Source organism: Peptostreptococcus russellii, from assembly GCF_003012055.1.
In the GTDB taxonomy this organism is placed as follows: Bacteria; Bacillota; Clostridia; order Peptostreptococcales; family Peptostreptococcaceae; genus Peptostreptococcus; species Peptostreptococcus russellii.
In genome coordinates this window covers 1-115,343 of sequence record NZ_JYGE01000005.1, presented here as the reverse complement: position 1 = coordinate 115,343, position 115,343 = coordinate 1, and the positions used below count along the sequence as shown (strand labels likewise).

Sequence of the window (115,343 nt, the reverse complement as noted above, 5' to 3'; positions counted from 1 at the left end):
TATTATCAGTATTTCCTTAGAAAATAACTGATAAGGAAGAACTGGAGATTTTACACCCTTTTCGACCTTGATAAACAGTAATAAAAATACCATAGCAGCGGCAAAAAGTCCGATAACATTTAAACTGAAAAATGAATGATTTTCAAGAGCTGACATTGCCTGTAAAAGACAAACTACAAATATTGTCATAACAGTAAGTCCCTTGATATCCAACTCATCAGAGCTAGTAGTATCTTCAAATTTATAGGCCTTTTGTATAAGTATCATACTTAAAATTCCAACTGGTATATTGATATAAAATACCCAGTGCCATGTAAATCTAAGAAGTATTAAACCTCCTAACATAGGTGCTATTAGACTCGCAACACTCCATACTGTGGAGTTGTAACCTGAGATCATTGCTCTTTCTTCAACAGCAAAAACGTCTCCAATAACAGCCATTGTTAGGGTAGTAAGTGCTCCTGAACCAAGACCTTGTATGGCTCTTGATATTATTAAAAATACCATACTTTGTGATAAGCCACAAAGTAGAGAACCTATTAAGAATATTACTATGGCAATTTGTAGTAATTTCTTTTTTCCATAAATATCTGAAAGCTTTCCAAATACAGTGGTTGCTATAGTAGATGTTAATAAAAATATAGAGAATATATAACTTGATAAGTTAAAACCTGAAAGATCTTTAACTATCGAAGGTATTGCAGTGGTAACAATCGTGATTTCAATTGCCCCCATACTATTACATATAAATAATGCCAATGCGATTAATTTTTTTTCTATAGACATTTAAATGCCCCCTTTCTAAAAAGACCAATTTCCGTCTTTAAAAATCTGGAAGCTTTCCTCTTTATTTGTGACTCCGACTATATTTAAATCCTTGTCTCCAATCATAAAGTCTACGTGTGTAAGACTTGAGTTCATTCCCGCTTTATCCATTTCATCTTCATTCATATTCTCACCATTTTTGATATTTGAGCTATAAGCAGCCCCTATTGCTAAATGGCAAGATGCATTTTCATCAAATAAAGTGTTATAAAAGACTGTATCTGTATTTGATATAGGTGAGTCATAAGGAACAAGTGCGACTTCACCAAGTCTAGATGAACCATCATCTGTATTGATTAAATCATTTAGATTTTCTTTACCTGATTTTGCATCAAAATCAACTATTTTTCCATCTTTAAATTTTATCCAAAAATCATCTATTAGACTCCCAGCATATATCAAAGGTTTAGTGCTGTAAACCACACCATTCACACCATATTTATGTGGCATTGAATATACTTCTTCCGTTGGTATATTTGGACAAAATTCAATATTTTGTGGATCTCTAGCAGAACCACTTTGCCAAATATGATTTTCTGGAAGCTCTATTACAAGGTCTGTTTTAGAAGACTTATAATGTAGTTTCTTGAAATTCATTTTATTTAGCCAATCTGTTTTTTCGCTAAGATTTGATACATGTTTTTTCCATTCATCTACTGGATTATCTGTTACTCTAGAGCAGTCAAGTATCTCTATCCATAGTTTTTCTATGGCATCTTCTTTTGAAAGTTCTGGGTGAACCCTACTTGCCCATGCAGCAGATGGAGTAGCGACTATAGACCATTTTACCTTGTCTGTAAGAGTGTAAGATCTCCATTCTTTTAAATACTTTCCTGCTATCTTTTGAAACCTTCCAATTCTAGAGGAATCTACGCCCTTCATAAGGTCTGGGTCGGAGGATAATATTGAAAGAAAAGATCCTCCTTCCTTTGCTATCTGAGTATACTTATAAGATTGCCATTCTGGATATTCATCAAATGAATCTTCTGGAGCAGATAGATAAGTTTCCCTAGTTACTATTTCATCAGAGTACTCAAGATATACATGCTTTGCACCAGCTTTGTAGGCTTCTTTGACACACCTTCTAGCAAAGTCTCTAGATTCAACATCAGCTCTTATTAAAAGAGTTTCACCATTTTGGACGTTTATTCCAGTCTTTATGGCAAGTTGTGCAAATCTATCAATTCTTTTGTTTAAATCCATAATTTTACCTCCTTTTTTATTATTTTTCACTAAGACTATAATAGCATAAAGAGGCATAAAAAGTTACTTAAATATTTATAAAATTTTAAAATAAAAAAGAAAGTAGAGTATTTTTGCACTCTAACTTTCTTTTCATATAAATAATATCTAAATTGTTGTATATAAAACTTGATTTAATTTATAAATCCATATCTATCATATCTTCTGGTATAAGTCTTTTGACACTAGTTTTATAGTTTTCTATATGATAACTTCCAGCTCCCCTCATTTCTATATGTTTATTGGCAAGTTCTAGTGGATATTTGTCCAATCTATATACAGATCCATCTAAGCCATATTGATTTCTTTCTAGGTGAAATACTAGAGGTGTAAACTTTGCATTTTCTATATATTTTTTATCACCATCTTTTACAAAAGTCCAAGAAGGCATACCTTCTAGGTATGTATGGGCTCCTAGCATATTGTGTACAAAGTTTCCAGTTCCATAATAAACTAAAGTATCTTTTCCCTTTGAATTTTTTAGCCACTCAGCCTTTTGTATCCTATGAGCATGAGTTCCTATTACGGCATCTACACCAAGTTCATTAAAAAGCCTTGCAAATTTTTCTTGAGTTGCATCTATTTCTTCTATGCCTTCTTCTCCCCAGTGTGCAGATACTAATATAAAGTCAGACTTTGGAGATACTTTTGCTATATCTTTTCTTACGGCATCTTCATCTAGATAAGAAACTTTATATTCTTTGTCGGGAAGTATCCCGTTTGTCCCGTATGTATAAGAAAGTAGGGCAATTTTAAGTCCATTTTTCTCTATAATCAGGGGATTATCTCTATCTTCTTGACTCTTAAATAGTCCAGTAAAATATACATTATCTATCTTGTTCCAAATATCGATGGAGCTTTTTATTCCGTTTGAACCCATATCAAGAGAGTGATTATTTGCCATATTAAATACATTAAACCCTGAATCAGTCAATGATTTTATCATAGATTCAGGTGTATTAAACTGAGGGTAGGTGCTAGCTCCATATTGATCCCCTGCAATTATGGACTCTTGATTTATATATCTAAGGTCATAGTTTTTTATATCATTTTTTATATTTGAATATAGAGGGTCGAAGTCATACTTGCCATCTCCATATACACCGTCTTTTAAATCAGCACAATTGTATATAGAGTCGTGTATAAGGTTGTCACCGACACCAACAAAGCTGACTTTTTTTATTTCTGTTTTAGCAACGGAGTTATTGCTAGCATTGACGTCTTTTATTTCAGACATAAAAAAAAACGCAAAAACAATAAAAAGTGATAAAGTGATAAAAATAGTTGTAAAAATTATGTGCTTGTCATTTTTAAAATCCATACTGTCCTCCAGAAGTTTTATTAATAATGAGTACTTTATAATTATGCATGATAAATATAACTGACACTTATAGGCAATTATAAAAAAATGAAAATATAAAAGATAGTCATATTGAAATAATTTAAAAATAAATCTAATTACAATTACAATTATATATAAAGTGGGAAAGGATTTCCATAGTTTACTTAGAATTTTAAATATTTTTTTAAGATTAAGAAGATTTCTATAAAAAAATTAAAAAAAGAAATATGTTTAAGCTTTGGAAATATTGGCTATATAATAGTAGACATTTATTATAATTAATAATATAATTTTTAAAGCTTTTAATGAACTCTATAATAAAATAATTAGGAGAGAAGATAAAAAAGATAAAAAAATATCTTAAAAGATAGTATATAGGTTATAAACTAATGAATTGGTTAGAAAAAGTTCAAAAAAATAGACTATAAACAATGATAAAAAGAGACTTAAATATCAAAAATTTATTATAGTAAAAAACTATCAATATTTACGAAAAGATAGAATTTCATCTAGAAATAAAAAAATATAAATGTTGTTGACAGCACTGCCTTCAAGTGCTAAAATATAAAGGTATGTAATCTTGATATAACTAAGGTTACTTTTTTTTAGTAGAATACTAAAAGCATCAAAATCAATTAGTCGATATACAAAACAGTGTATATTGATGTGGTTAGCGGTCACATGTTTATGGGATCGAAAAATTTTTAAAAAAGGAGGTGTAGTTGATGCCAACAATCAACCAATTAATTCGTAAGAGTAGAAAAGCTGTAGAAAAGACTTCTACTGCTCCAGCACTACAAAAGGGTTACAACTCTCTAACTAAGAGAAGTACTAACATAAGTGCTCCACAGAAGAGAGGTGTTTGTACTTCTGTAAAGACAGTAACTCCTAAGAAGCCAAACTCAGCCCTTAGAAAGGTTGCTAGAGTAAGACTTACAAATGGTATAGAAGTATCTGCTTATATTCCAGGTGAAGGACATAACTTACAGGAACATAGTGTTGTTCTTATAAGAGGTGGTAGAATAAAGGACCTTCCAGGTGTTAGATATCACATACTAAGAGGTACATTAGATACAGCTGGTGTAGAAAACAGAAGACAGTCTAGATCTAAGTACGGAACTAAGAGACCAAAGGCTTCTAAGTAATTAAGTGTTTAGAACTTTTAGGTAGACCTCAATTTATACTCTGAGGGGCTGGCTTGGGCCTAAAAACAAGTGACGTGTATATAGTACACGAAGAAAAAGAGCTGATTACAGCAATTGATTATAGTTCGATGCTTTAAATATATAGATATATTTATTTATGGCATCACGGCGAGTGTAATATTTGTCGAGTACCTATGATTTAACTTTTATAATTAAGGAGGGAAGCGTAATGCCAAGAAAAGGTAATGTTCCAAAGAGAGAAATTTTACCAGATCCAGTATATGGAAGTAAGGTAGTAACGAAATTAATAAATAACCTAATGTACGACGGGAAAAAAGGAAAGTCTCAGAAAATAGTATATGATGCATTTGAAATCATAGCAGAAAAAACTGGTGAAGAATCACTGGAAGTATTCAACAAGGCTATGGAAAATATAATGCCAGTACTAGAAGTAAAGGCTAGAAGAGTCGGTGGTGCAAACTATCAGGTTCCAATTGAAGTTAGAGCTGATAGAAGAGAGACACTAGGATTAAGATGGTTAGTAACATACACTAGAGCAAGAGGCGAAAAGGGTATGGTTGAAAAGCTAGCTAAGGAAATAATGGATGCAGCAAACAATACAGGTGCATCAGTTAAGAAGAAGGAAGATACACACAGAATGGCTGAGGCTAATAAGGCTTTTGCTCACTACAGATGGTAAGATTCTTTGCGTATTAAAGTAATATAAGGAGGAAAGAGATGGCTAGACAATTTCCATTGGAAAAAACTAGAAATATAGGAATAATGGCCCACATAGATGCAGGAAAAACTACAACTACTGAAAGAATCTTGTACTATGCTGGACGTACTCATAAAATAGGTGAGACTCATGATGGTGCATCTCAGATGGACTGGATGGATCAGGAGAAGGAAAGAGGTATCACTATCACTTCTGCTGCTACTACTTGTCAGTGGAAGGGCCACAGAGTTAATATCATAGATACTCCTGGACACGTCGACTTCACAGTTGAAGTTGAAAGATCTCTAAGAGTTCTTGATGGTTCTGTTGCAGTATTCTGCGCAAAGAGTGGAGTTGAGCCACAGTCAGAAAATGTTTGGAGACAGGCTGAAACTTACGGTGTACCAAGAATTGCATTTGTTAACAAGATGGACAGACAGGGTGCAGACTTTTACAACGTTGTTGAAATGATGAAGGACAGACTAAAGGCTAATGCAGTACCTGTTCAGTTACCAATAGGAACTGAAGACCACTTCGTTGGTATAATCGACCTTTTAACTATGAAGGCTGAAATATACAAAAATGACGTAGGTACTGAAATAGAAGAACAGGATATCCCAGCTGAGCTATTAGATAAGGCTCAGGAATATAGAGACATGATGGTTGAATCAGTTTCTGAAACTGACGAAGAACTAATGATGAAGTATCTTGAAGGTGAAGAAATAACAATACCTGAACTTAAGGCTGCTATAAGAAAAGCTACTATAGCTTGTGAAATGAACCCAGTATTCTGTGGTACAGCTTACAAGAACAAGGGAGTTCAGTTGTTACTAGATGGTGTTATTGACTATCTACCAGCTCCTACAGATATCGAATCTATAAAGGGATTATTAGCAGATGGAGAAGAAAGTGAAAGACATGCATCAGATGATGAACCATTCTCAGCTCTTGCATTCAAGATCATGACTGACCCATTTGTTGGTAAGCTTGCATTCTTTAGAGTTTACTCTGGTACTTTAAACTCAGGTTCTTATGTACTTAATGCTACTAAGGGCAAGAGAGAAAGAATCGGACGTATCCTACAGATGCATGCCAATACAAGAGAAGAATTAACAGAAGTATACGCAGGGGATATAGCAGCTGCAGTAGGTCTTAAGGATACTACTACAGGAGATTCACTTTGTGATCCAGAAAATCCAATCATACTTGAATCAATGGAATTCCCTGAACCAGTTATCTTCGTTGCTATAGAGCCAGCTTCAAAGGCTGCTCAGGAAAAGATGGGTGTAGCTCTTCAGAAACTTTCAGAAGAAGACCCTACTTTCACAGTAAGAACAGATCACGAAACAGGACAGACTATCATAGGTGGTATGGGTGAGCTTCACCTAGAAATCATCGTTGATAGACTTCTAAGAGAATTTAAGGTAGAAGCACAGGTTGGTGCCCCTCAGGTTGCATACAGAGAAACTATTACTCAGCCAGTTGATGTTGAATACAAGTACTCTAAGCAGTCAGGTGGTAGAGGTCAGTACGGTCACGTTAAGATCAGAGTTAATCCACTTGAATCAGGCGAAGGATACAAGTTTGAAAACAAAACTGTTGGTGGTTCAGTTCCTAAGGAATATGTTGGTCCAGTTGATCAGGGTATCCAGGGAGCAATGCAGTCTGGTTTAGTTGCTGGTTACCCAGTAGTTGACGTTGCTGTTGAACTATATGATGGTTCTTACCATGAAGTCGATTCATCAGAAATGGCCTTCAAGATGGCTGGTTCTATGGCATTCAAGGATGCTATGAAGAAGGGTAATTCAGTATTACTTGAACCTATATTCGCTGTAGAAGTTGTTACTCCAGAAGATTACATGGGTGATGTTATGGGTGACTTAAACTCAAGAAGAGGTATGATTCAGGGTATGGAAGCTAGAAGCGGAGCACAGGTAATTAGAGCTCACGTTCCACTATCTCAGATGTTCGGATATGCAACTGATCTAAGATCTGCAACTCAGGGTAGAGCTACTTATACAATGATATTTGATCACTACTCACAGGTTCCAGCATCTATTGCTAAGGAAATATCTGAAGGTAAGTAATCAGTAAATAATATCACTGAAAAACTTTGATTAAAAAGAGATTGTTTTTTTATGGAAACATTGAAAAACAAGCAAAAAAGTGATATACTTATAGGGAATTTACAGTTTATTGTAAAAAACGGGGGTGAGTAATCATCCCCAGATAAATAAAATATTATTTTATTACAGGGAGGAAATTTGAAATGGCAAAAGCTAAATTTGAAAGAAGTAAGCCACATGTTAATATCGGTACAATAGGTCACGTTGACCATGGTAAGACTACATTAACAGCAGCTATAACTAAGACTTTATTTAATAAGTATCATTTAGGAGAAGAAGTTGCATTTGACAACATAGATAAGGCTCCAGAAGAAAGAGAAAGAGGTATCACTATATCTACTTCTCACGTTGAGTATGAAACTCCTAACAGACATTACGCTCACGTTGACTGCCCAGGACATGCTGACTACGTTAAGAACATGATCACAGGTGCGGCTCAGATGGATGGTGCAATACTAGTTGTTGCAGCTACAGATGGTCCAATGCCTCAGACTAGAGAGCATATACTACTTTCTAGACAGGTTGGTGTACCTTACATAGTTGTTTTCCTAAACAAGTGTGATATGGTTGATGATGAAGAACTTCTTGAACTAGTTGAAATGGAAGTTAGAGAATTATTAAGCGAATATGATTTCCCAGGAGATGATACTCCAATAGTTAGAGGATCAGCTTTAATGGCACTAGAAGATCCAGACTCTAAGTGGGGAGATATAATCGTTGATTTCTTTGAACAGATAGACGAATATATCCCAGCTCCAGAAAGAGATGTTGATAAGCCATTCCTAATGCCAGTAGAAGATATATTCTCAATCACTGGTAGAGGTACTGTTGCAACTGGTAGAGTTGAAAGAGGTATCCTTAAGGTTTCTGATGAAGTTGAACTAGTTGGTCTTTCAGAAAAGCCAAGAAAGGTTATAGTAACAGGAGTAGAAATGTTCAGAAAGTTACTAGATCAGGCAGAAGCTGGAGATAACATAGGTGCACTTCTTAGAGGTATTCAGAGAGATGAAATAGAAAGAGGACAGGTTCTTGCAGCAACTGGATCAGTTCACGCTCATACTAAGTTCACAGCTGAAATATACGTTCTTAAGAAAGAAGAAGGTGGTAGACATACTCCATTCTTCGATGGTTATAGACCACAGTTCTATTTCAGAACAACTGACGTAACTGGTGAGTGTAAGCTTCCAGAAGGTATAGAAATGGTTATGCCTGGAGATAACGTAACAATAGAAGTTGACCTTATAAACTCTATATGTGTTGAAGAAGGTTTAAGATTCGCCATCAGAGAAGGTGGAAGAACTGTAGCTTCTGGTGTTGTTGCTTCTATAATAGAATAATAACATTAACTTATATATATAAAAGACCGCATTTGCGGTCTTTTTTTATTGAGTAAAATTAATTTGCTAGATTCTAGTATCTAGTTTGCTACTTAAAATTTTATTTATAATTTGAAGTTAATCATTAAAAGGAGCTGATAGAAAAAAGTACTCTAGGGAGAAAATGAGTTTACAATTAGATGCTGTATAAAGAATAATATTATAGAAACGTTGTTGATATTAGCTATTAATTCAAATTATTATCATATACATTTTTTAGAAACTTAAATTGAAAGATCATTAAAATAGGGAATTGCTAGGGGTAAATTTATAGATGAAAATTGAAAAACTTACTTAGAGGTTAGAGATAAGGATAAAAAAATATTGTTTAGGCCAAATTATTATTTTTATAATAAATAAAATTATTCTTTAAAAATAAACTCTTTTTAATTTAAATAGAGATCTAGGTAGCTGATATGCAAAGTCTAATCTTAGATGCTAGATTTGTTGAAATAAAAGATATTAGCATACTTATATAAACTTTATAAAATTCAAATATATTTAATGATTTGAAAATTTATTAAATACAATTAACTTATTTATATCGTAAATATAATAAAATAAGGCTTACTTGCCAATACATAGTAAAATATTATGTTTAAATTACTTGACTATTCTAAAAAAAAGGTCTACCATTTATATATACTGTTAGAAATCATATAATAAGTTACAACTATTAAGAGTTGGATTAGAAATGCGATTTTATTCTTAGTTGAATCGAGAAATGGTGTGAAAGGAGAGTCTTAAATATGGGAATTGCACATAAAGTAGAGAGAAAGATAGCAGCCAAAGGAATAGAAAAAGTTGTAGAGTCTGTTAAGAAGAAGGATACAGAAGGTAGAGAAAAGGCCATGCTTAGTCTTGTAGATATATATCAAAAACATGCAGGCGATATGTTTGCGGAAGAGACTTATGATATAGTCAGGGAGATGATTAAGGACAGAGATGGAAAATGGATTAATTATGTATATGACATGATGGATAATCTAGATACCAATGTAATCAAGATGACTGCTTTAAATCTTGGATTTACAGGAGCCTACTATGGTAAAAAGATTATAAACGAAAAGAGAGTAGAGCATGGATGCAATGTTCCTTGGCTTATACTAATGGATCCAACAAGTGCATGTAACATGAAATGTAAAGGTTGTTGGGCAGCAGAGTATGGTCATAACCAAAGTTTGAGCTTTGAAGAGTTGGATGACATTATTCAGCAAGGTAAAAAGCTCGGTATATATTTCTATATGTACACTGGTGGAGAACCACTGATGAGGAAGAATGATTTAATCAAACTTTGTGAAAAACACAGGGATTGTTATTTTGTAGCATTTACTAATGGTACTCTAATAGACGATGATTTCGCAAAAGAAATGGTGAGAGTAGGAAATTTCTCAGTAACATTAAGTGTTGAAGGTTTTGAAGAAGAAAATGATGGAAGACGTGGAGAAGGATCATTTGATAATGTAATGAAGGCAATGGATATATTGAGAGAACATGGCCTAATATTTGGTACATCCATATGCTATACAAGTAAGAATATAGAGACTGTTTTATCTGATAAATTCTTGGATTTAATTATAGAAAAGGGAGCAATGTATAGTTGGTACTTCAATTATATGCCTGTTGGAAACGGAGCTGTACCAGAGCTTATACCAACAGTAAAACAAAGAGAATATATATATCACAGAGTAAGAGAAATAAGAGCATTTGAAGGTGGAAAGCCTATTATGTTATTAGATTTCCAAAATGATGGTGAATATGTAGGTGGATGTATAGCAGGAGGTAGAAACTACTTGCATATCAACTCTGCAGGTGATGTTGAACCCTGCGTATTTATTCACTACTCTAATTCTAATATAAGAGAAAATACTTTGCTAGAATGTTTAAAATCACCAATATTTATGGCTTATAAAGAAGGTCAACCATTTAATGACAATCACTTAAGGCCATGTCCAATGCTTGAAAATCCAGAGTTATTAAATGAAATGGTAAAAAGAACTGGAGCACATTCAACAGATTTGATATCTCCTGAAAAAGTAGATAGTCTAACTTCTAAGTGCATGCCATATGCTAATGAATGGAAGGAAAAAGCAAATGAACTGTGGGAACATTCACAAGAAGAAAAGGCTAAAAGAAAAAGTATTTAAGTAGGATTTAGTATTGAATATTGCTTAAGTATAGAATCGCTTAAAAGCTAATAATTTTTATATAATGTAGTAAAAAAAGAAAAGTTCAAAGAACTTTTCTTTTTTTTTGTTTATAATCTTAAACGGGATAAAGCTTATTTATTTATAACTTTCCCCATTTTTTTACGTAATCTATAAATTTTAGTGTTGCAGGTGAAGCTTTACTATTTTTTGAATAGGCTACTCCCAAAACTCTATTATAGTGCTCATTGAATTGACGTATAGAAACTTTAAAAGGCATATCTTTCAAAAGGAGTTTTGGTAGTATAGTTATACCAAATCCTTTTTCGACCATTTTAAGAACGGTGAAATCTTCATTTATTGCATATTTAATTTTAGGCTTGATATTATTTTCCTTGAAAATTTTGCCTGTTTCATAATTTAATCCGTCTGCCGAAAGTATAAAGTTATTCTTGTCAACATCAGAAATTGAAACAAAGAGTTTATTGGATAAGGGATGTTCAATTGGTGTGACAAGAACTAGCTCATCTTTTCCGATAGCAGTGAAGTTTAAGTCTGAAACAGAGTATTCTGAAGCGAAAATACAGTCCAACTCATTATTATCTATTTTTTTTCGCAATTCATCAAATCCGTCTACAGTTAATTCAAAATTTATATTTGGATAGGCACTAGAAAACATTGCTAGTATATCAGGTAGCCAGTTGTATGATATGCTTTGAATAGAACCAATACGTATATAACCTTTTTCTAAGCTAGTAAGATTTGAAGAAATTTCAAAGATTTTTTCCTCCATATTACAAATATTTTCTATGCAGTTTATTATTTCTTTGGTATAAGGCATTGCTTCCATTCCATTATTTGATCTTTTAAATAGTTCTAGACCAATCTCTTTTTCAAAATTCTTGATAGATTGGCTGACAGCAGATTGGGTATAATTTAACTTAGAGGCTGCATTTGAAATACTTTTTGTTTCGTAGACGGCTAAAATAATTTTATATTTACTCATAATATTTCCTCCTAAGACGGTATTGATATAAAAATAACTAATGCTAGCTATTAAATTAGCTTATATTACCTTGATAAATATCTGAAAAATCAAGCTATTAGAGAAAGTTAATGAAGTCATTAAAAAAACTGTATGTGATTAGCTTAATATATGTAATATTATACTATTAAGAAATGCGACTGTGCAAATATTATATATACTTAGGAGGTACTTTAATGGGAATTGATTATTGGAATGGGGCACAAGCGGCTCACAGAAGGGTAATGATGAAGGCAGCAGGTTATTCGGATATAGATATTAGAAAAAAACCTCATATAGGAGTTCCGAATTCTTATATGGCAGGATCTCCTGGATCGGCTCATCTTAGGCAGATTGCAGAAGCTGTAAAAGAGGGAATATGGTCAGCAGGCGGTATTCCCGTTGAGTTTGGTATACCAGCAACGTGTGGAAATATTGCAAATGGTGCCGAAGAATTAAAGTATGAACAAGTCGGACGTGATATTGTGGCAATGTCTGTTGAATTTGTAACAAAGGTCCATAATTTCGATGGTCTTGCTATGATAGCTTCTTGCGATAATATTATTGCGGGATGTTATCTTGCGGCGATGAGATTGGATATACCATCAATGGTAGTTACTGGAGGTTCTATGCAACCAGGTCAACATTGTGGTGAAACAGTAGTAGAGGCGGATTTGGATGCTGCAAGATTTTCTGGAGCAAGCGAGGAAGAACTTATGGAAATGGAAGATAATGTATGCCCATCATTTGGAGCATGTCCTTCTATGGGGACAGCAAACACTATGCAGATGTTGGGTGAGGTACTAAATTTAGTGATTCCAGGGACATCTACAATCCCAGCTACTGACAATATGAAGTTAAGAAAAGCAAGAGAAGCAGGTATGTATGCAGTTGAAATGGCAAAAAAGAATATCAAGCCATCGGATATAATTACAAGAGAAGTAATAATGAATTCTATAATGTTTGATATGGCAGTTGCTGGGTCAACAAATGCAGTACTACATATTCTATCATATGCCTATGAGTTGGGAATGGAAGTTAGTCTAGAAGATTTTGAAAAGTATGCTAAAGAAATAAAGTGTATAAATGCAGTTGTTCCAAGTGGACCATATACAGTGGTAGATTTTCATTATGCAGGTGGAGTGCTTAATGTAATGAAAATGTTGGAAAATAAAATATTTGCAAAAGCACCAAGTATGTACAAAAATTCAACTTGGGAAGATGTTCTTGAGGGAATTATCCCAGTGGAAAATGAAGTGATACATTCATTGGAAAATCCTTTATTTGATGAGCCTGGTCTTAAGATACTCAGAGGTAATCTTTCTCCAAACGGGGCAATAGTAAGACCGACTGCAGTTTATGAAGAAGTGATGTATCTAAAAGGTAAGGCGAAGGTTTATGAAGGTGATAGACAAGCTTTTGATGCAATAGTAGCAGGAGAAATAGTAGCAGGAGATATTATAGTTATAAGATATGAAGGATGTAAGGGAGCTCCAGGAATGAAGGAGTTGATGTTAAGCATCGATGCACTTATTGGAAAAGGTCTTCACAAGAGCGTTGGTCTTATATCCGATGCAAGATTTTCTGGATTCAATTTTGGAGCAATTATTGGTCATGTATCACCTGAAGCTTTTGATGGAGGCAATATAGCCTTGGTCGAAAATGGCGATGAAATAGTAATAGATATCCCAAACGGAGAAGTTTCAATGCTTGTTTCAGATGAAGAATTAGAAAAGAGAAGAAAAAATTGGGTAAGACCAGAATTAAAAGAAGGTAAGGGATGTTTAAATATATATGCCAAGATGTGTAGACCAGCTGAAGAAGGTGGCGCAATGCAGCCATGGGATTTGGACGGTAAATACAGTAGGTAAAGAAGGGTGGAAAATATGTTATTATTATCAGAAAAAGATATAAAGAAAGTTTTTACTATGAAAGAAGCAATTGAGGCAGATAAAGTAGCCTTTAAGCTTGTAGTTGAGGACAAGGCACAAGCACCTATTAGGACAAATATACAAGCACCTAAATATGATGGAAGCTTTTTATTTATGCCAGCCTATGTGGAAGATATGGATCTTGCTTCACTAAAAATAGTTAATATTTTTCCTAGAAATATAGAAAAGGGCAAGCCAACAGCACCTGCACAAGTTTTGTTGATAGATGGAACTACTGGCGAAATCATAGCTATTCTTGATGGGACATATGTAACAAAGTTGAGAACTGGAGCAGCGTCTGGAGTGGCCTTTGATATCTTAAGTAAAAATGATTGTAAAATAGGGGCTTTAATAGGAACTGGAAGTCAGGCAGAAGCTCAACTTGAGGCAATGGTAAATGTAAGAGATCTTGATGAAGTGAGAGTTTATGACCTGAATTATGAAAGAACAGTTGATTTTGTTGAAAAGATGAGAAAAGAGCTAAGTGAATTTAGAACTAAGATAATAGCTGTAAAAATTTCTGATGAGGCAGTAGACAATGCTGACCTATTAATAACAGTAACTCCATCTACAAAGCCAGTATTTGATGGTAATAAGATTAAAAAGGGAGCAACAGTAAGTTGTGTTGGTGCATATCAACACCATATGCAAGAGATGGATCCAGTATTGCTTACAAGAGCATCAAAGATATACTTTGACTCAAAGGAAGCTGTGTTATCTGAATCGGGAGATATTCTTATACCTTTAGAAAAGGGAATAATAAGTGAAAAAGATTTTACTGGTGAAATAGGCGATGTAATATTAGGAAATGTTATATCTAGAGAAAATGATGATGAAATAATAGTATTTGAAACTGTAGGCGTTGCAACTCAGGACCTTGTAGTAGCAAATGAAATCTATAAAAAGGCACTAAAAGCAAATGTAGGTAAGATTTGGGAATAAAACAAATTTGATACATATAAATAGAAGATATTATGGATAGAAGCTATGTGAAATTTCATATAGCTTCTATTTTAATTTATAAAGCATTGAAAAATAGCCTCTTGAGTTGTATTAAAGATTGGATAAAAGAGTATAATCTCTACTTATTGTATAGGTCTTTTAAATTATGTATAATAAAGTAGATTTTAGAGAGTGAAAGGATAGAGTCTGACTTTATATAAGAGAAACTGAAGTCTATGTACTGTTTAAAGCAGATTAAAGCAGAAAATCACTTAAAATAAAGTATAAAGTTACTTAAAAGGAAAAAAGATATAAATAAAAGTAAAATTATTGGGTAGTATATAGAAGTATGGGGAAAAATTTTAAAGAATAGATATCAAAGAGTATATAGTAGAGATAAGTAAGACATATAATAAAAAAGCCTTCCTTTTAATAGATACTTGCTGATGTAGTATCATAATAGATCTCTCAGCTGTAAAGTGCTTGAAAATACTAATAAAGAGTTATATATTGAATAAAAATTCAGAAAACAAGCAAATAAATTTAATAGGCAAAGAAACTTCAAAAAAAGATAAAAAATATGACAAAAAAGCTTGCAATATCTATGTTTATTTGTTAAAATTATCTAGTACGCTTGAGAAGGCGATAAGTTTTGGGTGGATAAATTCAAAAATCGATTAAGAAATTACGACACACCCGGAACTGTGTATCGGTGTTTGATTTATCTGGCCAGGTAAATAAATCAAAAGGAGGGAAAGAAATGGCTAAGAATGAAAAGATAAGAATAAGATTGAAATCATATGATCATAAGTTATTAGATTACTCAGCTACTAAGATAGTTGAAACAGCTAAAAAAGCTGGTTCTCAGGTATCAGGTCCAATTCCTCTTCCAACAGAGAAGAAGGTTGTTACTATACTAAGAGCCGTACATATGTACAAAGACTCTAGAGAACAGTTTGAAATAAGAACTCATAAGAGACTTATTGATATAGCTAGCCCAACACCAAAGACAGTTGACTCTTTAATGAAGCTTGACTTGCCAGCTGGTGTGGACATAGAAATAAAATTATAAAAACCGCCTAAGATAGTGATATCTTAGAATGATTACTCAAAAGGGTAATCCGCTGTAAGAAAATAGGAGGTAAGAGATGAAGGGAATATTAGGAAAGAAGATAGGTATGACTCAGGTATTTACTGCTGAAGGTGTAGTAGTACCAGTAACAGTTGTAGAAGCTGGCCCAGTAGTAATCACTCAGATTAAGACAAACGAAACTGATGGTTACCAGGCAGTACAGATAGGTTTTGACGATGTAAAGGAAAAGGCACTTAACAAGCCTAAGAAGGGACATCTTGCAAAAGCTGGTGTACTTAAGAGAAGCCTAAAGGAATTTAGAGTAGACGCACTTGAAGGATATGAAGTAGGTCAGGAATTAAAGGCTGACGTATTTGCTGAAGGTGACATGATAGATGTATCTGGTATATCAAAAGGTAAGGGATTCCAGGGACCAATAAAGAGACATGGACAGAGTAGAGGTCCAGAAACTCATGGTTCTAGATACCATAGAAGACCAGGTGCCATGGCTGCTTGTGCTTATCCGGGTAGAGTATTTAAGAACAAGAAGCTTGCAGGACACATGGGAAGTGTAAAAGTAACAGTAAAGAATCTTGAAGTAGTTAAGGTAGATGCTGAAAAGAATCTTTTATTAATAAAAGGCGCTATTCCTGGTGCTAAGGGTTCAACAGTGACTGTTAAATCAGCACTTGGCTCTAACTAATCACTAAAGGAAAGGAGGATTAACAATGCCAAAAATTAATGTATTAAACGTATCAGGCCAGAATGTTGGTGAAATTGAATTAAATGATTCAATATTTAATATAGAGGTTAACGAACACGTTCTTTACGAAGCCGTAAAGTGCCAGTTAGCTAATAGAAGACAAGGTACTCAGTCTACAAAGACTAGAGCAGAAGTTAGAGGTGGCGGAAGAAAGCCATGGAGACAGAAGGGTACTGGTAGAGCTAGACATGGTTCTACAAGATCTATCATATGGGTAGGCGGTGGAGTTGCATTTGCACCAAAGCCAAGAGATTATAGCTACTCACTACCAAAGAAGGTTAGAAGACTTGCTTTAAAGTCAGCTTTATCTTCAAAGGTACAGGACAATGAAATGATCGTAGTTGATGAAATAGCTTTTGAAGCTCCAAAGACTAAGGAAATGATGAACTTATTTAAGAACGTTAATTCAGCAAAGAAGACTTTAGTTGTTACTGCTGACAATGACGTAAATGTTGTTAAGTCTGTAAGAAATATAGAAGGTGCTAATGTTTGTCACGTAAGCACACTAAATGTTTATGACATACTAAACTGTGACTCATTCATCATAACTAAGGATGCAGTTAAGAAAGTGGAGGAGGTGTACGCGTAATGACAAATCCACATGATATAATCATAAAGCCAGTCGTTACTGAACAGTCAATGACTGAAATGGGAAATAAGAAATACACTTTTATTGTTGCTAAGAATGCAAACAAGACAGAAGTTAAAAAAGCAGTAGAAAAGATTTTTGACGTTAAAGTAGCAGGAGTAAATACTCTAAACTATGACGGAAAGATGAAGAGAATGGGAAGAACAGCTGGAAAGACTGCAAGTTTTAAGAAGGCTGTTGTTAAGCTTACTGAAGAAAGTAAGGACATCGAATTCTTCACAGAAATGTAATTAGAATAGAAAAAAGGAGGATATTATAATGGCTATTAAAAAGTTTAAACCAACTTCTCCTGCCCTAAGACAGATGACAGTATTAAAGTCTGATGAAATCACATGCAACAAGCCAGAAAAGTCACTTCTTGTAAGCGTTAAGAAGAATGCTGGTAGAAATGTTCACGGAAAGATAACTGTTCGTCATAAAGGTGGCGGAAATAAGAGAAAGTATAGACTAATAGATTTTAAGAGAAACAAAGACGGTATACCAGCTAAGGTTGCCACAATAGAATATGATCCAAACAGAACAGCTAATATAGCACTTTTACACTATGCAGATGGTGAAAAGAGATATATACTAGCTCCAGTAGGAATAAAGGTTGGAGATACTGTTCTTTCAGGAGCAGGTGCAGATATCAAGCCAGGTAACTGCCTACAATTAAAGGATATTCCACTAGGTACATCTGTTCATAATGTAGAGCTAAAGGCAGGCAAGGGCGGTCAGTTAGTTAGAACTGCTGGTGCTGATGCTCAGTTGATGGCAAAGGAAAATGGAAAAGCACTTCTTAAGTTACCATCAGGTGAAAAGAGATACGTAAGTATCAACTGTAGAGCTACAGTAGGTCAGGTTGGTAATATAGAATACGGAAACGTAGTAGTTGGTAAGGCTGGTAGAAAGAGACATATGGGTGTTAGACCTACAGTAAGAGGTTCTGTAATGAATCCTAACGACCATCCACACGGTGGTGGTGAAGGTAGAACTCCAATAGGTATGCCATCACCAGTTACTCCATGGGGTAAACCAGCTCTTGGATACAAGACTAGAAAGAAAAATAAGGCTTCTAATAAGCAAATAGTATCTAGAAGAACTAAGTAATAGATTTAATTTACTCAGGAAGGAGGAATATTAATGTCAAGATCAACAAAGAAGGGACCTTTCGTCCATGCAGGACTATTAAGAAAGGTTGAAGCTATGAATGCTAGTGGAAATAAGGAAGTTATAAAGACTTGGTCTAGAACTTCTACTATATACCCACAGTTCGTTGAACATACAATAGCGATTCATGATGGAAGAAGACATATACCAGTATATATCACAGAAGATATGGTTGGACATAAATTGGGAGAATTCGTTCCTACAAGAACTTTTAGAGGTCACAAGGACGATGAAAAATCTTCAAAGAGAAAATAACTAATTGAAGGTGAAAGGAGGATTATCAATGGAAGCAAAAGCTACAGCTAAATTTGTGCGTGTATCATCTAGAAAAGCTGGACAGATATGCGACTTAGTTAGAGGAAAAGATATAAATGAAGCACTGGCTATACTAAAGTTCACACCAAGATATGCATCTGAAATAGTTGCAAAGGTAGTGAAGTCAGCTGCTGCAAATGCTGAAAACAACCACGAAATGGATGCAGATAAGTTATATATAGCATCTATAGTTGCTAACCAGGGGCCTACAATGAAGAGATTCATGCCAAGAGCACAGGGTAGAGCAACTGCAATCAGAAAAAGAACATCTCATATAGAGGTAGTTGTTAAAGAGAGAGAAAACTAATAAAAAGGAGGGACACAAATGGGTCAGAAGGTAAATCCACACGGCTTTAGAGTCGGTGTAATTAAAGATTGGGACTCAAGATGGTTCGCTAATGATAGAAAAGAGTTCGGCGAGTTCATAAAAGAAGATTATGTTTTGAGAACTTACTTAAAGAAAGAATTGTACTCATCAGGATTATCAAAGATCGAAATAGAAAGATCTGCTAATAAGATAAAGATGGACCTACATGTTGCAAAGCCAGGTGTTGTAATAGGTAAGGGAGGAGCTCAGATAGAAGCTCTTAAGACTAAGTTAGAAAAGATGACTGGTAAAAAGGTTATATTAAACATAATAGAAGTTAGAAATATAGATAAGGACGCTCAGTTAGTAGCTGAAAACATAGCACAGGCAATAGAAAGAAGAATTGCATTTAGAAGAGCTATGAAGCAGTCAGTTGGTAGAACTATGAAGTCAGGAGCTAAGGGTATTAAGGTAATAGCATCTGGTAGATTAGGTGGAGCAGAAATGGCTAGAACTGAAGGATATAGTGAAGGTAATGTACCTCTACAGACATTAAGATCTGATATAGACTACGGTTTTGCTGAAGCTAACACTACTTACGGTAAGATAGGTATAAAGGTTTGGATCTGCAACGGTGAAATTCTTCCAGGTAGAAATGTTTCTATTGAAAGAGAAGAAAACAAGGCCGATAGAAGAAGAGATAACAAAAAGGGCAGAGGAAACGATAGAAGAGGAAGAAACAACGATAGAAGAAATAATGATAGAAGAAATAATAATAGAGGTCCTAAAAACAACTCAAGAAGAGACGATAAGTAGGATCAATTTAGTTCGGAAGGAGGAAACAACTCATGTTAATGCCAAAGAGAGTAAAGCATCGTAGAGTTCACAGAGGTAGATTAACTGGTAAGGCAAATAAGGGTAATAAGGTTACTTATGGTGAATATGGATTAGTTGCATTAGAACCAACTTGGATCACTGCAAATCAGATAGAAGCTGCCAGAATCGCGATGACAAGATATATAAAAAGAGGTGGTCAGGTTTGGATCAAAATCTTCCCACACAAGCCAATAACTAGAAAGCCTGCAGAAACTCGTATGGGTGCTGGTAAGGGTGCTCCAGAATATTGGGTAGCAATAGTTAAGCCAGGTAGAGTAATGTTTGAGCTAGCTGGTGTACCAGAAAGTAGAGCAAGAGAAGCAATGAGACTTGCTGCACACAAACTACCAATCAAGTGTAAGTTTGTTAAGAAAGAAGATTTAGAGAAGGTAGGTGAATAGGATGAAAGCTAAAGAGTTAAGAAATCTATCAACAGAAGAACTTTTATCAAAACTAGACGAATTTAAGAGTGAATTATTTAGCTTAAGATTCCAATTAGCTACTGGTCAGTTACAGAATACAGCTAGAATAAAAACTGTTAAGAAGGACATAGCGAAAGTTAAGACTGTTCTTACAGAGAGAAAGTTAAACGAAGCTAGAGCTTAATATTGGAAGAAGGAGGCTTTATAGGCATGGAAAGAAATAGTAGAAAAGTTAGAATAGGCCGTGTTGTAAGTGATAAGATGGATAAGACTGTTGTTGTTGCTTGCGAAAATTTCGTAAAACATCCACTTTACAACAAGCGTGTTAAGAGAACAAAGAAGTATAAGGCGCATGACGAAATGAACATGTGTAATACAGGCGATAGAGTTAAAATAATGGAAACTAGACCTTTATCTAAGGACAAGAGATTCAGAGTCGTTGAAATAATAGAGAAGGTAAAATAGTTTTTACAAAAAGGAGGAATTGCTATGATACAGCAGGAAACACGTTTAAAAGTAGCTGATAACTCAGGTGCTAGAGAACTTTTATGCATACGTGTTCTTGGTGGTACTAGAAGAAAGTACGCCAACATAGGTGACGTAATAGTTGCGACAGTAAAGAGTGCAACACCAGGCGGAGTTGTAAAAAAAGGTAAGATAGTAAAAGCTGTTGTAGTTAGAACAAAGCAGGGAATGAGACGTGATGATGGTAGCTATATTTCATTTGATGAAAATGCTGCAGTTATAATAAAGGATGATAAGACACCAGTAGGTACTCGTATATTTGGACCTGTTGCGAGAGAGTTAAGAGACAATGATTACATGAAGATAGTTTCTCTTGCTCCAGAAGTACTATAATTGATTGATAGAGGAGGTGCAATAGATCGATGATGCGCGTAAAGAAAGGCGACACTGTAGTAGTTATAGCAGGTAAGGATAAGGGAAAGAAGGGCTTAGTACAGAACGTAGACACTAAGAAGGAAAGAGTATTAGTTGAAGGAATAAACGTAGTAACTAAGCACAATAAGCCATCTGCTACTAACCCACAGGGTGGTATAACAACTAAGGAAGCTCCTATACATATATCAAATGTAATGCCATTTGACCCAGAAACATCTAAGGGTGTAAGAGTTAGATACGAAGTTAAAGACGGAAAAAAAGTAAGAGTATCAGCTAAGAGCGGAAAAGAAATATAAATAACAATCGAAAGGAGGTAATATAATGACTTCAAGATTACAAGAAAAATATAATAAAGAAGTTGCTCCAGCTTTAATGGAGAAATTTGGATATAAAAATATTATGGAAATACCAAAGCTTGAAAAGATAGTAATAAACATCGGTGTTGGTGAAGCTAAGGAAAACTCTAAGTCTTTAGAAAAGGCTGTAGAAGAACTAGAAATGATCTCAGGACAGAGACCAATTACTACTAGAGCTAGAAAGTCAGTAGCGAACTTCAAGTTAAGAGAAGATATGCCAATCGGTACAAAGGTTACTTTAAGAAGTGACAAGATGTACTATTTCATGGATAAACTAGTTTCAGTTTCTCTACCAAGAGTTAGAGACTTTAGAGGTGTAAACCCTAATTCATTTGACGGAAGAGGTAACTATGCACTAGGAATAAAGGAACAACTTATATTCCCAGAAATAGAATACGATAAGGTTGACAAGGTAAGAGGAATGGACATAATCTTCGTAACAACTGCAAAGACAGATGAAGAAGCTCGTGAACTAATAAAATTATTAGGAATGCCATTTTCTAAGTAGGTAAAGGAGGGATTCACGTGGCTAGAAAAGCAATGAAAGTAAAGCAGCAGAGAACACAGAAGTATAAGACTAGAGAATATACAAGATGCTCAATATGTGGAAGACCACATTCAGTACTAAAAGATTTCGGTATTTGCCGTATATGCTTTAGAGAATTAGCATACAAGGGTCAGATACCTGGCGTTAGAAAATCAAGTTGGTAAAATATAGACAGATATAAGTCGGAAGGAGGATTTTATTATGACAATGACAGATCCAATCGCAGATATGCTTACAAGAGTAAGAAATGCTAACTCTGTTAAGCATGACACTGTTGATGTACCTGCTTCTAGTATAAAGAAAGAACTAGCTAGAATACTTCTTGAAGAAGGATTCGTAAGAGGTTATGACGTAATAGAAGACGGAAAGCAAGGAATAATAAGAATACAGCTTAAGTACGGACAAGAAGGTGAAAGAGTAATCTCAGGATTAAAGAGAATCTCTAAGCCAGGAATGAGAATATATGCAAACTCAGAAGAATTACCAAAAGTATTAAACGGACTAGGTATTGCAGTAATATCTACATCACATGGTATCTTAACTGATAAGCAAGCAAGACAAAAAAATGTTGGTGGAGAAGTAATCTGCTACGTTTGGTAAAATTTCTTATACGCAAGGAGGTGTAATAATGTCAAGAATAGGTTTAAAGCCAATTGAAGTTCCAGCAGGTGTTGAAGTTACTATCGCTGAAGACAACGTAGTAACAGTAAAGGGCCCTAAGGGAACATTAACAGAAGAATTAAGCAATGAAATGATAATAAAGAAAGAAGAAAATATTATAGTAGTTGAAAGACCTACAGATAACAAGAAGCACAAGAGTCTTCACGGCCTTACAAGAACACTTATCGACAATATGGTAGTAGGTGTATCTGAAGGATTCGAAAAGAAGCTAGAAGTTAAGGGTGTTGGTTATAAGTGTGCTAAGCAGGGCAAGAAGCTAGTTATGCACTTAGGATTCTCTCATGAAGTTATAATGGAAGATCCAGAAGGTATCACTACTGAAGTTCCAAACCAGTTAGAAATAGTTATAAAGGGTGCTGATAAGCAGGCTGTTGGTAACTATGCCGCTAAGATAAGAGCTTGGAGAAAGCCTGAGCCATACAAAGGCAAGGGAATCAAGTACAGTGGAGAACACATTGTACGTAAGGAAGGTAAGACTGGTAAGAAGTAAAAATTGACGAAAGGAGTGAATACTTATGTTCAAGAAGATAGATAAGAATGCAAACAGAATTGCTAGACATAAGAGAGTTAGAAGAAAAGTTACAGGAACAGCTGAAAGACCAAGATTAAGTGTTTTCAGAAGTTCTAATAATATATACGCTCAGATTATTGATGATGTAAACAGAGTAACTCTTGTAGCTGCTTCATCACTTGAAGATGCTATAAAGGGTTCTGTATCAAGCACAGGAAACAAAGACGCTGCTAGAAAAGTTGGAGAATTAGTAGCAAAGAAAGCCGCTGAAAAGGGTATAACAGAAGTTGTATTTGATAGAGGCGGATATATTTACCATGGAAGAATATTAGAACTAGCTGAAGGCGCAAGAGAAGCTGGCCTTAAGTTCTAGTTAAAGAAGGAGGAAAAATATGCTACATAGAAAGCCTATAGATGCATCTCAATTCGAATTAGAAGAGAGAGTTATTGAAATTAGACGTGTTGCTAAGGTTGTAAAGGGCGGTAGAAATTTTAGATTCGCTGCACTAGTAGTTGTTGGAGATGGCAACGGACACGTTGGTATAGGATCAGGTAAAGCGATGGAAGTTCCAGATTCTATAAAGAAGGCAGTAGAAGATGCTAGAAAGAATTTAATAGAAGTACCAAGAGTTGGAACAACTGTACCTCACGAGGTAGTTGGACACTTCGGTGCTGGTAATATACTAATAAAGCCTGCTAAGCAGGGTACAGGAGTTCTTGCTGGTGGACCAGTCAGAGCCGTACTAGAATTAGCTGGTGTTATGGACGTTAGAGCTAAGTCAACTGGTTCAAACAATCCAAGAAATATGGTTAACGCTACAATAGCAGGCCTAAGAGACCTTAAGACAGCAGAATCTATTGCTAGATTAAGAGGAAAGAAAGTAGAAGATCTACTAGGATAATAATAGGAGGTTCAAAATGTCTAAGATACAGATAAAGTTAGTTAGAAGCGTTATAGGAACTACTCCTAAGCAAAGAAAGAATGTCGAAGCTCTTGGTCTAAAGAAGAGAGAATCAGTAGTAGTAAAAGAAGATAACGCTCAAATAAGAGGAATGATTAATAAGGTAAGCCACCTTGTTGAAGTAACAGAAATAGCTGAATAATAGATTTAAGTAAGAAGGAGGTGCGACATAATGAAGTTACATGAGTTAAAACCTGCCAAGGGTGCTGTAAAAGCAAAGAGAAGACTAGGTAGAGGTACAGCTACTGGCCAGGGTAAGACATCTGGTCGTGGTCAGAAAGGTCAGTGGTCAAGATCTGGCGGTGGAGTTAGAATAGGTTTCGAAGGTGGACAGATGCCACTTGCTAGAAGACTACCTAAGAGAGGATTCACTAATATATTCAAGAAAGAATATTCAACAGTGAATGTAGAAACTCTTAACAAGTTTGAAGCTGGAACAGTAATCGATGCTGAACTATTAAAGAATACTAAGGTTATCTCTAAGATCGAAAAGGACGGACTTAAGATTTTAGGTAATGGTAACTTAGATAAGGCTTTAACAGTAAAGGCAGCTAAGTTTACAGGATCTGCAAAGGATAAGATCGTAAACGCTGGCGGACAAGTAGAGGAAATATAATCCCTAATATTTTGAAGGGGTGATAATATTGATAAATAAGTTAAAACAAGCTTTTCAAGTAAAAGAAATTAGAAAGAAACTGACATTTACATTTTTAATGGTAGTAGTATTCAGAATGGGAACAACAATTCCAGTTCCAGGTATTGATACTTCAATTATAAAAAACATGGTTGAAAACAACTCTTTACTGGGATTATACAATATGTTCTCAGGTGGTGCATTTAGTAACTTTACTATATTTGCTCTAGGAATAGGACCATACATCACTGCTTCCATTATAATTCAGTTATTAACTGCAGGATTTGAAAGTTTGAAAGAGCTTCAGAAATCAGGTGAAGAAGGTAAGAAGAAGATTAGTAAATATACTAGACTTACTGCCTTAGCACTTGCTATTATACAGGCTGTAGGTATTACACTTGGTATAGTAAGAAGTGCCTTGAAAGTAAATAGCTCATTTTTCATATTCACTGTTATCATAACATTGGTTGCAGGCAGTATGATGGTAATGTGGTTAGGTGATAGAATTACTGAAAAAGGAATTGGTAACGGAAGTTCAATATTGATCTTTGTCGGTATCATATCTAGATTGCCGGTAGATATTATAGCAATCCAAGAAAAAGCTTCAATAGGAGCTTTGAAATGGCCAGCTATAGTAACTGTAATAGTAGTTGTTTTAATAACTATAACAGGAGTTACATTTATTAATGAATCTACTAGAAAAATACCGGTACAGTATGCAAAGCGTGTTGTAGGAAGAAAGATGTACGGTGGAGAGAGCTCTCATATACCTATGAAGGTAAACCAGTCTGGTGTAATGCCAATCATCTTTGCTAGTTCAATACTGGCACTTCCACAGACGATAGCACTGCTAGGAGGACCTAAGGTTCAAGCAGCAGTAAATTCATTCTTTAATTTAGCTACAGATAAAGGATTTTGGACTTACAGAATAGTGGAGATAGTATTGATCGTATTATTCTCTTACTTCTATAATACAATTTCTTTTAATACTGAAGATATAACTAAGAATATGAAAAATAGTGGTGGATTTATACCAGGTATTAGACCAGGAAATCCTACCGAAAAATATTTAAATGGAATACTATCTAAGTTAACTATAGTAGGTGCAGCGTTTTTAGGTATTATGGCATTAATTCCTGCGCTGATTACACACTATATGCACATACCGGTGAACTTTGGTGGTACATCACTTCTTATCGTAGTCGGTGTTGCATTAGAACTTAAGAGACAATTGGAATCAAATCTTGTAATGAAAAATTATCAAGGTTTCCTAAAATAATTTTGGAGATGATAAATATGAAAATAATATTACTTGGACCTCCTGGTGCAGGGAAAGGTACTCAGGCTGCTAATATAGTAGACACTTACGGAGTACCACACATCTCAACAGGGGACATATTTAGAAAGAATATCAAGGAAGGCACAGAGCTTGGTAAGAAGGCTCAGGAATATATCAATCAGGGCAAGCTTGTTCCAGATGAATTGACATGCGGACTTGTAGCGTCAAGAATATCTGAAGATGACTGTAAAGATGGTTTCATGCTAGACGGATTCCCAAGAAATATTTTTCAGGCAGAATACTTAAACAAGTATCTTACTGAAAATAACGTAGCTCTTGACAAGGTTATTAACATAGAAGTTGATTCTGAGTTATTAATTGAAAGAGCTTGCGGAAGAAGAATTTGTAAAAACTGTGGTGCAACTTATCACATCAAATTCAATCCAAGTAAGAAAGATGGAATCTGTGATGTTTGTCAATCAGCTCTTACACAGAGACCAGATGACAATGAAGAAACAGTTTCTCAGAGAATACAAGTTTATTTATCTGAAACAAAACCACTTGTTGACTACTACACTGAAAAGAATGTAATAGCTAACATAAATGGTAATCAGGATATTAATAAGGTTTTTGAAGATATTAAAGCTGCGTTAGCTTAGTTAAAACCAATGGGCTCTTAGATTGTTGAACTGATGAACACCCGTCGCAAAAGGACATGGGAAACGTGAGTTGGCCCTGTTTGAAGACGATAAGGGTTGCTATGAAAGTAACTTTGAAAGCTTTTATAGCAAAAGATGTTTAGAAAGTAGCAATTAAAAAGATAGCTTCACTAACCACATAGAGGAGGGGCGTTGTATGCTATCAGAAAATTTAAGTGTTGGTCAATTAGTCAAAGCTTCCTGTGGAAGAGATCAGGGAAAATTATTTATTATAGTCTCTATTGTAGATAAAGATTATGTAATGATTGCTGATGGAAAGAGCAGGAAGCTGGACAAACCAAAGTTGAAGAAAATAAAACATTTAAATATATATAACTTTGTGAATGAAGAAGTAAAAGAATTGTTGCTAAACGGAGAAAATATAACAGATTCTTTCATAAGAGCTGAGATAGATAAGTTAAAGTAAGTCTTAACTTGTGAAATGGAGGTTTGGTTAGTTAATGGCCAAAAAAGATGTAATAGAATTGGAAGGTATAGTTTCTGAAACTTTACCAAACGCAATGTTTAAAGTAAAATTAGAAAATGGACATGAAGTTTTGTGTCATATATCAGGAAAGCTAAGAATGAACTTCATAAGGATTCTCGAAGGCGATAAGGTGAATATAGAGCTTTCCCCTTATGATCTTACGAGAGGAAGAATCACTTGGCGTAAGAAGTAGACTATTTTATAGTCTGAGGAGGGATAAATAATGAAGGTTAGACCATCTGTAAAACCGATATGCGAAAAGTGTAAGGTTATTAAGAGAAAAGGAAAAGTAATGGTTATTTGCGAAAATCCTAAGCATAAGCAAACACAGGGTTAGGCAATACTGAAGATAGATAGAACTCAAGAAATGTAACGTAGGAGGTGCGAAAATATGGCAAGAATAGCTGGTGTAGACTTACCTAGAGAAAAAAGAGCTGAAATAGGCTTAACATATATATATGGTATAGGTAGAGCTACTTCAAACGAAATATTAGCTAAGGCTGGTATAAGCCCAGATGCTAGAATTAAAGATCTTTCTGAAGAAGAAGTAAATGAACTTAGAAAGATTATAGATGAAGATCATCTTGTTGAAGGTGACTTAAGAAGAGAAATCGCTCTTAACATTAAGAGATTAAGAGATATAAAGTGCTATAGAGGTATAAGACACGGTAAGGGACTACCTCTAAGAGGACAGAAAACTAAGACTAATGCTAGAACAAGAAAAGGTCCTAGAAAAACTGTATCTCGTAAGAAGAGTAAGTAATAGAATACAGTAGTTAAAGGAGGGAAATAACAATGGCAAAGGGCAAGAAGAAAGTCGTTCAACGTGTAAGAAGAAGAGAACGTAAGAATATAGAACGTGGACATGCACATATACAGTCTACTTTCAATAATACAATAGTAACACTAACAGATGTACACGGTAATGCATTATCATGGGCATCTTCAGGTCAGTTAGGATTCAAGGGATCTAGAAAGGCTACTCCATATGCTTCTCAGATGGCAGCTGAAACTGCAGCAAAGGCAGCTATGGAACATGGTCTAAAGACTGTTGAAGTATTCGTAAAGGGACCAGGTTCAGGTAGAGAGGCAGCAATAAGAGCTCTTCAGGCAACAGGACTAGAAGTTACAATGATAAAGGATGTCACTCCAATACCACACAATGGTTGTAGACCGCCAAAGAGAAGAAGAGTGTAGTATTTGAGGTATTTCACCCTCAGAGGACCATATATTTGTATAGGAGGGTTTATCCATGATAGAAATAGAAAAGCCAAAAGTTGATATTGTCGAGTTAAGCGAAGATTATAGATATGGTAAATTTGTTGTTGAGCCACTAGAGAGAGGCTTTGGTATTACAATAGGTAATGCACTTAGAAGAATACTTTTATCTTCTCTTCCTGGAGTTGCAGTATATGCTGTAAGAATTGATGGAGTACTTCATGAATTCTCTACTATTCCGGGAGTGAAAGAAGATGTTACGGAGATTATACTTTCTCTTAAGGAACTATCAGCTACTATAGATGATGAAGAAGCTAAAATTTTAAAGATACAGGCAGAAGGCCCTTGTGAAGTAAAGGGATCTGATATTATATGTCCTCCTGATGTGGAGATAATAAGTAAGGATCTACATATTGCAACATTGGATGAAAATTCAAAGTTAAATATGGAACTATATGTAAATAAGGGTAGAGGTTATATCTCTGCTGAAGAAAACAAGAATGACAGTATGCCAATAGGGGTACTACCTGTAGACTCAATCTATACACCGATTGAAAAGGTAAGTTACCATGTTGAAAACACAAGAGTTGGTCAGAGATCTGACTTTGACAAACTTACGCTTGAAGTAATGACAAACGGAAGTATCAATCCTCAAGAAGGAATATCTCTTGCAGCAAAAGTTCTTGAAGAACATTTAAAATTATTCATTGACTTAACAGAACATGTAGGCAATGTTGAAATAATGGTAGAAAAAGAAGAGGACAAGAAAGAAAAAGTTCTTGAAATGACAATAGAAGAATTAGATTTATCAGTTAGATCTTATAACTGCTTGAAGAGAGCAGGTATCAACACTGTTGAGGAACTAGCTAATAAGTCTGAAGAAGATATGATGAAGGTTAGAAACTTAGGTAAGAAATCTCTTGAGGAAGTTATCCAGAAGTTAGAGGAACTAGACCTTAAGTTAAGACCTAACGAAGAATAGAATCAAGTTTATTTGAAACTATATGACCGAAAAATCATGTAAAGGAGGGAAATAGATGACAACTTACCGTAAATTAGGACGTGAAACTGCTCACAGAAACTTAATGCTAAGAAATCTAGTGACTAGTTTACTAAGAGAAGGAAGAATAGAAACTACAGTTACTAGAGCTAAAGAAACTAAAAGAATGGCTGAAAAGATGATAACTCTTGCTAAGAAGGGTGATCTTCACGCTAGAAGACAAGTTCTTGCTTACGTTTTAGATGAAACAGTTGTAACTGATTTATTTGAAAACATCGCACCAAAGTATGCTGAAAGAAATGGTGGATACACAAGAATAATGAAGATGGGACCAAGAAGAGGCGATTGTGCTGAAATGGCAATAATAGAGCTTGTATAATTGGTTATTTACTGGTGTTGTTAGGGTCTCCCTTTCAACACCACTTTTTTATTTTTTGTAAAGTTTTACTTTATACTTTTATATTTAGGAAAGTTTTAAAAAAGTAGTATAAAAACTATATTATAGATTCAAAAATATTGAAAAGCTTTCTGATCAAGAGAGTTGAAAAAGCTGATTTTTATAATAGTTATAAAATGAAATAAAAATATAAATAGATATAGATATAGATATAGATATAGATATAGATATATAAATATAAATATAAATATATATTAATTACTAGGGCTTAATTTTATATTTTGCACTGCATAAGGCAGTGCTTTTTTTATGCAATTATTTTTATATTATGATTTATTTGGGTAATTGTTTGTTTTTGGGTATATATATAAGTATAGAATATTCAGAAAAGGAGGATGGGCATCATTTTATATATGGAGATGCTCTATTATTGATATGAAAGCAGTTTTTAATTATAGTTTCGGAAAAGAGAATATGAAGAAGATAGAAGATTTAGGATATGAAATCATCTATGTCAAGGAGGAAGATATGGCTGGAAGAGATGATTTCTATGACGCTGAGATATGGTGTACATATTCAGGTTTTGACTATGTGGATATAGAGAAATTTAAAAATTTAAAGTACCTGGCCCTGACTAGTACAGGTATAAATCATACTCCAAAAGATTATTTAGTTGATAATAACATTTATTTATCTAATAATAGGGTAGGATATAATATACCTATAGCTGAAAGTGTGATTATGTTTATATTAGAAATATATAAAAAAAGCCAACAAGCCTTCAAAAAACAAGAAAATAAAATTTGGAACATGGATATGTCTTGGATGGAATTGTCTGGAAAGAGGGTTGGTATATTAGGAACAGGAAACATAGGAAAGTCTATATCAAAAAGATTAAAGGGATTTGATGTAGAGATATGGGGAGTAAATACCAATGGAAGAGATATAGAAGGCTTTGATAGATGCTTTGCTCTAGACAAGAGTGATGAATTCTTTGAAGGCTGTGACGTAATAGTCGGTGCAATGCCCTACACATCTGCTACTGAACATATAATAGATTCAAGAAGGATGGAATTGATGAAAGAAGGATCAATTTTGATAAATGTAGGTAGAGGTAATCTGATAGATTTGCAGGCTCTGAAGTTCTTTTTAGAGAAATTCAAGGGCATAGCCTTGGACGTGGTAGAGGAAGAACCTCTAGATAAAAATAGTTATCTATGGGATAGTGAAAATGTGATTATAACACCACATAATACTTGGGTTTCAGAAAATAATAAGTATAGATTATTTGACGGAATATATGAAAATTTCAAATCATATGCAGAGAAAAAACAGCCTTTAAACTATATAAAAGATATAAAAAAAGGTTATTAAATAAACAATAAAGAAATACCTTGCAATAAAATATATTTAGTAATAGAATATAAGTTGTCGGTTACAAATAAAAATTTATATGGCTTTAGATTGTTACTTGAATTAGTCGGCAAATCTTTGAGTTTAAACTTAAATAAAAGATTAAAATAATATAAAAATAATTTAAAACTAAAAGTGCCAAGTTGATAGCTTGGCACTTTTTGAATTATAAAAAAATAGTCTATATGTCTATATAGTTTATATATAGTAAATTTCAAGTCTATTTAAATTATAAATAATAGATATTATCCAATAAAAAAATTACAAAATCAAATATAAAATATTATCTAGAAAGCCTATTATTTCAAATGTTATAAGTATAAATTTATTATTATATAGAGCTAAATTGTGGTATAATAAGACCATGACTGTGTAAAGTCATAGCCATATACAAAATTACTTTTCAAAGATGTGTAGGGTATTTTTTTATCCGAATTTAGAATGTAGAGATTGCTAAATACCATTGTATCTCGACTAAGATGATATGAGGCAGATTGATATCGTATAATCATATTTTAATTTTTATATATTTTTGTTTGTTATAGTAAAACATTAAGATAAGATATCCGATTGTTACTATATGTGTAGGATAGCCTATCCGAATTAAGATGATAGAAGATTGGTGTATATATTTACTTTAAAAATTAACACGAAGGTGTTTCTTTTTATATACGCTGAATTTATCTTGTAAACAATTATTTTTTATGTATATGGTGAATTTAAGTAAGTGGAGGAATGAGTTGAAACAATGGAAAATATTATTAAAGTAGATGATTTGGTATTTGAATACGTAAGCGAAGAAAATACTCACCGTGCAATAGACAACTTTAGTATGGAGATAAAAAGAGGAGAATTTGTGGCAATTATAGGACATAATGGCTCTGGAAAGTCGACTCTATCTAAAAATCTAAATGCTATCTTAGTTCCTACGAGCGGTAATATCTTGGTTAATGGTATGAATACTAAAGATGAGGAAAAAATCTGGGATATTAGACAAAGTGCTGGTATGGTATTTCAAAATCCAGATAACCAGATAGTAGCAACAATTGTAGAAGAAGACGTGGCTTTTGGATGTGAAAATCTAGGTATAGATCCAAAAGAAATTAGAGAAAGAGTAGATGCAGCCCTTAAAAGCGTAGACATGTATGAGATGAGAGATAGACAGCCACACTTACTTTCAGGCGGACAGAAGCAAAGGGTAGCAATAGCAGGTATAATTGCTATGAGACCTGACTGTGTAATTTTTGATGAGGCTACAGCTATGCTAGACCCTTCAGGAAGAGCTGAGGTAATGAATACTATCAAGAGGCTTAATCACGAACACAATATAACTGTGCTTCACATTACACACTTTATGGAGGAAGCAGTCGAGGCTGATAGAGTAGTTGTAATGGAAAAGGGTAGAAAGGTTCTTGAGGGAACACCAAAGGAAGTATTTTCTCATGTATCAGAGCTAAAGAGAATAGGTCTTGATGTTCCATATATGACGGAACTTTCTCATATTTTAGCAGAGGACGGAATAGAAATTAAGCAGGATATTTTGACTGTGGATGAAATGGTGGGTGAATTATGTCAATTAAGGTAGAGAATTTAACACATATTTATAATGAAGGCTTGCCATTTGCACATAAGGCACTGGATGATGTGAGTTTTGAGATAAAAGACGGAGATTTTGTTGGTCTTATAGGTCATACAGGATCAGGTAAATCAACTCTTATACAGCATTTAAATGGAATTATGAAAGCCAATTCAGGTAAAATATATATTAATGATTTTGATATTACAAAGAAGGATCAAAATCTTACAGAAATAAGAAAAAGAGTTGGGATAGTATTTCAATATCCAGAATATCAGCTATTTGAAGAAACAGTGGCAAAAGATATTGCATTTGGTCCATCAAATCTTGGACTTGATGAAAAGGAAATCCAAGAAAGAGTTGAAACTGCAATGAAAGATGTAGGACTAGACTATGATGAGTTTTCGGAAAAATCTCCATTTGATTTATCAGGTGGGCAAAAAAGAAGAGTAGCAATAGCGGGTGTAATAGCTATGCACCCTGAAGTACTGATTCTTGATGAACCTACAGCAGGGCTGGATCCAGGTGGTAGAGATGAGATATTTAAGCTGATAAAAGATCTTCACAAAAATAATGATATGACTGTAATATTATCATCTCATAGTATGGACGATATGGCCAAACTAGTAGATACTTTGATGGTAATGGATCATGGTAAAATGGCTATGATAGGATCTCCTAGAGAGATATTTAAAGATAATGCAGACAAGTTAAAGGGTATGGGGCTAGATATACCTCAAGTCTTAGAGCTTGCTTTAAAGCTTAGAGAAAAAGCAGGATATAATGTAAGGACAGATGTTATAAATATTACTGAAATAAAAGAAGAGATAGAAAGATGTCTTAGAGAAAAAGACTTTTTAGATGGAGTTAAAAGTTCAGAAGGTGAGGTGGGAGAAGATGCTTAAAGATATTACATTGGGACAGTTTTATCCTACCAAATCAATAGTCCATTCCTTGGATGCTAGGACGAAATTGTTTGCTACAATTATATTTATGATCTCTATATTTGTGGTGAATCAGTTTTGGCCATATGCAGTGATAATACTTTTGATGCTTCTTGTAACTAAGGCATCAAATATCCCTGTGAACTATGTCTTAAAAGGTGTAAGACCTTTGAGATGGATTATATTATTTACTTTTGTAATCAATATATTCTTTATTAGAGGCGGAGATATATTGTGGCAGTTAGGGTTTTTGAAAATATACGAACAAGGCGTTAGAACGGCATTTTTTATGGCTATTAGACTTATTTTACTTGTTCTAGGAACTTCAATACTTACCCTTACAACTTCTCCAATAGAGCTGACAGACGGTATTGAAAATGCTTGTTCTCCTCTAAAGAAGATAGGATTTCCAGCTCATGAATTGGCTATGATGATGACTATTGCACTTAGATTTATACCTACACTTTTAGATGAGACAGATAAAATTATGAAGGCACAGATGTCTAGGGGTGCAGACTTTGAGAGTAGCAATATAGTGAGCAGGGCCAAGAATATGATACCTTTATTGATACCTTTGTTTGTGAGTGCTTTTAGACGTGCTGACGAGCTAGCAATGGCTATGGAGGCGAGGTGTTATAGAGGAGGAGATAATAGAACAAAGATGAAGCAGAGTATTCTTGAAAAGAAAGATTATATGGCTGATTTTATTGTTTTAGTATTTCTAGCATTTACTATAGCAAGTAGATTTATAAAAATAATATAAATATAAGTTAGAAATCTGATAGAAATAAGAAGATAGGAAAAAGATTTAGAAAGCCAAAAATTCAAGATAATAAAAGGAGTGGCTCATATAAAATTGAGCTTCTCTTTTTTTAGAGAAAAGAAAGTTTGCTGCAATTTACATAATTTTTAGAAATTTAAAATTATTTTTTTAAAATAGAAATAAGCTAATAATATAAAGAAAAAAAGTGATTATAATATAATATGATTGATTTATAAGTAAAAAATATTATTTTGATATACAAAATATATACAATTAAAATGATTTACTATTAACGGCTATTGCTTATTTTTTCCTCTTATATTATAATTTAAGTTATTAAGCTTAAAATAGATGTATTTGTATATTTTGTAGGATAAATACATATTAAAAAAATATATAAGCTCAAATTACTCATTCGATTTTAAGAATTTCATATATGTTAATTGAGCTAAATAGTTAGATTTATAGCTAATAAATGAGAAATAAACTAGCTAAAATTACAATGAGTTCTTTGGCTGTCAAATTCAAGTCTTCAGTACTTTTAACTTTAGTATATCCTAAAATGACGATCAAAAATAATACTGAACTAGTTTAGTAATGTATGTGTATCTCTTTAAAAATTTAAAGGGAAAAGAATTCTATTTTATACTTTCAGCAGAGGATACAAGCAAGGAAAGAATGTCACGTGCTATAGAAACTTTCAGAGGATTTAGTGAATATTGTCTAGCGGATTCTCATGAGATGGGCGTAGTATATGGAGCAGGAGTATTAAAAGCAGGAGATATAAGAGATCATGCAGCTATGAAAGAGGCATATGATATGGGATTTGGAGTAAAATAGTAAGAAGGATTTATTAGCTAAGTAAAGTAAAATAATATATATCCAATAAAATAAGATTTTACTAATCAATAAAAATATAGACATAAAAAAACATAAATAACATAAATAAAAAAATATATAAAAAAGCCATATAAAAATGAAATAGTTAAAAATAAAATCCGTACTATATTATCAGAAGTAGATAATATAGATATAAAACAAATTACATATCTAGCTTAAAGTGACTAATTATAGATATGAAATAAACTACATAGTTCATTTAAAGCTATTGTGAAATTAGCACCGTTAAATAGACGTGACTAATTCAAATATTCTTTAATCAATAATGAGAGGTCTTGAAAATAAGGCTTCTCATTATTTTTATGGATTAAATCAAAAATAATAGAAAAAATGAAAATAAAAAGAGAACAAATGTTCTTTTTTCTTGTCGATTATGATATAATAAGTTTATAGAGTTATAGAGTTATAGAGTTATAGAGTTATAGAGTTATAGAGTTATAGAGTTATAGAGTTATAGAGTTATAGAGTTATAGAGTTATAGAGTTATAGAGTTATAGAGTAGATAGAGGTGATACTATGAAGAGTTTATACTATTATGAATTTAAAATTGGTAAAATAGCTATAGCACAAGAGGGTGATTATATTACAGATGTGTTTTTTAAAGATGTTAAAAATGTAGAAGGAAGTATTATAGAAACAGATCTTATAAAACAAACCGCCAAACAAATAGAGGAATATCTTGAAGGTACTAGGAAAGAGTTTGATATCGCTATAAAATTAAATGGTACAGAATTTCAAAAGAGAGTTTGGAAAAAACTTATGGACATTGACTATGGAAAATTAGCTTCTTATGGAGAAATAGCAGAGAGTATTCAAAGTCCCAAGGCAGCAAGAGCTATAGGAATGGCCAACAATAAAAATCCAATAATTATCATAGTACCCTGTCATAGAGTTATAGGAAAGAGTGGCAAGCTTGTTGGATATGCAGCTGGTTTAGATGTAAAGGAATATCTTATAAATCTGGAAAGGTCAAATAAATAAAATTTGATTGTTTTTATATATTGACAAATTTATTTTTAGTAACTAAACTAAATATAATCATAATGATAAAGTTTTTATAAATATTAATTAAAGAGTTAAAGCTTGCTTTTAATATAGATTATTTTAAAGCTATGTATTAAGTATTACTAAGGCTATGAATTTATAGAAAATACATCTAAGTTATTAAGCTAATAGAGTATAGATTTAAGCTATGAATTTATAGAAAATATATCTAAAGCCATTAACTTATAAAAAGCAGATAAATTAAACTATTATTGACTATTTTTATATGATAGTTTCTTTACTGCTGTAAATTTTAAATATATTGCTTAGAGGGTGTAAATATGAGGTTGAATGTTAAAACAAAGTTTTCTGATTATAATATAGTAATAGAAAATGGGATTCTGGCAAATGCTGGAGAATTAATAGTTGAAATGATGAAAGAAAAAGCTCTTTCTATTGGAAAGATTTTCATTGTAACAGATAGTACAGTAGATAAAATATATGGAGAAAAAGTAAAAGAAAATCTAGAAGAAACTGGATTTGATGTTTTTAAATATGTAATTAATCCAGGGGAAGACGCAAAGAATATCTTGACTCTTGCTGGTATATATACTGAAATGGTCGAGTTGGGAATCAGTAGAAGTGATATGATAGTAGCACTTGGTGGCGGTGTAGTGGGTGATTTAGCTGGATTTGCGGCAGCCACATATCTTAGAGGGATAGAGTATATTCAAATTCCTACAACATTGTTAGCACAGGTAGATAGTAGTGTTGGTGGTAAAACGGCAATAGATTTGCCTCAAGGAAAAAACTTGGTTGGCAGCTTTTATAGTTCATCCTTGGTGTTGATAGATAGCGAAGTATTATCTACACTTAACAATAGAAATCTAACAAATGGAATGGCTGAGGTGATAAAGTATTCTTTGATAAAAGATAGAGATTTATTTGATAAACTAACAGAAATCAATAGTAGAGAAGAATTAATGAGTTCTATAGATGAAATTATTTATAGATCTTGTAGCATAAAGAAAGAAATTGTTCAAAGAGATGAATTTGATCACGGTGATAGGATGTTACTAAACTTTGGTCATACATTAGGACATGCTATAGAGGCTCACTATAAATTCAAAAAATACCTTCATGGAGAAGCTGTAGCAATAGGTATGTCAAGAATAACAGAGTGTGCGTATAAAAATAAAATGATAGATGAAAAAGTTTTAATCGAAGTAAGATCTATTATGAAACATTATGGACTTCCTATTAGCGATGAAGTTGAAAATAAAGAACTACTGACTTATATAGCTAAGGATAAGAAAAATTTTGGATCAGGATTAAAGTTAATAATAGTAGATGAGATAGGAAATGGGAAGATAATAGAAGCAAATACAGATTTTTTTGTGGAATAATAAAATTTATTATATAATAAAGATTAGCAGTAAGTGTATTGCTAGTCTTTATTTTTGATTTAAAAAATAATATAAGAGTAGTAAAAAAATTATAGAAATAGTGAAAAATCTATACAAGCAAGAAAAGCTATATAGAAATAGCAAAAAAGTTTTATAGCTTTATATTAAGTAGACAATATATGGCAGTAAAAACTATTATGATAGAAAGAATAAGAAAGATTATATAAAAGCAATAAAAAATCGAATATATAAAAATGAGTAAGAAGGTGAGTTTAAAGTTGGATATTAAAGTAATTCCGTCAAAGCTAAGTGGAGAATTAAAGTTACCACCATCAAAAAGTATCGCCCACAGACATATAATATGTTCGGCACTTGCAGAGGGTGTCAGTGAAATTTCAAATATAGCGTATTCTCAAGATATACTTGCAAGTATTGATGCTATGAAAGCCCTTGGTGCAAGATTTGAGATGGGTAAGGATTGTATAAAAGTATATGGCATAGGAAATAAGATAAAGCTATTAGAGATAGATGATAAAGCTTCTGACAAGGAAAAAAGAAATAAACTAGAGGCTAAAGATATAGCTACTAGAGAATCAAACAATAAAGATTATATAGAAAAGCTAGTTATTAATTGTAGAGAATCGGGGTCTACAATTAGATTTTTATTACCTATTTTGACTATATTCAATAAAAAATTTCATATACAAGCACAGGGGAGACTTTTGAAGAGACCTATGGATCCATATTTTAAAATATTTGATATGGAAGGTATTTCATATCAAAAAAATCAAGAAGAGATCTTGATAGAGGGTGGAAAAGGGCTTAGATCCGAAAAATTCTATATGGATGGAAAAATAAGCTCTCAATTTATATCTGGTATGATGTTTTTACTACCACTTCTTAATCATGATAGTGAGATTATTATAGAAAATAAGCTTGAATCAAAATCATATGTTGATCTAACTATAGATTGTCTCTCAAAATATGGTATAGAAATAGAAAACAATGAATATAAAAGTTTCAAAATAAAAGCAAATCAAAGTTATATTTCAAGGGATAGCTACATAGAGGGAGATTATTCTCAGGCGGCATTTTTTGCCGTAGCAAATGCTCTTGGAAATGAAATTGATATGTTGGGAGTTTCCGAAAGCTCGCTTCAAGGGGATAGAAAAATATTAGAATTGCTAAAAAATTTTGGTGCTAGTGTAAAGTTTGTGGATTATCTTATCTCTGAAGACTTAGATTTAGAAAAAAATATAGATAATGAACTTAAAAACAAAGAAAGCTCTCTAGATGAAAAAAGTAATAGGAAAAAACTTTTAATCAGACAGGGATGCAAAAAGGGATATTCATTTGATGGAAGTGATATTCCAGATATAGTTCCAATAGTAGCTTTACTAGCATCTCTTAGCAAGGGTAAAACAAGGATAAGTAATATATTTAGACTTAGAATAAAAGAGTCTGATAGGCTAGAAGCAGTAGATTGTGAATTAAATAAATTGGGTGCTAATATAAAATCAGGAGAAGATTTTTTAGAAATAAATGGAGTAGAAAAGCTAAATGGAGCAGTCATTGTAGATAGTCATAAAGATCATAGGATAGCAATGATGTTAGCAATAGCCTCTACTGTTTGTAAGGAAGCTATAATTATTAAAGATGCTGATTCAGTATCAAAATCTTTTCCGGATTTTTGGGAAAAATATAGAGAATTGGGAGGTATATATGAGTGCGACTTGGGGTAGAAAATTTAAAGTAACAATATTTGGAGAGTCACATGGAAGTCATATCGGTATAGTCTTAGATGGTGTCCCAAGCGGAGTGAAAATTGATATTGATAGTATTATGGAAGAGATGGATAGAAGAGCTCCTGGTCGCAATGACATATCTACAGCAAGGAAAGAAAGTGATTATCCAGAGATTATTAGTGGAGTATTCAAAGAAAGAGCTACGGGTGCTCCTTTGACTATGATAATAAAAAATAAAGACCATAGATCAAATGATTACTCTCAAGTGAAGAATATAATGAGACCAGGGCATGCAGACTATTCTTCAAATCAAAAATATAATGGATTTAATGATTATAGAGGAAGCGGACATTTCTCAGGAAGAATAACTGCGCCACTAGTATTTGCTGGAGCAATTGCAAAACAAATACTAGAAGATGAAGATATATATATATCCTCACACATAAGAAGTGTTAAAGATATAGAGGATGAAAAATTTTCTGAGAAAACTTTAAATAAAGAGATTTTTAAAGAACTAAAAAAGGAGTATCTTCCTCTTTTAGATAAGAGCAAGAGGGAAATTATACATCAAAAAATAATTGATGTAAAAAAAGAGGGCGATTCTCTTGGAGCTAGGATAGAATGCTCAGCAATTGGATTGCCAGCAGGAATAGGTGATCCCTTCTTTGAGTCCATTGAGTCTGTAATTTCTAGTATTATGTTTTCGATTCCAGGGGTAAAGGGCATAGAGTTTGGAAGTGGATTTGATATTAGCAAGATGTTGGGTTCTGAGGCCAATGATGAATTTTACTATGACCATGATAAAAAAGTAAGGACAAGGACAAATCATAATGGAGGAATCAATGGAGGTATATCAAATGGTATGCCTATAGTATTTACACTTGCAATCAAGGCACCATCTTCAATAGCAAAGGAGCAAAAAAGCATTAATTTGGAAAGTGAGTCAAATGAGATTTTTAAATTAAAAGGACGACACGATCCAATTATAGCTCCACGTGCAATAGCGGTAGTAGAGGCCTGTACAGCTATTAGTATATTGGACTGTTTATTAGTTGATAGAAGTGAAATCAAATGATAAAAATAATCTTGACGTTAGATAAATTTGTGTTATTATAGATATAATTAAGAGAATTAGGGTGTTATATTTTATGAATTTTATGGTCCCAAATGTTGGGTGGGGGTCAGTAAAAGCAATAATTATGAGTTGATTAGGAGTAGTTAGATGGACGTTTTATTAAAGTACAGAGATGAGATAGACTCTATCGATAAAGAGTTGATTGTATTATTTGAAAAAAGAATGGATATGGCCTGCCTTGTAGCCGAATATAAAAAAGAACATGGAATGGATATTTTTCATCCAGATAGGGAATTTGATATACTTAAAAAATGCATATCAGATCTTAATAATAAAAAGTATGAGGAATACGCTGTAGAATATATAAAAAAAATAATGGAAATATCTAAAAAACTTCAATTTGATACAATAAAGTAAAACAAAAACACTGATGAAAAAACATCAGTGTTTTATTAATTGTATAAAAATATAACTATTGTGCAAAGGAACCGCCTTTTAGTCTATTCATAATTTTTTCAAAGTTTAACTCAAGAGCCATAACTGAACCAATAACTATAAGAGTTCCAAGAATCTGTATTGGTTTCATACTTTCTCCAAATATAAAGAATGCAAGCACAGTTGCAAAAGTTGGTTCAAGAGCAACCATCATACTAGGAAGAGAAGTACCTATATACTTAGTAGAATTAACATAAAATGTATTGGCAACAAATGTAGATAAAACACCTATAGATAATACATTTCCAAAGTAAAATAGAGGGTTTGGAGAGTTAATAATACCAGATGCAAGTCTAGGAATATCAGCAAAGAATATTAGACAAATTGCAGAACTCCAGAAACCATATAGTAAAATAGAATCTTTTGAAATAGTCTTTTCAACAAACCTAGGCATAACAATTTGAAGTGCAAAAGTAACTCCATCTAAAACACCTGCTGTAATACCTATTAAATCTAGATTCTGACCACCTGTAGAGAATATATCTATAATACACATACATCCAAAGATACAAGTAAGTATAACAATCATTTTTTTAAAGCTTATTTTTTCTTTAAAAAAGATATAGTTTAAAAGTGTAACCCAAATCGGATTTGAAAACATTAAAACAGTTGCTACACCGATTGGTATTCTTTCTACAGAAAGACTGTAAAGTGATATACCTATAGAGTAGTTTATAATTCCGTAAAGTGCACAAAACATAAAACCCTTAAATGTAACCTTAAAGGCTGAACGATTTGTTATTAATAAAAATATTGTTGTAAGTATGGCTCCAATGATTGATCTTGTAAATGCAATATCTATAGGTTGAAAGTTAACCTCATTTAGATATCTATTTGAGATTCCCATAAAACCCCAAAATAAAGTGGCAAAGATCATCATCCAGACACCTCTTTTTTTCTTTTCTGCTTCACTCATATATATCCTCCTAAAATATAAAAAGTAATTTATGTATTTTGATTAAAAACATAAAAGTGCTTCTAAAAGCAAGTTTTCTAAAGATGAATTATTATATAAAGTATAGTTAGAAAGATTCTCATATAGTAGATGTCTTTCATTATACAGTTCATAGATTTTTTGAGGTGAAGACTTCAAGAGTGGTCGATTGTCTAAATTTACATTATTTAATATATCTTCACAATCTCTTTTTATATAGAAAACTTTATCGCATTTTCTCAACAAGTCTCTATTATTTTCTCTTAAAACAATACCTCCGCCTGGCGAAATAACAGTATCTTTCTTCTTTATAAGATCAGCTAGTAAGCGACTCTCTATTTCTCTAAAGTAATTTTCGCCATGAATTTCAAAAATATCTTCAATGCTCATCATAGTAAAATCCTCAATATAGCTATCCAAGTCTATAAAGTCATAGCCAATATAATCTGCAAGCATTTTACCGAGAGTTGATTTCCCAGATGCTGGTAGTCCTATTAGGCAAATGCTATCTGATTCTTGAAGCAATGATCTAAAGTGCAAATATGTATCCATTTGTTTATTTTCTTCAATTTTTTCTTCTTTCCAAATTTCTATAGATTTAAGTGCTTGGTAAACCAGCATTTTCAATCCATTTTGAGTTTTAAGACCACATTCTTTTGCATATGAAAGAAACTTTGTGCAGCTAGGATTATATATAAAATCTATCGCAATACTAAAGTTACTCAAAACGTCCCTGCCTACAGGAGAGGTATTATCATTAGGATACATACCTACAGGAGTACTATTAAATATAATATAAGCCTGAATATTTTTTAATTCTTCATAGCTTAAAAATACTATATTGCTATTTTTTAACTTAAAATCCTTGTATTTTTCTGATTTTCTACTAGCTATATAAATTGTTTTTGCATTTTTATCCGCAAGAAAATGTATTAGAGGCTGACTTGCACCCCCATATCCAAGTATTAGACAGTCTTTATTTTCTACTGGATCAAAAGTTTCCAAAGTTTTTTCGATTCCATAATAGTCTGTATTATAGCCGTAAAGCAAGCCGTTTTTTCTGACAATAGTATTTACTGCAGCGATATCTTTAGCTTTGGGATCTAAAACATCTAGATATTCAATTACATCTTTTTTGTAAGGGATAGTAACATTTACTCCATCGAGAGAATTATTTTTTAGTCTATTTATATAATTACTCAAGTCACCCTTTGGAAATTCATATAAATTATAATCAGCATCATAGCCTATTAAATTATATATATGCTTTTGAATTTCAGGTGATTTAGAATGAGATAAATGCTCACCAAATAATCCATAATTTTTCATGGAATCCCTCCTTTAAATAAAATAAATTTTTGCACGAAAAAATAGCTTCTTACTATAAGTATATTAGGAAGAGTTTAGAAATATATAAGTTATATAGATAAATGTATATATTCAAAGATATAGAAAATAGCTATATAAAGATAAACTAACTCAAAAAACTTAGAAGCAATGTAAATCTAAATAATTATCAATTAAGCATATTTGATAGCATATTGAAAGAGCCTATTTAACTTCAAAATAATATAGGCTCTATTAATAATATCAGATTTATAAGGATAATTAAAGCTTTTGAAGGAACATTATTTGACAAAAAGTTCTTAAAAAAATGGAGCTTTCTTTTTTAAAAAAAAAGGGCTAGGAAAATCATTTTATATCTTTTAAAAAAGGAAAAAGTTTTTTATTTATTAAGGTGAATTTAGAAATGAAAATATATTTTTTAAAAAAACTTAGAGTATTAAAAATAAAATACTCTAAGTTACTAATGAGGCAATCAATAAATAAAGAGATATACAAAGGCTAAAAGGTAAATAAGTTAGATATCTATTTCAAAATATTGGCTTTCAAGTTATACTCATGATATTTTGAACTATTGGTATATCTACTAAAATTTTTAAAATACTGTCATTTTTAGTTATAATTATATACAAAAACTGAGTTAAATACAATTTCTATTAAAATAAAGAAAAAAGGTATTTAATTATTTTAAAATATATTTTAGAATATAAGAAGTGTTGCTTAGAAAGAGTAAATAAAAACCTGATTTTTACTAGGAGGAAATAATAGATGAGTAAAGAAGATTTAAAAAATATAAAGCTGATAATAGCCTATAAGGGTACAAACTTTAAGGGTTGGCAAAAACAAAATAATACACGTGGAATTCAAGGTGAGCTAGAGCGTGCCTGCGAAAAAGCCTTTAAAAAGGATAGTATAGAAATAATAGGCTCAGGTAGGACAGATGCTGGAGTTCATGCTATGGCTCAAGTAGCCAATTTTATTGTAGAGAGCAATATACCAATAGAAAAATACCCAGAGATTATAAATAGATACCTTCCAGATGATATAGCAATTGTAGATGCAGAAGAAGTGGATATGGAGTTTCATTCTAGATATCTTGCACATAGAAAAACATATAAATATATGATATATCCAGCAAGGCTTAGGAATCCATTTTATAATGATATATCATATCATGTAAGAAAAGAGTTGGATTTTGAAAAGATGAAAAAAAGTATAAAAGACTTGGAAGGCGAACATGATTTTCGTGGTTTTATGAGTACTGGATCATCTGTCAAAACAAGTGTTAGAAGGATATATAGAGCTGATATATATAGGGAAGGCGAACTTATAGTGATAGAAGTTGAGGGAAGCGGATTTTTATATAATATGGTTAGGATTATTGCAGGAACACTTGTAGATATAGGCAAGGGGAAAATAACAGAGAGCCTTTCTGAAATAATAAAGTCAGGGGATAGAAAAAGAGCTGGGCATACAGCTCCTGCTCAAGGTTTATTTTTAAAGAGTGTAGATTACTAATAATAAAAAGACTAGAGTGTAGATACTTTAGTCTTTTATTTTGAAATTTAATAGAAAAAGCTATAAAAGCAAATGAAAGTATATTACATATAAAATTATTATTTAAAATTATCAAAAAATTCTTGACACAGTATATAATTAGGGGTAAAATAGATATAATTTCAATTTTGACAGAGGATTTCAATCTTCCTTCAAATAACTAAAATATATTATTAAAATAAAATATGACTCTAGTATAAAAATCAAAGAGTTTAAATTTATTTAGTTGAATTGAGATTGTCTTTATAAAACAATTTTATGAAGATAAAAATAAAAATTATGAAAAGGAGGTCCCAAAATGACTAGGAAGTTATTTATACCTGGTCCAATTGATGTCCGCGAAGATGTTCTTCAAAGAATGGCGACACCAATGATAGGACACAGAGGGAAAGATGCTAGTGCACTGCAAAAGGGCATAAGCGAAAAGTTACAAAAAATGTTATATACTGAAGAGGAAGTACTTCTATCCACATCCTCTGGCTCTGGCCTAATGGAAGGTGCTATAAGATCCTGCACATCCAAGAAGGCAGCTGTGTGCTCCTGTGGCGCATTCGGAGACAGATGGTATAAAATGGCAGTGACAAATAATGTCAAAGCTGATTTGTATAAAGTGGATATGGGAAAGGCAATCACTCCAGAAATGGTTGATGACATACTATCAACTGGTGATTATGATTTGATAACAATTCAACATAACGAAACATCTACTGGGATAACAAATCCAATAGCTGAAATTGCGAAAGTAGTAAAGAAATATCCAGATGTAATATTTTGTGTGGATGCAGTAAGTTCAGCAGGTGGAGTAAAGATTGAGACAGATAAGTGGGGAATAGACATTCTCATAACATCAACTCAAAAAGCACTTGGACTACCTCCAGGAATGGCAATTTGTACATTCTCTCAAAAGGCAATCCAAAGAGCTGAAACAGTAGAATTTAGAGGTACATACCTAGACTTACTAGCGATTTATAAGTATCTCAAGAAAAAGAATTATCAATATCCTTCAACACCTTCAATATCTCACATGTACGCATTAGATTATCAGCTAGACAATATCTTAGAAGAAGGCTTGGACAATAGATTCCAAAGACATGAGGACATGGCTAATTTAGTCAGAACATGGGCCGAAAAACACTTCAAATTATTCACTGATCAAAAATATTTGTCAAACACATTAACAGTCATAGAAAATTCACAGAACATAAATATTTCACAGCTAAATTCAAAATTACAAGAAAAAGGAATGCAAATTGCCAATGGTTATGGTGATTTAAAGGAAAAAACATTTAGAATATCACATATGGGCGACTACCAGATTGAAGATATTCAATATTTACTGGATACTATTGACGAAATTTTAGATTTTAAATAAGTCTATTCAATTTTTCAAAATAAGTTATTTAGTAGAAATTAAAAGATAGTAAATTAAAAGAATATTACAAAAATTGAATGCTTATATTTTGACATAGCATTATTAAAGTTAAAATAAGTGGCTTTAAATTCAAATTTAAATATTTTAATAATGGATTTTAAGTAAAATATTCAAAAATATATTCAATTTAAAATATATAGGGCTATAAAACATGGCGAATAAAAATGATTAAATGAGAAGAAAAATATATTAAATGATGAGTGTTTAACGGAGGTAACTAGAATGAAAAAGATATTGATTACAGATGGTATGGATAAAAATGCAATAGAGATATTATTGAATCAGGGATTTGATGTTGAAGAGAAGTTCTATCCTGAGGAAGAATTGAAGGAAAAAATAAAAGAAGTAGATGTAATAATAGTGAGATCAGCAACAAAGATCAGACAAAATATAATTGATGAAGCCCTTAAAACTGGCAGATTAAAGTTGGTTGTTAGGGGGGGCGTTGGTCTAGATAACATAGATGTGGCTTATGCAAAAGCCAGGGGAATAGAAGTACGAAATACACCTTGTGCAAGCTCAAATGCAGTGGCAGAGCTAGTTTTATGTGAGATGTTAGTTCTTGCTAGAAATGTTAAGCTAGCAAACCTTACATTACAAGAAGGTGTGTGGGCAAAGAAAAAACTTAAGGGAACAGAAATTCACGGAAAGACTTTAGGACTTATAGGATTTGGTAACATAGCTAGAAGTTTGGCAGAAAAAGCAAATAATCTTGGTATGAATGTAATTTATAATGATATTGTAGAGCACATTGATGCTAGAGAATGTTTTAAATTTGCTAAATTTGAAGAGATTATAGAAAAGGCAGATTATATAACGGTACATACTCCATTGACTGAAGACACTAAGTATATGTTTAATAAAGAAGTATTTAAAAATATGAAGGAGACAGCTTTTTTTATTAACTGTGCAAGAGGAGGAATCGTTCAAGAAGAAGATCTGTTAGAAGCGATAAATACTAATGAGATTGCAGGAGCAGCCATAGATTGCTTTGAAAATGAACCACAGCCAATTGAGGGGCTTTTGAATCATCCTAAAGTAACTGTAACACCTCATATAGGTGCATCTACAAGGGAAGCGCAGGAAAGAATAGGTCTTGAAATAGCAGATATAGTAATAAATTATTTTACCTGTATACTTGTAAATGCTTCAGGATGTTAGCTTCAATATTTTATATAAAAAAGTTACTTATAGGCATTAAGAATCAATAAATAAGTAATAAAATAGATAAAAAATAAAGGAAAATTAAGTAATAAAAATAATATAAAAACAATTTTATGATAAAAAGTAAAAATTTATATATTTATGAAAACAAATAAGTAAATTATTAATTTAAGAGAAAATAAAAAGCAATAAATTGTTTAAAGAGTGTGGGGTTGAAGTGGTCAATATCTTAAAAATATCCTGACCACTTCAATCATATAATTAAAGGAGGAAATAATGGTAAGAGTAAGGCCTTTTAAGGCGTTAAGACCAAATGAAAAATATGTTGATTGTGTGGCAGAACTTCCATACGATACTATGAATACAGAAGAAGCTAGGGAAATGGCTAGAAATAATGAAAATTCATACTTGAGAATTGATAGAGCTGAGATAGATTTACCCCCTGATACGGATATTCACTCTGAAAAAGTATATGAAAAGGCAGCTGAAAACCTAGAAGATTTTATTGATAGAGGTATTTTTATTCAAGATGAAAATCCCCATTTATATATTTATAGGGAAATAATGGATGGAAGAAGTCAAGTTGGTATAGTGGGATGTGTATCAGTAGATGAAAGTCTGGATGGAAAAATAAAAATACATGAACACACTAAGCCAGACAAGGTAGCTGATAGAATCAAGCATATAGAATATTGTAAAGCTAATACAGGAACAATTCTTCTTACATATGATACAGATAAAAATATAGATAAGATGATAGAAGAAAAAATGAATTCCCAAGCACTTTATGATTTCAAGTCAGTAGATGGAATAAGGCATACAGTATGGATTTTAGATGATAAAGAAAGCAAGATGATGGAGTCTGCTTTTGAAGATGTAGATAGCCTTTATATTGCAGACGGACATCATAGATCTGCGGCAGCCGAATCATATGCACTTAAGAAAAGAAAAGAAAATCCAAACTATAATCCAGAAGAGGAATTTAACTTCTACCTTGCTATGATTGCCCCAAAAGATAATCTCTACGTAATGGATTATAATCGAGTAATTAAAGATATAAATAAACTAGAAGTAGATGAGTTTATCAATAAGGTTGAAAAAAATTTTATAGTGGAGGAATCTAAAGAAGAGATAAAACCTCAAGAAAAATATGAATATGGGATGTATCTAGATGGAAGATGGTATAATCTTAAATTTAAAAATATAGAGAAGTTAGATGGAACAATAGAAAAGTTGGATGTTAGTGTGCTTAATAATTATCTTATAGAGCCGATATTAGATATTACAGTACCTCAGAAAGATCCTAGAATAGATTTTATAGGAGGAATTCGAGGGGTAGGAGAAATTAAAAAGAGAGTTGATAAAGATATGAAGCTAGGCTTTTCTTTATACCCAACATCTATTGAAGAATTGATGCAGGTAGCTGATGAAAAGAAAATTATGCCTGCTAAATCTACTTGGTTTGAACCAAAAGTTAGATGTGGGTTATTTTTACACAGATTATAAATTGAAATAAAACTATTAATAAATAGTAAAACTATAAACGATGAATATATTTATAAATATATTCAAATAAACTGCTTAATATTTAGATTGATGTTTTATAGTAAGAAAAATTTAAAAAATTCTTGTTATAGATGATAAAATTGCGATTCAGGTAATACTATAGACCAAACCCAACCCGTCAGAGTCAGGATAAAATTCCTGACTTTGACTATTTTTATGGAAATAGTCAAATTTATTGATTATTTTACAAAAAAATGATAAATAGACCAAAAAGATAGGCTTAAGTGATTGACTTTTCAACACAATAGTAGTAAAATATACAAGAATGTGTTAATAAGTCCACTTTTGCCCCGGACTTTACATATATGCAGGAAATTAAAACAAATGTGAAAAGTTAAGGAGGGTCTTTATGAATAGTTATATAGCTAAGCCAGCAGACACTAAGAGAGACTGGTATATAGTTGACGCTGAAGGTAAGACTTTAGGTCGTATAGCAACAGAAATAGCAACAGTATTAAGAGGAAAGAATAAGCCAACATTTACACCACACGTTGATGGTGGAGATTTTGTTATAGTGGTAAACGCTGAGAAGGTAGTATTAACAGGAAAGAAGCTTACTCAGAAGTTCTACAGATATCATACAGGTTATGTAGGTGGGTTAAAGGAAATCTCATATAAGGAAATGATGGAAAAGAAGCCAGAAGAAGTAGTAGCACATGCAGTTAGCGGTATGCTTCCAAAGAACAAGCATAGAGCAAGCATGATGACTAGACTAAGAGTATTCAGAGGTGCTGAACATACACATGCAGCTCAGAACCCACAGGTTTTAAACTTTAAGTAGGATATCGAGAGGAGGATTTTGATTAATGGCTAATGTACAATATTACGGAACAGGAAGAAGAAAGTATTCTGTAGCTAGAGTTAGAGTAGTAGCTGGAGAAGGTAACATAAAGGTAAATGGAAAGAATTTAGAGGATTACTTCAATTATGATACACTTATCAGAGAAGTAAAGCAGCCTCTAGTAGTAACTGGAAATGAAAACAAGTATGACGTTATAGTAAACGTTCAGGGTGGCGGATACACTGGACAGGCTGGTGCAATAAGACACGGTCTATCTAGAGCTTTATTAAAGGTTGATGCAGACCTAAGACCAGCTTTAAAGGCTGAAGGTTTCTTAACAAGAGACCCAAGAATGAAGGAAAGAAAGAAGTACGGTCTAAAGGCTGCCAGAAGAGCACCACAGTTCTCAAAGAGATAGTTTCAAAGAGAATTTTTTATACAGAATTTACAAACCCCAAGAGGAATCTTGGGGTTTTTTATTGTATCTTAAATTTAAGAAAGTTTTTATCTATATTAAAAAACTTTAGTGAAGTTTCCTTTTATTGATTTTACTACTTGAGAAGTTTTAGTTTTAAATCCATATTTTTTTCTTAGATAGTCTAACAGTTCACCTAGTTTTAAAGAAGATTCTGTTGAGATTTTCATAAAGAATTCTCCATGTTGTAAAATGATGTGTAAGAATTATAAAAAGATTGCAACAATTAAAAAAACTTGGAGGTGCAAAATGAAAAACACAAGAAAAAAAATTTTATTAACAGGCGGGACACAAGGAATAGGTGAAGCAACATTAAATTTACTAGCAGAAAAAGGTTATGAAGTTCACTTCACTTATAGAAGTTCTTCTGAAAAGGCAAAAAAGCTAGAAGCAAAATTTGAAGGCCAGGTATACTCATATAAATTAGATCAAGGAGATCCTGATGCTATCAAAAATGCAGACTTTTTACTGGAACATGATTGGGATGGAATAATATTTAATGCGGCGCTTGGTTCTGGTACTGTAAAAGAATATGCAAAAAGTAGTGATGACCTAGCTTTTGAGAGAGATTCAGCAATGTTTTCAGTAAATGCCCTAGGACCTCTTTGGATATATAAAAAAGTTCAGAAAAAACTACTTGAAAAAGATACTAAGAGTAAGTTGATTTTTATATCATCAGTTGGTGGTGGATTAGCAGCTTTTCCATACTTTACACTTAGCGATGGAATGAGTAAATCAGCAGTAGCATTTTTAGGAAAACAATTGGCTGCAGAAAATACACATACACTAATAGATGTATTCACAGTTTGTCCAGGAGCAACAGAAACACCAATGTTTACTTCTAGTACTTTATCAAAGATGAGCGAAGAAGAAAGAACAGCATTTGATTTAGCACAGCCTAAAAAGAGACTAATACAGCCAGAAGAAATATCATATTGGATTGAACAGTTATTAAAAGATGAATCAACAGTTCTTCATGGAGCAATATTAGATGCAACTATGGGATTGGCATCTAGACCAGGAATTCAAACTGAAGCAGGTTTAAGTCACTAATAATTTGGAGGGGGAAAATTATGTCATTATCAAAAAGAGGAAAAAGTAATGTAAAGGAAATGTCAGCTTTAATGCACGCAGACTTTAGCACTAGAGATAAAAGATATGATCCTGTAAATAGAAAAGACGGATATATAAATTTAGGAACAGCTGAAACACACTTGATAGATAAAGAACTTATAGCATTTCTTGAAAATATTCAAAAAAATATGAAACTAGAATCTAAGAATCTTCATTATGATTATTTTTATGGAAGTGAAGAGTTTAGAACTGCTATAGCAAATCACTGGCAAAAGTTAATTTTTAAGAGAAAGAAAAATAGAAGCATAAGCAAAAAAAATATAATAGTTGGTTCTGGATGTTCTCTAGCTTTAGAGATGCTTGCAACTATGCTTGGAGATGAAGGAGATGTATTTTTAGTACCAGCACCATTTTATTCAGGCTTTATTGATGATTTTTCTGAAAGAGCAAAAGTAGAGCTAGTTCCAGTCTACAATGAAGAGAACTTAGAGACAGAAGAGTTTGAAAAAGCATATAATGAAGAAGTAGCAAAAGGTAAAAATGTAGTTGGTATTTTATTCTCATCCCCTAACAACCCAACAGGTAAGGTTTATTCAGAAAATGAAATAATGAATGTAGTAAACTTTGCGATGGATAAAAAGTTGGAAGTAGTTTCAGATGAAATATATGCACAGACTATACATAGTGAAGAGACAGAATGGATAAGTACACTAGACTTAGTTCCAGATGAATATTTAACACATGTACATGTTACAAGTAGCTTTGCAAAAGATTTTGCCTTGTCTGGTTTTAGAACTGGATTTGCAATTTCCTTCAATGAAGATTTACTAAAAGGAATGAGAAATATAGCTTATTACTCTGGTGTGTCTACTCATACGCAGGCACTACTAACTGAGCTTTTAAAGTCAGATGGACTAGAGGAGTTGTTAGCTAATAATGGAAAACAATTGAAAAAAAGCTATGAGAGCATCAAAGAAGATTTGAAATCTCTAGGAATAGAAGTAAAAGAAGCAAAGGGAGGACTATTTGTTTTCGCTAACTTAAGAAATTATCTAGAAGAAGATACCTTTGAGGGCGAAAAGAAACTTTGGAGCAGATTATTTAACGATTTAAAGTTAAATATGTCTCCGGGAGCAATTTTCAATGCCAATGAAGCAGGATGGTTTAGAATTTGTTATGCTCTTGACCCTATGATTATGAAAGAAGTCGTGAGAAGGCTAAAAACATTAGCAGAATAGGTCTTTTATATTGAAAAGGGGTCATATTAAATGAATAAAAATAACAGATGGTTCAATTTTTTTATTTTATATTTGGGTGGTGTATTAGTTTCAATAAGTCAATTAAAGATTGTACCTATCCAAAATGAAATTGTTCAAGGAATGGGATTTTCATTTACATCAATTTCTTGGCTTATGTCAATATTCACATTATCAGGTATATTTTTATCCATACCTGGTGGAAAATTTATAATAAAAATCGGTCCCAAAAAATTATTAATTATGATAATGCTTTGCCTAATATTGGGTAATGTAATTGGATTTTTCTCAGAATCCTACTACTTAATGCTGGCATCAAGATTAATAGAAGGTATATCATTCTCTATGATTATAATGGTGGGAATAGTATTTATAAATGAGTGGTTCAAAGATTCTGGAAGAGGGCTAGCAACTGGTATTTGGGGAACTTTTTCAGCAGCAGGATCTCTTATAGCTATGAATCTATTTCTTCCTATGACAAAGAGCTTTGGTTTAAAGAGTCCTTGGCTTTTTATAGCAGCCCTAACATTATTAATGACAGTTATATATATGTTTAAAATAAAAGATATAAAGAGTGAAGAAAAAAGTGCTGATAGCAATGAAGATAAAGAGTTGTTTAAAAAGGCAATAAGAAACAAAAGAATTTGGATTTTAGCACTAGCTCAAGGATGTATGGCATTTATTTTGTTTACATTTATAAATATGTTACCGATAATATATGAACAGATGTATGGAATAAACAATACGCTTGCAAATAGATATGCTGGATATTTTGGTTTATTTGGAATACCATTTGGTATAATAGCAGGATATTTGATAGACAAAACAAAAAAAGGGAATTTAATAACATTAATATCCTTTTCAATAATGTCAATCGCTGTTATACTGACAAATACATTGTCAGGTAGTGTATCAATCATACTACAACTAATACTTCTTTCAGGCGGTATAGGACTTTCTGCTGCATGTATTATGATCATTGCACCAGAAGCAGTTGTAAACAAGAAACTAATAGGTATGAGTATTTCAATAGTAAACTTTGTATACTATATAGGAATATTTATTGGAACTCCTTGCATTGTTAAATTAGTAGAAGTAACAAATTCATGGAAAGTAGGAATAAATCTTATGTTTCTCGTAAGTGTTATGGGAAGTATTCTTGTACTCCTATATTGTAAAACAGATAACAAAAAAATAAAAAAGTAAAAAAACTATATAAAAAAGAAAGCAGTGCCTATAAAAAAACTTAGTTAAAATATAATAAATAATAAAAACCAACCTTGAAAAAGGTTGGTTTTTTCTTATAAATATTATCTATGCTAACAACTTTTGTAATAGTTGTATCCAAATTCACATTTGATTTCTCCTAAATTATTTTCAGCATATTTTTTAAGGATTTTTTTCTTATTCTCGTCATTTTCCATTATATTCATTGTCTTTTCTAAGCCTAAGATAAGATCATTGAATTTACTTTTAGGTATACCAACAGACATATCATTAACTGACCAGTTAGCTCTATGTCTAGTTCCTATGCACAATAGCGAAAAATTAATTTCATTATTTTCTAGAGCTAACATAGTAGATTCATAGCATACAGCTTGATTACCGATAGATCTTTTATTGCTGACAGATCCATATGTATATGAATAAGACTGAGATATTCTCATCATAATATAAGGATTATCAAATATTAAAACAAGATCTGGCATTTTTTTAAAGTTTTCTATAGGCATTACTAATACTCCATAATTATTTTCTAGAGTGCTTTGAGAAAGTCTTACTTTTTTTGCGGTTTCCATATCTTTATAAAGACCTAGTTTAAACCAGTTTTCACCAGTTGAGTTTAGGGGGTCTCTATCATCTATTCCAAATATTCTTTCTGCACTTTTGCATTTAAATTTACCCTTACAGATTTTAATAGAGTTTCCTTTAGAGGCAGCTCTTACAGCACCGCAATAGTTTATGGTGTTTTTAATCTCTAAAGCAGAATAAGAATCATATTCTTCTTTACTTTTTATCATTTTTACGCCAACAGATTTATACTTTAAATCTAAAAGTGAGTATAATTTTTTTACATTTATTTCAAATTCTTCATTAATCATTCTACATATCCCTTCTTAATATATAATATATAAATAAAAAGACCTGAAAAGTCAGGTCTAATTATATCTTAGATATCAAATAAATGAGTTTTTCTTTACATAATAAACTTATTTATTTTGCTTCATCATCATTTTTATAAAAATTGAATACTCCTGGGAATTCTTTATTGATAGAGTCTTGAGAATCTTTTGTTCTCATACTTTCTGCAAACTCAGTAGCCCATTTAGCATTTTCATTTTCTTTCTTTACAATGACACCCATTGGGTATTTTACCATCTGAGTGTCTCTTGCTAGGAAAGTTCTAGGATCTTTTCCTGCACTAGACATATGTGTGAAGAAAACACAAGCAGCATCTAAATCTTTTAGAGCTGTTACTGTTTGTGCTTGATCCATTTCAACAATTTCTAACTTTTTAGGATTTTCAGCTATATCAGCAGCAGTATAGACATCTAAATCTGGCTTTAACTTTATAAGACCTTGTTCGTCCAATATTCTTAGAGCTATATCAGAGTTCATAGGGTCATTCATTATTGCTATCTTACCATTATCAGGTATTTCACTTACACTTTTATGCTTGTCTGAATAAAGGCCTATTCCAGTATAAAATACATACGGTTTTGCCATAACTAGGTCGGCAGATTTATTTTGATTGAAAGAATTGATGAATTTCAAGTGTTGTCCAATAGCGATATCGACATCCCCACTATTACAAGCCTCTAAAACCACAGGATTTGCATCGAAGGGTACAAATTCAGTCTTAAATCCCTTTTTCTCAAAATCTTCCTTACAAGCATCATAATATATTTGAGATATTGAAGTACCTCCTATTTTAATAGTTTTCTTCTCACTTGTCTCTTTATTATTTCCTCCACAACCTGTAGCTAATATAGTAGTTACAAGTAGAAGGCTTAGAAAAGATATTATTTTTTTCATTTTTTTCTCCTTTAAATTTTATTTTAATTTTTCGTACAAAAGTTTACTAGCACTTTGAATGCATAAAACCATAATAAGCAATATAGCAACTATAAAATACATTATTCCATAGTCAAAACGTTGATATCCATAGGTAAGCGCAATGGCACCTAATCCGCCTGCACCAACTGCACCAGCTATTGTAGAGACATTCAACATATTGATTAGAAGAATAGTATAGTTTGAAATAATGCTAGGAAGAGCTTCTACTAAAAGAACTCTGTATATTATTTCAAAATTACTTGCACCAAAAGACTTTGCAGCTTTTATCAGTTTTATATCCACAGTTTGAAGTGAATTTTCAATCATTCTGCTGGCAAAAGGTGTACAGGCAAAAGTTATACCGACAATTGCAGCATTTGTACCAACAGCACTGCCTACTAAAGCTCTTGTTAGAGGTGCAAGTGATACAATTAATATTATAGTTGGAAATGCTCTTAAAACATCTGTGATTTTGCCTAATATTGCATTTAGAAAAGGTTTTTCCAAAAGACCATCTTTATTGGTCATATAAAGAATTGTTCCAAATATAAGTCCCAAGAACATAGAAATAATAGCAGAAAAAAACATTATTTTAAGTGTAGCCCAAAGCGCAGGTAAAATAACAGTTGGTAGGTATTCAAAAACCTTGCTATTCATTTTTATCATCCTCCTTACCTAATAGTCTTTTTATAGCAGTTGAATTTTTTGAGAATACTTCATCGGTATTTCCAAAATCTACAATTTCACCGTCTTCGAGAACAACAACTTTATTGCATATTTTTTTTGCTATGTTCATATCATGGGTAACCACTATAAGAGTAAGGTCAGAATTTTTTTTGATGTTCATAATTAGTTTTAAAATCGAGTTTGTTGTGCTAGGATCCAAGGCAGATGTAAATTCATCACATATTATATATTTAGGGTTCAAGGAAAGTGCTCTAGCAATTGCAACTCTTTGTTGTTGACCACCGCTTAATTCTTTTGGTCTCTTATAAATATGCTCTTCAAGACCTACTAAAGATGCCAACTCAAGACTTTTTTCTTTTATAAAATGCTTATCTTTCTTCCAACATTTCATTGGAAGAGCAATATTATCCAAAACATTTCTTCTTTTTAAAAGTGAAAAATCTTGAAAAATAAAACCTATATTTTTTCTTATATTTCTGATTTCATCTGTATTAAGCTTTGAGATTTCTTTTCCATCAATAGAGATGGATCCATTATCATAGCTTTTTAATCCAGATATACAGTCCAATAAGGTCGTTTTACCAGAGCCACTTTTGCCAATGATACCAAAAACATCATTTTTTTCTATTGTAAAGCTTAAATCCTTTAAAATATACTTGTTGTTTATTGATTTTGTAAGATTAGAAATTTTTATCATTATAGTCACTCCATTAACATAATTTATAGCAACATTAAGTATAGCATGGTCTATTTTCAATCACAATTAAATAGATAGTATATAAATAAAAACTATACTATAACTTTATATAATAGCTATTTTGAATAATATAGATGCTTTTAATTGGAGAAAATAATATCTTTCATATAAGTATAAACTTGAATAGTAAATGATAAAAACACTTATATAGAAAATTTATAATGTAAATAATAGAATTTATGAGTTATAAGAGCTTATTCTAGATAAAAGTATGTTATAATAATATCAAGAATTCATATTATTATGATTTAATAGAATTTTCAGTGAAAATTATTATTTTTTATAAAAAAGCTTTTATTTAGAAGGGAGATTACTTATGAAAAGAGTATTGAGTATTTTTTTGATGGCTTTTGTAATTTTAATTACAGGCTGTACTTTAAATGCAGCAGGAAAATCATCTTTATATGTGCTGAGGTCTGATGAAAAAACAAAAAAATCAGAGATAGTTATTTTAGATGGAAATCTTAGTGAGAAGAAAACAGTAGATATAAAGGATGATTTTTTCTTGCAGTCAAATCCAGTTATAACAGAGGATAGGGAAAGTGTTTATATTGTACCAAGCCTTGATAGCTCTAGTAAATCATCTAAATCTATTTTAGTATTAAATAAGAAAAGTGGATCGATAAAAGAAAAGCTGTTAGATAGCAGTGAAGAAATAAAATCCATAGATGTAAATGATAAAAATATATACACTGTATCTAATAAGGATAAAAATTTATATGTAAGAAAGCTAGCCAAGGGAAATAGTGAAGATGAAAAAATGCTTGAAATAAAAAATGCAGAAGGAAATTTATTAAAAACGATCGATTCTAAGGTTTACTTATTTAAAAATAACCTTAAAAATGAAACTACAATCACAAAATTAAATCCAGATAGCCTAGAAAAGGAAGATGAAGTATATCTACATCCAGAAATATCTGGAAAGTTCGATTTAGCGACAATGGATGAAGGAAAATTATATTTTGCAGGAGAAAATAGTGGAAAAAAGGGGATAGTAGGCGTTTATGAAAAAAATGAAGGTAGAAGTTTAAGTGTTAAAATTGATAATCAAAGGCCAGTAGCCTTTTTAAAAGATAAAAATCGTATACTTGCTATATGCGAAGAAAAAGAAGATAATGGAGGCAGCAAGTTTGGCTTTTACAAATTCAATGAAAAAAATAATCTTGTAAAATTAAGAGATATAAGTCAAAAGGTGATAGATGCAAAGAAAATAAATAATAATTATGCTATTTTATCAGATGATGGAATATATATTTATGATGATAAATTTAGAGAAATAGGATCTAAAAAGTTTGAAGAATCAATAAATCTTGGAATGGCAGTTCTTCAAGAAAAAGAAATAAAAAAATAAGAATAATTTTTAATAATTTATCAGGAGGCATTATTTTAAGTAATTTATTATGTTTTATTAATTTATGTGTTTAAGGTGTTATTTTTTAAAAAATAATATAAGGAATTGTAATTTTATTTTTACTTTTTTAAATAGAGTTCTTGAATTTCATTATTTAAGGATTCATCAGAGCTTGGAATAAGCTCAGCCGAGCAGCAATAGCAGATGCCATAGTTGCAATCATAATATTTCTTTGTATCTTTGAATTTTGTTTGTCAGAGAGGTGACTATCATAGGCATTTAAAACTGAATTTTGCTCGTTTCTTAGGGAACTCTGTTGAAGCATCATTATATGTACTTGGTTCATATGCTTGGTATCTCGACTGAATTTTTTCTCATCGGATGGGGTAGAGTTCATTATATAGTAGTCATAGTAATTATGAATTCCATACCTTGTAATAGTATGTTTTTTAGAAATTATCTCTATACACTCTTCTTTAAATAGAGCTTTTTTTGCATCATCAAGCATTTTTTGGTCATCTATTTTAAACAGAATTTTTTTCTCCAAATCTTCAGAGTTCAGATAAAAATCGCCCTTATCATCTACAAAGCCTACAATTATAAGGTATTTAAGAAGTACTAATTCAAGTTTTAGAACTTTCATTTCATAGCTATTATTTACAAATTTTAATAAATCTTTATCGCTATCGTATTTATTATTCAATAGTCCCAACATATACTCTTCATCTAGGAAGAGATTATTTTGATTTAAATCTAGTGTTTCGCCATTTTCATTATTTTCACTGATATAATCGGTCAACTCTTTTGCAGTAGTAAACCTTTTTTTTTCATAAAGATGTTCATCATTCTATTTCCAGTCATATACCCACCTACTTTCCCATAAGATAAATATCTATACGGCTGATAAAATTTAAAATTAAGAAAATTAAGATTTTTGCTTCTTATTATATTATAGCATTTTTATCTGTATTTATGAAATATATATAATATGAAATTCAATCTTTACTTTAAAAATTTAAAAATTTAAAAATTATATCTATCTAGCTATAATTAGGGACTCTATTTATGATATAATACAACGTATTGGAAGATGAAAATTATTTAAAAGAGATAGTTATAATCAATAGATTTTTATAATTGATATAAAATATGATATAAAATTATAGATTTTGTTCGTAAATGGGGGATAATATGACGCTAACTGACGGAAAAATAGGAAAAAAATATATAGTAGAAAGAGTAGAACTTCCTCTTAGCTTAGAAAAACGTATGGAGGCTTTGGGGATGACTAAAGGTTCAGAAATAACTCTTCTTCATAGAAAAAGAAATGGAACATCTGTGATCTTGTTGAGAGGCACAAAGTTTGCTGTTGGTACAGATGTAACGGCAAATATTTATGTAGGGGGGGAGCAAGTAAGTGAATAATGAAATGACAGTTGGATTTATTGGGAATCCAAATTGTGGAAAAACCACTCTTTTCAATGCTTTTACTGGAGCAAATTTAAAGGTAGCTAACTGGCCAGGAGTAACTGTAGAAAAGGTTGAAGGAGCTATGAACTACCACAATAGCAGATATAGGCTTGTAGACTTACCTGGAACATATAGTTTGACATCATATACTATGGAAGAGAAAGTATCAAGAAATTATATTTTAAGTGATGACGTCGATGTGATAGTAGATGTTGTGGATGCTTCATCTCTTGAGAGAAGTTTGTACCTTACTTTACAACTTTTAGAGCTTGGAAAACCAGTTGTAATGGCTTTGAATATGATGGACATCGTGAAAAAGAGAGGTATGGAGATAGATCTTCATAGATTACCTGAAATGCTTGGTATACCTGTGATACCTGTTTCAGCTCAAAAGAGAACGGGACTTGAGATTTTGCTTCATGCCATAGAGCACCACAAGGACCAAGATGAAAAAGATAGATTGATTCATCATCATGACGATCATTTTGAAGATGAAAGACATCAGAAATATGCTATGGTATATAGTGATTTTCTAGAGAATAAAATAGATTTAATTATCAAGGAATTGAAGAGACTTTATCCTGAGATTGAAAATTATAGATGGCATGCCATTAAATTACTGGAAAGTGATAAAGAAATAAATGAAAAGTATCCAGTAGATTTAGGAGATGTCTTAGATAGAAGTTATGAAAGTGACATTATAAATGAAAAATATGACTTTATAGAGGAAATAGTTCATGAAGTTCTTGTAAATAAGGAAAAACAATCTAAATTTACAGCCAAGATAGATAAAGTATTGCTACACAATATGCTAGGAATACCTACATTTTTAATAATTATGGCAGTGGTATTTTTCCTTACATTTACTATAGGAGACTGGCTTAAAGGATATTTTGAAAACTTTGTATCTTGGCTATCTCTAGTAGTGACTTCTGGAATGACAGCGGCGAATGTAAATAGTATAGTTATATCCTTGGTAGTAGACGGTATTATAGCAGGAGTTGGAGGTATTTTATCCTTCCTTCCAAATATATTTATATTATTTTTGGCACTTGCATTTTTGGAAGACAGTGGCTATATGTCGAGAGTAGCCTATGTAATGAATGGAATAATGGGAAAACTAGGTCTATCAGGAAGAGCATTTATACCAATGATTTTGGGATTTGGATGTACTGTTCCAGCAATAATGTCTACAAGAGTTTTGGAGAATGAAAAAGATAGAAGAAGAACAATGTTGATTACACCTTTTATGTCTTGTAGTGCTAGGCTTCCTATATATATATTATTCTCTCAGCTTTTCTTCCCTAGAAATGCTATGTTAGTGGCATATTCGATGTATATTATAGGTCTAGTAGTGGCTATAATGGTGGCTTTTGTACTACATAAATTCGATAAAGAAATTAATAAAGATCTTCTTTTGATAGAACTACCTGAGTATAAGATGCCAAGTGCTAGAACAGTTAGGATATATGTATTTGAAAAAGTAAAGGATTACATTACAAAGGCAGGAACAACAATATTCATAGCCTCTATAATTATTTGGTTTATACTTAACTTTGGTCCAGCTGGATATACAACAGATATGACAAATAGCTTTGGTGCAAAGATAGGAGCCATATTAGTTCCTGTGTTAGCTCCAGTCGGCTTAGGATTCTGGCAGATAGTTGTAGCACTAATAGCTGGTTTATCAGCCAAGGAAGTCGTAGTATCAAGCTTTATAGTATTGTTTGGAGTACAGGGTACTGAATCAATTGGACAGATGACAAGATTAAATAGCCAACTTCAACAAATGGGATTTGGACCGCTAAATGCTTTTTGTATGATGCTATTTTGTCTTCTATATGTACCATGTGCAGCAGCAATGGCTACTATTCGCAAGGAAACAGGAAGTACATCATATATGTTTAAGGTAGCAGGCTTTCAGCTGTTTATGGCTTGGGCGATTACATTTATAGTTTATCAAGCAGCATCATTAATTATAGGAATATAATTAGATTAAAAATGATAAAGTAGAAATAAAATAAATAAGGATAATATTTATCTATAAGAATCCCAAAATAAATAAAGATAAAATAAATAAAGTTAATCTATTGTAGATAAATAAAAAGAACTAAAATATATAAATTAAGTAGATTTAAATATATAAATAAAAAATCATTTGCAAATAGGTGCACAATTGTGCATCTATTTTTTTATTGAAGTATAATTTTTAAAAGCAAAAGCAAAAGCAAAAGCAAAAGCAAAAGCAAAAGCAAAAGCAAAAGCAAAAGTAAAAGTAAAAGCATTGTATAAATAATACGAAATAGCGAGTTTTACAAGGAAACAATTGTAAAAAATGAAATTAGGGCTAGACTCTAAAAAAAATAATGGTAAAGAAAAATAATCATAATAAAATTAAGAGTAACTATAGTTTTACAATATATTTTAAAATAAAAAAGTTGGAAATTTAAAGGGAATTATTAGTTGTGCTATAATATAGTTAGTAATTATAAATAGATTCAATCTAGGATTTCATAAAAGGAGGGGATTTTGTGAGATTTAAGGAAAGTAAAAGTATCTGCAAAGGTCCAGAAATAGATTTTTCTAGCTCGATTACGAATTCGTTAGGGCTAAAAGAGATTTCAATAGATGTAAATGAACAAGGATTATGTCTAGGTGCGGCAATTCCAAATTCAAGTATCTATAATAGACATCAAAAATTAGAGTATCCTAATAAAAGTAATGATAAAAATAAAAAAAATAATGATGTAACTAGATATAATATCACTTTAGATGAAACTGGGGAAGTAGCTTTTTATGGGGATAGTGGTCTAGACATAATAGATGAATCTTTAAAAGAAAAAATTAAGAGAACACAGCTATATAGCTATGAAAAGAATAGACAGATGAAGATGAATTATGAAAGAATTAATGCTGAAACAGATAAATTTCTAGAAATATACAAGCTATCACCAAATTTAAAAGATGAAGAATACTTCAAAAGAAGACTGGAGTCTCTATCACTTAAAACATACAAAAGAAAGACTTTTGATAAGAAGGAACCAAGTATAAAAGATGCTAAAAAAGTCTTAAAAGCAGAGGCAAAGCAAAAAATTAATAGTTGGAGACTTCTAAAGCAGTATATAATGAGAAAGAAGTATATAGAAGAAAATATGGAAGACAAACTGACAGAGTTAAATGTGGAGTGGCAGGGAGAAAAAATAAAATTTGAAGAGCAAGAAAATAAGATAGAAAGTGAAAGAAATACATCTTACATACAGGAGTATTATGAGGAGAAAAGATCACTTGAGCTGGCAATTAAGGGAGATGAAAGATATATCGAGGGAAAAACTGGTCAATGGCTTGAAACTACAGTATTACCACTTGACTTTGAACTGGCATATGAGTATAGAAAATCAAGCCTATTAATAGATATAAAGCTTCCTAATATAGAAGAAATACCAGACTTTAGAGCTATAAAACTTTCAAAGGGTGTTTTTAGAAGGGAAGATAAAGAAAAAATAGACTTGCGAGAAGAATATATAAATTGCGTATTTGGACTTGCAGTATTTTTTTCTAGTAACCTCTTTAATATAAGCCCAAAAATTAAAAATATTGTTATGTCTGGATATAGTAATAGACTGCCAAAATCTCAAAGTTCAAAGCAAAAGCAGAGTAAAGACGAATATATATATTCTATAAAGTTTAAGAGAGAGGGATTCTTGGGGAAAAATATGTCTGAAGTTAATCCCTATGATTTTTGTAGAAGCTTTAATCATAGATGTAAAATAAGTGAAGAAAAGTATATGGATAGTATTGAACCATATTAAAAGGTTTATGCTGTCTTTATAATATCAAGAGTTGTATTGGAAAATATTAATGAATACTGATTGATAAATTAGAAGAAAAATAGCCTATGTGATATTTAGTTTTATTGCTAAGGTTATTTTTTTTATGAATTTAAATATAAAATTTAAAATCAGCTTGAAGAGAGTTAGAAAAATATAAATGTTAATTTAGCTTAGATTAAAGATTTATAATTGGATTTATGCTAGAATTACGAATAATTATCTCTTATAAAAATATAAAATTCGTAAAAAATGGTAAAAAAGTTAGAAAAAGGGTAAAAACTTAGTATATAGAAGTCTTTTTTGTGATATAATAAGTCCAATAGATTTTTAGACAAAAGATTATGACTATTTCGACATAAGAGATTTTATATTTTAAATCTTAGATTAATTGAAGTGGAGATACTTTCTTTAGTAGTTAAGTTATTAGATATAAAGTTTTTTTAATAGTTTTAGTTTTTGCGGATTTAAATTAGGAAATGTACTGATATTGAGGAGGTTTATACAATGATTAAATTTGAAAATTTGAAAAGAGAAGACCCAGAAATTTATGATGCTCTTGATAAAGAACATCAGAGACAGGAAAGAAATTTAGAGCTTATAGCATCAGAAAACATAGTATCTCCAGCTGTTATGGAAACTATGGGAAGTTATTTTACAAACAAGTATGCAGAAGGCTATCCAGGAAAGAGATATTACGGTGGATGTGAGTATATAGACGTAATGGAAAATCTTGCAAGAGACAGAGTTAAAAAAATATTTGGGGCAGACCATGCAAATGTTCAGCCACATTCAGGGTCACAGGCTAATCAGGCAGTTTATTTAGCTATGTTAAATCATGGTGATAAGGTATTGGGTATGGACTTATCTCAGGGTGGACACTTGACTCATGGATCACCAGTCAATTTATCAGGAATCAATTACAATTTTATCGCATATGGAGTAGATTCAGAAACTGAAAGAATAGACTACGATAAATTAAGAGAGATTGCTCTTAGAGAAAAACCAAAGATGATAGTTGCAGGTGCAAGTGCATATTCTAGAGAAATTGACTTCAAAAAAATATCAGAAATAGCCAAGGAAGCAGGTGCCTATCTGATGGTAGATATGGCTCATATAGCAGGTCTTGTAGCAGCGGGACTTCATAATAATCCAGTGGAGTGTGCAGATTTTGTTACAAGTACGACTCATAAGACTTTAAGAGGACCTAGAGGAGGAATTATTCTTTGTAAAGAAGAATATGCAAAAAAAATTGATAAGGCAATATTCCCAGGAATACAAGGTGGACCATTGGAGCATATAATAGCTGCAAAGGCAGTGTGCTTTAAAGAAGCTCTTGAAGATGACTTCAAGGAATATCAAAAACAAGTAGTTAAAAATGCTTCTGTTTTGGCAGAGGAATTAAAGAAGAGAGGCTTTGATTTAGTATCAGGTGGAACTGACAACCATCTAATACTTATCAATTTAGTATCTAAAAATGTATCAGGCAGAAAGGCAGAAGTCCTTTTAGATGAAGCCTATATCACTGTTAACAAGAACTCTATACCTTTTGATAAGGCAAGTTTTGTGGAAACTAGTGGAATAAGAATAGGAACACCAGCTGTTACAACAAGAGGTATGAAGGAAGAGGATATGGTCAAAATTGCAGAGGCAATGGACCTTGTAATTACTGACAATAATATAGAAAAGGCACAGGAGATAGTAGTGGCACTTACAGATAAGTATCCTTTACCATATTAATAGATATAGCAAAATCTATCAGCTAGGGATAGATATTAAAATTTGAGTGTATAATTAAAAAATTTCTATAAAGAGTTCCTCTCGTGCTTAAAAGAGGGGCTCTTTTGATTTTTAAAAAGTTATTCAGCAGGATATGGAGAATTAACGATATATTAAAATCATTTTTCACAAAAAGAAGTAAAAAAATATTTTTTGATGTATAAGGAGAGTTTAGATAATGGGACATATAATATCGGTTAATAATAATCTTTGTGTGGGATGTTCACAGTGTATAAAGGACTGTCCACAAAATAATATAGTGTTAGATGATAATAAAAAGGCCAAAATAAAAAGTCAAGACTGTATGAAGTGTGGACACTGTATGGCAATATGTCCACAATATGCTATTAATATAAGTGGATATAGTGAAGATCCATATGATACTGAAAGTATGGAACTTTTAGATTCAGAAAAGCTTATGAATTCACTTATATCAAGGCGTTCGATAAGACAGTTTAAGAGTGAAAAAATAGAAAAAGAAAAAATAGAAAAAATAATTGAAGCGGGAAGATGGACACCAACAGGCAAAAATGCTCAAGATGTTAGCTATATAGTTATAGATAAAAAAAAGAGATTAGTAGAAGATTTAGCCATAAAGATATTTAAAAGATTGCTTAGATTTTTAAAGGTATTCAATAAATCAATGAGAGACATGGAAATAGATGAGGATTTCTTCTTTAAAAAAGCTCCTTTGGCAATAATGGTAATTGCAGATAGCAAGGTAGATGGATCATTAGCCGCTTCTAATATGGCCCTTATGGCGGAATCTTTGGGTATTGGAGTGCTTTATAGTGGATTTTTTACTGTAGCAACGTCTTTATCAGGAAAAATAAAAAAAGAGCTTGGAATAAGATCTAAAAAAGCAGTTACAACACTTGTATTGGGCTACCCAGATGTTAAATATAAGAGAAGCACTCAACGTGAGGATGCTGAAATAATATATAGATAAGGTATATTATTTTACTTATTAATATAGATAAAAAAATTTACTTAGAAATTAATATAGATAAAAAAATTTACTTAGAAAATATATAAGAAAAAGCTAAAAAGGACGTGAATCACGTCCTTTTTTATTTAAGTTATTAAGTATTAATTATATACAATTAAAAAATTACTAAAATCTATTTTCCTTTGCAGCTTCTTCTATTGAAACGGCAACAGCAACCGTCATACCCACCATTGGATTGTTTCCAGCACCTATAAGTCCCATCATTTCAACATGGGCAGGAACTGAAGATGAACCAGCAAATTGTGCATCTGAATGCATACGTCCTAGAGTATCAGTCATACCATAAGAAGCAGGTCCAGCAGCCATATTATCTGGATGTAGAGTACGTCCTGTACCTCCACCAGAAGCTACTGAGAAGTATTTCTTTCCTTGTTCTATACATTCTTTCTTGTATGTTCCAGCTACTGGATGTTGGAAACGAGTAGGATTTGTAGAGTTACCAGTAATAGATACATCTACACCTTCCTTATGCATTATTGCAACACCTTCACGAACATCATTTGCTCCGTAACAATGTACTTTTGCACGAAGTCCTTCAGAGTAGGCAATTTTTTCAACTTCTTTAAGTTCACCTGTATAATAATCATAGTCTGTGTGAACATAAGTAAAGCCATTAATTCTAGAAATTATCATAGCAGCATCTTTTCCAAGACCGTTAAGTATAACTCTTAGAGGTTTTTTACGTACTTTATTTGCCTTTTCAGCAATACCTATAGCACCTTCAGCAGCAGCGAATGATTCGTGACCTGCTAGAAAAGCAAAACAATCAGTATTTTCTTGTAAAAGCATCTTTCCTAGATTTCCGTGTCCTAGGCCAACCTTACGCTGGTCAGCAACAGAACCTGGTATACAGAAAGACTGAAGACCTTCACCGATAGCTTCAGCAGCATCTGCAGCAGTTCTACATCCTTTCTTAATTGCTATTGCAGCACCTGCAGTGTATGCCCAACAAGCATTTTCAAAACAAATTGGCTGAATTGATTTTACCTGTGCGTATACATCTAGTCCAGCATCTTTAGTTATCTTTTCAGCTTCCTCTAGAGAAGCTATTTCATAACTATTTAAAACTTCATTTATTTTATCTATTCTTCTCTCATAAGATTCGAATAAAGCCATCTAAATTTCCTCCTCAAAGTGTGAATATTATTCTTTACGTGGGTCAATTATCTTAACAGCGTCTTCAACACGACCGTATTGACCCTGAGCTTTTTCCCAAGCTTCATTTGCATCGTCTCCAGCCTTCATAAAGTCTGTAAACTTACCTAGGCTTACAAATGTATACCCGATGATTTCACTATTTTTATCTAGTGCTATACCAGTTATGTATCCTTCTGCCATTTCAAGGTAACGAGGTCCCTTTGCAAGAGTACCATACATTGTACCTACCTGAGAACGTAGACCCTTTCCAAGATCTTCAAGTCCAGCACCTACTGGAAGTCCGCCTTCAGAAAATGCACTCTGAGTTCTTCCATATACTATCTGTAAGAATAACTCTCTCATAGCAGTATTTATAGCATCACAAACAAGGTCTGTGTTAAGTGCTTCCAAAATAGTTTTTCCAGGAAGTATTTCTGATGCCATAGCAGCTGAATGTGTCATTCCTGAACATCCTATAGTTTCTACCAAAGCTTCCTGTATTATACCTTCCTTCACATTTAGAGTTAGCTTACAGGCACCCTGTTGTGGTGCACACCAACCTATACCATGTGTAAGACCAGAGATATCAGAAACATCTTTAGGCTTAACCCATTTTGCTTCTTCTGGAATTGGAGCAGGTCCGTGATTTGCACCCTGAGTAACAGGGCACATCATTTCTACTTCTGTTGAATATATCATGATTAAAACTCCTTTATAATATATTAGGTTTTATTTTTTTCCTACATTATAATTTACTACTTTTATATGAAAAAATCTAGTCAATTATAGAAATATCAATAAAATACATCATAAAAAGTAATAAAAATACAAAAAATAGAGATAAAAATAAAAAATATCACGAAAATAGTATCTTAGATCATATATTATCGATTGCCTATATTGATGAATAAGAATTGCTTTTATAATTAGAAATTAATAAATAAAAAGTGAATTTGATTCTAAGATTATTAATATAAAAACTTTCTTAATGATAATTATTATTAAGGAGTATATAAAATAATAATAAAAGTGGAAGGTCTGAAAGTCGTAATGTGGAGTAATATTAATTAAATATGATATAATATAAAATGTGAAAACGTATACATAAAGAGAAGGCTCTATAACTATAGAAAAATAGATATAAAAAATCAAAAAGGGAGATAAAAATGCGTAAATTATTTACTTATGATGAGGCTATAAAGCTAATAAATGATGGAGATACTGTGGCAGTATCTGGATTTATGTTGGCTACGGCAGCTAGAGAGATGATGGTTAAAATTGGAGAGAACTTTAAAAAAGTAGGTCATCCAAGAAATATAACTTTGTATCAAGGAGCAGGTATAGGAAATAATAATGATCAAGGTGTATGTGAAATGACTTATAAAGGCTTGATTAAAAGATATGTAACAGCTCATTTTGCAAACAACAGAGCTATGATAGACCTAGCTCTTAAAAATGAAATAGAAGCCTATAATTTTCCACAAGGGGTAATTGCCCATATATATAGGCAGGCTTCTGCAAATAAGCCGTTTGAAATATCTAAAATAGGATTAAATACATATTGCGATCCTAGAATAAGAGGCGGAAAAGTGAATGATGCAGCCAAGGACAACTTGGTTGACTTGATTGAAATTGATGGAGAAGAATATTTGAAATATAAGGTTCCTAAGTTTGATATAGGGATTATCAGGGGAACTACTTCAGATGAGTTTGGTAATATTACAATGGAAGAAGAATCATCTATAATAGATTCTTTAGATGTAGCTATGGCAGTTAAGGCAAGTGGTGGAAAGGTGATAGTTCAAGTTAAAAACATAGTATCATCTTCATCAATAGATAGAAGAGATGTTGTAGTGCCAGGTGTATTTGTAGATGCGGTAGTTAAATCGGAAAATCCAGAAGAATTTCACCGCCAGACTCCAGGAACATATTATGATCCTATCATTGCAGGTAAGTACAAATCGGATAATTTTGGATTCCCAAAGCTGGAGTTAGATGAAAGAAAGATTATAGCTAGAAGAGCGGCCAAAGAGTTGAGTGATGATTCTGTAGTAAATCTTGGGATTGGTATACCAGAAGGAGTGGCTTCTGTTGCCAAGGAAGAGGGGATAGAAAATATTGTTCTTACTGTGGAAAGTGGACTAATAGGGGGAATTCCCCTAGGAAGATCAAATTTTGGATCAGCAGTCAATGCATGGGCAGGACTTCCTATGGCTAGTCAATTTGATTTTTATAATAGTGGTGGACTTGATAGAACTTTTCTAGGATTTGCAGAAATAGACCCTTCAGGAAATATCAATGTTAGTAGATTTGGGGATAGAATTGGCGGTTGTGGTGGATTTATAGATATCACTCAGTCAACAAAGAATATAGTATTTTGCGGGACAATGACTGCAGGAGGCTTGAAGACTAGAGTTGAAAATGGAAATTTGATAATAGAAAAAGAAGGAAGTAAAAAGAAGTTTCTATCTAGTGTTGAAGAGGTTACATTTAGTGCAAAGCAAAGTAGAGAAATTGGTCAGAATGTGATATTTGTGACCGAAAGATGTGTATTTAAACTGGGAGAGAATACTTTAATACTTACAGAAATTGCGCCAGGAGTAGATATAAATAAGGATATATTAGAACAAATGGAATTTGAAGTTGAGATATCGAGTGACTTGAAAATTATGGACAAGAGTATATTTGAGTAGTTAAAAATCAAGGATTATATAAATTAGAAGGATTATTATCTGTTATTTTAGGCTATAAAGTATTTAAATTAGATAGCAATTTTTTGTGGAGCAATTTGGAATTTGGAGCGTTTGGAGTTAATAATACTTGATAGATCTTTACTTTAAGCAAGAGATTAACTGAAACTATAGAGAGTTAGTTTATAATAGACTTAAAACTTCAAGTTGCTTTTTAGAGATAACTATAAAGATATAGAAGAATATAAATATATCTTGTATAATATAATTATAAGAGAGCTATTATAATGAAAAGGTGAGAAAATGAGATTAAAGAAAAAAAACAGAGATAAAGCCTATTGGACAAGAAAGTATAATAGGTGGATTAGCTTTACAACTGGTATGGCCGCATTGGCTATTATGACTTATGTTGGAAGTAAAAATATTTCACAGACAAGAGATGTAATAGCTATTGGACTATTATCCTTAGTGGTTGCACTTTATAGTAGAAGTAAGGCTAAAAAAATGGACTAAAAAATACCCAGAGCTATTTAGCTCTGGGTATTTTTATTTATCTTATTTCTTTATTTTCTGAGACTCTATCTTTTGTGTAAATATCATACTTTTCCATTATTTTTTTTGCCGTAGAATAATCTTTTGTATATAGATAGTAGAGATATTGATTATCCTTTGGTGTTTCATATTCATTACGCAACTCGATATCTAAGTCTTTAGGTAAAGTGATTTTTTTATCAGAAATCACAACAATATCTAGCAAGATATTTGGCTTTTTTTTCTTCATCTTTAAGTATTGAGCTTTATCTATTTCTTGAAAGTTTATCCTCTTCATTTTTTCTGGAGTATCAGGGACAAAAGCATCATCTTCTATATCGTTTTTATTAGCTTTGAACTTTTCAGCCTTGGAAGTAAGTGAGCTAACAGCCCATTTATCTTTTTTCTTTTCAAAGTTAACAGTTGTTTTTGTTATACCTTTTGCGTGGTTTCCTCCCTGAGTAACGATAACCTTCTTACCATTTGGCCCTTCATATTCATGCTCATCTATAAATGTATGAGTATGTCCAGCAACTATCAAGTCGATATTTGGAACTTTTTTAGCAAGTTCTTGTATTCTATTTCCAGAATGTCTAGGTTTTTTAGGCTGTTCACCTGTATGAGCTGCAAGAATAATCATATCTGGATTTTCTTTTTCTTTTACTTCTTTGGAAATTTTGATACTTTCCTCTACTATATCTGTCATATAAACCTTGCCCTTGAAATAAGGATCATTTTGAATATATACATTTTCATCAAGTACAACCTTACCATCTTTAAAAGGCTCTTCGTCGTTTATAGTATTTGTTGTCACAGCTATTATGGCAATCTTGATATCTCCATCATCTGTGTGTATATTTTTTATAAGATAAGGATCAGACACTCTTTGATCAGCTTTTGTTTTGGCAAATTCCTTTGTGAAGAATGTATTGGCAGACATAAGTGGAAGTCCAGCCTTGTTAAAACTATCAATTAGTTCTTTAAATTTATCTGGTGTTGTATAGAATTCGTGATTTCCAAGTGTAGCCATATCATATTTTTCATCGGCCATATTTTTGCCGATTGGCGGAATCCCAACTGATGGTTCAGATACTTTCTCTACAACTCGTCCGTTAAATTCTGTTAAATAACCATATTCTTTTACGCCACTTGACCACTGGCTATCATCTTGTGTTTGAATATCTGTCATATCTCCACAATCTATAAGAAGTGATTTATCTCTATCAATTGTTGAAAGATAATTTTTAAGGCTATCTGGGAAATGGCTGTGCATATCTGTTGTTGAATAGATATTTACTTCTGTTTTACTATCATTACAAGCAGATAGAAATAGTATCGGAAGTATAAGAACTGATACAGTTAGTAATATTTTCTTTTTTATTTTCATAATATAAATTCCTTTTAAATTATATATTTAAGATTCTAATTTTAAAAAACAAACTTCAAGTTATTAGAGCCTTTATAATCAAAAAATATTAAAGCCTAGTATTTTTTGAAAAAGTAAATAACTAAAGAATAAAGCAAATTTAAAATTTGAATAAATTGTTTAAGGCTTTATATGGCAAATAGATTGATTTTATTTGCTATATAGTTCTTTTATACCCTAGAATAAAATAATTATAGCACAAAAAAACAATGTACAAAATAGCAAGTTTTATGCTAAAGTACATTGTTTGTTTTTAAAGAAATTATCTAAAGTTTAAATAGATATAAACAGTCTTTTTATTAGCTTTAGATTATATATTAGCATCTATTCTTCTTTATATAAATTTAAGAAGTAAAAATTAGTCTATAAGAAATTTGCAAATATAGATGCAACGCCGACAGTCAATACTCCAGAGACTGCCAAGGACAAGCTGCTAATAGCTCCTTCTAACTCGCCGATTTCCATAGCTTTAGCCGTTCCAAGTGCATGAGATGAAGACCCGTAAGCAACTCCTTTTGCTATTGGATGCTTTATATTGAACTTATCAAGAACGAACTCTCCTACAACATTACCAATAATTCCAGTTATTATTATCACTGCAATTGTAATAGAAACGATGCCCTTTAATTCTTCTGAAACACCCATACCAATTGCGACTGTAATCGATTTTGGAAGAAGTGTAACATACTCTTGGTGATTCAGGCTAAAAATAAGAGAGAGTGCAAGTATAGTAGCAGCACTAGACAACATTCCCGAAACTATTCCTGCCATAATTGCAATCCAATTATCTTTCAAGTGTTGTAGCTCTTCATACAAAGGTATGGCAAGGCATACTGTTGCTGGAGTCAAGAAAAAACTAATATATTTGGCTCCATTGTTATATGAATTAAAGTCTATCTTAAATAATAATAAAACACATATGATTGCGACTTGTGCTATCAATAGTGGATTTGCAAGTGGATGTTTGAATTTCTTTTTTAAAAGATCCCCTATATAAAAGGCTACTAAAGTAATAGCAGCACCAAAAAATACAGAGTTTACTATTTGTTCTTTCATTTATAAAACCTCCTAAAGTTTAAATGAAAATTAATTACTCTTTTCGTTATTTTTTATTAGAGTTTCTGTAAACTTTCCAGACACTACCATTACAACAACGGTAGATATAAAAGTAATTACAGTAACAGGTAATATGATAGGTCCCAATTTATCCCAAGCCGTAATCAATCCAACCCCAGCTGGTATAAACATGATAGGCATAGTTTGAATAAGCATTTTACCCACATCTTTAACTTTCTCTACAGGTAATATTTTAGTCATAAGTGCTGTTAACATAATCACCAATCCATATATACTCGCAGGTATAGGAAGAGGTAGAATTTGATTAAGAGCTTCTCCTATGAATGTAATCACAATTACTATAGCAAATTGTTTTAAATACTTCATAAATTCTCCTTTTACAATAAAAAATATTTGGCAAAATAGCCAAATTTAATATAAATTAATTTTTTAGTTGTACATTCTCTAAAATGCAACATCTTTATTATAGCAGAAAAGAGATATTATACAAGGATTTTTTAAGCTGTTTAAAGGCTTTAAGGGCTATATTAAAGATATACTATTCAAAAAAGTATATTGTATACAAAGTATATGAAGAAAAAATATACTAAAGAGTTTTCTTTTAAAGTGTATATTTAAAAAAACACTTTACTATAAACGGAATATTAAATAAGTAAAAAATTAATAAAATACATAGTTAATATCTAGAGAGATAGTAAAATAAAAACAAGTTAAAAATCAATAAAATATATAGTCAGTCTAGGTATATGGAAAAAATAAGTAAAATGTATAATAAGACTAGATATACGGAAAAGAAAAAAATAAGTGAAATGTATAGTCAATAGATAAATAAAGAGCAAATAAAAATAAGTAAAAGATATAGTTAATATCTAGATAGACAGTAAATGAAAAAAATAAAGAAAAAATAAAGAAATTCATAAAAAAAACTAAAAATAGCGATATAGATTAAATATATAGCTATTATTATTTGAAAGATATTTATAAAGTAGTATAATACAATTAGTAAGTCTAAAAAATTTAGGCCAACAATTTGTTGAGTATATTTTAGGAGGTGAGAGATATTTTTAATATGCTGAAGGATTATATAAAATTGGTGGGGAAATTTACTGTTAATATAAAGAAATTTTTGAAATATCAAATTATTACAAGAGGTCTTTTATCTATTATAATTATACCTATATATGGTTTATTAAGTGGATATTTAATTCAAAAAGATGGAAGCGTAGTATTTACAAATGGAGATATATTGAAATTTATGCTGACACCTTCTGGAGCAATTTTTCTCTTATTTTTATTTTTAATAGTAGTTTTAGAGATTATTATTGAAATTGGAGGATATATTACTATAAGTTCAAAGATAGAGGCTAATTATAAGGAGTCTAGTTATTGGGAGATATTAAAGTATAATATAAGACTTTTGCCCAGAATGTTATCAGTTGGTGGGATAATTATTCTTTTATATGTGATTTTTATGGCACCTATGTCTGGAGTTGGATTTAAACTTAGCTTTTTAAAAGGTTTTGATATGCCAAACTTCATTATGAGTGAGATAGATCAAAATACGCTATATACAATTATATACAGTATAGGTATTATACTTTTAATATATGTTAGTTTGAAGTTTATCTTTACATTTAACTATATGATAATAAATAATATGAAGGCAAATGAAGCTATAAAGGCAAGTTCTAAATTATTTAAAGAAAATAGAAAAACTGTTTTAAAAGAACTTGCTGTTATGTTGATAGTTACAGCCTTAATATCTTCTATTGTTTTATTTATATGGCTCACTCTTATAGTGAAAATATCTGGACAATTAAACTTAGATGGTTATCTTTCTAGAATAATAATGATTGCTCTTTTACAAATTCAAAACTTTGGTATATTAATTATATCAATATTGTTAGTACCTTTTGAATGTTATTATGTAACAAAACTATTCTATAAGTTGATAGATCCTAAAGATATAGAGTATCCTAAAATTGCAGAAAAAACAAAAAAATCTATGTTGGATAATATACTTCATAAGAAAAAAACTCTTATTGCAATTGCTTTAACGGCTTTATTATTGTATTCAATGACTATGGGAATATTTACAAGAGAGATAATAGGATATAATAATCATATAAAAATATATGGGCATAGGGGATATGGAGTAGGTACACCTGAAAATAGTATTAGTGCCATTAAAAAGTCAATAGATAACAATATAGATTATATAGAAATAGATGTTCAAAGAACTAAAGATAGAAAGTACGTATTAAATCACGATAAAACTTTCGAGAGGGTTTCATATGAGAAGCCTTATTTTATAAATAAAAAGGTGTCTGACTTAAATTATTCTCAGATAGAGACCTTAGATATAGGAAGAAGAGTTTCACAGAGGTATGCTGGTGAGAAAGTACCTAGGATTGAAGAGGTTTTGGATGTTTGTAAAAATAAAATAAAAATAAATCTAGAATTAAAAGAAGGTATAGATCATGAGATGATAGATGACTTGATGGAACTTGTAAGAAAAAAAGGAATGAAAAAACAGGTATTTTTTACCTCTTTGAATATAAGAGATATAGAGTATATAGAAAATAAGGACTCTACTTTTGATACAGGTTTAATATACTTTATAAAGTTAGGAAACTATGGAAGTGTAGATGCTGACTATATGATTATGGAAGAAAGAGAAGCTACAGATAGCAATATAAAAAAACTACATAAAAAGGGTAAAAAAGTCATAGTTTGGACTGTAAATACTCAAGAATCTATAGATAAATTTTCTAAAATGGATGTAGATGGAATAATTACAGACTATCCATTAGAAGTGAAAGAGGCAGTAAGTGAAAACTCAAAGTTGACAAGTAATGATTTGATTTTATCATCATTTGTAAGAAATCTAGAGGATAAATTATTACCATAATAGCTTTATAGTTAAAAAACTTGTGGATTTATTTTATAAATCGAGTATATTTTATTGATTATACTAGCTAAAGATATAAAAATAAGAATTCTATAAAGCAATAAAGATATGAAGTATATAAAGAAGTAAAAACCGTAAAAATAATGAAGATAATAAATATATAAAAGATAGAAAATAAAGATGAAAAGAAGTAAAAAATAGTAAAAGTATAAAGGTGTAAAAGATGAAAAGAAGTAAAAACAGTAAAGATAGGAATAAATAAGAATCATATAGTAATATAGATATAAAGTTAGATTAATAATATAAAAAATAGATACTATTAGGAGGAAATACTATGAATATAACAGTGTATTGTGGATCGAATATGGGAAGCAATAAAAAGTATAGAAGTTCAGCAATAGAATTAGCTAAGTGGATATGCAAAAATGATCATAGCTTATTATATGGTGGTGGAGCATCAGGCTTAATGGGTGTAATTGCAGATACTGTACTAGAAAATGGAGGAAAGGTTTTGGGGGTTAGGCCAGAATTTTTATCAGATATTGAAGCTGCACACTCAGGAGTTACTCAATTAATTAAGGTTGAAAATATGAGTGAGAGAAAAAAAATAATGATTGAAAATGGAGATCTATATATAGCACTTCCTGGTGGATTGGGAACATTAGAAGAAGTATCAGAAGTTTTATCTTGGTCTATGATAGGAAGAATTTCTAATCCTTGTATTATTTTAAATATCGATGGATTTTATGAAGATTTGAAAAGTCAATTCATAAAAATGGCTGACGAAGGATTTTTGAGTGAAGAAAATAATAAAAAGCTAGTATTTATTGATTCAATAGAAGAGATGGAGGAATATCTATCTGGCCTATATAAAAGCTTAAGTAGTAAAATAGTTTAAATAAATCTAGTTCTATATAAAAATATTATATACTTGATATATTTTGTATGTTCTATAAATAATAAAAAGCCATCACTTTAGTAGATGGCTTTTTATTATTGGTTTATCATTCTTCTTCCATAAAAAATACTCTAAGTTTACTTATTTTTTCAATCATTTTTTTATTATTTATATGAATAATATTGTGTCTATCAAAGTTATTCATAATAATAGCTCTAACAGAAATACCATTATTTATACAGTGTTCATATGAGCTAATAGCAGCATTTATAGAGCCGAGACCACTTGGACTTACTAGTAAGACATCAGTATTAAGCTCTTTTATTAAATCTGTTTGCATAAATAGTGTATCTTTGTATTCATAAAGTGTACAAACTATTCCACCACAACCTTCTATAACACAATAGTCCATATTTTCTGTAATGTTTTTAAAATCATTCAATATCTTTTCGACTTCTATATGGCAGTTATTTACTTTTGCGGCTAAGTGTGGAGAGTAGCTTTCTTTAAAAACATAGCTTACTAGTTCATTCGCACTTTCTTTCAAATGAGAGTTTTCAACTAGATACTGACAGTCGCCAGCTATCAAATTATCTGAGTCGCCATAAGCACCACTAAGTATTGCTTTATAGTAGATGGTAGAGATATTTTTACTTGAAAGTATATTTACTATCTTGCTACTTATAAAGGTTTTGCCAATATCAGTATTTGTTCCACTTATAAATATAGAATTGGAACTTGACTTGAGGCTATCTTTTTCATTATTTTCGACTTTTAAAAGAACTTCAGAAATATTATCTATATGATCTATATCCAGATTTGTATTGTTACTTTTCACTGATAACCCAAGGGAGTGAAGCATATTGATATCTTCAGATGTTTTTATACCTGAAGTTGTCAACATTTCTCCAGAAATCATAGAGTCCACACCACATTCTATAGCGGATTTACCCTTATCTGGAAGCAAGACTCTGCCTCCTGCCAACCTTATATTTTTATCTGCTAATATAAATCTATAAATTGCAAGAGACCTTTTAAAATCGTCATATTCCAAGATTTTATTATTAGCTAAGGGCGTATTTTTTATAGGATTTAATAAATTTATAGGTATAGAATCAACGTTTAAGTCTCTTAGAGTGAAGGCTGCATCAATTCTATCATCAATTGATTCACCTAATCCAAAGATAAGTCCGCTACAGACAGATAATCCTGCCTTTTGAGCTGCTTTTATAGTTTCTATTTTTTCATCATAGCTATGTGTGCTACATATATTTGGAAAAAATGATCTTGAGCTTTCAAGGTTATTGTGGTATCTGCTTACACCTGAATCTTTTAGTTTTTTTAGTTGCTCAAAGTTTAAAAGTCCATTTGATGAACAAAGTTCTATAGGGCAAAGGGAAGATATCATCTCGAAGCTTTTGCAAGATATTTCAAGGTCAGAATCAGATAACTTTCTACCTGATGTCACTATAGAAAATCTATTGACTCCATTTTCATAATTATCAATGGCAGACTTTAGAATATCTTTATTATCAAGTAAATCATAGCTTTCTATATCTGTGTCATAGTATGATGATTGTGCACAAAAACTACAATCTTCACTGCACTTGCCGCTCTTTGCATTGATAATGGTACAAAGTTCAAAATTTGTAGAAGAAAAAAACTCCTTTATTTCTTTAGCACAACTTGATAGTAAATCCAAGTCGGCTATTTTTAGATACTGTAAATCTTTTAACTCTAACTTGTAGCCGTTTAAAATCATATTTTTAATTTCAACTGTTTTTAGGTTAGCTCTTTCTATTTCCATACTCATTATATTTTCACCACCCTTTTAATTTTTACAGCCAATATAGATGCTAGAATAGTCATTATAAAATCACCTGGCATATCAATTGGAAATGCAGATAGTAAAATAGCTATAAAAGGGATTTTAAAAGATAAGTAGAAGTTTAAAATCATATACTTATAAGCGAATCCGACTATATATATTACTAAAAATCCTGACAGACCTGATATAAAAAATTTAGAAAAACTATTAGCATTTAATTTTTCGCATAGATAGCCTACAAGATATGCAGACAAGATAAATCCAAGAAGATATCCGAAAGTAGGTTTTAGTAGATAGCCGATTCCGCCACCTGCTGCAAATACTGGTAAACCAATTAGTCCCATAAAAACATAGCTTGAAATAGATATTAAAGCTCTTTTTGATCCTAATAACATTCCTGTTAACATTACAAATAAATATTGTAAAGTAAAGTAGTCCGAGTTGGGAAGAGGTATCTGTATAAAAGCACCTATACAAGATAATGATGCAAATAATGAGCATAGAACCATTGACTTCACATCAAATGTTTTATTCATTTTCATAGTTTTTTCTGTCATTTTATTCTCCTTTTAATCCATATAATATCAGTATATTAACATAAAAAACGGACATTGTAAACTATTAAAATAAACGGGTTTACAATAGGTTTTTTAAAAAAGGATTTTATCAAAAGCTTATATATTACAATTTTTGCTAGTATTTTTTTATTTTTTTTGATAAGATAATATGGGTAGTAATCCTATATATGAATAAAAAAAGCAATTTAACTAAGAGAAAATGTTGATAAAGCAGTCTATGCTTTAATGAAAAGGAGAAAGTTATGAGTAAAGTAATGATAGTCGGTGTTGCAGGAGGGTCTGCCTCAGGAAAAACAACTATTATTGAGAAATTAAAAAAAGAGTTTAAAGAAGAAATAGAAGTTCTTTGTCATGATTATTACTATAAATCAAATGATGATATTTCTATGGAAGAAAGAAATAATTTAAACTATGACCATCCAAACTCATTCGAAACAGATAGGATGATAAACGATATAAAAAAGCTTAAATCTGGGGAAGAGATTTATAGACCAGAATACGACTATACAATACATACAAGATCTAAGAAGGAATATCTAGTTAAGCCACAACCTGTAATTATAATAGATGGATTTTTGATATTAGAGAATAAAGAGCTTAGAGATTTAATGGATGTTAAAATATTTGTGGACACAGATGCAGATGAAAGATTGATGAGAAGGATATTGAGAGATATTTCAGAGAGAGCCAGAACAATAGACTCTATATTGACACAGTATAGAGAAACTGTAAAGCCTATGCACGAGGAATTTGTTGAACCTTCAAAGAAATATGCTGATATTATAATTCCTAGAGGTGGAGAAAATATAATAGCTATTGATATGTTAGTAAAACATATTAATTCAATCTTAAAAAATAGATAAAATCATTTTGATAGTTGGCATTTGCCAACTATTTTTTATTTTTGCGATAAAATCTTGAATTTATAAATAAAAAACCTTTTCTTTGCAACCTTACATTTCTGTAAGAAGAAAACAATTTATATATCTGATATAATATGTTTTATACAAAAAAAGAATTGGAGGTATAATTATGGAAAAGGCAATATTTAAGAATTTTAAAGGACTAACATCCTATCAACTAAAAATATTAGGAATTATATTGATGGTATTTGACCATATTCACCAGATGTTTTATATGAATGGAGTGCCTATGTGGTTTACTGGAGTGGGAAGACTTGTAGCACCGATATTCCTATTTTTATCTGCTGAAGGATTTTATTATACAAAGAATAAGAAAAAGTATATGGCTAGATTATGGATTGCATATATATTAATGTCTGCATGTTCTATAGTAATACAAAAGGTCATGCCTTTGGATTCAGTAGTTTTAATGAACTCTATATTTGGAACAATATTTTTGGGATTATACTATATGTATTTCATAGATGTAATGAAATTAGCTATTAAAGATAAAAACTTTAAAAAAATAATACTATCTATTTTGGCATTTTTGCTACCTTTCTTAATGGGAGCTTTAGTTTTAATTTCAGCATCTAAGAGTGTATTATTGATGCAGGTACTTGCAGTTATATTCCCAACACCTATACTTGTAGAAGGTGGTGTTCTTTGGATAGCACTAGCAGTATTATTTTACTTGTTAAGAGATAAAAATTTATGGATTAGAATGATGCCACTTATTTTAATGTCAGTGTTTGTATATATCACAGGTAATAAGTTGCAGTCATTGATGCTTTTATCAATAGTACCAATTTCTATGTATAATGGAAAGCCTGGAAGAAAGGGAAGTAAGTACTTCTTCTATATATTCTATCCAGCACATATTTATTTACTGTATACAATCTCATATTTTATAAATAAATAGTTTGGAAAAGGGCCTCATATGAGGTCCTTTTTGTATATAAAAATATGATGAGGTCATGATGTAAGAAGAATCGCTGGACAAAATAATTATGAAACAGCATATAAAGTGGCTGATAGTCTAAGAGAAAAGACTAATAATAAAAAAGATATGATTTTAGTTGATGGAACAGACTTCCCAGATGGAATCACTATTAGTTCACTGGCAGCTAAGTTTAAGTCACCTATTCTTTTGACAACACCAAACAATACTCATCCAACAACAGCAAAGGCTATAAATGATTGGACAATTGAAAATATATTAATTGGTGGAGGATATAATTCAGTATCTAATAGTATAGAAGATAAGCTAGATATCAAAAATAAGGAAAGAGTAGCTGGCAGCAATAGATATAACACAGCCGTAGAAATATCTAAGAGATACACAGAATCTACAGAATTAGGTAAAAGGTAAATGATGAATAAGTAAAAATATTAATTGCTTATAAGCAATGGACTAGATAGGTAAAAAATATAGACTGATTAAAAATAGAACTTAAGTAATAAAAAGAAAAGAGGCTTATATAAGCCTCTTTTCTTTTTTATATGTTATTTTTTAATATATCTTTTGCCGAAAACTTATCATCTATTTCTAATACTAAGATTTTATCATCATCTATATTAGAATCTAGTAAAGAAAAGGATCTAATATTAGGATTAGTATATGTTTTAAAATAATAAGTCAAAGTATCATGCATTATATAGGAAACATATTGTGTATAGTCAATAGAGTTGTTGATGGTTTTAACACTACCCTTTGTAATCATAACATTATTTAGTATTGCACAAGAATCTGCCAAAAGATCTTCCTGTGATTCTCCAACATTACAGCTAAGCTTATTGAAAAGCGTCCTTACAAACCTAGATGGAGGAGTGAAATCTCCAGGAAGTCCAAAGCTACCACTGCCTTGACCAAAAGGTTGTAAGAGCAAGTCCCCTATTTTTCTGTCTTCACGCTGGTGTATATCTAGACCTATATAATTTCTTAGATTAGTATAGTGCCAGTCCAAATCAGGGCTATTAGTCAGCACACCAACTTTATTTTCATAAACTTTAAGGCCTTCATCTAGGGGCTCTATTATGATTGAACGAGAAGATGAATCAGTGATTACCCAATGTAATGGGGCGGCCTTTCCTATAAAGTCCAAAGTGTGATCTAATATATTTATATTTTCGATATTTTCTAGAATTTCTTGGCTACTTTTAAAGTTTGATAAAATATAATGTAAAAATTCGTGAGGTGCAAGATTTACTTTGTCTTTATATTTTTCTTTTGAATAACTTGAAAATCCTTCAAAATAAAGAGCTGCACAAGATAAACCGTGCTCATTGATCCCATCAGCAAGGTAATAGTCACCAACATTTTTTCCTAGTCCACAAAAAGCATAGTGCTTATTAAGCTTTCCTTCAAAGATAAGATTCATTTCATAATTTCTAGGGAATGAAACAAACAAGGGGTTTAATTCCAGTGAAAAATCCATAGTTCTTGCAGAAATAAGATTCGAATTACTATTTTTTAAAACGATATGTGTGCACATAAAAACCTCCTTAAATTAAATATTAAATTATTATAAACAGTATTCCTTAAAAAATACTATACTGAATAAAAGTCAATCTTATGATATATTATTATAAATACAAATAAATTTCAAGTTAAATAGCTGATATAGCGATTTTTAGAAAATTATATGCTTATTATAGAATATTTCTAGCAATATTTATCTAATAACTATAAAAAATAAGGTAAAGATAATATGATTTTGGTATAATTGAGTAAAAGTAAAAGTAAAAGTAAAAGTAAAAGTAAAAGTAAAAGTAAAAGTAAAAGTAAAAGTAAAAGTAAAAGTAAAAGTAAAAGTAAAAGTAAAAGTAAAAGTAAAAGTAAAAGGAGGTTTATTATGAAAAAAGCATTACTTGTTGTAAACCCTAGTTCTGGCCTTGAAAAAGCTAAGGATTATGAAGAGCTAGCTGAAAAAAAATTAAAGGAAATATTTGATGAAGTAAAAATAAAATATACAGAGAAAGCAGGAGATGCTAGAAACTTTACAAGTGAAGCAGCTGAAAAAAAATATCACAGCGTTTTTGTTATGGGCGGTGATGGTACTGTCAATGAGGGGATAAATGGTATAGCTGAAAAAGAATATAGGCCTAATTTTGGTTTCTTTCCTTTAGGAACAGTGAATGATTTGGCTAGAGCCTTATCGATTCCACTAGATCCTAAAGATGCAATAGAAAATATAGATATTTCTAAAAGAAAGAAAATAGATATAGGTAAGATAAATAATAGTTACTTTATGAATGTTGTGGCTATAGGTGTTATTCCAGAAGCTATAAATGATGTTGATTCTAGTAAAAAAACAAGACTAGGTAAATTTGCATACTTTATATCTGGATTTAAACATTTTAAATATACTCAGTCTTATCCTTTCAAAATAATGGCAGATGGAAAAGAAAGTGAGATACAAAGCAGCATGATTTTAATAGGATTGACAAACTCTATAGGGGGCTTTGAGCAGATTTTACCGAATGCAAAAGTAGATGATGGTTACTTACATATGATTTGTTTGAAAGATGAGTCTGTTATTGATACTATAAGAACTTTTCCAGATTTATTGAAGGGTGTAGATACATCTAGTAAGCTTGTTGCTTATAAGAAGTTTAAAAAGGGGCATATCGAATCAAATGATGGTGTAATATTGACGACAAATATAGATGGAGATGAGGGTGATATACTTCCAATTGATGTCAGTGTATTGGAGTCACACATAGACGTCTATTGTTAATGAGCTATAATATATTTAAGAGAGTATATTTATAGTTTAAAAATGTTATCTTGCAAAAGTGAGAGGAGATGTTATTTATGGACTGTCCAATATGTGGAAAAGAGATGGAAAATGGAAGAGTGGAAAGAGAAGGAATAGGTGGCTATGATGAAAAGTATGTCTTTATACCAGAAAAAGATATAAGTGCTAAAAGGATAAAGAGAAAGATACAGGAAAGAAGAGTAAAAGTATCTATAAACTTATCGCATGATTGTACAGCTTGGCACTGTCAAGAATGTAAGAAGTTACTTATGATGATAAATGAAAATAGAAGTGATTAATAATAAAAACTCCCTTGGACTAGTCATAGGGAGTTTTTATTATTAATTTTTCATTTTTGCATAGGCTACAAAGCATAATATGGCCTGTAATATAACGAACATAAAGTACATTATGAAAAGTATCATAGAGACACAGTACAATATAGCTGCTACTAATATGAAGTTTCTCTTATTCATAACATACCCCAAAATATTAAATAAAAGAGCAATGGCTGTACATATTATGTGTGGAAGGACAAGCATTGTTGCTATTCCAGCACCAATAGCCTCAGCACTATCAGTAGAGTTTAGGCCTGTATTTGTGAAATAAGTAATTATAAAAAGTAGATATAAAGCCCCTAGTATAAGAGAAATTAAGGCCAGTTTACTTTTTTTTGCTTTTTGAACTTCATTAGAAATGGTTTTGTTACCTATATTTTGATCCATTTGATAGTCCTTTCCTAGCTTATATTATTAAAGCTATAAAATATAATTATCATTTTTGATTTCTAAATATTATAGTTAAGAAAATGATAAGATTTAAAGTTGAATAATGTTATGGTAAATGTTTATTTTTTCCTTTAAAAACAAATATTTTCATTATTCTTTTAATTTAAATATAACATTATAAATATTTAAAATCTATATAAAAATATAGAGTAAGCCATAATAAATGTATGAAATTATACATTTATTATGGCTATTAAAGGACATAAAACTCAACATAAAGACTTATAAGCATTGAAAGGTAGTGTGTAGAAGGAAATATTAATATACATATATTAATTTAGAATAAATATATAAAAATGTAAAAGTGAAATTTTGAAAGCTAAATAAGATAATTTATAAATAAAATATAGCTATTAAAAATATATATAGAAAATACTTAAGATTTTAGCAATATTAAAAATAAATAAATAAAAAAATATTTGCTTTTTTCAGAAAAATTAAATAAATATCATGGAAAGATAAGGAAATATTCTGTATAATATAATGTATAGGCAGAATTCAAGTTAAAAGTTAAAATTATATTGATTATATTAGATTTTATTGTATTTTATAATTTTGCGCCTATAGAATATAAAATAGCATAAAAATTACTTGATGGCTAAAGACTTATATAAATAGAGGAGACGTTGATAATATGTTTAGTGAAATTAGTATTAGGGGCTACTTTCAAATATTGTTGGGTTTTATTTTAATATTTGTGAGTACTAGCACTATAAGGCATCAGAAGAGATTGGAAAATCCTAAGACACTTATAGATGGTAAGGTTTTGAGTTCTAAGCTGGTCAAGGAAATGGATAATCAGGGCTTTTATAGACAGTTTTATTATAAGTTAAATATTGAAGTTAGAGATAATAACAAAAAGAAAAGATATACAATAAACAGTATGGATGAGTATAAAAAAGGGGATGATATAAGCATAATGACAGATGCATCTAATAAGTTGAAAATGAAGGTTTTCAATAAAAGCAAGACATTTTTATTAGGTCAATGGCTTATGCTTGTAATAGGATTTTTTATATTTTTAACGCCATTTGCAAAGATGAAGTTTTCAGAGACATATTTAACAGCTTTAATGGCACCCTTATCGAGCTTAGTAGGAATAGCTCTAATATTTGTATATTTGAAAGAAAAGAAGAGAAATTTAGAAGAAATAGATTCAGAGATAGTAGCTGTATTGAAGTGGCAGAAAATAAATGTTAATGAAGAAGGAGAGAAAAAACATAAGGCAGCAACTGCCCTATATTGTCCCGTTTTAAAGTATGAGTATGATGGTTTAGAAAAGATAAGAAGAAGCAGGCTACATTCAAATGACTATAACTTTTATCCTTTGGGTAAGAAAATGTCTATCTATATTGATAAGGACAGTGGAGAAGTTTTGGAGGAGAGACCAAAGCAGAGTATGTTATTGATGGGGTTAGTACTTCTTATAATGGGAGCAATTGGAATAGTAGCTATATATATTTAAGTTTAGAAAAAACATATAGAAATTTAAAGTTATTATGTTTATAAGTTAGAAAGTTTGATTTAAAATAGATTCAATCGAATTATTAAAAATCTATAAAATAGAATATGGATATATAAGTAAAAAAGTTATAATTATAAAAAAAATAAAAAATAATTATAAAAAATATATCTGTTATATTTTCATAAAAAGATAAAAAAATTTAAAATTCATAAAATGACTGAAATTTTAAGACTTTTAAAGCTTTTTTTGCAATAAAAATGAGTAATTTATCATTTATAAAAAGTTATCTTATAAGTTTAAAAGAGCAATTTTTTTGATACTTAAAGCCCTTATCATATTTGACATAATTTGTTATAAGTTATAACATAGTTAGTGTAACTAATATTTAATTTATAAATCTAAATGATTAGAAAGAATATTAATTTTAGTGAAACGGAGGTGCTATTATGATTCAATTTTGTAATGTTACAAAAGAATATAGGGGAAATCCTGTATTAAAAAATCTTAATATGGAAATACAAGAAGGTGAACTGACGGTTATTATAGGTCCTAGTGGATGTGGAAAAACTACTACCTTAAAAATGATTAATCGTTTGATACCTATTACTGATGGAAAAATCTTGATTGACGGTAAAGATATAAATGAAATGGACAAGGTTAAAATGAGGAGAAATATTGGTTATGTAATCCAGCAAGGTGGTCTATTTCCTCATATGACTATTAAGGATAACATAGAAGTAATAGAAAAGCTTGAAAAAAAGGATCCTAAAAAGATACTTGAAAAAACACATAGCTTGATGGAAATGGTGGATTTGGATCCAGAAGTATATCTTGATCGTTATCCAATAGAAATGTCGGGCGGTCAGAGGCAGCGTATTGGTGTAATCAGGGCTTTGGCAAATGACCCAGATATTATATTATTTGATGAGCCTTTTTCAGCACTTGACCCAGTGACAAGATCTAATCTTCAAGATGAACTTATGGAGATGCAGACAAAGATAAAAAAGACTATGGTATTTGTAACTCATGATATGGATGAGGCCATCAAGATAGCAGATAGAATTTGTATATTGAAAGATGGTAATATTGTTCAATTTGATAAGACTGAAAATATACTGAGAAATCCTGCAAATGATTTTGTTAAAAACTTTGTTGGTGCAAATAGAATTTGGGATTCTCCTCAATATATTAAAGTTGAAGATTTCATGATCAAAACACCAATAACTTGCAAGGGTGATATGATTAGAAATAGATGTGTAAAGAGGATGAGAGATCACAATATAGATAGCTTGATTGTGGTTGATGATGAAAAGCGTATTAGAGGAATAGTTACAAGGTCTTCTATATTCAAGGCAACGAGTCCTATAATGAAGGCAGAGGAATTTATGTCCAAGGTAAGATATGTTGCTCATGTTGGAGACAATATGGTTGATGTATTAAAGATGATAGAAGAGTCAAGTGTAAACAGTATTCCAGTAATAGATAAAGATGAAAAGCTAGTGGGACTTCTTACAAACAGTAAGATGGTGTCTACTTTGAGCAGAAAGTTCTTAATGGAAGACAATTCAGAAGAGGAGGCGATTAAATAATGGCTTCACTAATTTCATATATGTCACAAAATAGTTCACAAATTATATCACTTCTATTGGAACATATAGAAATGACAGTAATAGCTGTTGTGTGTGCAATACTTATAGGAGTTCCTTTGGGTATCTTGATTAGTTATATCAAGAAGTTAGGAAAGCCTATTATGGGTGTTGCAAATATAATTCAAGCAATACCAAGTATGGCTATGCTAGGTTTGGCAATACCATTGTTAGGTATTGGTGTATTACCAGCGGTTGTGATGGTAACAATTTACTCTCTTTTACCGATAATAAAAAATACATACACTGGAATATCTAGTATTGATCCAGATTTAGTAGAGGCTGCAGCGGGGATAGGTCTTACAAAGTGGCAGGTTCTATCAAAAATAAAGATACCAATGGCACTACCTGTTATAATGGCTGGAGTAAGAATATCTGCAGTTACTGCAGTTGGGCTTATGACAATGGCAGCATTTATAGGTGCTGGTGGACTTGGATTTTTGGTATTTTCAGGTATAAGAACAGTAAATAACGCACAGATATTATCAGGTGCTATACCAGCTTGTATATTGGCTTTAGTAGTAGATTATTTAATGGCAATAATTGAAAAACTTGTTACTCCGATAAGTCTCCAGAAAAGCTTTAGCAAGTCAAAAGAGCAGTTAAAAAAGCAGAGAAAAAAACAGAAAGTAACTTTAGGTATAATAGTAGCACTAATAGTTGCTATGGTAGGTAATTCTTTTATAACTGGAGCTAAAAAGAATGAAAATACTATAACTATTGGAGCAAAAGACTTTACAGAGCAAGTAATACTTTGTCATTTATATGCAGATATGATAGAGCATGATACAGATTTAAAGGTAATAAGAAAAGAAAATCTAGGTGGCAGCCAAGTAGCATTTGGTGCTATGAAAAGTAATGAGATAGATATGTATATAGACTATACAGGAACACTTTATGTTAGTATATTGAAGCATAAGGCAAAGTCTGATGAGATGCAGGTATTTAATGAAACTAAAAAAGAGCTTGATGAAAAGTATAACTTGAAGGCATTTAATCCAACTGTATTTAATAATGTTTATACTCTTGCAGTTAGACCAGAAACAGCTGAAAAGTATGGACTTAAAAATATATCAGATTTAAAAAAATGCGACAATGAAATAAGGCTCGGTGCTACTTTAGAATTTTTAAATAGAAAAGACGACGGTTTACCAGGACTTGTTGAAAAATATGGATTTAATTTCAAGGATACTATAGGTATAGACAACTCACCAAGATTCCTTGCTTTAGAAAATAATGAAGTAGAAATGATAGATGCATTTGCTACTGACGGATTATTAAAGAAATATAATCTTACAGTGCTTAATGACTCAGATAAATACTTCCCACCATATAATGCAGTTCCAGTAGCTACGGGAGATACTTATAAGAAGCATCCAGAAATAGAAGCTTCTGCCAATAAGTTAAGTAAGGTTCTTACAAATGAAGTAATGCAGGAGTTAAATTATAAGGTTGATGAAGAAGGTCAAGAGCCTAGAGATGTAGCAAGAGATTTCTTAAAAGAAAAGGGACTTATATAAAAGTTTAAGCTTTTGAGAAGTATATAGCTATATGAATAAATATTTGTAAATGAAAAAAGAGAGAATCTATAGATTCTCTCTTTTTATTTTACCACTTAGTTTCTTCTTTAAACATAAGGATAAAGCCAATCATCATAATAAAGGCATCAATCCAAATTGATTGTGCTCCCCATAAATCAGATGCAAAAGCTCCGCATGCTGCTCCGATACCAAATATTAAAATTACAAAATAATAATATCTACTTTTAGTTCTTTTTTCTTTATCAGCAGTAAAATGATAGGAACTTAAAAGCTCTGTTGCACTTCTTAGATTACCTGTGCACATAGTAGTAGCCATACTAACACCATGGAATTTTCTAAAACTTTGAACCTGCATAGCACAAGTAAGCGAGATAGTTACATTAGCTAGGTGATTCATACTTTCAGGCATAAAGCCTACAGCTACAAGCATAAGTACCTCCATTAGTGCTATAATCTGCCTCCAATGTATAATATGAAAATCCCTGCAAGATTTTTTGATAGCCTCAGTAAGATAAACTCCAATAAAAAATGCGAAAACGGGTAGAATATATTTAAAAACTAGGGCAGGATCTTTCTTTGCTATACTTTGGCTTAGCAGAACTAAGTTACCTGTTTGAGCATTTGCAAAGACCTGTCCACGGCAATTATAAGAGTAGGCATCACGAAAACCACCACCAAGTGCAAGAATTATGGCGATTATCATTGATTCTGACATTTGTTTAATTTTTCCAAACATAAAAAACCTTCTTTGCTTTATTATAACTTACTAGCAAATTACACACTCTGTATTTCACTAATAAAAGTAATATAAATCTAAATGTATATTGATTATATTATATTACTAATTATAGCAAAAAACAACTTTTCAAAGTAAGTGGATAGGGCAAGTAAAAGAGCGAGTTTTAAAAGTATTATTAAGCAAATTAAAAAGACCGCCTAGATAGATAATTATCTAGGGGCCTTTATATTTTTATTAGTAAAGTGAAAAATTACATAGTATCTACAATATTTCTAGCCCATTTTTTACTAATAACTCTAGGCATTATTGTAAATAGTTTTACAAACTCTTCAAAGTGAGTAAATAATACCAATATCCACATTTCATATCCATGAGCAGCACCGTAGAATGTAATTGGTATAGAGCAAAGCCACATTCCTACTATCTCTACTACCATAGCAAAGTGAGCATCCCCACCACTTCTAAGTACTGAGATAATAGCAAATGTATTTAATGACTTTAGAGCCATAAGTGATCCAATTACTATAAATACCTTTCTCATAACAGGTATCTGTGTAGCAGATATATGGAATAGCTTGATTAGACCTGGTATTGATAAAATCAACACTCCGCCCATAGCTAAACCAGCTATGAAGATTAATATACCAAGCTTTTTAGCATATTTTATAGCCATATCTATTCTTCCTGAACCAAGTTCTATACCAATCATAATTGCACCACCGTTTGCTATACAAATTGATATCAATAAAAATAGATTTGAAGTAGTACCTGCTATCTGACCAGAAGCGATCGCCTCTGTTCCAGCTAGTGAATAGGCAACAGTGTAGGCTATTGTTCCAACAGCCCATACAAATTCATTTAAAAATATAGGAATAGACTTTTCTAAGAATTGATTTAAAAATTCTTTTGTAATACTTCTAATATGTTTGATTTTAAATTTAAGAATATGATTCTTTTCTATTACAAATATATAACCAACTACTATAATAATTTCAACAATTCTTGCTGCACAAGTAGCTACAGCAGCACCTGTTACTCCCAAGGCAGGCATTCCTAGGTTACCAAGTATCAATCCGTAGTTAAGAATAATGTTTACTATAAGTGCAATTGAACTAGCAGCCATACCTAAAAAAGGTCTTCTTACAGCTCTAGAGCACATACTAAGAGCCATTGAAATAGCTATTAGAGGATATGCGTAGGCAATAGTATTAAAATAATCTATTGCAGGATTGACAACTAGTGGATCCTTTGAGAATATCCCGACTAAAATATGAGGTGCAAGCTTTGCAATTAATGCAAATAAAATACCAAATCCTAAAGAAATAAGAGTGGTAAAACCTGCTATTTTTTTTATACTTTCCTTGTCGTTTTTCCCGAAAAACTGAGATATAAAGACTGTCGCACCACTGGCTATACCTGAAAGTGCCATATTATATAGGAAGAAAAATTGATTTGCTATACCAACAGCAGCAATTGCAGCTGAGCCTAGTGAACTAATCATTACGGTATCAACCATATTTACAAGTGTCGAAATCAAATTTTGAACAATTATTGGTATACATAAAAAAAACAATGATTTATAAAAGTTTTTTCTATTAAATTCCATTTAAAAACCCCTTTCTAAAATATTAAATTTTTGGCATAAAAAAAGCCAACTCTTAAGAGTTTAATGATAAAAGTTAGAAATGTCAACAATTAATAGCAATATTTTTGTATATTTATATATATTAAATTAAAAACATATAAATATAGAATATTAAAAAGAATTAAAACAAAAAATCGAGATAGTTTTATCTCGATTTTAATAGAAAATAGTGTATGATAACTTAATTTTTAGGTAAAATCAAGTTAAAAAGCCTAATTTTAGCAGACTAGATAAGTTTATAAAAAATATATAAAAATTTCTACTTTTTTAATCCCTTATAATTGATTTTTAATTAAATCATCTAGACTTTCTCTTCTTATTGCCAAATGATCTAAGCCTTTATTTACAAATACTACTGCTGGCTTTGTCATTTGGTTATAGTTTGAAGCCATAGAATAATGATAGGCTCCAGTGCAGCTTACAACAGCTATATCTCCTATACTTACTGAAGGAATCTTGACATCATAGGCAATCATATCTCCAGATTCACAGCATTTACCAGCTATAGTTACTAAGTCTGTATTTTCATCAGACATTTTATTTGCTAGAGCGACCTCATACTTTGCATCGTAAAGAGCCGTTCTAATATGATCGCTCATTCCTCCATCTATTGATACATATTTTCTGACATTTGGAATATCCTTTATAGTGCCAACAGTATATAAAGTAGATCCTGACTCTCCAATTATAGATCTACCAGGTTCCAGCCAAAGCTGTGGTATATCAATGGAATGCTTTAAAGATGAAGACTTTAGCCTATCTATTATTTCTTCAAGAGCCGTTTCGATAGGGTAGGAAATATCTTCTTCTGTATATCTTATTCCGAATCCTCCACCAATATTTAATACACTTGGAGTGAAGTTTAACTCTACTTTGATTTTAGAAAACCAAGCAAATACTTTTTCAATTGCAGCTCTAGTACCCTCTGTTCCAAAAATTTGAGATCCTATATGAAAATGGACACCTAGTAAATTTAGATTATCTTTGCCCAGTATTTTTTCTATGGCATCAAAGGCTTGTCCATTGTCAATATTTAGGCCGAATTTAGAGTCTGTATTACCTGTAGTGATAAAGTCATGTGTATGAGCCTCAACACCGGGAGTAACTCTTAGTAAACAATTTGGAGTTTTAGACATCTTTTTTGCTAAAGTATTTAGTCTTTCTATTTCATCAAAGCTATCTATTACAAAACATCCAATATTTTCATTTAAAGCCATAAGAATTTCGTCTTCAGTTTTATTATTTCCATGAAAATGAATCTTTTTAGGGTCAAAATCTGCAGCAATTGCATTGTAAAGTTCACCTGCAGAAACTACGTCCAAGCCCATATTTTCTTCGCTCATAATCTTAAGTAAATACTTACAAATAAAAGCTTTAGAAGCATATGATATATGATAGTCCAGCCCTGAGTTTTCTAGTATTGAATGAAATCTTCTACACTGTTTTCTTATTAATTCTTCATCATAGACAAATAGGGGAGTAGAGTATTTTTCTACTAAGGAAATACAGTCTACACCTCCAATATTTAGATGTCCATCACTTCCTATTTTAGCTGTTCCGTGTAATTGCATATTAAATCCTTTCTCAAAGTATAGGCTTAAAATTAAACTTATTAAAAGCTACACTAATAGTTTTATATTTCTTTTATTTCTATATATTCAAGGTCTAGTGTTTCAAAGTTTAGATGTGAAATTTGTTCGGAATTAGTTCCCACACCTTTGTATGTAAATTCAAATACAGGTATGCTATCACTATAGAAGTAAGCAGTATCTCCTATCTTAACATTTTCATCAACTACTGCAACAGTGTGACTCATCATAAGTGATACAAGATTATATCTTTTGTTATTTATTTCTGTAGTATGACCATTTATTCTAGTTCTCAAAAGACCATCTCCATATCCTATATTAATTACTGCCACAGATGTAGGGCAGTCTTTATTTGGGTCAGCTATATATGAGGCGCAGTAACCAATAGATTCACCTGGCTCAAGCTTATTTATGGAGACAACACTTGCTGAAAGTTCTACTGCATTTTGAATTTTGCCCTTATAGTCCCAACCTTCATATCCTGGGCAACCGTATAAAATAATTCCGACTCTCACATGGCTATGACCTTCAAATTTAGAGTCTCTACAGAAAGAAGCACTGTTTTGTGCATGAACATACTTAAAATCATATAGCTCGCACGCTTTTTTCTGTATTTTTAGCCATCTATTTTTTTCTCTTTCATAGATATTTTCTTCATTAAATACATCTGCCCAAGCAAAATGAGTCCATATACCCTCAATGCTTATATTGTTTTCTTTTGCAAATTTTAAGCTTTCAAGGTATTCATCCTCAGTTTTGCAGCCAGATCTTCTCATACAACCAGCCCATTCTAGATGCCAGTTTATACCGTATAAATCATCTTTGTGTTCTTTAATCCAAGAAAGTCCTGGCATAGTAGAGCTAAGATTATATTCTCTTAATAGCTCAAATTCAGTGCTTGGATTTAAAAGAAGTATAAATATATCAGAATACATCTTTCTTATTCTGATTGCATCTCTCAGGGAGGTAGTAGCAAATGCTCTGATTCCTGCTGAGTAGAATGTATCTATAGCTCTTTGAAGTCCAAAGTGAAAGGCATCATTTTTTACAGTTGCTATGACACCTCCGTCTGTTTGATCTAATACATATTTTGCATTATTATATAAGGCATTTAAATCTAATTTTAATTTTGCGTTCTTCATAAAACATCCTTTCTAATCTACATAGATAATTATATTTGTATAGCAAACTTTATTTAAAAGACAATGCTATTTCTACGAGATAATCAACTCCGTATACGAGTGCTTCCTCTCTTAACATTAGAGTAGGGGTATGAAGTCCACTAGTATATCCCAGACTTTCGTTTCTTATACCAATAAAGGAATAATTAATTTCTGTTAGCTTGGAAAAGAATGAAAAATCCTCTCCCAAGAGGTAGGGTTCTTCTATCAAGATAAATTCTGCATCTGACTTTTTAGCAGCGGCTTGTGCTAGCCCAATTAATCTATCGGAATTTAATACAGCAGGGTAACCTTCTCTTAAAACAAGATCAACTAGGCATCCTGTAGAAATAGATACTCCCTTGCATATTTTTTTCATTCTATCTTTAATTATTTCTATATCATTCATATTATAGCTACGTATAGTTCCCTCGAGGTGTCCGTTTTCAGCTACTGAGTTCATAACTTCTCCCACTTTCATATAGCCTATATGAACAATATTGGTATGTTTAGAATCTAAGTCATAAGTAGGGATAGTTTGAAACTGATTATAAACTTGAATTGATGCATTTATAGCATTTATTCCAGTTTCTCTTATTCCAACATGTGCGGACTTTCCTTTTATATTTACATCAAACTCATTGCAACTAGCCATTATAGGACCCACTCTAGATGCTATAGTTCCCTCTTTGAAGTCTGGATTTATATGAAGAGCATATGCAGAGTCTATATCATATTTATCGAAATCATATTTATATATCAGTAGATTTGCACCGCCAAAAGATTCCTCAGAAGGCTGAAATACTGCCAAAATATTGATATTCAATTTATTATCTTTAGATAGAGCAAGAAGCTCTTTCACAGCACCAAGAAGCATCGTAGTATGAGCATCATGACCGCAAGCGTGCATTACACCATTGTTATTTGATTTAAAATCTATATCGTTTTGCTCATTTATAGGAAGTGCATCTATATCCGCCCTCAATATTATATACTTATCTCCCTTTCCCTTTATTTTTGCTATTGTTGCTGTAGGAAGGGGAGTTTCATATTCAAGTCCCATACTTTCTAGTTCTTCTCGGATATATTTTGTAGTTTCAAATTCTTGCTTTGATAGCTCTGGATTTGAGTGAAGATGTCGTCTCCAGCTTTTAAGTTCTTCTAAAGTAGTATTCTGCATATTTTTACCTTTCTATTTATTATTCTAGTATTCTAAGTGCATCTATTATGCTTATTTTTTCGCTGGCAACATCATTAGTTTGCTTGATTACTTTGCCAGGAACTCCTGCAACAACACTTCCTGCAGGCACATCCTTTGTAACTATAGATCCAGCTGCAACTACAGATCCAGCACCAATTCTTACACCTTCTAGGATTACTGCGTTTGCACCGATTAATACATTATCCTCTACAACTACTGGGTTTGCATTTGCTGGCTCTATTACTCCTGCAAGTACTGCACCAGCTCCAACATGGACATTTTTACCAGTTGTGGCTCTACCACCTAGTATAGCACCCATATCTATCATTGTTCCTTCTCCTACAACGGCCCCAATGTTTATAACAGCTCCCATCATTACAACTGCATTGTCTTTAATTACTGCATGCTCACGAATAAATGCTCCTGGTTCTATTCTTGCATTTACCTGTGAAAGATCCATCAGTGGGATTGCACTGTTTCTTCTATCATTTTCTACAACATAATCATCTATTTTTTCTTTGTTTTCTTCTAGTATAGATTTCCAAGTATTTAAGTCAGTGAATAAGACTTTTGAAACATTATCTCCAAAATCCTGAACACCTTCTGGAAAATCCATATTGTGTAAATTTCCCTTTATATACACCTTTACTGGTGTAATCTTCTTTGATGTAGCTATATAATTAATTATTTCTTCCGATGTTAAAAATTCTTTTGTCATATATTTTCCTCTTTCCTTATTTTATATTTATATTTTGCTGAAACTTCTCATGATCTCTAGCTAGTTTATGTATTTTTCTATTTTAGCACTTTAATACATAGTGCTTTGAATTTATATAAATGCTATTAAAATTTCTATTTAGAGATTTTAAATGATATAACTAGAGATTATTGAATGTATAAAAACCTGCTGGCTTATTCATTATTTTTTCTCCAGCCTTTAAAGCTCCATCTGCAAAAATTTTCTTGGATTGGGCTCTGTGTGTAATTTCTATTACTTCATCAGTTCCTGCAAATAAGACCTCGTGTTCTCCAACTATAGTTCCACCTCTTATGGCACTCATACCAATTTCTTTTGAATCTCTTTTGTGTTCTGACTGAGATCTGTCAAATATAGGGTAGTATTCATCATCAACAGACTGTATTGCTTCTAAGAGTTTGATTGCAGTTCCACTTGGAGCATCAACCTTTTTATTGTGATGTCTTTCTAGAATTTCTATATCATAAGAGTCTGATAGTAGGGGAGTAAGAAACTTAAGAGCTTCTGTAAAAACATGTACACCATAACTCATATTAGCACTGAAAAAGATTGGAACTTCCTTGGCAGCCTCGTCCATTAAATCTTGAAGCTTATCTCTAGCTCCTGTAGTAGCAACTACTATAGGAGTTTTATGTATATGTGCACCCTTTAATAATTCAGCTGTAATATTTGGATGAGAAAAATCTATAATTACATCTGCATCGGATATAGCATCTACTGAGTTATATACAGGATAGGGTGAATTTTCAACTTCTATCTGAGAGAAAATACCTACTATAGAAATTCCTCTTTCTATAGCTAGAGATTCAACTACTTTTCCCATAGTTCCGTATCCACTTAAAATTATATTCATAACTTCCTCCTTGTAAATGCATAATAGATAATATAGCTCCTATGAATTCATAGAAGCTATATACTCCCTATTATGTATTATATTCTAATTTCTTAACTTAATCTATATTTTCTGATTATTTTGACTGATTAATCTATTTAAAATAAGAGAATAAGAAATAATTATTCAAACTTTAAAAGCTCGCTTATAGTTAAAATAGATTAAGATAATTTAAAATTTTTACTACTTATTATATATTTTTAGCTTGATTATACAGTTTTATTACATTACTTCTAACTTCTTCAGTAGTAGCTATTAGAGGCAATCTAAAGAACTCATCACCAATTCCCATTTCTTTTAATACAGCCTTAACTGGAGTAGGGCTAACATCAGAGAATAGAGATTTAATGAATGGATTTATTTCACTTTGTAGATTTCTAGCTCCAACAATATCGCCATCTAAAAATAATTTATATTCACGAACAAATGCTTCTGGCAAACAGTTTGTTACTACGCTAATGATGCCGTCACCACCGTGTATAAGAAAATCAAAGAATGTTGGGTCATCTCCACTATATATAGAGAAGTCGCTATTTTCACCAAGTAATCCTCTTAAAGTTTCAAGGTAAGTCATATCTCCAGTAGCATCCTTTAAAGCAATTATATTTGGGTGCTTAGCTAGTTCAACCACTGTTTCTGGCTGGATTGTCATACCTGTACGTCCTGGTACATTATATAAGATAATAGGTATATCTACAGCATCTGCAATTGCAAAGTAGTGAGCAATTAATCCCCTTTGACTTGTTTTATTGTAGTAAGGTGTAACTATAAGTGCTGCGTCTGCACCATTTTCCTTGGCCAATCTTGTATTTTCTATAGTAGCTGAAGTATTGTTAGAACCAGTTCCAAGTATAATAGGGCAGTCATACTGATCGCCTCTCGCTCTTAAAGCCAGCTTTAAAAGTTCTATTTTTTCATCCATTGTAAGTGTAGAACCTTCTCCAGTAGTACCTGAAACTATAAGTGCATTTATACCATTTTCCAATTGGAAATTTACTAATCTTTCATAGGAATCAAAGTCAATCGATCCATCTTCCATCATTGTCGTTGCTAGTGCTGTTGCTACTCCTCTAAATAAGTTTGTCATTTTAATTACCTCCAATTATCTTATAATTATATATAAATTAATATTTTTGAATTTGATTTATTATCTGTTTGATTCTAGAAGTTCTGCTATCTGAACTGCATTACTCGCAGCACCCTTTCTTATATTATCTGCTACACACCAGATATGAAAGCTTCTAGGTCTTGAGATATCTTTTCTAATTCTTCCTACATATACTTCATCATGTCCTGTAACTTCTGTTGGTATTGGATATTCATTATTTTCTGGATTGTCAACTAAGACTACACCCGGTGCATTTTTTAGAATATCTCTAACTTCTTCTAGTGAAGCGTCTTTTTTAAAGCTTACATCGATCTCTACTGCATGAGAGTTGATTACTGGTACACGAACACAAGTAGCCGTAATATTTACATCATCTCCAAGAGATAGGATTTTTTTAGTTTCATCAATCATTTTCATTTCCTCTTTTGTATATCCATTTTCCAGAAATGAGTCTATATGAGGTAAAACATTGTTGTATATTGGGTGAGGATACTTCTTAGGAGCTTCACCTCTTTGTCCATTCAGTAAATCATCTATACCGCCTTGACCAGAGCCAGATACAGCCTGATAAGTAGTATATGTAATTCTTTCTATACCAAATCTGTCATTTAATGGTTTTAGTGGAACTACTGATTGTATTGTTGAACAGTTTGGATTAGCGATTATTTTTCTATTAAGAGTTGGAGTGTTACACTCTGGAACTATTAAATCTATTTCAGGGTCCATTCTCCAAGCACTTGAATTATCTATTACTATTACACCATTTTTTTCGGCGATCTCTGCATATTGTAGAGAAGTAGATCCACCTGCTGAAAATAGGGCATAGTCAATATCTTTATCAAAAGAATGCTCATTTAACTCTTCAACTACAACATCTTCTCCTCTAAATCTAAGTACTTTTCCTGCTGATCTAGAAGATGCCATCATATATATTTTATCCACCTGCAGATTGCTTTCTGCTAGACGTTCTATCATCTTTGTTCCTACTACACCTGTTGCTCCAACTATTGCAAAAATTGCCATTTCTTTTCCTCCTAAAAATTTATATTTATTGTATTTTCCTTATTTTATACTTACATTTTATTTCTTTTTAAAATCCTCTAAATTCAATTTATATAGTAGTGTGTTTTAAATAGAATTTATCGAAGTTATTATTTATATGATTAGCTTTCCAACTTTTTGGATATATAGTTAGAAATAGCTTATATATTTTATATTTATTTAAACTAGAATATTCTTTTATATTTATATATTAAACTCTGAACATAAAAGTCTAACAGCTTCCTCTGATAGATCTTCATCAATAGCATATGATATTGAAATTTCAGAAGTAGTAACTTGGTAGAAAGTAATATTGTGCTTGCAAAGAAGTCTGAAAGCTCTTGCAGCAACACCACTTACATCTCTCATTCCTGAACCCACTATTGAAACTTTCGAACAATTATCGCGAATATGTTTCTTGATAGTAGGGAAGCCATTAGATAAGTTGTTAATTACTGTATTTAGAAAATGTTCATCAGTTTTTTTACATGTAAATGAAATATTAATCATTCTGTCAAATACCACTTGACTTATCATATCTATATTTACGCCCTCTTCATCTAGTTGATTGAAGAGCTCTTCTACAAAGTTTGATGAACAGTCTTCACATGTAAGTGTTACATGCAAAATATTCTTATCTAGTGCGACTCCTGTAACTACCTTCTTTTCTAATAAATCTGTATTTTCCATAATCCAAGTTCCTTTCGTTTCTGATAATGTTTTTGCTATATATATAGGTACGTGATAGTTTTTAGCTATTTCAACGCATCTTGTTTCAAGTACTCCAGCTCCTAAAGCAGATAGCTCCAGCATCTCCTCATAACTGACTTGCCTCAACTGTTTTGCATCTGGATATAATCTAGGATCTGTTCCAAATACACCAGTGACATCAGTATAGATTTCGCAAGGAGCTCCAATTGCAGAGGCAAGGGCTACTGCACTTGTATCTGAACCACCTCTTCCTAAAGTGGTGATTTCTTGGTTTTCATTGAAACCTTGGAAGCCTGCTATTACTAATACATCAAATTCATCTAACTGTTCTAACAAGAAATCTGAGTTAATATCTGCAATTTTACTTTTGGTGTGTTTTCCAAAGGTTTTTATTCCTGCCTGCATTCCTGTTAAAGAACGGGCAGCAACACCTATGTGATTTAGATTGATAGCCATTAAAGAAATAGTGTTTTGTTCGCCAACAGCCAACAAAGTGTCTAGTTCTCTAACATCTGGATTTGAGGTTATTTCTGCAGCCTGTCCAAGAAGAGAGTCTGTAGTTTTCCCCATAGCAGAGACTACGACTATTAATTTTTCATCACTTTGAGTTCTTGACTTTAAATATAGTGAAATTTCTTTAATTTTTTCGATAGTACCTACAGAAGTACCACCAAACTTTAAAACTGTAACTTTACTCATGTATTCCTCCTAAATGAATTTATATTTAGCTATTGATATGAAAATTAAAATAATTATATTGATTCAAAAAATTCTGTATAAAAATTGTAGATTCTTTTAGAAAATCTTATTACTTTAATTTTTAAACAACAGTTTTAATGAAATAATAAATAGAAAAGCAAATGTAGAAGGCTACATTTGCCGAAAGAATGTGTATTCGGAAAAATCAAATGTGGTTAGCCCTCCATAAGTGTATAATTTCAGTATGATTGGAATATTTAAAGCAATGCTTTAAACACTGAGCGAATAATCCACATTTAGTTCAATTTAGTACTATATACTAAAAAAGACAAATGCAGAAAGCCTACATTTGTCCGAAATATCCATATAAATAAATCGATATGTGGTTAGCTCTCCATTACACAAATAATGACAAAACACCTGCTATTAACAGATATTCCAAGAATATAAATCAAGCAAAATTTATATACTTTCGGCAATATCCCCTTTCGTTTTCTACTGCTTGCTTACATTGTACAAAACTACTGATGTCAATTGCGCCTCTACCCTATTTATTAAGTTGAATATTATTATACGTCAAGACTAGATATTTGTAAAGTGATAATTTTTAGAAGACTTAAAATTAAACAATAATAATAATCAATACAGTAAAAATAAACAGAAAAAGTATAATAAAAAAAACAATAAAATGTAAACAAGCTAATAAAAAACTGTAAATATAAAAGAAAACTTATTAAAATAATATTCGAGAAAATAGAATAAAAGTAAAAAATATTCTAAAAATAGCAGATAAATTATAATTTGTAAAAAATACAGCTTAAATAAATATAAAAATATTTAATAAGTAAGACCTTACTTTTTAATAGACAATTAAGTATGTTAGAATGAGATATATAATAAATGAGGAGGTTTCTATGGAAAATAAGGATGATAAAAAGGTAAATGAATTTATTTTAGAAAGATTGTATGAGATGCAGGATCTTAAATATAGAGATTTTCACTCCAAACTCCTGCCCACAGTAGATAAAGAAAAGATTATAGGAGTAAGAAGTCCAGACATTAAGAAGTTTGCTAAAGAAATTTCTAGTATGGATATTTGTGAGGAGTTCATAAATGAATTGCCACATAAATACTTAGAGGAGTATAGCCTTCATATACATATTTTGAATAAAGAAAAAGACATAGATAAACTTATGGATAAGACTGAAAAGTTGCTGCCTTATATTGATAATTGGGCAATATGTGATAGCTTTTCTCCAAAAATCTTCAAAAAATATCCAGATTTAATATATAGTAAAATACTAAAATGGCTAGAATCAGATCATAGTTATACAGTCAGATTTGCTATTGTGACTTTGATGAGTAATTATCTTGATGAAAATTTTGATAAGGGACACTTGGATTTGATAGCTTCAATTAAAAGTGATGAATACTATATTAATATGGCTATTGCTTGGTATTACAGCTATGCAATTATTAAGCAATATGAAGAAACAATCGCTCTTATAGAAAGTAAAACTCTAGATAAATTTGTGCAAAATAAGTCTATTCAAAAGGCTGTAGAAAGTAGAAGAGTAGAAGATAGCACAAAAGAGTATCTGAAAAAGTTTAAGATTAAGTAGATTCTTAAAAAAGATAGGCTATTAAAAAGATAGGCTATTAAAAAAGATATATTTTGAGAAAATATTAAATAAAAACTAAATAAATTGGTTAGAAAGGGAACTAAAAACAGAGGAAGTATGCTAAAATATAAGTATAAATTAATATGGATTTGTAGATTTATAGATTTATAGACTTGTGAATTTATATTAAAATCTCTACTTTAGAGAAAATATTTAGAGGGGTGATATTTATGGCTTTAAAGGTAATTTTATTGGTATTGGTAATAGTGGCGGTATTTGTTATAGCAGTGTCTATCTATGTTGGCTATAAGATGACAAAGCCTGAGAGGGCTCCTATAGTTACGGATCCTAAAGAAGCATTAGAGCTAGATTTTGAGGATATTGAATTTACTTCTGAGGGCAATAAGATAAAGGGTTGGTATATTCCTTCTGAAAAGGATAGATTTACGGTGGTTTATTCACACGGATATCTAGAAAACAGAGAAAGCCCAACAATGAATTTGTATAATATAATGCTTGAAATTCATAACTTAGGAGGAAATCTTTTGACATTTGACTTTTCTGGAAGTGGAGTTTCGGAGGGAAATTGTGTAACTTGTGGATATAGAGAAAGTAAGGACCTTAATAGAGCAATAGATTTTGCTAAAACAAAGTCAAAAGCAGCTATATTTATATATGGTATATCAATGGGGGCAGCTACAACAGCTCTTGTAGCTGGTGAAAGAAAGGATATCGCAGGCGCAATATGTGATAGCCCGTTTTCAAACTTAAAGGATTATTTGGCTATTAATCTTGGTGTATGGACGAATTTGCCGAAGTACCCTTTCCAAGCTATAATATTTAAGACTATGGAAAAAGTATCAGGCCTAACTTTAGAGTTAGTAAACCCATCTAAAAGTGTAAAGAATTCCAAAATACCAATTTTAATAATGCATGGTAGAGGGGATCATTTAATTCCTTATACTGAAAGTGTTAAACTATATGATTTAAATCCTGAAATGGTAACTTTAGAGATTATGGAAAATGATGGTCATTGTAGTTCTTTAAACAAACAAAGAGAAAAGTATTTAGCTAACTTTAAGAGCTTTATAGAGAAAAACATATAATTATAATTTAAAATAAGATATAATAAAAAGGACTATATAGCTATATAGTCCTTTTTATTATATTAATGTTTTAGGGGGGAAAAAATGAATAATTATTCAAAAACTGAAAAAAGTTTTCTTTTTTCATCTTTAGTACTTTCTTTTTTTGTATGTATGGCGGTCGATTCTTCTGCAATGCATATAATGGAGGGATATCTTCCTGTAGCTCACTGCTTTGTATGGGGGGCTATATGTCTACCATTTTTGGTGTTGGGGGTAATAAACATCAAAAAAACTGTAAATAACTCACCAAAAACTCTTATGATTCTTGCTATGTCAGGAGCCTTTATATTTGTGCTTTCATCTTTAAAGATACCTTCTGTAACAGGTAGTTGTAGCCATATGACAGGAACAGGTTTGGCTGCAATTTTATTTGGTGTTGCATCTAGTAGTGTATTAGGAATTATTGTATTAATATTTCAGGCAATACTACTGGCACACGGTGGATTGACTACTTTGGGAGCTAACACATTTAGTATGGCAATAGCAGGACCTATAGTAGTATATTTACTTTATAATCTAGGTAAAAAACTAAAAATAAATAAAAAATTAAATATTTTTATAGCAGCGGCTCTAGGTGATTTATTAACTTATTGTGTAACAGCAATACAACTTGCAATAGCATATCCAAGTCCAACTGGCGGAGTAGGAGCTAGTATGGTAAAGTTTTTAGCTGTATTTGCACCAACTCAAGTGCCACTTGCTATAATAGAAGGAATATTGACAGTTTTGATTATTATAGGACTTGAAAGCTATGCGGTAGCAGAGCTTGAAGAGTTAAATTACTATGGGGAGGTGTAGAAGTGACAGATTTTAAGGACTTGAAAAAAGATAATGATAAAAATGTGGATTATGTGGATAAAAACAAATTAAAATCAGAAAAAGAAGAAAATAAATCTCTTGAATCTATGGATAAGTCAAATAAAAAAAGTAATAAAAAATTAGTATTTGCTCTAATTGTATTAGTTTTAGTTATTTCTATATTTCCTTTATTTGCATTGAAAGGTGCTGAATTTGGCGGTAGTGACGATGCAGGTAGCGAAGTAGTAACAGAAATAAAGGGAGAAGATTATGAACCTTGGTTTACACCTATAATGGAAGACCTAATAGGTGGAGAAATACCTGGTGAAATTGAAAGCCTACTATTTTGTGTACAAACGGGAATAGGTGTAGCTATAGTTGCCTATGTATTTGGATATCTAGTAGCTAGAAAAAAATATTCCAGATAGCAGGTAATTGATATGTTTTTTATAGCTATAATAGCATCAATCACGATATTTGGAATGTTTTATAAGTATATAATGACGGCTTATCTACCAGCTATATCTATATTTATATTTTTGCTAATTGCAATATATCCTCGCTCGTCGGATAGCTCTTTTTTATCCATAGATCGTGTATCAAGAGAGAGTAAGCTATCTAGATCTAGTAGTAAAATTAAAATGCTTATATCTTTTACTTTAATATTACTTTGTTTACTGTCAAATAAGCCGTATATTGGTCTAGCTTGCTTTTTAATATCCGCTTTTATAGTAGTAGTGCTAGGTGGAATGGATTTGAAAAGTTATATAAGCTATATATCCATACCAACAGCTTTTATATTTATAGGAGTATTGGCAATTCTCTTCAATTACTCTGAGTTTAGACCAGATATACTGAGTTGGAAGTTTTTTAATTCTTATATAGGCATTTCCAGCAAGTCTCAGCTTCAGTCAAGACTTATACTTGCCAAGTCATTTGGTGCTGTGAGTTCACTTTATATACTAAGCCTTACAACTCCTATGTCAGAAATAATATACTCTATGAAGAGCTTTAGATTGCCAAACATTTTTATTGACTTAATGTATTTAATATATAGGTGTATATTTATTATTTATAATATGTATATAAGCATGAAGTTATCTGCAAAAAGTAGATTGGGCTATATAGATTATAAAAGAAGTATTAAAACAACTGCCAAGCTATATTCAAATTTATTGAGAAGAAGCTACTTATCTTCTTCAAAGATGTTTGATTCTATGGAGTCAAGGTCTTATAAAGGTGAAATTAGTTTTTTGAAAGATGATAAAATTTATAGAAATTAAAAAAATAGCTTAATAAATAATATTGAAGAAAAACAATAGTCATAATCATGGCTATTGTTTTTTGTTTTACTTTACAAAAGATGGCTAATATATAGTAAAATATAAAGTGTATAAATATGGAGGTGGATAGATATGAAAGAAGTCAGGGAAGAAATTTTAAGGCTAGAAAATGTAAAATTTACTTATGATAAAAAAAAGATGGCCATAGATGATATATCTTTAAGCTTATATAGCGGTGAAAAAGTAGCTATAATAGGGGAAAATGGATCAGGAAAGAGTAGTTTATTTCTTGTATCTAATATGATAAATAAGATTAGCTCTGGCAATATCTATCTAAAAAATAAAAAACTTTCTAATAAACGCTCTGAAATAAATAAGTTAAGAGAAGTTGTGGGGATTGTATTTCAAAATCCCAATGATCAAATAATAGCCTCTAATGTTTATGAAGAAATCAGTTTTGGTCCTATGAACTTGGATCTTTCCTTAGATGAGGTAAAAAATAGGGTAGAAAAATCAATGGAAACACTTGGAATACTAGATTATAGAGATAGGGCAACTCAATATTTATCTGGTGGGGAGCAAAAAAAAGTAACAATTGCATCTATACTTTCTATGAATCCAGAGATAATACTATTTGATGAACCTATGGCAAGCTTAGATATGAAAAGTTCTAGAGAGCTAGAAGAAAGTTTAAACAACTTGTCTGATAAAAATATAGCCTTGCTTGTATCAACTCATGATATAAATTTTGTATGGAGATGGTCACAAAGAGTAATATTGATGGATAGGGGTAAGATTATAATAGATTGTAATACAGAAGACTTCTTTGAGAAAGAAGAAATGCTATCAAAGTATAGTATAGATATGCCGATATTGTATTCTGTTGGAAAGAAATTGAATATGAATCCTTTACCAAAGACCATAGAAGAAATATTGTAGCTAAGATTAATTAATTTTATAAGCTATAAATTTTGATAATATTGAAGTGATAGATAAGATAGAAGTTAAAAAATAAAATATAGAACATTATAAAAGTAGGAGGAAAAAATGATTAGAAATTATAAGGATAAAAGACCTAAAATAGCAAAATCAAGTTATGTTGATATTGCATCTAGTGTAATAGGCTATGTAGAGTTGGATGAAGAGGTAAGTGTATGGCCAAGCGCTTCTTTAAGAGGAGATGAAGGAAGATTTATAAAAATAGGAAAGGCTAGTAATGTTCAAGATGGTGCTATTTTACATGGATACTCAAATACGGAGATAGGTGAATATGTATCAATTGGACACGGGGCTATTGTTCACGGTGCGACTATAGGTAATAATGTTTTGGTTGGAATGGGAGCTATAATATTGGATGATGCTGTAATAGCTGACAATTGTATTATAGGAGCAGGAGCTTTGATAACTGGAAATAAAAAGTTTGAATCAGGAAGTATGATTATAGGATCTCCTGCCAAGGCAGTTAGAAAGTTGACTCAAGAAGAAATTAATGGAATAAAAGAAAATGCACTTAGCTATGTGTCCTTGATGAAGGACTATTATTAAAAAGTAGTAGTTTATTATTATTTTTTATTGATGAGTTTAGATATATAAAATATCATAATAAAAAAGAGTTTTTGCTAGTGAAAGTAATAATAGAAGATAAAATAAAGGCTAGAATAAAATATAATATTAGAAATAATTGAAAAGATAATCTACAGATATAAAAAGCTTAAAAAGAGCCCTGCATATGCAGAGCTCTTTTTAAGCTTTATTAATATTATTTTTAAGCTTCTTTAAGCGGTTTTGTATTTTTGTAAAACCAAGCTATTCCTGCTACTACATAAATTCCTCCAATGATATTAGGTAGAGTAGAGTTTGATTTTCCGCCAAAGATTGCAATTACGAGTAAAACTAGGGAAAAAACTAAAAACTTTAAAACCCAATGGTTTTTCTTTGTTGAAACTTTCTTTTCTTCTTTGCTCATATTGAAATTTAACCGTTCCCCAGAAATTTTCTGGATGGAAGAGGTCTTCCTCCTTTCTTAATTTCTATTAATTACTACATTATACTATTTTAACATGAAAAAGAAAGTATTATATTGTTATTTTTATGAAAAGAATAAGATATATATTTTATAAAAAAATAGGAAATAATGTTAATATATGTAATAAATAATAAAAAAAGTTAGTAATAGGGTGAAAATGTCATAAAAAAGGGAATAAATTGAAATACTTGTTTCAGAAAAGTGAAAAATGTAGTATCATATAAATGGTGATATTCCAGCAATCTTTGAAAATGCAAATAATTTTCATAATATGCTGATGAAGGTAATTCAATATTAATGTTGGAAAATCTAATACTAGAGCAAGTTATATTATTAGGAGGAATTTTTAATGAACATCAATCAAAAGGCTGTAAATGCTTTGAGAATTTTATCTGCTGATCAGATACAAAAGGCAAATTCAGGACACCCTGGACTACCTTTAGGTGCTGCACCAGCTGCATATGAACTATGGGCAAACCATATGAACCACAATCCAAAGAACCCAAACTGGGAAAATAGAGATAGATTTATATTATCTGCAGGTCACGGATCTGCATTATTGTACTCATTACTTCATATGTTTGGATATGAGGGAATGACAATAGATGAACTAAAAAGCTTTAGACAGTTTGGTTCGCTTACTCCAGGACATCCTGAGTACAAGCACACAATAGGTGTAGAATCTACAACTGGACCACTAGGAGCAGGTGTATCTACTGCAGTAGGTATAGCAATGGCAGAAGCTCATCTAGCTAGCGAGTTTAACAAGGAAGGATATCCTGTAGTTGATCACTATACTTATGCTTTAACTGGTGATGGTTGTCTAATGGAAGGTATTTCTTATGAAGCACTTTCTTTAGCAGGAACATTAAAGTTAGACAAGTTAGTTGTACTTTATGATTCAAATAATATTACTATAGAAGGAGATACTGAAGCAGCTTTCACAGAAGATGTAGCAAAGAGATTTGATGCTTTTGGATTCCAGGTACAGACTGTAGAAGATGGAAATGATTTAGAAGCAATTTCTAAGGCAATAGAAGCTGCTAAGGCTGATCATGAAAGACCATCTATCATAATATGCAAGACTCAGATAGGTTATGGTTGTCCAGCTAAGGTTGGTAAGGCTTCAGCTCACGGTGAACCTCTAGGTGAAGAAAATATAAAAGAATTAAGAAAATCTTTAGGCTGGGAAAGTGAAACTGCTTTCGAAGTTGAAGAAGATATATATGATCACTATAATTCTATAGCAGAAGAAAATGCTAAGAAGGAAGAAGAATGGAATAAGATGTTTGCAGAATATGCAAATAAGTTCCCAGAAGAAAAGAAGAAATGGGATCTATTCTTTGGTGAGTTTGATGAAAGTAAAATAATGGATTCAAAGGAATACTGGGCTCATGAAGACAAGGCAATGGCTACAAGAGCAGTATCTGGAGATCTAATAAATAAATTAAAGGATATTTGTCCAAATATGGTAGGTGGATCTGCTGACTTGGCACCATCTAACAAGACTGAAATGAAGGGTGAAGGATTCTTCTCTGTAGACGATAGATCAGGAAGAAATATTCACTTTGGTGTTAGAGAAATGGCTATGACTGCTATTACTAATGGTATATACTTACATGGAGGATTAAAGCCATTCTGTGCAACATTCTTCGTATTCAGTGATTTTATGAAACCAATGATAAGACTAGCAGCACTTATGGGTCTACCAGTTGCTTATGTACTTACTCATGATAGTATAGGTGTTGGTGAAGATGGTCCTACTCATGAACCAGTAGAACAGCTTTCAATGCTTAGATCTATACCTAACTTAAATGTATTTAGACCAGCAGACTATACTGAAACTGCTGTAGCTTGGGCAAGTGCTATGAAGTCTGAAGCAACTCCAACTGCAATAGTTCTTACTAGACAGAACCTACCACAGTTAGAGGGATCTTCTCAGGATGCATTCAAGGGTGGATATATACTTGAAGAAGCTTCTAATAAGAATAATATAGATCTAATACTTATGGCATCAGGTTCAGAAGTAGAACTAGCTGTAAATGCTAAGGCAGAATTAGAAAAGGCAGGAAAGTCAGTAAGAGTAGTATCTGTACCATGTATGAGCATATTTGATGCTCAGGATGCTGCATACAAGGAAACTGTATTACCTTCTTCTGTAAGAGCAAGAGTAGCTATAGAAGCAGGAGCAACTATGCCTTGGTTCAAGTATATAGGACTTGACGGAGAAGTAGTAGGAATGACTTCATTTGGTGCATCTGCTCCAGCTGGAGAACTATTCAAGCATTTTGGTTTCACTGTAGAAAATGTTTTAGAAACTGCAAAGAGAGTATTAAAGTAGTTAAAAAATAAAAGAATAGATATTTAAAGCAAAGAGGTACTGTTTACAGTATCTCTTTTTTTATTTAAATATAGTCAATAAATTTACTAGGCCATATTGTTTATTCTAGTATAAAAGTATATTTCTTATTAATATGAAAAGCTAATAAAAAAGTTATTAAGAAAGTTGCTATAAAAGCTAATATGAAGTTTTTATAGAAAGTATTGTAATTATAAAACATCCATACTCTTTAATGGATATAATACTATTATGTCGAATGATTTTTATTGATCTATAAAAATATATTATAAAAAAATAGAAAATCTGTTAATGAAATAGGAAAATATACGTATATATATGTGAGAAGCTATTAATAGTACTATTAAATACAAAAGATATATGGAGGTGAATTATGGGCTTTGATGAAATTTATGATCAGTATTTCCCTAGGGTATATAGATTTATAAAGATGAAAACAATGAATGATATGGATTCTGAGGATATAACAGTTGAAGTATTTGAAAAAGTATATAAAAATATAGAAAAGTATTCTTCAGATAAGGCTAGTTTGGATACTTGGATTTTCACAATAGCTAGAAATGAACTCGCTTCATTTTATAGAAAAAAGAAGATAAAAACTGTCGCCATAGATAGTATAGCAGAGTTAAAAGATGAAGCGGAGACACCAGAATTAGCTCTTGAGAATAAGTTTAAAAATAAGAAACTCATAGATGCAATAAATAAATTAAATGAAAATGAAAGAAGAGTCGTGAGTTACAAGTATGGAGCAGGGCTAAAAAATACAGATATTGCAGAGCTAATGGAGATATCAAGCTCGAATGTAGGAGTAGTTTTATTTAGAAGTATAAAAAAATTACAAAAAGAACTGGAGGGTTAAAAAATGGATAAAAAAAATAAAATAGACCAGTTATTTGATCAGGAGTTAGAAAACTTTATAAAATCAACTATTGAAGATGAGTTTACTCCAGATGAAGAAACAAAGGCTAGAATAAAGGCAAGAGTAAAAGAAAATATTAAAAATCAAGAAAATGAGGAAGAAACAATGAAAAATAATGAACTTAATAGAAAAGATCAGGACAAAAAAATACATTTTTTATCTAGAAAGGATTCTAAAAAGAAAGTTAAAAAGAAAAAATATTGGGCAGCTTCAGTAGCAGCATTAGTATTAGTTGTTGGTTTAGGCTCTTCACTAACAATAGGTAAGGACTTTTTTACAGTAACAAAGGAATATAAGTCTGGTAGATTGACAATATTAGAAGAAACTTGTGATGTTGATCCTTCTGAGATAGAGATGACACTTCCAAAGGAACTTGATGGTAAGGTATTTGATAAGGACGGAAATCAAGTAAAGAAATTAAATGGTGCAATGAAAACTTTATATGATGAAAATGGAGAAAAGATAACTTCTCTACCTATAGATGGAGAAGGTAACTATAGAGAAGAAGAAAAAGATACAGTAGAATATGTAAATTATAAGACAGTAGAAGAGGCAGAAAAAGTACTGGCTTTCAAACCAAAAGTTTTAAGAGGATTTAAGATAGATAAAATTGAAGTAATGAAGGATAAAAAGACTGGTAAAATCAGCAAGGAATATGCTACGGTATATCAAAGCAAAGGTAAGGATATGATAACTATAAATGAAAGGCTTGCATCTGAAGAGACTGCTTATGAAACTTCAGGGGAAAATCTTAAGTATGTAGATATACAGGGAAGTAAGGGAATACTGTACAACTCTTATCTAATAGATGTAGATACTGGAGATATGTTTATTGGTATCAATGGAAAGTATTCAAAGTACAGAAATGATGAATTAGTTAAACTTTCTCAGAGTTTAGAGTAAGTAAAGAGAAGAAATATACTTTAAAGGGAGCTCTATAGAAAGAATAGTAAGTATATATAAAGAGAATCAGACTCTTCTATAAGAATTACATTATAGAAGTATATATAGGCTAGTTGTATAAGAGAAGGAATACATATAGAACAAGTAGTAGCTCTATAAAGAATAATTATGTAAAGAATGTGTATATAAAGAGTAGTTATATAAAAAATAGCAAATAGAGAATGAGCGTATAAGGAATAAGATATATAGTAAGTATATAAGCTATGAAGATATATAGAGTAGAAATATATAGAGTAAATATATAGAGTAAATATATAGAGAATAGTTATATAGAGAATAGTTATATAGAGAATAGTTATATAGAGAATGAGTGTATAAGGAATAAGATATATAATAAGTATATAAGTTACAAAGAAATCAAGATATAAAGAGCAAGTAGATATAAGATTAATAAAGAGCATTTGATTTGAAGGATTATTTTCATCAGGTGCTTTTTAAATATATTTTTAAAAAACATATATAGAAGCTTTGCCATTTAATAATAGATAATTTATTAGGAAGTGACTATTTAATTAAAGATAGATACAAGGGCATACTATGAGTTATAATGCTGGGTAAATGAAATAGGATTTTACAAGTGAAGAGTTATTTACTATAATAGTTAATAGAGAAGTAAGATAGTAGAGAAGTAAAGAGAACATTTAAAGATAAGTTAGTAGATTATAAAGTTAAATCTATTAAGAAATAGAGTTAGATCCATGAGAATGAGAGATGGAGTTTTATACTCTATATGAAAATCAGTCTTGTATTTATAGAATAGATGGATTTCTTTTATGTAAAAACTCGCTAATATTCATATTATCAAAAATAATTTATCAAAAAATAAGCTGAATAATGTATAAAAAACGAAGTAATTGCATGAAAAAGACATGTTTTAGAAAAAAATATAAAAAAATATCACATTTAATATAGTTCGTTCATAAAGCGTTATAAGTACAAAAAAGTGAATATATAGCAAAATATTCGCTAATAAGTGTATGGATAAAGTGAAATTAAGGATTGAAGTTCGTATTTTAGAAAAAAAACAAAAAAAATAAAAAAACTTTATAAAAAGTGTTGACTCCTAAATACTATTATGATAATATAATACTTGTCCTTGAGAGACAGGGCAAAACAAAAACTTAAAGCAAGCAAAGTAAAGTAAAAAAGTAATGTGGTTATTATAGCAGAGAGGATACACCTGTTCCCATACCGAACACAGAAGTTAAGCTCTCTAGCGCCAAAGGTACTTGGTGGGAAACTGCCTGGGAGAGTAGGACGTAGCCACGTTATTCCAAGGTAGCTCAATGGTGGAGCAACCGGCTGTTAACCGGTAGGCTGTGGGTTCGAGCCCCACCCTTGGAGCTTTACTTGGCTCCTTGGTCAAGCGGTTAAGACACCGCCCTTTCACGGCGGTAACAGGGGTTCGATTCCCCTAGGAGTCACTTTTTATTGTGGGAGTATAGCTCAGCTGGGAGAGCATCTGCCTTACAAGCAGGGGGTCACAGGTTCGAGCCCTGTTACTCCCACCAATAATAAACATGCTGGTGTGGCTCAATTGGTAGAGCAGCTGACTTGTAATCAGCAGGTTGTAGGTTCAAGTCCTATCACCAGCTCCAGAGGGAAAATTAATATAATACGGTCCATTAGCTCAGTAGGTAGAGCACTTGACTTTTAATCAAGGTGTCCCGCGTTCGAATCGCGGATGGATCATTACGGAGAGGTGTCCGAGTGGTTTAAGGAGCTGGTCTTGAAAACCAGTGATGCTTTACGGCACCGTGGGTTCGAATCCCACCCTCTCCGCCATTTTGATAAAAAAACAATTTATATATCGTGGAGAAGTACTCAAGTGGCTCAAGAGGATCCCCTGCTAAGGGATTAGGCTGGAATTAACCGGTGCGAGGGTTCGAATCCCTCCTTCTCCGCCATATGGACGAGGTGTAGCGCAGTTTGGTAGCGCACGTGGTTTGGGACCATGGGGCCGGGGGTTCGAGTCCCTTCACCTCGACCATTTTATTTAATAACATTAATTAGGACCATTAGCTCAGTTGGTTAGAGCGCCCGGCTCATAACCGGTAGGTCTGGGGTTCGAGTCCCTGATGGTCCACCATTTTAAGGGATTACCCATTAAAATGATTTAAAATATGAAGCAATGAACTTTGAAAATTGAACAGCAGGTTAATTCAATAAAGCTTTTTAAATAAAGCATTTGAAATTAACATTGTTTAAACAAGCAAACTTGTTTAAACCACAAACAAACCAAGCCAGATATTTCGAGATAATTATCTGAGCAGACAAATTTTTTAACGAGAGTTTGATCCTGGCTCAGGATGAACGCTGGCGGCGTGCTTAACACATGCAAGTCGAGCGCGGTCCCTTTGGTGCTTGCACCAAAGAAGACTGAGCGGCGGACGGGTGAGTAACGCGTGGGTAACCTGCCCTATACACATGGATAACATGCTGAAAAGCATACTAATACATGATAACGTACACTGATGGCATCTTCGGTGTATCAAAGCGTTAGCGGTATAGGATGGACCCGCGTCTGATTAGCTAGTTGGTGGGGTAAAAGCCTACCAAGGCCACGATCAGTAGCCGACCTGAGAGGGTGATCGGCCACATTGGAACTGAGACACGGTCCAAACTCCTACGGGAGGCAGCAG

At 31.5% G+C, this 115,343-nt stretch carries 117 protein-coding genes, 9 tRNA genes, 2 rRNA genes and 1 riboswitch (1 of these 129 running past the window's edge); of the genes, 96 read left to right on the top strand and 32 right to left on the bottom strand.

What is annotated here, in order from left to right:
* From UF10_RS06545 to UF10_RS06535, 3 genes are all read right to left on the bottom strand, one after another.
* A protein-coding gene (locus tag UF10_RS06545) for an MFS transporter (RefSeq protein ID WP_106777020.1) crosses the window boundary here: on the bottom strand, positions 1–786 show its 5' portion. It extends 654 nt beyond the left edge of the window; the window shows 786 of its 1,440 coding nt (coding positions 1–786); its start codon is at positions 784–786; its stop codon lies off the left edge, out of view.
* Between the two features lie 15 nt (positions 787–801).
* Entirely contained in the window at positions 802–2,028 is a 1,227-nt protein-coding gene (locus UF10_RS06540; RefSeq protein ID WP_106777019.1) for an aminopeptidase, read from the bottom strand.
* 178 nt (positions 2,029–2,206) lie between these two features.
* Complete coding sequence (locus tag UF10_RS06535; protein ID WP_106777018.1) at positions 2,207–3,388, bottom strand: CapA family protein; 1,182 nt, start codon at positions 3,386–3,388, stop codon at positions 2,207–2,209.
* A 746-nt stretch (positions 3,389–4,134) separates the two neighbouring features.
* Between UF10_RS06535 and rpsL the strand changes: the two genes are divergently transcribed.
* The 5 genes from rpsL to UF10_RS06510 all read left to right on the top strand — a co-directional run bounded on the left by rpsL (position 4,135) and on the right by UF10_RS06510 (position 10,921).
* Complete coding sequence (rpsL, locus tag UF10_RS06530; protein ID WP_106777017.1) at positions 4,135–4,554, top strand: 30S ribosomal protein S12; 420 nt, start codon at positions 4,135–4,137, stop codon at positions 4,552–4,554.
* Between the two features lie 229 nt (positions 4,555–4,783).
* Positions 4,784–5,254, top strand: a complete 471-nt coding sequence (rpsG, locus tag UF10_RS06525) for a 30S ribosomal protein S7 (protein ID WP_106777016.1) — start codon at positions 4,784–4,786, stop codon at positions 5,252–5,254.
* Positions 5,255–5,292: 38 nt separating this feature from the next.
* Entirely contained in the window at positions 5,293–7,359 is a 2,067-nt protein-coding gene (gene fusA / locus UF10_RS06520) for an elongation factor G (RefSeq protein WP_106777015.1), read from the top strand.
* Positions 7,360–7,541: 182 nt separating this feature from the next.
* The gene (tuf, locus tag UF10_RS06515; RefSeq protein ID WP_106777014.1) at positions 7,542–8,735 is read left to right on the top strand and encodes an elongation factor Tu; all 1,194 of its coding nucleotides are present in this window, start codon (positions 7,542–7,544) and stop codon (positions 8,733–8,735) included.
* A gap of 788 nt (positions 8,736–9,523) precedes the next feature.
* Positions 9,524–10,921 carry a radical SAM protein gene (locus UF10_RS06510; protein WP_106777013.1) on the top strand — a complete coding sequence of 466 codons (1,398 nt, stop codon included), beginning with the start codon at positions 9,524–9,526 and terminating at the stop codon, positions 10,919–10,921.
* Between the two features lie 142 nt (positions 10,922–11,063).
* On the opposite strand, the gene UF10_RS06505 is transcribed toward UF10_RS06510, so the two are convergent.
* A complete protein-coding gene (locus UF10_RS06505; protein WP_106777012.1) occupies positions 11,064–11,927 on the bottom strand; it encodes a LysR family transcriptional regulator in 864 nt (287 codons plus the stop codon).
* A 215-nt stretch (positions 11,928–12,142) separates the two neighbouring features.
* Here UF10_RS06505 and ilvD point away from each other — a divergent pair, with 215 nt between their 5' ends.
* From ilvD to UF10_RS06295, 43 genes are all read left to right on the top strand, one after another.
* Positions 12,143–13,816: a dihydroxy-acid dehydratase gene (gene ilvD / locus UF10_RS06500; protein WP_106777011.1), complete on the top strand. Its 1,674-nt coding sequence runs from the start codon at positions 12,143–12,145 to the stop codon at positions 13,814–13,816.
* A gap of 15 nt (positions 13,817–13,831) precedes the next feature.
* Complete coding sequence (locus tag UF10_RS06495; RefSeq protein WP_106777010.1) at positions 13,832–14,818, top strand: ornithine cyclodeaminase family protein; 987 nt, start codon at positions 13,832–13,834, stop codon at positions 14,816–14,818.
* Positions 14,819–15,328: 510 nt separating this feature from the next.
* Positions 15,329–15,499, top strand: a complete 171-nt coding sequence (locus UF10_RS09245; RefSeq protein ID WP_170062461.1) for a hypothetical protein — start codon at positions 15,329–15,331, stop codon at positions 15,497–15,499.
* Positions 15,500–15,578: 79 nt separating this feature from the next.
* On the top strand, positions 15,579–15,890 hold the full coding sequence (gene rpsJ, locus UF10_RS06490) for a 30S ribosomal protein S10 (protein WP_106777009.1): 312 nt from the start codon (positions 15,579–15,581) through the stop codon (positions 15,888–15,890).
* Positions 15,891–15,966: 76 nt separating this feature from the next.
* The gene (gene rplC / locus UF10_RS06485) at positions 15,967–16,593 is read left to right on the top strand and encodes a 50S ribosomal protein L3 (RefSeq protein ID WP_106777008.1); all 627 of its coding nucleotides are present in this window, start codon (positions 15,967–15,969) and stop codon (positions 16,591–16,593) included.
* 25 nt (positions 16,594–16,618) lie between these two features.
* The gene (gene rplD / locus UF10_RS06480; protein ID WP_106777007.1) at positions 16,619–17,242 is read left to right on the top strand and encodes a 50S ribosomal protein L4; all 624 of its coding nucleotides are present in this window, start codon (positions 16,619–16,621) and stop codon (positions 17,240–17,242) included.
* The gene (gene rplW / locus UF10_RS06475) at positions 17,242–17,532 is read left to right on the top strand and encodes a 50S ribosomal protein L23 (protein ID WP_106777006.1); all 291 of its coding nucleotides are present in this window, start codon (positions 17,242–17,244) and stop codon (positions 17,530–17,532) included. Before rplD ends, rplW begins: the two co-directional genes overlap by 1 nt.
* A gap of 28 nt (positions 17,533–17,560) precedes the next feature.
* Positions 17,561–18,391, top strand: a complete 831-nt coding sequence (gene rplB / locus UF10_RS06470; RefSeq protein WP_106777005.1) for a 50S ribosomal protein L2 — start codon at positions 17,561–17,563, stop codon at positions 18,389–18,391.
* 33 nt (positions 18,392–18,424) lie between these two features.
* Positions 18,425–18,706: a 30S ribosomal protein S19 gene (gene rpsS / locus UF10_RS06465; protein ID WP_106777004.1), complete on the top strand. Its 282-nt coding sequence runs from the start codon at positions 18,425–18,427 to the stop codon at positions 18,704–18,706.
* A 28-nt stretch (positions 18,707–18,734) separates the two neighbouring features.
* Positions 18,735–19,073 carry a 50S ribosomal protein L22 gene (gene rplV, locus UF10_RS06460; protein ID WP_106777003.1) on the top strand — a complete coding sequence of 113 codons (339 nt, stop codon included), beginning with the start codon at positions 18,735–18,737 and terminating at the stop codon, positions 19,071–19,073.
* A gap of 18 nt (positions 19,074–19,091) precedes the next feature.
* Positions 19,092–19,889, top strand: coding sequence for a 30S ribosomal protein S3 (rpsC, locus tag UF10_RS06455; RefSeq protein WP_106777002.1), 798 nt, complete (start codon positions 19,092–19,094; stop codon positions 19,887–19,889).
* A gap of 32 nt (positions 19,890–19,921) precedes the next feature.
* Positions 19,922–20,350 (top strand): 50S ribosomal protein L16, encoded by a 429-nt coding sequence (gene rplP, locus UF10_RS06450; protein ID WP_106777001.1) that lies wholly within the window; start codon positions 19,922–19,924, stop codon positions 20,348–20,350.
* Between the two features lies 1 nt (position 20,351).
* Positions 20,352–20,555, top strand: coding sequence for a 50S ribosomal protein L29 (gene rpmC / locus UF10_RS06445; RefSeq protein WP_106777000.1), 204 nt, complete (start codon positions 20,352–20,354; stop codon positions 20,553–20,555).
* Between the two features lie 26 nt (positions 20,556–20,581).
* Positions 20,582–20,836 (top strand): 30S ribosomal protein S17, encoded by a 255-nt coding sequence (rpsQ, locus tag UF10_RS06440; protein WP_106776999.1) that lies wholly within the window; start codon positions 20,582–20,584, stop codon positions 20,834–20,836.
* 24 nt (positions 20,837–20,860) lie between these two features.
* The gene (rplN, locus tag UF10_RS06435) at positions 20,861–21,229 is read left to right on the top strand and encodes a 50S ribosomal protein L14 (protein WP_106776998.1); all 369 of its coding nucleotides are present in this window, start codon (positions 20,861–20,863) and stop codon (positions 21,227–21,229) included.
* Between the two features lie 32 nt (positions 21,230–21,261).
* Positions 21,262–21,567, top strand: a complete 306-nt coding sequence (rplX, locus tag UF10_RS06430) for a 50S ribosomal protein L24 (protein WP_106777037.1) — start codon at positions 21,262–21,264, stop codon at positions 21,565–21,567.
* Positions 21,568–21,592: 25 nt separating this feature from the next.
* On the top strand, positions 21,593–22,135 hold the full coding sequence (rplE, locus tag UF10_RS06425; protein WP_106776997.1) for a 50S ribosomal protein L5: 543 nt from the start codon (positions 21,593–21,595) through the stop codon (positions 22,133–22,135).
* Positions 22,136–22,152: 17 nt separating this feature from the next.
* On the top strand, positions 22,153–22,338 hold the full coding sequence (locus UF10_RS06420; protein WP_106776996.1) for a type Z 30S ribosomal protein S14: 186 nt from the start codon (positions 22,153–22,155) through the stop codon (positions 22,336–22,338).
* 37 nt (positions 22,339–22,375) lie between these two features.
* On the top strand, positions 22,376–22,774 hold the full coding sequence (gene rpsH / locus UF10_RS06415; RefSeq protein WP_106776995.1) for a 30S ribosomal protein S8: 399 nt from the start codon (positions 22,376–22,378) through the stop codon (positions 22,772–22,774).
* A 28-nt stretch (positions 22,775–22,802) separates the two neighbouring features.
* Positions 22,803–23,345 carry a 50S ribosomal protein L6 gene (rplF, locus tag UF10_RS06410; RefSeq protein WP_106776994.1) on the top strand — a complete coding sequence of 181 codons (543 nt, stop codon included), beginning with the start codon at positions 22,803–22,805 and terminating at the stop codon, positions 23,343–23,345.
* 25 nt (positions 23,346–23,370) lie between these two features.
* Positions 23,371–23,739: a 50S ribosomal protein L18 gene (rplR, locus tag UF10_RS06405; RefSeq protein WP_106776993.1), complete on the top strand. Its 369-nt coding sequence runs from the start codon at positions 23,371–23,373 to the stop codon at positions 23,737–23,739.
* Between the two features lie 19 nt (positions 23,740–23,758).
* Complete coding sequence (gene rpsE / locus UF10_RS06400; RefSeq protein WP_106776992.1) at positions 23,759–24,268, top strand: 30S ribosomal protein S5; 510 nt, start codon at positions 23,759–23,761, stop codon at positions 24,266–24,268.
* Positions 24,269–24,284: 16 nt separating this feature from the next.
* Positions 24,285–24,470 (top strand): 50S ribosomal protein L30, encoded by a 186-nt coding sequence (rpmD, locus tag UF10_RS06395; protein ID WP_106776991.1) that lies wholly within the window; start codon positions 24,285–24,287, stop codon positions 24,468–24,470.
* A gap of 30 nt (positions 24,471–24,500) precedes the next feature.
* On the top strand, positions 24,501–24,944 hold the full coding sequence (gene rplO, locus UF10_RS06390; protein WP_106776990.1) for a 50S ribosomal protein L15: 444 nt from the start codon (positions 24,501–24,503) through the stop codon (positions 24,942–24,944).
* A gap of 28 nt (positions 24,945–24,972) precedes the next feature.
* Positions 24,973–26,241 carry a preprotein translocase subunit SecY gene (gene secY, locus UF10_RS06385; protein ID WP_106776989.1) on the top strand — a complete coding sequence of 423 codons (1,269 nt, stop codon included), beginning with the start codon at positions 24,973–24,975 and terminating at the stop codon, positions 26,239–26,241.
* Positions 26,242–26,258: 17 nt separating this feature from the next.
* Positions 26,259–26,900, top strand: coding sequence for an adenylate kinase (locus UF10_RS06380; RefSeq protein WP_106776988.1), 642 nt, complete (start codon positions 26,259–26,261; stop codon positions 26,898–26,900).
* A 196-nt stretch (positions 26,901–27,096) separates the two neighbouring features.
* Positions 27,097–27,366, top strand: coding sequence for a KOW domain-containing RNA-binding protein (locus UF10_RS06375; RefSeq protein WP_106776987.1), 270 nt, complete (start codon positions 27,097–27,099; stop codon positions 27,364–27,366).
* A 34-nt stretch (positions 27,367–27,400) separates the two neighbouring features.
* Positions 27,401–27,619: a translation initiation factor IF-1 gene (gene infA / locus UF10_RS06370; protein WP_091975831.1), complete on the top strand. Its 219-nt coding sequence runs from the start codon at positions 27,401–27,403 to the stop codon at positions 27,617–27,619.
* A 30-nt stretch (positions 27,620–27,649) separates the two neighbouring features.
* Positions 27,650–27,763, top strand: coding sequence for a 50S ribosomal protein L36 (gene rpmJ, locus UF10_RS06365; RefSeq protein WP_106776986.1), 114 nt, complete (start codon positions 27,650–27,652; stop codon positions 27,761–27,763).
* A gap of 54 nt (positions 27,764–27,817) precedes the next feature.
* Entirely contained in the window at positions 27,818–28,189 is a 372-nt protein-coding gene (gene rpsM / locus UF10_RS06360; RefSeq protein ID WP_106776985.1) for a 30S ribosomal protein S13, read from the top strand.
* Between the two features lie 32 nt (positions 28,190–28,221).
* Positions 28,222–28,623: a 30S ribosomal protein S11 gene (rpsK, locus tag UF10_RS06355; protein ID WP_091975833.1), complete on the top strand. Its 402-nt coding sequence runs from the start codon at positions 28,222–28,224 to the stop codon at positions 28,621–28,623.
* A gap of 55 nt (positions 28,624–28,678) precedes the next feature.
* Positions 28,679–29,626, top strand: coding sequence for a DNA-directed RNA polymerase subunit alpha (locus UF10_RS06350; protein WP_106776984.1), 948 nt, complete (start codon positions 28,679–28,681; stop codon positions 29,624–29,626).
* 55 nt (positions 29,627–29,681) lie between these two features.
* Positions 29,682–30,023, top strand: a complete 342-nt coding sequence (gene rplQ / locus UF10_RS06345) for a 50S ribosomal protein L17 (RefSeq protein ID WP_106776983.1) — start codon at positions 29,682–29,684, stop codon at positions 30,021–30,023.
* A gap of 453 nt (positions 30,024–30,476) precedes the next feature.
* Positions 30,477–31,415: a phosphoglycerate dehydrogenase gene (locus UF10_RS06340; protein WP_106776982.1), complete on the top strand. Its 939-nt coding sequence runs from the start codon at positions 30,477–30,479 to the stop codon at positions 31,413–31,415.
* A gap of 787 nt (positions 31,416–32,202) precedes the next feature.
* Positions 32,203–33,039: an energy-coupling factor transporter ATPase gene (locus tag UF10_RS06335; protein ID WP_106776981.1), complete on the top strand. Its 837-nt coding sequence runs from the start codon at positions 32,203–32,205 to the stop codon at positions 33,037–33,039.
* Positions 33,024–33,935, top strand: coding sequence for an energy-coupling factor transporter ATPase (locus tag UF10_RS06330; protein WP_106776980.1), 912 nt, complete (start codon positions 33,024–33,026; stop codon positions 33,933–33,935). Before UF10_RS06335 ends, UF10_RS06330 begins: the two co-directional genes overlap by 16 nt.
* Positions 33,928–34,737, top strand: a complete 810-nt coding sequence (locus UF10_RS06325; protein ID WP_106776979.1) for an energy-coupling factor transporter transmembrane component T family protein — start codon at positions 33,928–33,930, stop codon at positions 34,735–34,737. Before UF10_RS06330 ends, UF10_RS06325 begins: the two co-directional genes overlap by 8 nt.
* 603 nt (positions 34,738–35,340) lie before the next feature.
* Complete coding sequence (locus tag UF10_RS06320; RefSeq protein ID WP_146130771.1) at positions 35,341–35,577, top strand: hypothetical protein; 237 nt, start codon at positions 35,341–35,343, stop codon at positions 35,575–35,577.
* Between the two features lie 576 nt (positions 35,578–36,153).
* Entirely contained in the window at positions 36,154–36,618 is a 465-nt protein-coding gene (locus tag UF10_RS06315) for a methylated-DNA--[protein]-cysteine S-methyltransferase (protein WP_106776977.1), read from the top strand.
* 344 nt (positions 36,619–36,962) lie between these two features.
* Positions 36,963–38,027 carry a 3-dehydroquinate synthase gene (gene aroB / locus UF10_RS06310; protein ID WP_106776976.1) on the top strand — a complete coding sequence of 355 codons (1,065 nt, stop codon included), beginning with the start codon at positions 36,963–36,965 and terminating at the stop codon, positions 38,025–38,027.
* A 254-nt stretch (positions 38,028–38,281) separates the two neighbouring features.
* A complete protein-coding gene (aroA, locus tag UF10_RS06305; protein ID WP_106776975.1) occupies positions 38,282–39,769 on the top strand; it encodes a 3-phosphoshikimate 1-carboxyvinyltransferase in 1,488 nt (495 codons plus the stop codon).
* Positions 39,750–40,847 (top strand): chorismate synthase, encoded by a 1,098-nt coding sequence (gene aroC / locus UF10_RS06300; protein ID WP_106776974.1) that lies wholly within the window; start codon positions 39,750–39,752, stop codon positions 40,845–40,847. The genes aroA and aroC overlap by 20 nt, the downstream gene beginning before the upstream one ends.
* A gap of 147 nt (positions 40,848–40,994) precedes the next feature.
* Positions 40,995–41,264, top strand: a complete 270-nt coding sequence (locus UF10_RS06295; protein WP_106776973.1) for a chorismate mutase — start codon at positions 40,995–40,997, stop codon at positions 41,262–41,264.
* Between the two features lie 55 nt (positions 41,265–41,319).
* Here UF10_RS06295 and UF10_RS06290 read toward each other — a convergent pair whose 3' ends face one another.
* Positions 41,320–42,258 carry a DMT family transporter gene (locus tag UF10_RS06290; RefSeq protein WP_106776972.1) on the bottom strand — a complete coding sequence of 313 codons (939 nt, stop codon included), beginning with the start codon at positions 42,256–42,258 and terminating at the stop codon, positions 41,320–41,322.
* Positions 42,259–42,300: 42 nt separating this feature from the next.
* Positions 42,301–43,605 (bottom strand): shikimate dehydrogenase, encoded by a 1,305-nt coding sequence (gene aroE / locus UF10_RS06285; RefSeq protein ID WP_106776971.1) that lies wholly within the window; start codon positions 43,603–43,605, stop codon positions 42,301–42,303.
* Positions 43,606–44,388: 783 nt separating this feature from the next.
* On the opposite strand from aroE, the gene truA reads away from it, so the two are divergent.
* The 6 genes from truA (at position 44,389) to rpsI (ending at position 50,538) form a co-directional block, all read left to right on the top strand.
* Positions 44,389–45,138, top strand: a complete 750-nt coding sequence (truA, locus tag UF10_RS06280; RefSeq protein ID WP_106776970.1) for a tRNA pseudouridine(38-40) synthase TruA — start codon at positions 44,389–44,391, stop codon at positions 45,136–45,138.
* A gap of 337 nt (positions 45,139–45,475) precedes the next feature.
* Positions 45,476–46,549, top strand: a complete 1,074-nt coding sequence (locus UF10_RS06275) for a pyridoxal-phosphate-dependent aminotransferase family protein (protein WP_106776969.1) — start codon at positions 45,476–45,478, stop codon at positions 46,547–46,549.
* 282 nt (positions 46,550–46,831) lie between these two features.
* Positions 46,832–47,770 (top strand): D-2-hydroxyacid dehydrogenase, encoded by a 939-nt coding sequence (locus UF10_RS06270; protein WP_106776968.1) that lies wholly within the window; start codon positions 46,832–46,834, stop codon positions 47,768–47,770.
* A gap of 279 nt (positions 47,771–48,049) precedes the next feature.
* Positions 48,050–49,279, top strand: a complete 1,230-nt coding sequence (locus UF10_RS06265) for a DUF1015 domain-containing protein (RefSeq protein WP_106776967.1) — start codon at positions 48,050–48,052, stop codon at positions 49,277–49,279.
* 409 nt (positions 49,280–49,688) lie between these two features.
* Positions 49,689–50,120, top strand: a complete 432-nt coding sequence (gene rplM, locus UF10_RS06260) for a 50S ribosomal protein L13 (protein WP_106776966.1) — start codon at positions 49,689–49,691, stop codon at positions 50,118–50,120.
* 25 nt (positions 50,121–50,145) lie between these two features.
* The gene (gene rpsI, locus UF10_RS06255) at positions 50,146–50,538 is read left to right on the top strand and encodes a 30S ribosomal protein S9 (RefSeq protein WP_106776965.1); all 393 of its coding nucleotides are present in this window, start codon (positions 50,146–50,148) and stop codon (positions 50,536–50,538) included.
* Between the two features lie 95 nt (positions 50,539–50,633).
* Here the strand turns inward: rpsI and UF10_RS09400 are convergent, their stop codons facing one another.
* Complete coding sequence (locus tag UF10_RS09400; protein ID WP_278309092.1) at positions 50,634–50,765, bottom strand: hypothetical protein; 132 nt, start codon at positions 50,763–50,765, stop codon at positions 50,634–50,636.
* A 79-nt stretch (positions 50,766–50,844) separates the two neighbouring features.
* Between UF10_RS09400 and UF10_RS06250 the strand changes: the two genes are divergently transcribed.
* Genes UF10_RS06250 through UF10_RS06240 form a run of 3 tightly spaced genes read left to right on the top strand, consistent with a single transcriptional unit; the run spans position 50,845 to position 54,131 of the window.
* Positions 50,845–51,648, top strand: coding sequence for an SDR family oxidoreductase (locus UF10_RS06250; protein WP_106776964.1), 804 nt, complete (start codon positions 50,845–50,847; stop codon positions 51,646–51,648).
* A gap of 20 nt (positions 51,649–51,668) precedes the next feature.
* A complete protein-coding gene (locus UF10_RS06245) occupies positions 51,669–52,907 on the top strand; it encodes an aminotransferase class I/II-fold pyridoxal phosphate-dependent enzyme (protein ID WP_106776963.1) in 1,239 nt (412 codons plus the stop codon).
* A 30-nt stretch (positions 52,908–52,937) separates the two neighbouring features.
* The gene (locus UF10_RS06240) at positions 52,938–54,131 is read left to right on the top strand and encodes an MFS transporter (protein WP_106776962.1); all 1,194 of its coding nucleotides are present in this window, start codon (positions 52,938–52,940) and stop codon (positions 54,129–54,131) included.
* A 113-nt stretch (positions 54,132–54,244) separates the two neighbouring features.
* On the opposite strand, the gene UF10_RS06235 is transcribed toward UF10_RS06240, so the two are convergent.
* The 4 genes from UF10_RS06235 to UF10_RS06220 form a co-directional block, all read right to left on the bottom strand.
* Positions 54,245–55,027, bottom strand: a complete 783-nt coding sequence (locus UF10_RS06235) for a DUF169 domain-containing protein (protein ID WP_106776961.1) — start codon at positions 55,025–55,027, stop codon at positions 54,245–54,247.
* A 112-nt stretch (positions 55,028–55,139) separates the two neighbouring features.
* Positions 55,140–55,961 (bottom strand): MetQ/NlpA family ABC transporter substrate-binding protein, encoded by an 822-nt coding sequence (locus tag UF10_RS06230; RefSeq protein WP_106776960.1) that lies wholly within the window; start codon positions 55,959–55,961, stop codon positions 55,140–55,142.
* Positions 55,962–55,979: 18 nt separating this feature from the next.
* Complete coding sequence (locus UF10_RS06225; protein ID WP_242969068.1) at positions 55,980–56,639, bottom strand: methionine ABC transporter permease; 660 nt, start codon at positions 56,637–56,639, stop codon at positions 55,980–55,982.
* Positions 56,632–57,366 (bottom strand): methionine ABC transporter ATP-binding protein, encoded by a 735-nt coding sequence (locus UF10_RS06220; RefSeq protein WP_106776958.1) that lies wholly within the window; start codon positions 57,364–57,366, stop codon positions 56,632–56,634. The genes UF10_RS06225 and UF10_RS06220 overlap by 8 nt, the downstream gene beginning before the upstream one ends.
* Before the next feature lie 376 nt (positions 57,367–57,742).
* Here UF10_RS06220 and UF10_RS06215 point away from each other — a divergent pair, with 376 nt between their 5' ends.
* Positions 57,743–58,777, top strand: a complete 1,035-nt coding sequence (locus UF10_RS06215) for a hypothetical protein (RefSeq protein WP_106776957.1) — start codon at positions 57,743–57,745, stop codon at positions 58,775–58,777.
* 154 nt (positions 58,778–58,931) lie between these two features.
* Here the strand turns inward: UF10_RS06215 and UF10_RS06210 are convergent, their stop codons facing one another.
* Positions 58,932–59,576: a hypothetical protein gene (locus tag UF10_RS06210; protein WP_106776956.1), complete on the bottom strand. Its 645-nt coding sequence runs from the start codon at positions 59,574–59,576 to the stop codon at positions 58,932–58,934.
* A gap of 392 nt (positions 59,577–59,968) precedes the next feature.
* Here UF10_RS06210 and UF10_RS06205 point away from each other — a divergent pair, with 392 nt between their 5' ends.
* From UF10_RS06205 to UF10_RS06185, 5 genes are all read left to right on the top strand, one after another.
* Entirely contained in the window at positions 59,969–60,202 is a 234-nt protein-coding gene (locus tag UF10_RS06205; RefSeq protein WP_106776955.1) for a FeoA family protein, read from the top strand.
* Positions 60,195–62,237 (top strand): ferrous iron transport protein B, encoded by a 2,043-nt coding sequence (feoB, locus tag UF10_RS06200; RefSeq protein WP_106776954.1) that lies wholly within the window; start codon positions 60,195–60,197, stop codon positions 62,235–62,237. Before UF10_RS06205 ends, feoB begins: the two co-directional genes overlap by 8 nt.
* Before the next feature lie 541 nt (positions 62,238–62,778).
* Positions 62,779–64,056 (top strand): hypothetical protein, encoded by a 1,278-nt coding sequence (locus UF10_RS06195; RefSeq protein WP_106776953.1) that lies wholly within the window; start codon positions 62,779–62,781, stop codon positions 64,054–64,056.
* Between the two features lie 525 nt (positions 64,057–64,581).
* On the top strand, positions 64,582–65,814 hold the full coding sequence (locus UF10_RS06190) for a serine hydroxymethyltransferase (protein WP_106776952.1): 1,233 nt from the start codon (positions 64,582–64,584) through the stop codon (positions 65,812–65,814).
* Positions 65,815–66,031: 217 nt separating this feature from the next.
* The gene (locus UF10_RS06185; RefSeq protein WP_106776951.1) at positions 66,032–66,802 is read left to right on the top strand and encodes a nitroreductase family protein; all 771 of its coding nucleotides are present in this window, start codon (positions 66,032–66,034) and stop codon (positions 66,800–66,802) included.
* 165 nt (positions 66,803–66,967) lie between these two features.
* On the opposite strand, the gene UF10_RS06180 is transcribed toward UF10_RS06185, so the two are convergent.
* Together UF10_RS06180 and UF10_RS06175 are read right to left on the bottom strand one after the other, a co-directional pair.
* Complete coding sequence (locus tag UF10_RS06180; RefSeq protein WP_106776950.1) at positions 66,968–67,978, bottom strand: GGGtGRT protein; 1,011 nt, start codon at positions 67,976–67,978, stop codon at positions 66,968–66,970.
* A 27-nt stretch (positions 67,979–68,005) separates the two neighbouring features.
* Positions 68,006–68,698: an iron-sulfur cluster assembly scaffold protein gene (locus UF10_RS06175; RefSeq protein WP_106776949.1), complete on the bottom strand. Its 693-nt coding sequence runs from the start codon at positions 68,696–68,698 to the stop codon at positions 68,006–68,008.
* Positions 68,699–69,165: 467 nt separating this feature from the next.
* Here UF10_RS06175 and UF10_RS06170 point away from each other — a divergent pair, with 467 nt between their 5' ends.
* Positions 69,166–70,692, top strand: coding sequence for an acyl CoA:acetate/3-ketoacid CoA transferase (locus UF10_RS06170; RefSeq protein ID WP_106776948.1), 1,527 nt, complete (start codon positions 69,166–69,168; stop codon positions 70,690–70,692).
* 300 nt (positions 70,693–70,992) lie between these two features.
* On the top strand, positions 70,993–71,202 hold the full coding sequence (locus UF10_RS06165) for a hypothetical protein (protein ID WP_106776947.1): 210 nt from the start codon (positions 70,993–70,995) through the stop codon (positions 71,200–71,202).
* A gap of 37 nt (positions 71,203–71,239) precedes the next feature.
* On the opposite strand, the gene UF10_RS06160 is transcribed toward UF10_RS06165, so the two are convergent.
* From UF10_RS06160 to UF10_RS06150, 3 genes are all read right to left on the bottom strand, one after another.
* Positions 71,240–72,607 carry a metallophosphoesterase gene (locus tag UF10_RS06160; protein ID WP_106776946.1) on the bottom strand — a complete coding sequence of 456 codons (1,368 nt, stop codon included), beginning with the start codon at positions 72,605–72,607 and terminating at the stop codon, positions 71,240–71,242.
* A gap of 402 nt (positions 72,608–73,009) precedes the next feature.
* A complete protein-coding gene (locus UF10_RS06155; RefSeq protein ID WP_106776945.1) occupies positions 73,010–73,702 on the bottom strand; it encodes an LrgB family protein in 693 nt (230 codons plus the stop codon).
* Positions 73,703–73,732: 30 nt separating this feature from the next.
* Positions 73,733–74,089, bottom strand: a complete 357-nt coding sequence (locus UF10_RS06150; RefSeq protein WP_106776944.1) for a CidA/LrgA family protein — start codon at positions 74,087–74,089, stop codon at positions 73,733–73,735.
* A gap of 703 nt (positions 74,090–74,792) precedes the next feature.
* Here UF10_RS06150 and UF10_RS06145 point away from each other — a divergent pair.
* Positions 74,793–76,634: a glycerophosphoryl diester phosphodiesterase membrane domain-containing protein gene (locus UF10_RS06145; RefSeq protein ID WP_106776943.1), complete on the top strand. Its 1,842-nt coding sequence runs from the start codon at positions 74,793–74,795 to the stop codon at positions 76,632–76,634.
* A 334-nt stretch (positions 76,635–76,968) separates the two neighbouring features.
* Positions 76,969–77,532, top strand: coding sequence for an LOG family protein (locus tag UF10_RS06140; protein ID WP_106776942.1), 564 nt, complete (start codon positions 76,969–76,971; stop codon positions 77,530–77,532).
* A 106-nt stretch (positions 77,533–77,638) separates the two neighbouring features.
* Here UF10_RS06140 and bioB read toward each other — a convergent pair whose 3' ends face one another.
* A complete protein-coding gene (bioB, locus tag UF10_RS09500; protein ID WP_330403935.1) occupies positions 77,639–79,339 on the bottom strand; it encodes a biotin synthase BioB in 1,701 nt (566 codons plus the stop codon).
* Positions 79,340–79,344: 5 nt separating this feature from the next.
* Complete coding sequence (locus UF10_RS06130) at positions 79,345–79,917, bottom strand: biotin transporter BioY (protein WP_330403934.1); 573 nt, start codon at positions 79,915–79,917, stop codon at positions 79,345–79,347.
* 263 nt (positions 79,918–80,180) lie between these two features.
* Here UF10_RS06130 and udk point away from each other — a divergent pair, with 263 nt between their 5' ends.
* The 3 genes from udk to UF10_RS06115 all read left to right on the top strand — a co-directional run bounded on the left by udk (position 80,181) and on the right by UF10_RS06115 (position 82,212).
* Positions 80,181–80,801, top strand: coding sequence for a uridine kinase (gene udk / locus UF10_RS06125; RefSeq protein ID WP_106776941.1), 621 nt, complete (start codon positions 80,181–80,183; stop codon positions 80,799–80,801).
* A gap of 169 nt (positions 80,802–80,970) precedes the next feature.
* Positions 80,971–81,762 carry a TraX family protein gene (locus UF10_RS06120; protein ID WP_106776940.1) on the top strand — a complete coding sequence of 264 codons (792 nt, stop codon included), beginning with the start codon at positions 80,971–80,973 and terminating at the stop codon, positions 81,760–81,762.
* A 69-nt stretch (positions 81,763–81,831) separates the two neighbouring features.
* On the top strand, positions 81,832–82,212 hold the full coding sequence (locus UF10_RS06115; protein ID WP_106776939.1) for a cell wall-binding repeat-containing protein: 381 nt from the start codon (positions 81,832–81,834) through the stop codon (positions 82,210–82,212).
* 127 nt (positions 82,213–82,339) lie between these two features.
* Here UF10_RS06115 and UF10_RS06110 read toward each other — a convergent pair whose 3' ends face one another.
* Positions 82,340–83,335 carry a choloylglycine hydrolase family protein gene (locus tag UF10_RS06110; RefSeq protein WP_106776938.1) on the bottom strand — a complete coding sequence of 332 codons (996 nt, stop codon included), beginning with the start codon at positions 83,333–83,335 and terminating at the stop codon, positions 82,340–82,342.
* Positions 83,336–83,695: 360 nt separating this feature from the next.
* Here UF10_RS06110 and UF10_RS06105 point away from each other — a divergent pair, with 360 nt between their 5' ends.
* On the top strand, positions 83,696–84,580 hold the full coding sequence (locus UF10_RS06105; protein ID WP_106776937.1) for a diacylglycerol/lipid kinase family protein: 885 nt from the start codon (positions 83,696–83,698) through the stop codon (positions 84,578–84,580).
* Between the two features lie 77 nt (positions 84,581–84,657).
* Positions 84,658–84,900 (top strand): PF20097 family protein, encoded by a 243-nt coding sequence (locus UF10_RS06100; protein ID WP_106776936.1) that lies wholly within the window; start codon positions 84,658–84,660, stop codon positions 84,898–84,900.
* 42 nt (positions 84,901–84,942) lie between these two features.
* On the opposite strand, the gene UF10_RS06095 is transcribed toward UF10_RS06100, so the two are convergent.
* Positions 84,943–85,326 (bottom strand): hypothetical protein, encoded by a 384-nt coding sequence (locus UF10_RS06095; RefSeq protein ID WP_106776935.1) that lies wholly within the window; start codon positions 85,324–85,326, stop codon positions 84,943–84,945.
* Between the two features lie 697 nt (positions 85,327–86,023).
* Between UF10_RS06095 and UF10_RS06090 the strand changes: the two genes are divergently transcribed.
* From UF10_RS06090 to UF10_RS06080, 3 genes are all read left to right on the top strand, one after another.
* Positions 86,024–86,854, top strand: a complete 831-nt coding sequence (locus UF10_RS06090; protein WP_106776934.1) for a hypothetical protein — start codon at positions 86,024–86,026, stop codon at positions 86,852–86,854.
* Between the two features lie 446 nt (positions 86,855–87,300).
* Positions 87,301–88,443, top strand: coding sequence for a betaine/proline/choline family ABC transporter ATP-binding protein (locus UF10_RS06085; RefSeq protein WP_106776933.1), 1,143 nt, complete (start codon positions 87,301–87,303; stop codon positions 88,441–88,443).
* Positions 88,443–90,020: an ABC transporter permease/substrate-binding protein gene (locus UF10_RS06080; RefSeq protein ID WP_106776932.1), complete on the top strand. Its 1,578-nt coding sequence runs from the start codon at positions 88,443–88,445 to the stop codon at positions 90,018–90,020. The genes UF10_RS06085 and UF10_RS06080 overlap by 1 nt, the downstream gene beginning before the upstream one ends.
* Before the next feature lie 88 nt (positions 90,021–90,108).
* Here the strand turns inward: UF10_RS06080 and UF10_RS06075 are convergent, their stop codons facing one another.
* The 10 genes from UF10_RS06075 to UF10_RS06030 all read right to left on the bottom strand — a co-directional run bounded on the left by UF10_RS06075 (position 90,109) and on the right by UF10_RS06030 (position 101,583).
* On the bottom strand, positions 90,109–90,777 hold the full coding sequence (locus tag UF10_RS06075) for a YoaK family protein (protein WP_106776931.1): 669 nt from the start codon (positions 90,775–90,777) through the stop codon (positions 90,109–90,111).
* A gap of 253 nt (positions 90,778–91,030) precedes the next feature.
* A complete protein-coding gene (locus UF10_RS06070; RefSeq protein WP_106776930.1) occupies positions 91,031–92,386 on the bottom strand; it encodes an MATE family efflux transporter in 1,356 nt (451 codons plus the stop codon).
* A 314-nt stretch (positions 92,387–92,700) separates the two neighbouring features.
* Positions 92,701–93,996 (bottom strand): diaminopimelate decarboxylase, encoded by a 1,296-nt coding sequence (lysA, locus tag UF10_RS06065; protein WP_106776929.1) that lies wholly within the window; start codon positions 93,994–93,996, stop codon positions 92,701–92,703.
* Positions 93,997–94,058: 62 nt separating this feature from the next.
* On the bottom strand, positions 94,059–95,156 hold the full coding sequence (locus tag UF10_RS06060) for an alanine racemase (RefSeq protein WP_106776928.1): 1,098 nt from the start codon (positions 95,154–95,156) through the stop codon (positions 94,059–94,061).
* 49 nt (positions 95,157–95,205) lie between these two features.
* Positions 95,206–96,354: a M20 metallopeptidase family protein gene (locus tag UF10_RS06055; protein WP_106776927.1), complete on the bottom strand. Its 1,149-nt coding sequence runs from the start codon at positions 96,352–96,354 to the stop codon at positions 95,206–95,208.
* A 19-nt stretch (positions 96,355–96,373) separates the two neighbouring features.
* Positions 96,374–97,093, bottom strand: a complete 720-nt coding sequence (gene dapD / locus UF10_RS06050; RefSeq protein WP_106776926.1) for a 2,3,4,5-tetrahydropyridine-2,6-dicarboxylate N-acetyltransferase — start codon at positions 97,091–97,093, stop codon at positions 96,374–96,376.
* A 160-nt stretch (positions 97,094–97,253) separates the two neighbouring features.
* Entirely contained in the window at positions 97,254–97,985 is a 732-nt protein-coding gene (gene dapB / locus UF10_RS06045; RefSeq protein WP_106776925.1) for a 4-hydroxy-tetrahydrodipicolinate reductase, read from the bottom strand.
* A gap of 229 nt (positions 97,986–98,214) precedes the next feature.
* On the bottom strand, positions 98,215–99,111 hold the full coding sequence (dapA, locus tag UF10_RS06040) for a 4-hydroxy-tetrahydrodipicolinate synthase (protein WP_106776924.1): 897 nt from the start codon (positions 99,109–99,111) through the stop codon (positions 98,215–98,217).
* Positions 99,112–99,171: 60 nt separating this feature from the next.
* Positions 99,172–100,155 (bottom strand): aspartate-semialdehyde dehydrogenase, encoded by a 984-nt coding sequence (locus UF10_RS06035; protein WP_106776923.1) that lies wholly within the window; start codon positions 100,153–100,155, stop codon positions 99,172–99,174.
* Positions 100,156–100,377: 222 nt separating this feature from the next.
* Entirely contained in the window at positions 100,378–101,583 is a 1,206-nt protein-coding gene (locus tag UF10_RS06030) for an aspartate kinase (RefSeq protein ID WP_106776922.1), read from the bottom strand.
* A 379-nt stretch (positions 101,584–101,962) separates the two neighbouring features.
* A riboswitch (Lysine riboswitch) is annotated at positions 101,963–102,136 on the bottom strand.
* A gap of 361 nt (positions 102,137–102,497) precedes the next feature.
* Between UF10_RS06030 and UF10_RS06025 the strand changes: the two genes are divergently transcribed.
* The 7 genes from UF10_RS06025 to UF10_RS05995 all read left to right on the top strand — a co-directional run bounded on the left by UF10_RS06025 (position 102,498) and on the right by UF10_RS05995 (position 107,979).
* A complete protein-coding gene (locus tag UF10_RS06025) occupies positions 102,498–103,205 on the top strand; it encodes a DNA alkylation repair protein (protein WP_207654579.1) in 708 nt (235 codons plus the stop codon).
* A 230-nt stretch (positions 103,206–103,435) separates the two neighbouring features.
* Positions 103,436–104,311, top strand: a complete 876-nt coding sequence (locus tag UF10_RS06020; RefSeq protein ID WP_106776921.1) for an alpha/beta hydrolase — start codon at positions 103,436–103,438, stop codon at positions 104,309–104,311.
* A gap of 84 nt (positions 104,312–104,395) precedes the next feature.
* Entirely contained in the window at positions 104,396–105,151 is a 756-nt protein-coding gene (locus tag UF10_RS06015; protein WP_106776920.1) for an energy-coupling factor ABC transporter permease, read from the top strand.
* 2 nt (positions 105,152–105,153) lie between these two features.
* Entirely contained in the window at positions 105,154–105,579 is a 426-nt protein-coding gene (locus UF10_RS06010) for an energy-coupling factor ABC transporter substrate-binding protein (RefSeq protein ID WP_330403933.1), read from the top strand.
* 12 nt (positions 105,580–105,591) lie between these two features.
* Positions 105,592–106,434 (top strand): cobalt ECF transporter T component CbiQ, encoded by an 843-nt coding sequence (gene cbiQ, locus UF10_RS06005; RefSeq protein ID WP_106776919.1) that lies wholly within the window; start codon positions 105,592–105,594, stop codon positions 106,432–106,434.
* Between the two features lie 132 nt (positions 106,435–106,566).
* Entirely contained in the window at positions 106,567–107,373 is an 807-nt protein-coding gene (locus tag UF10_RS06000; RefSeq protein WP_106776918.1) for an energy-coupling factor ABC transporter ATP-binding protein, read from the top strand.
* Positions 107,374–107,481: 108 nt separating this feature from the next.
* A complete protein-coding gene (locus tag UF10_RS05995; RefSeq protein ID WP_106776917.1) occupies positions 107,482–107,979 on the top strand; it encodes a gamma carbonic anhydrase family protein in 498 nt (165 codons plus the stop codon).
* A gap of 220 nt (positions 107,980–108,199) precedes the next feature.
* Here UF10_RS05995 and UF10_RS05990 read toward each other — a convergent pair whose 3' ends face one another.
* Positions 108,200–108,400 (bottom strand): hypothetical protein, encoded by a 201-nt coding sequence (locus UF10_RS05990; protein ID WP_106776916.1) that lies wholly within the window; start codon positions 108,398–108,400, stop codon positions 108,200–108,202.
* Between the two features lie 409 nt (positions 108,401–108,809).
* Between UF10_RS05990 and tkt the strand changes: the two genes are divergently transcribed.
* The 14 genes from tkt to UF10_RS05920 form a co-directional block, all read left to right on the top strand.
* A complete protein-coding gene (gene tkt / locus UF10_RS05985; protein WP_106776915.1) occupies positions 108,810–110,801 on the top strand; it encodes a transketolase in 1,992 nt (663 codons plus the stop codon).
* Between the two features lie 391 nt (positions 110,802–111,192).
* A complete protein-coding gene (locus UF10_RS05980) occupies positions 111,193–111,678 on the top strand; it encodes an RNA polymerase sigma factor (RefSeq protein WP_106776914.1) in 486 nt (161 codons plus the stop codon).
* Positions 111,679–111,681: 3 nt separating this feature from the next.
* Positions 111,682–112,641: a hypothetical protein gene (locus UF10_RS05975; RefSeq protein ID WP_106776913.1), complete on the top strand. Its 960-nt coding sequence runs from the start codon at positions 111,682–111,684 to the stop codon at positions 112,639–112,641.
* A 1,212-nt stretch (positions 112,642–113,853) separates the two neighbouring features.
* Positions 113,854–113,970, top strand: a 5S ribosomal RNA gene (rrf, locus tag UF10_RS05970).
* Between the two features lie 3 nt (positions 113,971–113,973).
* A tRNA-Asn gene (locus tag UF10_RS05965) sits at positions 113,974–114,045 on the top strand.
* A gap of 8 nt (positions 114,046–114,053) precedes the next feature.
* Positions 114,054–114,125, top strand: a tRNA-Glu gene (locus UF10_RS05960).
* Positions 114,126–114,136: 11 nt separating this feature from the next.
* A tRNA-Val gene (locus tag UF10_RS05955) sits at positions 114,137–114,212 on the top strand.
* Positions 114,213–114,223: 11 nt separating this feature from the next.
* Positions 114,224–114,299: transfer RNA gene (locus tag UF10_RS05950), tRNA-Thr, on the top strand.
* 21 nt (positions 114,300–114,320) lie between these two features.
* Positions 114,321–114,393, top strand: a tRNA-Lys gene (locus UF10_RS05945).
* A 4-nt stretch (positions 114,394–114,397) separates the two neighbouring features.
* A tRNA-Ser gene (locus tag UF10_RS05940) sits at positions 114,398–114,486 on the top strand.
* Positions 114,487–114,515: 29 nt separating this feature from the next.
* Positions 114,516–114,608, top strand: a tRNA-Ser gene (locus tag UF10_RS05935).
* 6 nt (positions 114,609–114,614) lie between these two features.
* Positions 114,615–114,691 (top strand) — tRNA-Pro (locus UF10_RS05930).
* A 22-nt stretch (positions 114,692–114,713) separates the two neighbouring features.
* Positions 114,714–114,790: transfer RNA gene (locus tag UF10_RS05925), tRNA-Ile, on the top strand.
* A gap of 192 nt (positions 114,791–114,982) precedes the next feature.
* Positions 114,983–115,343 (top strand): 16S ribosomal RNA (locus UF10_RS05920); the annotation flags it as partial.

Coding starts and splice junctions, on each gene's coding strand:
- UF10_RS06540 (WP_106777019.1), bottom strand. CDS start 2,028: ATGGATTTAAACAAAAGAATTGATAGATTTGCACAACTTGCCATAAAG.
- UF10_RS06535 (WP_106777018.1), bottom strand. CDS start 3,388: ATGGATTTTAAAAATGACAAGCACATAATTTTTACAACTATTTTTATC.
- rpsL (WP_106777017.1), top strand. CDS start 4,135: ATGCCAACAATCAACCAATTAATTCGTAAGAGTAGAAAAGCTGTAGAA.
- rpsG (WP_106777016.1), top strand. CDS start 4,784: ATGCCAAGAAAAGGTAATGTTCCAAAGAGAGAAATTTTACCAGATCCA.
- fusA (WP_106777015.1), top strand. CDS start 5,293: ATGGCTAGACAATTTCCATTGGAAAAAACTAGAAATATAGGAATAATG.
- tuf (WP_106777014.1), top strand. CDS start 7,542: ATGGCAAAAGCTAAATTTGAAAGAAGTAAGCCACATGTTAATATCGGT.
- UF10_RS06510 (WP_106777013.1), top strand. CDS start 9,524: ATGGGAATTGCACATAAAGTAGAGAGAAAGATAGCAGCCAAAGGAATA.
- UF10_RS06505 (WP_106777012.1), bottom strand. CDS start 11,927: ATGAGTAAATATAAAATTATTTTAGCCGTCTACGAAACAAAAAGTATT.
- ilvD (WP_106777011.1), top strand. CDS start 12,143: ATGGGAATTGATTATTGGAATGGGGCACAAGCGGCTCACAGAAGGGTA.
- UF10_RS06495 (WP_106777010.1), top strand. CDS start 13,832: ATGTTATTATTATCAGAAAAAGATATAAAGAAAGTTTTTACTATGAAA.
- rpsJ (WP_106777009.1), top strand. CDS start 15,579: ATGGCTAAGAATGAAAAGATAAGAATAAGATTGAAATCATATGATCAT.
- rplC (WP_106777008.1), top strand. CDS start 15,967: ATGAAGGGAATATTAGGAAAGAAGATAGGTATGACTCAGGTATTTACT.
- rplD (WP_106777007.1), top strand. CDS start 16,619: ATGCCAAAAATTAATGTATTAAACGTATCAGGCCAGAATGTTGGTGAA.
- rplW (WP_106777006.1), top strand. CDS start 17,242: ATGACAAATCCACATGATATAATCATAAAGCCAGTCGTTACTGAACAG.
- rplB (WP_106777005.1), top strand. CDS start 17,561: ATGGCTATTAAAAAGTTTAAACCAACTTCTCCTGCCCTAAGACAGATG.
- rpsS (WP_106777004.1), top strand. CDS start 18,425: ATGTCAAGATCAACAAAGAAGGGACCTTTCGTCCATGCAGGACTATTA.
- rplV (WP_106777003.1), top strand. CDS start 18,735: ATGGAAGCAAAAGCTACAGCTAAATTTGTGCGTGTATCATCTAGAAAA.
- rpsC (WP_106777002.1), top strand. CDS start 19,092: ATGGGTCAGAAGGTAAATCCACACGGCTTTAGAGTCGGTGTAATTAAA.
- rplP (WP_106777001.1), top strand. CDS start 19,922: ATGTTAATGCCAAAGAGAGTAAAGCATCGTAGAGTTCACAGAGGTAGA.
- rpmC (WP_106777000.1), top strand. CDS start 20,352: ATGAAAGCTAAAGAGTTAAGAAATCTATCAACAGAAGAACTTTTATCA.
- rpsQ (WP_106776999.1), top strand. CDS start 20,582: ATGGAAAGAAATAGTAGAAAAGTTAGAATAGGCCGTGTTGTAAGTGAT.
- rplN (WP_106776998.1), top strand. CDS start 20,861: ATGATACAGCAGGAAACACGTTTAAAAGTAGCTGATAACTCAGGTGCT.
- rplX (WP_106777037.1), top strand. CDS start 21,262: ATGCGCGTAAAGAAAGGCGACACTGTAGTAGTTATAGCAGGTAAGGAT.
- rplE (WP_106776997.1), top strand. CDS start 21,593: ATGACTTCAAGATTACAAGAAAAATATAATAAAGAAGTTGCTCCAGCT.
- rpsH (WP_106776995.1), top strand. CDS start 22,376: ATGACAATGACAGATCCAATCGCAGATATGCTTACAAGAGTAAGAAAT.
- rplF (WP_106776994.1), top strand. CDS start 22,803: ATGTCAAGAATAGGTTTAAAGCCAATTGAAGTTCCAGCAGGTGTTGAA.
- rplR (WP_106776993.1), top strand. CDS start 23,371: ATGTTCAAGAAGATAGATAAGAATGCAAACAGAATTGCTAGACATAAG.
- rpsE (WP_106776992.1), top strand. CDS start 23,759: ATGCTACATAGAAAGCCTATAGATGCATCTCAATTCGAATTAGAAGAG.
- rpmD (WP_106776991.1), top strand. CDS start 24,285: ATGTCTAAGATACAGATAAAGTTAGTTAGAAGCGTTATAGGAACTACT.
- rplO (WP_106776990.1), top strand. CDS start 24,501: ATGAAGTTACATGAGTTAAAACCTGCCAAGGGTGCTGTAAAAGCAAAG.
- UF10_RS06380 (WP_106776988.1), top strand. CDS start 26,259: ATGAAAATAATATTACTTGGACCTCCTGGTGCAGGGAAAGGTACTCAG.
- UF10_RS06375 (WP_106776987.1), top strand. CDS start 27,097: ATGCTATCAGAAAATTTAAGTGTTGGTCAATTAGTCAAAGCTTCCTGT.
- infA (WP_091975831.1), top strand. CDS start 27,401: ATGGCCAAAAAAGATGTAATAGAATTGGAAGGTATAGTTTCTGAAACT.
- rpmJ (WP_106776986.1), top strand. CDS start 27,650: ATGAAGGTTAGACCATCTGTAAAACCGATATGCGAAAAGTGTAAGGTT.
- rpsM (WP_106776985.1), top strand. CDS start 27,818: ATGGCAAGAATAGCTGGTGTAGACTTACCTAGAGAAAAAAGAGCTGAA.
- rpsK (WP_091975833.1), top strand. CDS start 28,222: ATGGCAAAGGGCAAGAAGAAAGTCGTTCAACGTGTAAGAAGAAGAGAA.
- UF10_RS06350 (WP_106776984.1), top strand. CDS start 28,679: ATGATAGAAATAGAAAAGCCAAAAGTTGATATTGTCGAGTTAAGCGAA.
- rplQ (WP_106776983.1), top strand. CDS start 29,682: ATGACAACTTACCGTAAATTAGGACGTGAAACTGCTCACAGAAACTTA.
- UF10_RS06340 (WP_106776982.1), top strand. CDS start 30,477: ATGAAAGCAGTTTTTAATTATAGTTTCGGAAAAGAGAATATGAAGAAG.
- UF10_RS06335 (WP_106776981.1), top strand. CDS start 32,203: ATGGAAAATATTATTAAAGTAGATGATTTGGTATTTGAATACGTAAGC.
- UF10_RS06330 (WP_106776980.1), top strand. CDS start 33,024: ATGTCAATTAAGGTAGAGAATTTAACACATATTTATAATGAAGGCTTG.
- UF10_RS06325 (WP_106776979.1), top strand. CDS start 33,928: ATGCTTAAAGATATTACATTGGGACAGTTTTATCCTACCAAATCAATA.
- UF10_RS06315 (WP_106776977.1), top strand. CDS start 36,154: ATGAAGAGTTTATACTATTATGAATTTAAAATTGGTAAAATAGCTATA.
- aroB (WP_106776976.1), top strand. CDS start 36,963: ATGAGGTTGAATGTTAAAACAAAGTTTTCTGATTATAATATAGTAATA.
- aroA (WP_106776975.1), top strand. CDS start 38,282: ATGAGTAAGAAGGTGAGTTTAAAGTTGGATATTAAAGTAATTCCGTCA.
- aroC (WP_106776974.1), top strand. CDS start 39,750: ATGAGTGCGACTTGGGGTAGAAAATTTAAAGTAACAATATTTGGAGAG.
- UF10_RS06295 (WP_106776973.1), top strand. CDS start 40,995: ATGGACGTTTTATTAAAGTACAGAGATGAGATAGACTCTATCGATAAA.
- UF10_RS06290 (WP_106776972.1), bottom strand. CDS start 42,258: ATGAGTGAAGCAGAAAAGAAAAAAAGAGGTGTCTGGATGATGATCTTT.
- aroE (WP_106776971.1), bottom strand. CDS start 43,605: ATGAAAAATTATGGATTATTTGGTGAGCATTTATCTCATTCTAAATCA.
- truA (WP_106776970.1), top strand. CDS start 44,389: ATGAGTAAAGAAGATTTAAAAAATATAAAGCTGATAATAGCCTATAAG.
- UF10_RS06275 (WP_106776969.1), top strand. CDS start 45,476: ATGACTAGGAAGTTATTTATACCTGGTCCAATTGATGTCCGCGAAGAT.
- UF10_RS06270 (WP_106776968.1), top strand. CDS start 46,832: ATGAAAAAGATATTGATTACAGATGGTATGGATAAAAATGCAATAGAG.
- UF10_RS06265 (WP_106776967.1), top strand. CDS start 48,050: ATGGTAAGAGTAAGGCCTTTTAAGGCGTTAAGACCAAATGAAAAATAT.
- rplM (WP_106776966.1), top strand. CDS start 49,689: ATGAATAGTTATATAGCTAAGCCAGCAGACACTAAGAGAGACTGGTAT.
- rpsI (WP_106776965.1), top strand. CDS start 50,146: ATGGCTAATGTACAATATTACGGAACAGGAAGAAGAAAGTATTCTGTA.
- UF10_RS09400 (WP_278309092.1), bottom strand. CDS start 50,765: ATGAAAATCTCAACAGAATCTTCTTTAAAACTAGGTGAACTGTTAGAC.
- UF10_RS06250 (WP_106776964.1), top strand. CDS start 50,845: ATGAAAAACACAAGAAAAAAAATTTTATTAACAGGCGGGACACAAGGA.
- UF10_RS06245 (WP_106776963.1), top strand. CDS start 51,669: ATGTCATTATCAAAAAGAGGAAAAAGTAATGTAAAGGAAATGTCAGCT.
- UF10_RS06240 (WP_106776962.1), top strand. CDS start 52,938: ATGAATAAAAATAACAGATGGTTCAATTTTTTTATTTTATATTTGGGT.
- UF10_RS06235 (WP_106776961.1), bottom strand. CDS start 55,027: ATGATTAATGAAGAATTTGAAATAAATGTAAAAAAATTATACTCACTT.
- UF10_RS06230 (WP_106776960.1), bottom strand. CDS start 55,961: ATGAAAAAAATAATATCTTTTCTAAGCCTTCTACTTGTAACTACTATA.
- UF10_RS06225 (WP_242969068.1), bottom strand. CDS start 56,639: ATGAATAGCAAGGTTTTTGAATACCTACCAACTGTTATTTTACCTGCG.
- UF10_RS06220 (WP_106776958.1), bottom strand. CDS start 57,366: ATGATAAAAATTTCTAATCTTACAAAATCAATAAACAACAAGTATATT.
- UF10_RS06215 (WP_106776957.1), top strand. CDS start 57,743: ATGAAAAGAGTATTGAGTATTTTTTTGATGGCTTTTGTAATTTTAATT.
- UF10_RS06205 (WP_106776955.1), top strand. CDS start 59,969: ATGACGCTAACTGACGGAAAAATAGGAAAAAAATATATAGTAGAAAGA.
- UF10_RS06190 (WP_106776952.1), top strand. CDS start 64,582: ATGATTAAATTTGAAAATTTGAAAAGAGAAGACCCAGAAATTTATGAT.
- UF10_RS06185 (WP_106776951.1), top strand. CDS start 66,032: ATGGGACATATAATATCGGTTAATAATAATCTTTGTGTGGGATGTTCA.
- UF10_RS06180 (WP_106776950.1), bottom strand. CDS start 67,978: ATGGCTTTATTCGAATCTTATGAGAGAAGAATAGATAAAATAAATGAA.
- UF10_RS06175 (WP_106776949.1), bottom strand. CDS start 68,698: ATGATATATTCAACAGAAGTAGAAATGATGTGCCCTGTTACTCAGGGT.
- UF10_RS06170 (WP_106776948.1), top strand. CDS start 69,166: ATGCGTAAATTATTTACTTATGATGAGGCTATAAAGCTAATAAATGAT.
- UF10_RS06165 (WP_106776947.1), top strand. CDS start 70,993: ATGAGATTAAAGAAAAAAAACAGAGATAAAGCCTATTGGACAAGAAAG.
- UF10_RS06160 (WP_106776946.1), bottom strand. CDS start 72,607: ATGAAAATAAAAAAGAAAATATTACTAACTGTATCAGTTCTTATACTT.
- UF10_RS06155 (WP_106776945.1), bottom strand. CDS start 73,702: ATGAAAGAACAAATAGTAAACTCTGTATTTTTTGGTGCTGCTATTACT.
- UF10_RS06150 (WP_106776944.1), bottom strand. CDS start 74,089: ATGAAGTATTTAAAACAATTTGCTATAGTAATTGTGATTACATTCATA.
- UF10_RS06145 (WP_106776943.1), top strand. CDS start 74,793: ATGCTGAAGGATTATATAAAATTGGTGGGGAAATTTACTGTTAATATA.
- UF10_RS06140 (WP_106776942.1), top strand. CDS start 76,969: ATGAATATAACAGTGTATTGTGGATCGAATATGGGAAGCAATAAAAAG.
- bioB (WP_330403935.1), bottom strand. CDS start 79,339: ATGGAAATAGAAAGAGCTAACCTAAAAACAGTTGAAATTAAAAATATG.
- UF10_RS06130 (WP_330403934.1), bottom strand. CDS start 79,917: ATGACAGAAAAAACTATGAAAATGAATAAAACATTTGATGTGAAGTCA.
- udk (WP_106776941.1), top strand. CDS start 80,181: ATGAGTAAAGTAATGATAGTCGGTGTTGCAGGAGGGTCTGCCTCAGGA.
- UF10_RS06120 (WP_106776940.1), top strand. CDS start 80,971: ATGGAAAAGGCAATATTTAAGAATTTTAAAGGACTAACATCCTATCAA.
- UF10_RS06110 (WP_106776938.1), bottom strand. CDS start 83,335: ATGTGCACACATATCGTTTTAAAAAATAGTAATTCGAATCTTATTTCT.
- UF10_RS06105 (WP_106776937.1), top strand. CDS start 83,696: ATGAAAAAAGCATTACTTGTTGTAAACCCTAGTTCTGGCCTTGAAAAA.
- UF10_RS06100 (WP_106776936.1), top strand. CDS start 84,658: ATGGACTGTCCAATATGTGGAAAAGAGATGGAAAATGGAAGAGTGGAA.
- UF10_RS06095 (WP_106776935.1), bottom strand. CDS start 85,326: ATGGATCAAAATATAGGTAACAAAACCATTTCTAATGAAGTTCAAAAA.
- UF10_RS06090 (WP_106776934.1), top strand. CDS start 86,024: ATGTTTAGTGAAATTAGTATTAGGGGCTACTTTCAAATATTGTTGGGT.
- UF10_RS06085 (WP_106776933.1), top strand. CDS start 87,301: ATGATTCAATTTTGTAATGTTACAAAAGAATATAGGGGAAATCCTGTA.
- UF10_RS06080 (WP_106776932.1), top strand. CDS start 88,443: ATGGCTTCACTAATTTCATATATGTCACAAAATAGTTCACAAATTATA.
- UF10_RS06075 (WP_106776931.1), bottom strand. CDS start 90,777: ATGTTTGGAAAAATTAAACAAATGTCAGAATCAATGATAATCGCCATA.
- UF10_RS06070 (WP_106776930.1), bottom strand. CDS start 92,386: ATGGAATTTAATAGAAAAAACTTTTATAAATCATTGTTTTTTTTATGT.
- lysA (WP_106776929.1), bottom strand. CDS start 93,996: ATGCAATTACACGGAACAGCTAAAATAGGAAGTGATGGACATCTAAAT.
- UF10_RS06060 (WP_106776928.1), bottom strand. CDS start 95,156: ATGAAGAACGCAAAATTAAAATTAGATTTAAATGCCTTATATAATAAT.
- UF10_RS06055 (WP_106776927.1), bottom strand. CDS start 96,354: ATGCAGAATACTACTTTAGAAGAACTTAAAAGCTGGAGACGACATCTT.
- dapD (WP_106776926.1), bottom strand. CDS start 97,093: ATGACAAAAGAATTTTTAACATCGGAAGAAATAATTAATTATATAGCT.
- dapB (WP_106776925.1), bottom strand. CDS start 97,985: ATGAATATAATTTTAAGTGGATACGGAACTATGGGAAAAGTAGTTGAA.
- dapA (WP_106776924.1), bottom strand. CDS start 99,111: ATGACAAACTTATTTAGAGGAGTAGCAACAGCACTAGCAACGACAATG.
- UF10_RS06035 (WP_106776923.1), bottom strand. CDS start 100,155: ATGGCAATTTTTGCAATAGTTGGAGCAACAGGTGTAGTAGGAACAAAG.
- UF10_RS06030 (WP_106776922.1), bottom strand. CDS start 101,583: ATGAGTAAAGTTACAGTTTTAAAGTTTGGTGGTACTTCTGTAGGTACT.
- UF10_RS06025 (WP_207654579.1), top strand. CDS start 102,498: ATGGAAAATAAGGATGATAAAAAGGTAAATGAATTTATTTTAGAAAGA.
- UF10_RS06020 (WP_106776921.1), top strand. CDS start 103,436: ATGGCTTTAAAGGTAATTTTATTGGTATTGGTAATAGTGGCGGTATTT.
- UF10_RS06015 (WP_106776920.1), top strand. CDS start 104,396: ATGAATAATTATTCAAAAACTGAAAAAAGTTTTCTTTTTTCATCTTTA.
- cbiQ (WP_106776919.1), top strand. CDS start 105,592: ATGTTTTTTATAGCTATAATAGCATCAATCACGATATTTGGAATGTTT.
- UF10_RS06000 (WP_106776918.1), top strand. CDS start 106,567: ATGAAAGAAGTCAGGGAAGAAATTTTAAGGCTAGAAAATGTAAAATTT.
- UF10_RS05995 (WP_106776917.1), top strand. CDS start 107,482: ATGATTAGAAATTATAAGGATAAAAGACCTAAAATAGCAAAATCAAGT.
- UF10_RS05990 (WP_106776916.1), bottom strand. CDS start 108,400: ATGAGCAAAGAAGAAAAGAAAGTTTCAACAAAGAAAAACCATTGGGTT.
- tkt (WP_106776915.1), top strand. CDS start 108,810: ATGAACATCAATCAAAAGGCTGTAAATGCTTTGAGAATTTTATCTGCT.
- UF10_RS05980 (WP_106776914.1), top strand. CDS start 111,193: ATGGGCTTTGATGAAATTTATGATCAGTATTTCCCTAGGGTATATAGA.
- UF10_RS05975 (WP_106776913.1), top strand. CDS start 111,682: ATGGATAAAAAAAATAAAATAGACCAGTTATTTGATCAGGAGTTAGAA.